The 115343-nt window shown below is 34.7% G+C and carries 97 protein-coding genes, 1 tRNA gene and 2 riboswitches (2 of these 100 only partly in view); of the genes, 41 read left to right on the top strand and 57 right to left on the bottom strand.

Going from position 1 to position 115343, the window contains the following annotated elements; all coding sequences use genetic code 11:
• A protein-coding gene (locus AYC65_RS12270; RefSeq protein ID WP_034870925.1) for a hypothetical protein crosses the window boundary here: on the top strand, positions 1-220 show its 3' portion. It extends 485 nt beyond the left edge of the window; only the last 220 of its 705 coding nucleotides appear in the window; the start codon falls outside the window, past its left edge; its stop codon occupies positions 218-220.
• Between the two features lie 19 nt (positions 221-239).
• Here the strand turns inward: AYC65_RS12270 and AYC65_RS12265 are convergent, their stop codons facing one another.
• Together AYC65_RS12265 and AYC65_RS12260 are read right to left on the bottom strand one after the other, a co-directional pair.
• Positions 240-1070: a GLPGLI family protein gene (locus tag AYC65_RS12265; RefSeq protein ID WP_034870937.1), complete on the bottom strand. Its 831-nt coding sequence runs from the start codon at positions 1068-1070 to the stop codon at positions 240-242.
• A gap of 40 nt (positions 1071-1110) precedes the next feature.
• On the bottom strand, positions 1111-1293 hold the full coding sequence (locus tag AYC65_RS12260) for a hypothetical protein (protein ID WP_034847315.1): 183 nt from the start codon (positions 1291-1293) through the stop codon (positions 1111-1113).
• A 254-nt stretch (positions 1294-1547) separates the two neighbouring features.
• On the opposite strand from AYC65_RS12260, the gene AYC65_RS12255 reads away from it, so the two are divergent.
• From AYC65_RS12255 to AYC65_RS12245, 3 genes are all read left to right on the top strand, one after another.
• On the top strand, positions 1548-2039 hold the full coding sequence (locus tag AYC65_RS12255) for an SRPBCC family protein (RefSeq protein ID WP_034870926.1): 492 nt from the start codon (positions 1548-1550) through the stop codon (positions 2037-2039).
• A 132-nt stretch (positions 2040-2171) separates the two neighbouring features.
• Positions 2172-2546, top strand: a complete 375-nt coding sequence (locus AYC65_RS12250; RefSeq protein ID WP_034870927.1) for a VOC family protein — start codon at positions 2172-2174, stop codon at positions 2544-2546.
• 156 nt (positions 2547-2702) lie between these two features.
• Complete coding sequence (locus tag AYC65_RS12245) at positions 2703-3443, top strand: hypothetical protein (protein WP_131828164.1); 741 nt, start codon at positions 2703-2705, stop codon at positions 3441-3443.
• A 76-nt stretch (positions 3444-3519) separates the two neighbouring features.
• On the opposite strand, the gene AYC65_RS12240 is transcribed toward AYC65_RS12245, so the two are convergent.
• The 3 genes from AYC65_RS12240 to AYC65_RS12230 form a co-directional block, all read right to left on the bottom strand.
• Positions 3520-6000, bottom strand: a complete 2481-nt coding sequence (locus AYC65_RS12240; protein ID WP_052114764.1) for a TonB-dependent receptor — start codon at positions 5998-6000, stop codon at positions 3520-3522.
• Between the two features lie 152 nt (positions 6001-6152).
• Positions 6153-7202 (bottom strand): DKNYY domain-containing protein, encoded by a 1050-nt coding sequence (locus AYC65_RS12235; protein WP_185097697.1) that lies wholly within the window; start codon positions 7200-7202, stop codon positions 6153-6155.
• 205 nt (positions 7203-7407) lie between these two features.
• On the bottom strand, positions 7408-8457 hold the full coding sequence (locus AYC65_RS12230; RefSeq protein WP_034870929.1) for a DKNYY domain-containing protein: 1050 nt from the start codon (positions 8455-8457) through the stop codon (positions 7408-7410).
• Positions 8458-8597: 140 nt separating this feature from the next.
• Here AYC65_RS12230 and AYC65_RS12225 point away from each other — a divergent pair, with 140 nt between their 5' ends.
• Entirely contained in the window at positions 8598-9296 is a 699-nt protein-coding gene (locus AYC65_RS12225; RefSeq protein WP_034870930.1) for a hypothetical protein, read from the top strand.
• A gap of 82 nt (positions 9297-9378) precedes the next feature.
• Here the strand turns inward: AYC65_RS12225 and AYC65_RS21085 are convergent, their stop codons facing one another.
• Positions 9379-10812 (bottom strand): S41 family peptidase, encoded by a 1434-nt coding sequence (locus AYC65_RS21085; RefSeq protein WP_234300327.1) that lies wholly within the window; start codon positions 10810-10812, stop codon positions 9379-9381.
• A 541-nt stretch (positions 10813-11353) separates the two neighbouring features.
• On the opposite strand from AYC65_RS21085, the gene AYC65_RS12215 reads away from it, so the two are divergent.
• On the top strand, positions 11354-12148 hold the full coding sequence (locus tag AYC65_RS12215) for a GLPGLI family protein (protein WP_034870931.1): 795 nt from the start codon (positions 11354-11356) through the stop codon (positions 12146-12148).
• 125 nt (positions 12149-12273) lie between these two features.
• Here AYC65_RS12215 and AYC65_RS12210 read toward each other — a convergent pair whose 3' ends face one another.
• Positions 12274-13566, bottom strand: a complete 1293-nt coding sequence (locus AYC65_RS12210) for a DUF3108 domain-containing protein (protein WP_034870932.1) — start codon at positions 13564-13566, stop codon at positions 12274-12276.
• A gap of 375 nt (positions 13567-13941) precedes the next feature.
• Here AYC65_RS12210 and AYC65_RS12205 point away from each other — a divergent pair, with 375 nt between their 5' ends.
• Complete coding sequence (locus AYC65_RS12205; RefSeq protein ID WP_034870933.1) at positions 13942-15741, top strand: POTRA domain-containing protein; 1800 nt, start codon at positions 13942-13944, stop codon at positions 15739-15741.
• A 227-nt stretch (positions 15742-15968) separates the two neighbouring features.
• On the opposite strand, the gene AYC65_RS12200 is transcribed toward AYC65_RS12205, so the two are convergent.
• Complete coding sequence (locus AYC65_RS12200; RefSeq protein ID WP_034870934.1) at positions 15969-16421, bottom strand: hypothetical protein; 453 nt, start codon at positions 16419-16421, stop codon at positions 15969-15971.
• Between the two features lie 13 nt (positions 16422-16434).
• Positions 16435-17817, bottom strand: a complete 1383-nt coding sequence (locus AYC65_RS21080; protein WP_234300325.1) for a hypothetical protein — start codon at positions 17815-17817, stop codon at positions 16435-16437.
• 177 nt (positions 17818-17994) lie between these two features.
• Here AYC65_RS21080 and AYC65_RS12190 point away from each other — a divergent pair, with 177 nt between their 5' ends.
• Positions 17995-18408, top strand: a complete 414-nt coding sequence (locus AYC65_RS12190) for a helix-turn-helix domain-containing protein (RefSeq protein ID WP_034870935.1) — start codon at positions 17995-17997, stop codon at positions 18406-18408.
• Positions 18409-18569: 161 nt separating this feature from the next.
• Here the strand turns inward: AYC65_RS12190 and AYC65_RS12185 are convergent, their stop codons facing one another.
• The 9 genes from AYC65_RS12185 to AYC65_RS12145 form a co-directional block, all read right to left on the bottom strand.
• Complete coding sequence (locus AYC65_RS12185) at positions 18570-19469, bottom strand: sce7725 family protein (protein ID WP_078674580.1); 900 nt, start codon at positions 19467-19469, stop codon at positions 18570-18572.
• Positions 19470-19524: 55 nt separating this feature from the next.
• Complete coding sequence (locus AYC65_RS12180) at positions 19525-20397, bottom strand: sce7726 family protein (RefSeq protein ID WP_059333900.1); 873 nt, start codon at positions 20395-20397, stop codon at positions 19525-19527.
• Between the two features lie 346 nt (positions 20398-20743).
• Positions 20744-22918: a DNA/RNA helicase domain-containing protein gene (locus AYC65_RS12175; RefSeq protein ID WP_034870762.1), complete on the bottom strand. Its 2175-nt coding sequence runs from the start codon at positions 22916-22918 to the stop codon at positions 20744-20746.
• Between the two features lie 8 nt (positions 22919-22926).
• The gene (locus AYC65_RS12170; RefSeq protein ID WP_059333899.1) at positions 22927-23253 is read right to left on the bottom strand and encodes a nucleotide pyrophosphohydrolase; all 327 of its coding nucleotides are present in this window, start codon (positions 23251-23253) and stop codon (positions 22927-22929) included.
• Positions 23254-23585: 332 nt separating this feature from the next.
• Positions 23586-24287 (bottom strand): hypothetical protein, encoded by a 702-nt coding sequence (locus AYC65_RS12165; protein ID WP_059333898.1) that lies wholly within the window; start codon positions 24285-24287, stop codon positions 23586-23588.
• A gap of 7 nt (positions 24288-24294) precedes the next feature.
• A complete protein-coding gene (locus tag AYC65_RS12160; RefSeq protein ID WP_059333897.1) occupies positions 24295-27993 on the bottom strand; it encodes a YobI family P-loop NTPase in 3699 nt (1232 codons plus the stop codon).
• Positions 27994-28242: 249 nt separating this feature from the next.
• Complete coding sequence (gene mnmE / locus AYC65_RS12155) at positions 28243-29628, bottom strand: tRNA uridine-5-carboxymethylaminomethyl(34) synthesis GTPase MnmE (protein WP_034865977.1); 1386 nt, start codon at positions 29626-29628, stop codon at positions 28243-28245.
• Between the two features lie 1308 nt (positions 29629-30936).
• Complete coding sequence (locus AYC65_RS12150) at positions 30937-32706, bottom strand: aminopeptidase P family protein (RefSeq protein ID WP_034865980.1); 1770 nt, start codon at positions 32704-32706, stop codon at positions 30937-30939.
• Positions 32707-32850: 144 nt separating this feature from the next.
• Positions 32851-33405 carry a hypothetical protein gene (locus AYC65_RS12145; protein ID WP_034866114.1) on the bottom strand — a complete coding sequence of 185 codons (555 nt, stop codon included), beginning with the start codon at positions 33403-33405 and terminating at the stop codon, positions 32851-32853.
• A gap of 357 nt (positions 33406-33762) precedes the next feature.
• On the opposite strand from AYC65_RS12145, the gene pruA reads away from it, so the two are divergent.
• Positions 33763-35388, top strand: a complete 1626-nt coding sequence (pruA, locus tag AYC65_RS12140) for an L-glutamate gamma-semialdehyde dehydrogenase (RefSeq protein ID WP_034865983.1) — start codon at positions 33763-33765, stop codon at positions 35386-35388.
• A gap of 995 nt (positions 35389-36383) precedes the next feature.
• Here pruA and AYC65_RS12135 read toward each other — a convergent pair.
• Positions 36384-36863 carry an Lrp/AsnC family transcriptional regulator gene (locus AYC65_RS12135; RefSeq protein ID WP_034865985.1) on the bottom strand — a complete coding sequence of 160 codons (480 nt, stop codon included), beginning with the start codon at positions 36861-36863 and terminating at the stop codon, positions 36384-36386.
• 142 nt (positions 36864-37005) lie between these two features.
• Positions 37006-37183, top strand: a riboswitch (cobalamin riboswitch).
• A gap of 149 nt (positions 37184-37332) precedes the next feature.
• Here AYC65_RS12135 and metE point away from each other — a divergent pair.
• From metE to AYC65_RS12115, 4 genes are all read left to right on the top strand, one after another.
• Positions 37333-39651, top strand: a complete 2319-nt coding sequence (gene metE, locus AYC65_RS12130; RefSeq protein WP_034865987.1) for a 5-methyltetrahydropteroyltriglutamate--homocysteine S-methyltransferase — start codon at positions 37333-37335, stop codon at positions 39649-39651.
• A gap of 73 nt (positions 39652-39724) precedes the next feature.
• Positions 39725-40900, top strand: a complete 1176-nt coding sequence (locus AYC65_RS12125) for a thioredoxin family protein (protein ID WP_034865990.1) — start codon at positions 39725-39727, stop codon at positions 40898-40900.
• 108 nt (positions 40901-41008) lie between these two features.
• Positions 41009-41578, top strand: a complete 570-nt coding sequence (locus AYC65_RS12120; RefSeq protein ID WP_034865992.1) for a DUF3575 domain-containing protein — start codon at positions 41009-41011, stop codon at positions 41576-41578.
• 2 nt (positions 41579-41580) lie between these two features.
• The gene (locus AYC65_RS12115) at positions 41581-41793 is read left to right on the top strand and encodes a hypothetical protein (protein ID WP_034865994.1); all 213 of its coding nucleotides are present in this window, start codon (positions 41581-41583) and stop codon (positions 41791-41793) included.
• Positions 41794-41997: 204 nt separating this feature from the next.
• Here AYC65_RS12115 and AYC65_RS12110 read toward each other — a convergent pair whose 3' ends face one another.
• Complete coding sequence (locus AYC65_RS12110; RefSeq protein ID WP_034865996.1) at positions 41998-43200, bottom strand: exo-beta-N-acetylmuramidase NamZ family protein; 1203 nt, start codon at positions 43198-43200, stop codon at positions 41998-42000.
• Between the two features lie 4 nt (positions 43201-43204).
• Here AYC65_RS12110 and AYC65_RS12105 point away from each other — a divergent pair, with 4 nt between their 5' ends.
• From AYC65_RS12105 to AYC65_RS12075, 7 genes are all read left to right on the top strand, one after another.
• On the top strand, positions 43205-44434 hold the full coding sequence (locus AYC65_RS12105) for an ABC transporter permease (protein ID WP_034865999.1): 1230 nt from the start codon (positions 43205-43207) through the stop codon (positions 44432-44434).
• Positions 44435-45466, top strand: coding sequence for a sulfite exporter TauE/SafE family protein (locus AYC65_RS12100; RefSeq protein ID WP_034866002.1), 1032 nt, complete (start codon positions 44435-44437; stop codon positions 45464-45466).
• A 57-nt stretch (positions 45467-45523) separates the two neighbouring features.
• A complete protein-coding gene (locus tag AYC65_RS12095; protein ID WP_034866005.1) occupies positions 45524-46504 on the top strand; it encodes a PLP-dependent cysteine synthase family protein in 981 nt (326 codons plus the stop codon).
• Positions 46505-46740: 236 nt separating this feature from the next.
• The gene (locus tag AYC65_RS12090) at positions 46741-48057 is read left to right on the top strand and encodes a TolC family protein (RefSeq protein ID WP_034866008.1); all 1317 of its coding nucleotides are present in this window, start codon (positions 46741-46743) and stop codon (positions 48055-48057) included.
• On the top strand, positions 48054-49313 hold the full coding sequence (locus tag AYC65_RS12085) for an efflux RND transporter periplasmic adaptor subunit (protein WP_034866011.1): 1260 nt from the start codon (positions 48054-48056) through the stop codon (positions 49311-49313). The genes AYC65_RS12090 and AYC65_RS12085 overlap by 4 nt, the downstream gene beginning before the upstream one ends.
• 11 nt (positions 49314-49324) lie before the next feature.
• On the top strand, positions 49325-50071 hold the full coding sequence (locus tag AYC65_RS12080; protein WP_034866013.1) for an ABC transporter ATP-binding protein: 747 nt from the start codon (positions 49325-49327) through the stop codon (positions 50069-50071).
• Positions 50072-50082: 11 nt separating this feature from the next.
• Positions 50083-51312 (top strand): ABC transporter permease, encoded by a 1230-nt coding sequence (locus AYC65_RS12075; protein WP_034866016.1) that lies wholly within the window; start codon positions 50083-50085, stop codon positions 51310-51312.
• A 7-nt stretch (positions 51313-51319) separates the two neighbouring features.
• Here the strand turns inward: AYC65_RS12075 and AYC65_RS12070 are convergent, their stop codons facing one another.
• The 7 genes from AYC65_RS12070 to AYC65_RS12040 all read right to left on the bottom strand — a co-directional run bounded on the left by AYC65_RS12070 (position 51320) and on the right by AYC65_RS12040 (position 60001).
• Positions 51320-52756 carry a sodium:solute symporter gene (locus tag AYC65_RS12070; RefSeq protein ID WP_034866018.1) on the bottom strand — a complete coding sequence of 479 codons (1437 nt, stop codon included), beginning with the start codon at positions 52754-52756 and terminating at the stop codon, positions 51320-51322.
• Positions 52757-52839: 83 nt separating this feature from the next.
• A complete protein-coding gene (locus AYC65_RS12065) occupies positions 52840-54948 on the bottom strand; it encodes a type IA DNA topoisomerase (protein WP_034866021.1) in 2109 nt (702 codons plus the stop codon).
• Positions 54949-55066: 118 nt separating this feature from the next.
• A complete protein-coding gene (locus AYC65_RS12060; RefSeq protein WP_034866024.1) occupies positions 55067-56287 on the bottom strand; it encodes an amidohydrolase in 1221 nt (406 codons plus the stop codon).
• Between the two features lie 80 nt (positions 56288-56367).
• Positions 56368-57219, bottom strand: coding sequence for an AraC family transcriptional regulator (locus tag AYC65_RS12055; RefSeq protein ID WP_034866026.1), 852 nt, complete (start codon positions 57217-57219; stop codon positions 56368-56370).
• Between the two features lie 186 nt (positions 57220-57405).
• Positions 57406-58068, bottom strand: coding sequence for an ankyrin repeat domain-containing protein (locus tag AYC65_RS12050; RefSeq protein WP_034866029.1), 663 nt, complete (start codon positions 58066-58068; stop codon positions 57406-57408).
• 19 nt (positions 58069-58087) lie between these two features.
• Positions 58088-59422 (bottom strand): amidohydrolase family protein, encoded by a 1335-nt coding sequence (locus tag AYC65_RS12045; RefSeq protein ID WP_034866030.1) that lies wholly within the window; start codon positions 59420-59422, stop codon positions 58088-58090.
• Between the two features lie 114 nt (positions 59423-59536).
• The gene (locus AYC65_RS12040) at positions 59537-60001 is read right to left on the bottom strand and encodes a GNAT family N-acetyltransferase (protein WP_052114584.1); all 465 of its coding nucleotides are present in this window, start codon (positions 59999-60001) and stop codon (positions 59537-59539) included.
• A 227-nt stretch (positions 60002-60228) separates the two neighbouring features.
• Between AYC65_RS12040 and AYC65_RS12035 the strand changes: the two genes are divergently transcribed.
• Together AYC65_RS12035 and AYC65_RS12030 are read left to right on the top strand one after the other, a co-directional pair.
• A complete protein-coding gene (locus AYC65_RS12035; RefSeq protein ID WP_034866031.1) occupies positions 60229-61680 on the top strand; it encodes a hypothetical protein in 1452 nt (483 codons plus the stop codon).
• A 239-nt stretch (positions 61681-61919) separates the two neighbouring features.
• A complete protein-coding gene (locus AYC65_RS12030) occupies positions 61920-62390 on the top strand; it encodes a hypothetical protein (protein ID WP_034866033.1) in 471 nt (156 codons plus the stop codon).
• Between the two features lie 89 nt (positions 62391-62479).
• Here the strand turns inward: AYC65_RS12030 and asnB are convergent, their stop codons facing one another.
• The 5 genes from asnB to AYC65_RS12005 all read right to left on the bottom strand — a co-directional run bounded on the left by asnB (position 62480) and on the right by AYC65_RS12005 (position 68595).
• Positions 62480-64141, bottom strand: coding sequence for an asparagine synthase B (asnB, locus tag AYC65_RS12025; RefSeq protein ID WP_034866034.1), 1662 nt, complete (start codon positions 64139-64141; stop codon positions 62480-62482).
• 286 nt (positions 64142-64427) lie between these two features.
• Positions 64428-66095, bottom strand: a complete 1668-nt coding sequence (locus AYC65_RS12020; protein ID WP_034866036.1) for a PNGase F N-terminal domain-containing protein — start codon at positions 66093-66095, stop codon at positions 64428-64430.
• Positions 66096-66138: 43 nt separating this feature from the next.
• Entirely contained in the window at positions 66139-66747 is a 609-nt protein-coding gene (locus AYC65_RS12015) for a hypothetical protein (RefSeq protein ID WP_034866038.1), read from the bottom strand.
• A 51-nt stretch (positions 66748-66798) separates the two neighbouring features.
• Entirely contained in the window at positions 66799-67389 is a 591-nt protein-coding gene (locus AYC65_RS12010) for a Crp/Fnr family transcriptional regulator (RefSeq protein ID WP_052114585.1), read from the bottom strand.
• Entirely contained in the window at positions 67390-68595 is a 1206-nt protein-coding gene (locus AYC65_RS12005; RefSeq protein ID WP_034866040.1) for an RsmB/NOP family class I SAM-dependent RNA methyltransferase, read from the bottom strand. It abuts the gene before it with no gap.
• Positions 68596-68731: 136 nt separating this feature from the next.
• Between AYC65_RS12005 and AYC65_RS12000 the strand changes: the two genes are divergently transcribed.
• The gene (locus tag AYC65_RS12000; protein ID WP_034866042.1) at positions 68732-69070 is read left to right on the top strand and encodes a zinc ribbon domain-containing protein YjdM; all 339 of its coding nucleotides are present in this window, start codon (positions 68732-68734) and stop codon (positions 69068-69070) included.
• 547 nt (positions 69071-69617) lie between these two features.
• Here AYC65_RS12000 and AYC65_RS11995 read toward each other — a convergent pair.
• The gene (locus AYC65_RS11995) at positions 69618-70556 is read right to left on the bottom strand and encodes a sulfate/molybdate ABC transporter ATP-binding protein (protein WP_034866044.1); all 939 of its coding nucleotides are present in this window, start codon (positions 70554-70556) and stop codon (positions 69618-69620) included.
• A gap of 83 nt (positions 70557-70639) precedes the next feature.
• Between AYC65_RS11995 and AYC65_RS11990 the strand changes: the two genes are divergently transcribed.
• Positions 70640-71299, top strand: coding sequence for a YceI family protein (locus AYC65_RS11990; protein WP_034866045.1), 660 nt, complete (start codon positions 70640-70642; stop codon positions 71297-71299).
• 108 nt (positions 71300-71407) lie between these two features.
• Entirely contained in the window at positions 71408-72418 is a 1011-nt protein-coding gene (gene pheS, locus AYC65_RS11985) for a phenylalanine--tRNA ligase subunit alpha (protein WP_034866047.1), read from the top strand.
• 81 nt (positions 72419-72499) lie between these two features.
• On the opposite strand, the gene AYC65_RS11980 is transcribed toward pheS, so the two are convergent.
• On the bottom strand, positions 72500-73264 hold the full coding sequence (locus AYC65_RS11980; RefSeq protein ID WP_034866049.1) for a DUF3108 domain-containing protein: 765 nt from the start codon (positions 73262-73264) through the stop codon (positions 72500-72502).
• 184 nt (positions 73265-73448) lie between these two features.
• Between AYC65_RS11980 and AYC65_RS11975 the strand changes: the two genes are divergently transcribed.
• The gene (locus AYC65_RS11975; protein ID WP_034866050.1) at positions 73449-74501 is read left to right on the top strand and encodes an NAD(P)/FAD-dependent oxidoreductase; all 1053 of its coding nucleotides are present in this window, start codon (positions 73449-73451) and stop codon (positions 74499-74501) included.
• A 145-nt stretch (positions 74502-74646) separates the two neighbouring features.
• On the opposite strand, the gene AYC65_RS11970 is transcribed toward AYC65_RS11975, so the two are convergent.
• Both AYC65_RS11970 and AYC65_RS11965 read right to left on the bottom strand, forming a co-directional pair.
• Entirely contained in the window at positions 74647-77319 is a 2673-nt protein-coding gene (locus AYC65_RS11970) for a TonB-dependent receptor domain-containing protein (RefSeq protein WP_034866052.1), read from the bottom strand.
• Between the two features lie 63 nt (positions 77320-77382).
• A complete protein-coding gene (locus AYC65_RS11965) occupies positions 77383-77757 on the bottom strand; it encodes a hypothetical protein (protein WP_034866053.1) in 375 nt (124 codons plus the stop codon).
• Positions 77758-77893: 136 nt separating this feature from the next.
• On the opposite strand from AYC65_RS11965, the gene AYC65_RS11960 reads away from it, so the two are divergent.
• Positions 77894-78226, top strand: a complete 333-nt coding sequence (locus AYC65_RS11960) for a 2Fe-2S iron-sulfur cluster-binding family protein (protein WP_009092021.1) — start codon at positions 77894-77896, stop codon at positions 78224-78226.
• Between the two features lie 62 nt (positions 78227-78288).
• Here the strand turns inward: AYC65_RS11960 and AYC65_RS11955 are convergent, their stop codons facing one another.
• The 3 genes from AYC65_RS11955 to AYC65_RS11945 all read right to left on the bottom strand — a co-directional run bounded on the left by AYC65_RS11955 (position 78289) and on the right by AYC65_RS11945 (position 81455).
• Positions 78289-79728, bottom strand: coding sequence for an aminoacyl-histidine dipeptidase (locus tag AYC65_RS11955; protein ID WP_034866054.1), 1440 nt, complete (start codon positions 79726-79728; stop codon positions 78289-78291).
• A gap of 1 nt (position 79729) precedes the next feature.
• The gene (locus AYC65_RS11950; RefSeq protein WP_034866055.1) at positions 79730-80785 is read right to left on the bottom strand and encodes an NAD(P)H-dependent flavin oxidoreductase; all 1056 of its coding nucleotides are present in this window, start codon (positions 80783-80785) and stop codon (positions 79730-79732) included.
• A gap of 70 nt (positions 80786-80855) precedes the next feature.
• Positions 80856-81455, bottom strand: a complete 600-nt coding sequence (locus AYC65_RS11945; RefSeq protein WP_034866057.1) for an LURP-one-related family protein — start codon at positions 81453-81455, stop codon at positions 80856-80858.
• 98 nt (positions 81456-81553) lie between these two features.
• On the opposite strand from AYC65_RS11945, the gene recR reads away from it, so the two are divergent.
• A complete protein-coding gene (gene recR / locus AYC65_RS11940) occupies positions 81554-82159 on the top strand; it encodes a recombination mediator RecR (protein WP_034866059.1) in 606 nt (201 codons plus the stop codon).
• A gap of 500 nt (positions 82160-82659) precedes the next feature.
• On the opposite strand, the gene secG is transcribed toward recR, so the two are convergent.
• The 5 genes from secG to AYC65_RS11915 form a co-directional block, all read right to left on the bottom strand.
• Positions 82660-83028 (bottom strand): preprotein translocase subunit SecG, encoded by a 369-nt coding sequence (gene secG, locus AYC65_RS11935; protein ID WP_009092010.1) that lies wholly within the window; start codon positions 83026-83028, stop codon positions 82660-82662.
• A 148-nt stretch (positions 83029-83176) separates the two neighbouring features.
• The gene (gene glsA, locus AYC65_RS11930; RefSeq protein WP_034866062.1) at positions 83177-84205 is read right to left on the bottom strand and encodes a glutaminase A; all 1029 of its coding nucleotides are present in this window, start codon (positions 84203-84205) and stop codon (positions 83177-83179) included.
• A 78-nt stretch (positions 84206-84283) separates the two neighbouring features.
• Positions 84284-85741 carry an LptF/LptG family permease gene (locus AYC65_RS11925; protein WP_034866064.1) on the bottom strand — a complete coding sequence of 486 codons (1458 nt, stop codon included), beginning with the start codon at positions 85739-85741 and terminating at the stop codon, positions 84284-84286.
• A gap of 63 nt (positions 85742-85804) precedes the next feature.
• Entirely contained in the window at positions 85805-86446 is a 642-nt protein-coding gene (gene lolA1 / locus AYC65_RS11920; protein ID WP_034866066.1) for an outer membrane lipoprotein periplasmic chaperone LolA1, read from the bottom strand.
• 25 nt (positions 86447-86471) lie between these two features.
• Complete coding sequence (locus tag AYC65_RS11915; RefSeq protein WP_034866068.1) at positions 86472-88946, bottom strand: FtsK/SpoIIIE family DNA translocase; 2475 nt, start codon at positions 88944-88946, stop codon at positions 86472-86474.
• Between the two features lie 197 nt (positions 88947-89143).
• On the opposite strand from AYC65_RS11915, the gene ccsB reads away from it, so the two are divergent.
• The gene (gene ccsB, locus AYC65_RS11910) at positions 89144-92425 is read left to right on the top strand and encodes a c-type cytochrome biogenesis protein CcsB (protein WP_034866071.1); all 3282 of its coding nucleotides are present in this window, start codon (positions 89144-89146) and stop codon (positions 92423-92425) included.
• A gap of 62 nt (positions 92426-92487) precedes the next feature.
• On the opposite strand, the gene AYC65_RS11905 is transcribed toward ccsB, so the two are convergent.
• Positions 92488-93102 carry a hypothetical protein gene (locus AYC65_RS11905; RefSeq protein ID WP_034866074.1) on the bottom strand — a complete coding sequence of 205 codons (615 nt, stop codon included), beginning with the start codon at positions 93100-93102 and terminating at the stop codon, positions 92488-92490.
• Between the two features lie 188 nt (positions 93103-93290).
• Between AYC65_RS11905 and AYC65_RS11900 the strand changes: the two genes are divergently transcribed.
• Positions 93291-94157, top strand: a complete 867-nt coding sequence (locus AYC65_RS11900; RefSeq protein WP_034866079.1) for an SPFH domain-containing protein — start codon at positions 93291-93293, stop codon at positions 94155-94157.
• A gap of 41 nt (positions 94158-94198) precedes the next feature.
• Positions 94199-94381: a type II toxin-antitoxin system antitoxin gene (locus AYC65_RS11895; protein WP_034866084.1), complete on the top strand. Its 183-nt coding sequence runs from the start codon at positions 94199-94201 to the stop codon at positions 94379-94381.
• 68 nt (positions 94382-94449) lie between these two features.
• Here the strand turns inward: AYC65_RS11895 and AYC65_RS11890 are convergent, their stop codons facing one another.
• On the bottom strand, positions 94450-94740 hold the full coding sequence (locus AYC65_RS11890) for a helix-turn-helix transcriptional regulator (protein WP_021346350.1): 291 nt from the start codon (positions 94738-94740) through the stop codon (positions 94450-94452).
• A 186-nt stretch (positions 94741-94926) separates the two neighbouring features.
• Here AYC65_RS11890 and ccoN point away from each other — a divergent pair, with 186 nt between their 5' ends.
• Positions 94927-97200, top strand: a complete 2274-nt coding sequence (gene ccoN / locus AYC65_RS11885) for a cytochrome-c oxidase, cbb3-type subunit I (RefSeq protein WP_034866086.1) — start codon at positions 94927-94929, stop codon at positions 97198-97200.
• Positions 97201-97217: 17 nt separating this feature from the next.
• Entirely contained in the window at positions 97218-98096 is an 879-nt protein-coding gene (locus AYC65_RS11880) for a cytochrome c (protein WP_034866087.1), read from the top strand.
• 797 nt (positions 98097-98893) lie between these two features.
• Here AYC65_RS11880 and AYC65_RS11875 read toward each other — a convergent pair.
• Genes AYC65_RS11875 through AYC65_RS11865 form a run of 3 tightly spaced genes read right to left on the bottom strand, consistent with a single transcriptional unit; the run spans position 98894 to position 100580 of the window.
• On the bottom strand, positions 98894-99493 hold the full coding sequence (locus AYC65_RS11875) for an HAD family hydrolase (RefSeq protein WP_034866090.1): 600 nt from the start codon (positions 99491-99493) through the stop codon (positions 98894-98896).
• Positions 99483-100091 carry a hypothetical protein gene (locus tag AYC65_RS11870; protein WP_034866092.1) on the bottom strand — a complete coding sequence of 203 codons (609 nt, stop codon included), beginning with the start codon at positions 100089-100091 and terminating at the stop codon, positions 99483-99485. The genes AYC65_RS11875 and AYC65_RS11870 overlap by 11 nt, the downstream gene beginning before the upstream one ends.
• A gap of 54 nt (positions 100092-100145) precedes the next feature.
• The gene (locus tag AYC65_RS11865; RefSeq protein WP_034866093.1) at positions 100146-100580 is read right to left on the bottom strand and encodes a type I restriction enzyme HsdR N-terminal domain-containing protein; all 435 of its coding nucleotides are present in this window, start codon (positions 100578-100580) and stop codon (positions 100146-100148) included.
• A gap of 5 nt (positions 100581-100585) precedes the next feature.
• Here AYC65_RS11865 and holA point away from each other — a divergent pair, with 5 nt between their 5' ends.
• The 3 genes from holA to AYC65_RS11850 all read left to right on the top strand — a co-directional run bounded on the left by holA (position 100586) and on the right by AYC65_RS11850 (position 103102).
• Positions 100586-101623, top strand: a complete 1038-nt coding sequence (gene holA / locus AYC65_RS11860; RefSeq protein WP_034866096.1) for a DNA polymerase III subunit delta — start codon at positions 100586-100588, stop codon at positions 101621-101623.
• Between the two features lie 185 nt (positions 101624-101808).
• Complete coding sequence (gene trxB / locus AYC65_RS11855) at positions 101809-102759, top strand: thioredoxin-disulfide reductase (RefSeq protein WP_034866098.1); 951 nt, start codon at positions 101809-101811, stop codon at positions 102757-102759.
• A 258-nt stretch (positions 102760-103017) separates the two neighbouring features.
• Positions 103018-103102 (top strand) — tRNA-Ser (locus AYC65_RS11850).
• Between the two features lie 108 nt (positions 103103-103210).
• Here AYC65_RS11850 and AYC65_RS11845 read toward each other — a convergent pair.
• Positions 103211-104422: a serine hydrolase domain-containing protein gene (locus AYC65_RS11845; RefSeq protein ID WP_034866100.1), complete on the bottom strand. Its 1212-nt coding sequence runs from the start codon at positions 104420-104422 to the stop codon at positions 103211-103213.
• 161 nt (positions 104423-104583) lie between these two features.
• Positions 104584-105711, bottom strand: coding sequence for an FAD-dependent oxidoreductase (locus tag AYC65_RS11840; RefSeq protein ID WP_068801179.1), 1128 nt, complete (start codon positions 105709-105711; stop codon positions 104584-104586).
• A 99-nt stretch (positions 105712-105810) separates the two neighbouring features.
• Here AYC65_RS11840 and AYC65_RS11835 point away from each other — a divergent pair, with 99 nt between their 5' ends.
• Positions 105811-106737 carry a helix-turn-helix domain-containing protein gene (locus tag AYC65_RS11835; protein ID WP_034866105.1) on the top strand — a complete coding sequence of 309 codons (927 nt, stop codon included), beginning with the start codon at positions 105811-105813 and terminating at the stop codon, positions 106735-106737.
• A gap of 185 nt (positions 106738-106922) precedes the next feature.
• On the opposite strand, the gene AYC65_RS11830 is transcribed toward AYC65_RS11835, so the two are convergent.
• Positions 106923-107183 carry a hypothetical protein gene (locus AYC65_RS11830; RefSeq protein WP_078674582.1) on the bottom strand — a complete coding sequence of 87 codons (261 nt, stop codon included), beginning with the start codon at positions 107181-107183 and terminating at the stop codon, positions 106923-106925.
• A gap of 369 nt (positions 107184-107552) precedes the next feature.
• Between AYC65_RS11830 and AYC65_RS11825 the strand changes: the two genes are divergently transcribed.
• On the top strand, positions 107553-109220 hold the full coding sequence (locus AYC65_RS11825; RefSeq protein WP_234300322.1) for a helix-turn-helix domain-containing protein: 1668 nt from the start codon (positions 107553-107555) through the stop codon (positions 109218-109220).
• Between the two features lie 25 nt (positions 109221-109245).
• On the opposite strand, the gene AYC65_RS11820 is transcribed toward AYC65_RS11825, so the two are convergent.
• From AYC65_RS11820 to thiM, 5 genes are all read right to left on the bottom strand, one after another.
• Complete coding sequence (locus tag AYC65_RS11820; protein WP_034866435.1) at positions 109246-109935, bottom strand: CPBP family glutamic-type intramembrane protease; 690 nt, start codon at positions 109933-109935, stop codon at positions 109246-109248.
• A 129-nt stretch (positions 109936-110064) separates the two neighbouring features.
• Positions 110065-110715 (bottom strand): thiaminase II, encoded by a 651-nt coding sequence (gene tenA, locus AYC65_RS11815; RefSeq protein ID WP_034866437.1) that lies wholly within the window; start codon positions 110713-110715, stop codon positions 110065-110067.
• The gene (gene thiD / locus AYC65_RS11810; RefSeq protein ID WP_034866438.1) at positions 110702-111535 is read right to left on the bottom strand and encodes a bifunctional hydroxymethylpyrimidine kinase/phosphomethylpyrimidine kinase; all 834 of its coding nucleotides are present in this window, start codon (positions 111533-111535) and stop codon (positions 110702-110704) included. Before thiD ends, tenA begins: the two co-directional genes overlap by 14 nt.
• Positions 111532-112170 (bottom strand): thiamine phosphate synthase, encoded by a 639-nt coding sequence (thiE, locus tag AYC65_RS11805; protein ID WP_034866440.1) that lies wholly within the window; start codon positions 112168-112170, stop codon positions 111532-111534. Before thiE ends, thiD begins: the two co-directional genes overlap by 4 nt.
• Positions 112167-112970 (bottom strand): hydroxyethylthiazole kinase, encoded by an 804-nt coding sequence (thiM, locus tag AYC65_RS11800; RefSeq protein ID WP_034866441.1) that lies wholly within the window; start codon positions 112968-112970, stop codon positions 112167-112169. The genes thiE and thiM overlap by 4 nt, the downstream gene beginning before the upstream one ends.
• 50 nt (positions 112971-113020) lie before the next feature.
• A riboswitch (TPP riboswitch) is annotated at positions 113021-113113 on the bottom strand.
• Positions 113114-113540: 427 nt separating this feature from the next.
• On the opposite strand from thiM, the gene AYC65_RS11795 reads away from it, so the two are divergent.
• The 3 genes from AYC65_RS11795 to AYC65_RS11785 all read left to right on the top strand — a co-directional run.
• A complete protein-coding gene (locus AYC65_RS11795; protein WP_034866443.1) occupies positions 113541-114308 on the top strand; it encodes a histidine kinase in 768 nt (255 codons plus the stop codon).
• Complete coding sequence (locus AYC65_RS11790; RefSeq protein WP_034866445.1) at positions 114274-114987, top strand: LytR/AlgR family response regulator transcription factor; 714 nt, start codon at positions 114274-114276, stop codon at positions 114985-114987. Before AYC65_RS11795 ends, AYC65_RS11790 begins: the two co-directional genes overlap by 35 nt.
• 167 nt (positions 114988-115154) lie before the next feature.
• Positions 115155-115343, top strand: partial view of a cation:proton antiporter gene (locus tag AYC65_RS11785; protein WP_034866448.1) — the beginning only. 2088 nt of this gene lie beyond the right edge of the window; 189 of the gene's 2277 nt are visible here — the first part of the coding sequence; the start codon lies at positions 115155-115157; its stop codon lies beyond the right edge, outside the window.

Genomic DNA, 115343 nt, shown 5'->3' with positions numbered 1-115343 from the left:
TTTTTTGGAAATGTTTGAAGTTACCATTCCGGATTCTGAAAAAGTTAAATACTATTGTACAGATTGTGAAAGTCTTATTAGAATTAAGGCTGAAGTCAGGTATCAGCTAAAGCAGCCTTTCAAATACGAAATTAATGTCTGTGAAAATTGTGGCTCTGAAAACTTAAAATATACTGAAAATCAGATAACTAAAAGAAAGTTGATTGAGAAATACAGATAGCTTTATTTTTAGTATCAGTTTATTCCAGTTCAATAGGATTGTATGGCTTTACTTTTAATTTTACCGAAGTACCATCCTTGTCATAAGCGCCACTATAGAAAAAGCCAGGATTGTCATGGTAACTTTTTTGGACTTTTCTAAAGCGTTTTCTGTTTATATGGAAAATTTTAGCCTCATTTCGCAAATAGATTTCCGAAGGATTTTTGTCCATAGCAATTACTATGAAATGATAATGTTGCTTTTGATCTTCGATTTCCATAATTAATCCCGGTAATCCTTGAAATACATAGGGACCATTATTAATCGGAATGTCTGTGGCATACCATGCTGTATATTTTCTGCCTCGGTATTGGGTTGTTGCTTTCCTGCAATTGTATCCCAGAATATCTTTAGTGTCATTCTCTATTTTCCATTCAAAAATAGGTTGTTTTTCTGCATACTGGTAGTCATCCAGTAGATCCTCCTGGTGTATATTTTGTTGCTCAGGAATATTTTTTATCAGAACATTTTCCCAATGATTTCTCAGTCTGAGCATCTTGTTCATATCATCTGCATTTATTTTGTCTTTATGACTAAGCTTTTCCATCAAAGAATCTCTTTTCAGCTTGTTTAAATCGCTGAATTTTGAATAATCTTTTCCAAGCTGTAATACACATATTACCTCTGTTTTTTTATCTGTTTCGCGCGGCTTTTTAACGAAGTTAAGCTTATAATAAATATTCTGAAAGCTTTTATCCAAAACAGCAGCGCTATAAGGATCAGAATTTAGTGTGAAATTACCGGATACTGTTGAAAACTGTGCTTTTGTAAGGATAAAAGAGAATGCAAATAACAATTGAATGAATTTCATAATCATCTGAATATAAAAGAGTCACTAGGTGACTCTTGGTTTAACATTTTGCAGAATCAAATCTTTTGATTGCTTTGAATAACTGATCTCCGGATTGATAATTATCTGCACATAAATAATACTCTGCTCCACAAGGTGCTGTTACAGGAATCCAGAAGCTACAGGCAGCAGAACCTTTTACCTTTTTTAAATCTGTTTTGGTAAGTTTTTTTAATTTTTTCATAGGAAGCGTGTTTTTTTAATTAATATATTGCTAATGTATAAAATATTATTAATTAAATAATTTAATATAATTTATTTTCTAAATATGCTTTGTTTTTTTTAAAAAAATTAATTTAAAATTAGCTTTGCTAAATTATGCCCAAATCATTTCTTGCCATAAGACAAGACTATAAAATTAGGTTCCTTACTAACTTTACTCAACCAGATAAAGTGATTACAGATCATATAGAATAGAAACCTAAAATCTCACAAAATATGGATAATAAAAGTTACACCACAGAATTTTCTGTCGACCAAACACCCGGCGAGTGCTTTAATGCTATAAAAAACTTTAGAGGTTGGTGGTCTGAAGAAATAGAAGGCGAGACGGATAAATTAGGTGAAACATTTCTCTACCATTATAAAGATGTTCACCTTTCGAAACTTAGATTGAGTGGAGAAATTCCGGATAAAAAACTGGTTTATGATGTTTTGGATAATCAGTTTAGTTTTACAGAAAATAAAAACGAATGGCGGGGAACAAAGCTGGTTTTTGAAATCTCCGAAAATAATGGTAAAACAACCGTAAAGTTTACTCATGACGGACTGGTGCCAGAAGAAGAATGTTACAATGTTTGCACCGATGCCTGGGGAAATTACATTAATAACAGTCTGTATCATCTGATTTCTACAGGAAGGGGAGTACCTAATCCAAAAGAGGCGGATGGATTCAATGCCGAGATTGTAAAAAAATGGAAACTGAAATAGATTTAGTTGATTATATAGGCTATTAGTTAGCATTCCACTTTCAGAGTATAAAGTTTTTTGTGTTTAAGAAAAGTGTTAAGGTTTTTAGCTGATTATGTCTTTACATAGAGTATTAATAGAAAATTATAAAATATGAATCCGGAATTTGAAGCGGGAATCAATATTGCTATAAAGATCCCCAAAAGCAAGTATGAAAAAACAGTAGCTTTTTACAGAGATATTCTGAAATTGGACGTTGAAGAAAAACCTATTAAAAATCCAACTGTTTCCAGAGCTCATCAGGTAAAATTCGGACATAATGTTATCTGGTTGGATTGTGTGGATAATTATACCCATTCGGAAACATGGCTGCAACTCACGGTTCAGAATGTAGAAGAAGCTACAGACTATTTACAGGCAAAAGGTATTGATACCTGCGACGAGCTTGAAGAGTTGCCAAAAAATATGCACTGGATCACCGATCCGGCAGGAACAGTTTTCAATCTGCAACAACGGGAAATAAAATAGATGTAATTAAATAAAACAAGGGATAACTTATCATCATCCTTTTTCGAAGTACTTTTTGATTATTAAAATATAAAAACAGGTTAACAGGCAAAAGTTGTATTTTTATATCCTGAATTTCTCCTGTTATACAGAGGTGAAAAGAAAATAATTGATAAAATGTATAAACTCCCGATAAAGTTTTTTTGGTGTCTGCTATTGTTAAACACTTTTTTATTTCCCCAACTGACTAAAGCAAGTGCATACTGGATGGAAGTACATGGAACCGGAAAGTTGAACGATCCTGTAAAAATACAGTTATGCTATGGTCATATTGATGATCTTAGCGTGCGGCATCGTACAACAGGTTCCGAATATAAAGAAATTCAGAATTTTCAGGTTTTTATCCTTAATGATAAAGGGGAGAAATTAAATATCAGCATAAAGTCGAACGCGGATTGCTGGGAAGGAACTTTTACTCCGAAGGAAGAGGGAAGCTATAGAATTTATGGCATAAACGATAAGTTACCGGTTCTGGTACGTTCCGCAAATTCACAGGAAAATATCCGGCCTGTAGATTTTTTATGCAGCTCCTATCGTGTTGGCAATATTCCGGATACTCAGGTATTGCCCACTCAGTTTATGGATATTATTCTGCAGAAGCAGAATGGCATTTATACCATTTTTCCTTATCGTAATATGAAACCTGCTGATAAAGGAACATCGTTACGCATATTTAATCCAGAAAACTGGGAAAAGAATATTCAGGTGGATGATAAACACCCTGCTGTTTTCAAGCCGACAATATCCGGGCTTTATGTAATACGGCAAGACTGGTATGATAATACACCCGGGACTTTTGGTGGGAAAGCCTATGGTAAAATACGCTATCGCAATAATTATTGTTTGTGGATTAATTAAGAATTCGTGTTACATATAACCAATATAAAACCCGGACTCATAAATCCGGGTTTTATATTGTTATAATTTTTTAAGATTAGAACTTTAGAGAGACACTTCCCAGAAAACGGGCCGGAGCCTGTGGTGTTAAGCGTACCGACCATGCTTTTTCATTCGTGATATTATCGAATTTAAGTCCGACTCTGTATTTTGGCTGATCGTAGAAAATACCAATATCAAACATTTTATACGAAGGTATAATTACTTTCGCAGTTTGTGTATTTGTTTGATAAGAAGAAGAACCCATATTGGCACCAGTACCTATTCCTAACCCTTTTAGCTTTCCCTGAGGGATTCGGTAGCTTATCCAGTAATTGAACATATTTGTAGGTCCTGATAATGCAGGTCTAAGTCCATTAACAGCAGGATTGGCTTTGGAGTATTTACTGTCATTATAAGCATAGCCGGCAACAATATTTAACCCGTCAAAAGGATTAACTGTTATTTCGGCTTCCATTCCCTTGCTCAGCTGTGTACCATCCTGTATGGAATAATTAATGTCATCAGGATTTGTTCTTAGTACGTTGTCCACACGGATGTTATAATAGCTTAGTGTTCCCACAAGTCTGTGGTTGAAAAGATCTGTTTTTACTCCAAATTCCAGTTGATTGGCATACTCAGGTCTGAAAGAATTGCCGTTAATATCAACACCACTTACATTGTTAAAGCCATTCATATAATTCCCGAAAAGTGAAAGCTTATTTTTAAGTACTTCATAGACAATTCCAAGTTTTGGTGAGAATGCAGTCTGTCCGTATGGACCAGCTTGTACACCGCTATTGCTTAATCCACCTTTTATCTCGCCGGTAGTGATATCATAGACCCCCTTAAACTGAAATCTGTCTACCCGCAAGCTGGCCATTACCATAAGCTGATCGGTAATATTGAACACATCCGATACATAAACAGCGTAGGTATTGTCACCATTATTCTCTTTTCTGACAGCAGAAGTGGCTGTTAATGCATCGATTGTATTACGGTTTACCCTGAAGTCAGCAGACGGATGAACAAAATTAAATGTCTTGGTATTGGTATGATAACGGTCAAAATGATTAGAATTGTTGTAATAATCCAATCCTACGACCATTCTGTTTCTGAAGCGTCCGATATGAAAGTCACCAATGAAATTCTGCTGAATATTGGTAGCAATAAAAGAAGTTGTGCCTACCATTACCTGCGCACTTGCAGTAGAGTCGGTTTTTCCGTTAATGGCGGATATGTAACCATTAATAGTGGATCTGGCACGTGATATAATTGTTTGGGAAGTCCATTTATCAGAGATTTTATAATTCAGCTGTGCAAAAATATTCATCATCTGTGTTTCATAGGCAAGATCATCGCTCAGGAAATTTTTATAATATGGAAACTTCATGTCGGCAATAGACTGTGTTTTATTACTCCCTGTATAAGGGTTAAAGCGTACTACGGAAGTTCCCTTTGCCTGATTAAATTCAACATCCAAAAGAAGCGACATACGGTCTGTTATCTGGTAAGAGAAACTTGGCGCAATGGCTAAAGAATTGGTAAACCCAAGATCCTGAAAACTCTTCTCGTAGGTGCCGGCAGCATTCAATCGGAAAAGGGCTGTACGGTCTTTGTTAACAGGAGTGTTAACATCCAGTGTCAATCGGTTATAATTCCAGCTTCCACCTATATAACCTACTTCACCGCCAAAATCATTGTAAGGTTTTTTAGTGACACGGTTGTATACACCACCATAGCTGCTGGCTACACTTTTCCCGAATAATGTTGCAGAAGGTCCCTTTATGGCTTCTATACGTTCCAGATTTACCGGGTCAATTACTGAAAATGCCGCTCCGGCTACACCGTTACGGGCATTGGGTTCGGTTTCAAATCCTCTTGAACGAAATGTTACTCTTCCCTGATTGGCAATCATAGGAACTCCGGCACCAGGAACATTTTTCGAAATGCTTCCCAGGTCTACTGCTACCTGTTCCTGAAATAGCTCTTTTGTAACAGTGTTGTATACCTGTGGATTCTCCATATTTTTTAGAGGAAGCCTGGCGACATAAACACTTTCCTTTTTAGAAAAGCGGTTGGTGTTTTTCATAATAACCACCTCCTGTATGGCCATAATATTTTCCTTGGTCAGCTGATAGTCCAGTTGTGTATTTTCTCCGGCTTTCACTTCAACAGGAAGGCGAACTTCTTTCGAGCCTAATATTTGCAGTTTTATAATATACTGGCCAGTATTCAGATTTCCGAATTTGTATATACCCGCATCGTCTGTAAGGGTTTGTCTGTCTGTGCCGAGTAAAGAAACAGAAATAGACGTCAGAGGTTCACCATCTACCATTGTTACTTTTCCGGTTAGTGATCCCTGTATAGTTTGGGCATCAACTCCTATCAGGCTTAATACAGAAAAAAGTATAATCAGAAACGGCTGTATTCTGTCTGTAATTATATTTTGGATTGTGTTTTTTTTGTGTTGTAATCCCTTTATATCAAAGGATTTAGTTTGATTTTGAAAGAACAGGTCTTCATTACATTGCATCATTATTAACCTTATTTAAAACTATTATAAATAAAAATGCAAAATAAAGGAAAAGTGAATTATTTTACAATTTTATTTTAAATCATTCTAAATAAATATTGAAATGATATTGAATGGGTGGCTCTATCAGGGGTTAATAGCAGCTATCACAATTATTAAATTTTATTTCCTCCTATAGCGTTAAATTTATTTCCTGATTTGTCTTTATAAAAATCACCTTCTTTCTTAAAGCTTTGTGCATCCACACCTTTTAGTAATTGGTTTTTATAATAGGCGTTTTTTGCATCTTTTCCGAAATAATCACCCATGATTATAAATGTCTTGGTATCGGCAGCCGGAATAACTTCCTCGTCATAATAAACATTGTTCTTATCCTTTGAATAAGAGCTGCTTTCATAGGTATACTTGTCTTCATCGGCTGGAAATAGTTGAAAGGAACCGGCATCAACCTGATCATATTTAAAATTTTTACCCGAGGATAGTATAGTTTTATTGTTTATACTAATAATACTTGGATTAATAATCCTGATATTATCTAAAGAATTAAATGTTTTCGCTACGGCGTTTGAATCTTTTCCAAAAGGCGGGTAATAGATGGTGTTTCCTGCTTTTATGTAATATTTGTTAATAGACTCAATATTTGCCTTATTAGGCAGTACTGACTTGAAGTGTCTGGTGTTATATAAGACATAAACCGAATCTTTATCCTTATGAAAATAATCATTGACGAATGCAAAAGTTTTCCGGTCAGCAGACACCATAGTCCCATCGTAAAAATAATGGTTTTTGTCCCGTGTCCATTCCTTATGGTTGTTTATGAGTTCATACGTTTTAGGATCTGCTCCTGTAATTGAATAAATGCTCCCGCTAAAATTATAAAATACATGAAAGCGATCTTTCATGATGTTGTTTTTTAAATGAAAAGAGGGTATATCTACCACCAGATCTTGAGCCTTTCCACAGTAGTATACAGAATCTTTATCTTTAGCTAAATCTTCTGCCAGAACTTGAAACGATTTTGCATCAGCATTCATAGGTGATACCCCCGAAGTAAACCAGTCACCAGATGAAGAATAAAGTATTTTTCCTTTGGAATCAATAAAGTAGGAACGCGATTTTTTTTGATCAACCAGTTTACCAATATCCTTGCAAGAAGTACAAAAGCTGAGTATAATACAAGCCAGAAAGAAGGTGTATTTTTTCATTTATATATTATTTGTGAAACAACAGGATAACTAATATACACATTATCCGGTATGTGCAGTATTTAAAAATACCTATTCTCTATTTTTCCAGTGAATTAAACGATGAAGTATTTTAACAATAGATTTTGGCATAATAAATCGGCCTGGAATGTTTTTCAACCTGCAACAACGGGAAATAAAATAGGAAACAGAGTATTGCGAAATTTTAGAGTTTCTTTCCTGTCAGAACGCTAAATTTATTTCCTGATTTGTCTTTATAAAAATCACCTTCTTTCTTAAAGCTTGGCGCATCCACACCCTTTAGTAGTTGGTTTTTATAATAGACATTTTTTGCATCTTTTCCGAAATTATTATCCATGAGTATAAATGACTTTACATCTGCATCCGGAATTATTTCCTCATTGTAATATACATTGTTTTTGTCTTTTGAATACGGATTGTCTGCATATGCACTATTTTTTTTATCAATAGGAAATAATTGAAAGGAATCAGCATCAACTTGATCATATTTAAACTTTTTGCCTCTGGATAATATAGTGTTATTATTTATGCCAATAATATCCTGATTAATGATTCTGATCTTGTCAATTTTATCAAATGAATTTGTTACGACTTCCGAGTCTTGACGAAAAGACGGGAAATAGATGGTATTCCCTATTCTTATGTATTGTTTGTTTATAGTTTCAACATTTCCGGGATTAGGCAGGATTGACTTAAACTTTCCGATGTTAGGTGAAACATAGACAGAGTCTTTGTCTTTCAGAAAATAATCATTGACGAATGCAAAAGTATTCCGGTCTGCATTTATCATACGGTCTGCATAGAAGTAATGATCCTTGTCGCGAGCCCAGTTTATATGGTCTTTTACCAGTTCATATGTTTTGGGATCTGCTCCTTTAATAATACCAAAGCCTAAAACCTGATCGATATAATAAACATGAAGACGATCTTTCGGAATCTGATTGTCGACATAAAAGGAATTTTTGTCTACCAGCTTTTGCGCCATACTACGAAAGTATACGGAATCTTTGTCTTTGGCTATATCTTCTGTCAGAACCTGAAAAGACTTTGCATCAGCATTCATCGGTAATACACCCAGACTAAACCAATTACCGTTTTGGCAATAGACTATTTTTCCTTTGGAATCGACAAAGTAAGAACCTGATTTTTGTTTATTTACTGGTTTGCCAATATCCTTACACGAGATACAAAAACTCAGTAGAACAAAGGCCAGAAAGAAGGTATATTTTTTCATTTGTATATTGTTTGTCAACCAACAGAATAACTAATATACGCATTATCTGGTATTTGAAGTGCTGAAATTTTATATCTATCCTGAGATCTGTTTCGTACTTTTGCACAGCATAAAACAATCAGACACTTTTACTTAAAAACATGAACAACAGATTTTCCGATAACAATCAGGTTGGAATAGTTGCTACATTTTCTGAATTGGTAAATACCGATTTTCAGGGAAATACCAATGCGCTTTGCTGGCACAGAAATTTAGACGGAGATTTTAAAGAGATCGTAACTCAGCTTCAGTTAAAAGAGAATATTACAGAGGTTTCCATTGAAGATCTTTTAGCATTGCAATTATCGGGAAAGGGGAGTGCTGCCAGAGAAATTATACTCAAAGACCTGCAATTATTAACCAATTTCGGAGCATCGCCTTCTCTTAATTTGCTGAAACGCTATGAACGGGACGATGAGTTTGATTTTATTTCAACCGATGTCTATTCCTGGCATGTGGATCGTTCACCAATTGGTACTGATACTTTTTTATGCACTTATTATGGTGCTGCTAGCGATATTGTTTCCAATGACCAGGTAATACAAAAAATCCTGATTCCGGAAGTTCGTGAAAAGCTGAAAGAATTACACGACGGACCGGAATCAGAATTTGAAGATTTTTTAAAGGAGAATTATTTTGATTTGCATTATCAGGCTGAACCAAATGCCCAACCTGTTAATTTAGGATTGGGACATCTTTGGCGCTTGGCAGTAGATCACCCGGAACAAAAAGTCTTACCATGTGTGCACCGTGCTCCTGTCGAAAACGATGGTGAATACCGGTTATTACTGATTTGCTAAATGATTATGTGATCTGTACTGATACCTGCCTGTCGTAACTCTGCAAAGGCTTCAGTTATAATTCTGTATTGTTTTATAACAATTAATTTTCCAGATAATCAACTGCGTATTTCACCCAGTCCGAAACGCTTGTATCAAGATAAATATCAGGCTGAACACCGATGTTGTCAATCGGATAATCTGGTAATCGGAATGAACGGTACGTTGGCATCAGGAGTTTGTAATTATCACACCCATATTCGAAAAACATAGCATTGGCATAATCCAGAACCCCGGAGGATGGTATACCCATAATCTTAACTTTCTTGCTTTGCTTTGTTCTTAAAAGAAAATTCTCTGCTGCACTCGCTGTACGATTATTTGCCAGTACTACAATCTGCGAAGGACTTTTGGGAGCATAATTTATGTTTTCTATATTGACTTTCTTATCACTGAAGTTTACATATTTGCCTAAATTCTCTTTTAATAGGACAATTCTCTTTCTTAGATTATCAATCCTATCTTTATTCTTGATAGAATCCTTTTCAAGTCCCTGTAAATATTTTTGAGAATTGCGAATGAAGCTTTCTGAAGACAAATACTCTACGCCAACAGATCTTATAGGATTTGTGCTGATGTAGGATAGTATAGAACTATAAGCATTATCAGTGCCGCCACTATTGTCTCTTACATCTATAATCAGAAACTCTGAATTTTCGATAAGTTTTTTATTTTTTTCCAGCATTGCTTCAATAGCCTCCAAAAATACTTCGCTGAAGTTTGGTAGCTTTATGAGGGTTGTTCTGGGTGTAAGCTTTTTTACATAAAAACCGTTAATCTCATTGATCTTATCTTTTATCTCTTCCTGGTTTAAAGTAGCAGCAGGTAATTGTTTTGTAAAAGAAGATTTTAAGGCATCAAAAAATAAAATACTGGCATCATAGATTTTATATTTTCCTTTTTGTACAGAGCGGTCCTGCATGTAATATTCACAAGTTCCGTCTGCAAATAATCTGAACTTAATCTCGTTAGGTTTCCAGTACTTAGGATCTGCTTTGATGATGAAACCAATATATTCATTCTGATTTACCTTTTTTACGCCAATCTCATAATTATCATCTTTCCAGATACCTTCAAATTGATTAGGTTTCGTAAGAATATCTTTTTTGAATCTTTTCAGGTCTATATTCGCTGGTTTTGAAGTCTTTATTTCAGTCGTTTTTGAAGTGGTGTTCTGTTGAGATAGATATTCATTAGGTAAAACCCCGATATGTCTGTCCTTGAAAAATCCTATATAGGCTTTCAGAATATCCAGACATTCGGAAGGATTTTTATTTTCCAGCGCTAATTTTGTTGAGCTTTCTTTGACGCTGTTGTAAAGTAATTTGTCCTTTGTTTTGATGTCAAAGCCAGGATATTCACTTTCGATTTTAAGAATTATTTTCTGTAAGGCATCATTGCAGTTGCATTGTGTTTGTGCATTTACATAGCCAAAAACAGATAAGAGAAGGAATAGTAAAACGATTTGAATTTTCATTTAATTTTTTTTAGCAAAAGAAATGAATTCCGGATTTCTAAAATTGTAAAAATCATTCAATTTTAATTTTTGTTGTAGATCCAGGTCAGTTTTTTTGTTTACAGCAATTTCATTTGTATATATTTTCTGAGAATCCCATTTTTCGGTTTTATAATAACTGACTGCATGATTAGGCATTACTTTAAAATTGATAACAGCAAAGAAAATTACCATGAAAAGATAATAGTAAAAGTAATAAAGAAATTAAATGGAGAAACTTTTAAAATCAAAATAATAGAGGGCTTCGGGGTGCTTCATAATTGATTTTTATTTTTAAATTGAATTACAATACTTTCAATGAATAAAATAAATCGTAAATTTTATTTTAAGGGAAAATATATATGCATTTGCTTTTTTTGAATAACTTAGCGAAATAGCTAATCATAAAATATGTCAATCATTATTTATGATAGTTATAAAGGCCATTATTACTCACCAATAGAACTTAAAAACCAACCTAAGGAATTTTATGACAAATCACTCAATATTAAAATTCAAAAACATGCTAAAATATGCATTCTTATTTTGTGCTTTTATAGTATTATCAGGACAAAATGCCCGTTTTGTCTATAAACATTCTTACTTGAAAGACTCATTAAAACCGGATGCTAAAATAGAAGATGTTACTTATCTGGATGTTTCGCCAAAAGGATCTTTCTACTACAAATACGAAGAATATAAACGTGATTCCGTATTGCAGAAGATGAGAAAAAATAATATGCTAATATCTCAGAAAACATATTATAAAACTTTTATTGAAAAACAATACGCGAATCCGACAACCGATATGTATACGGATCTAGTAGGTGGATATTATAAAATAAAAGAAGAGAGACCTCTGAAATGGGAGGTGCTTCAGGAGAAGTCGGTTTATGAGGGCTACAATGTTCAAAAAGCTTCCACATTTTTTGCGGGACGCAAATGGACAGCATGGTTTACAAATGAAATACCGATTTCAGACGGACCTTATAAATTTTATGGATTGCCGGGATTGATTCTGAAAATATCTGATGACAAACAGCAACATAAAATGGAGTTGGTAAAGACTTCTGATGTTTTTATTATGTTTGAAAAATCCGATCAGCAGTATATAGAAATACCGGCTAAGAAGTATAATAAATTATATCAGGATAATGTGAAGGATCCGCTTTTACATCTTCGCGAAAAAGGAATAGATCCTGACAGAATTAATAAAGTGGTAGTCAATGGTCAGGAAGTCAACATAAAAGAATTTTTTAAAAGTGGTAAAATGAGTTTTCAAAAAGAAGAAAATCCCATTGAGCTGGTGAAGGAGTAGGATATTCAATCTTATGAAGTATTTTTTGTAAGATAAAGATATTTAGAGTAGCTATTGTGAGCAAAGTACTGGTTAACCAATATTTGCACAATGTAGCTACTCTATATGAGTTCTTATTATTTTGATTACATTTCCTTTAAATTCACTTCTTTTTTTTCACCATCTTTATCAATAGTGATCCGTTTTTCGATATTGGCTTTATCTGTATAAGATGATCTGCCGGTACCGTAATTGGTTGTGGAACCTGCATAACCCCAATAGTTGTAATAGTTTGTATAACCGGATACATACGAATAATTGTAAGAATTGGTAAAATCGAAGCTGGTCATAATGATATAGTTACCGGGCATTAGGTCGGCAAACTCAAAGTGCCCTTCATCGTCATAGGTTCTGGTCCGCTTGATGGAGTGTCCAAAATCTGGATCCAATGGCACTTCAGCAACTTTCTTTTCTTTTCGGATTTTTTTATTGACATCGAGCCATTCATCGTAATAAGCAGAATTAGGGAAAAGCAGAATTTCAGTCCCTTTTGGGGCATATTGTTTTTTTGCCGTGTTCACCAGACCTCCCAATTTTTTTCCGGAACGCGACCTTGCAAAGGCGGTACCGATAACTACACTGTTACCATTGGAGATCTGCCGAATCGCCTGATCCTTGTTGAATTTATTTTTGATTGGTTGGTAGTCTAGTTCCTCGTTGACTGTAATCTCCCACATGCCTTTGCTCATGGACATTTCACGTTGCCACAGTCTTCTGTCTTTTTTGTCAATAACAAAATTATAGATAGCATTGGTGCTTTCTTCCAGTAAGGTGACCAGCCAAGTTGCATGTTTACCCGTTTTTGGAGAATTGTAACTGTAGCTTTTTACTTCCTTAATGGTGTAGTATTCTACATGAACATTGGAACCATCATTATAATAGAATTGTGGGATTCGGGCTTTATAGCCAACATCCAAAGGAAGTGTTCCGATCATCAGATCCGTCCAGTTGAAGTCAATAAATGCTTCGGTAGGACGAAAATTTACCTTTTTATCTTTTTTGGTTTCTTTGGAATAATAATTACCTGTGATGGTCTCACCAAAGTTGAGATTTAGTTTTGTTTTCTTTTCGTCACCAACATAACTGATGGATTTTAGTGTCTGGGGATCCACAACACTTGTCCGAACATTGACCCTGGAATTGTCTTTGGGGGTGAAGGCATTTTTTAAGGTCAACTCATTGCCCGTTGAGGTGACATCATAGATCAATGATCCTTGTTTATCCCAATTATTATCCTTGACATAATATACGGTGTAAAGCGATTTTTCGGGTTTTATGTACTTTGTATTAATGTCCGGGCTACCGGGAGCAACCATTTTTTGACCCCATACAGCGAAAGGGAGCAGACTGATCCCTAAAAGGATTGGGTATAATTTCATATTCAGTGCAATAGTGTTAATGCGGAACTAAAAGGAGTTTCCTGCTCGGTTCCGTAGTCGAAGATAAAGAAAAACTTAAAATAATAAAAATTTTGCCATATCAATAATTTTTTACTGGGTATTCATTAATTTTTGAATTATTAAAAGTTGGCTAGCTATACATTTTCATGTATAGCAGATGGTAAAGAGTATAAAGATATTTATGGTTAGAATTCTAACATCCTGTGGTTTATGTAATATTTCATCTGTTTTAAAAAGAATCAGATCAAAAATTTCCTTATATTTAATTTTTTCCACTAAAATACATTATCATTTGTTTAATGCTTATTGGCTTATAAATTGATGATAAGAATCTCATTGAATTTTTGATTATTAATGAACAAGTCGATTATAGTTTTAATTTTCTTTTTATGTGGTTTTTTCTCTTTAAAAGCACAGGAAAAGAAAGATTCGCTTTATTATAAAATAGAAGAATTTTCGGATCAGAGAAAAGTTACCAAATTTTTCCATCGTCTCATATTCCGAAGGGAGGCAGATTCTACTTCCGTGAAGTCACGGACAGAAAAGCTGTCTCAGGAAACCTATAACAAAAAATATATCAGAAATATACTAATAGAAACCATAGATCCCTTTGGATATGGCTCAAAAGACAATAAAGAAAAATTGAAATGGTATGATTGGTTGACACATCATCTTCACTCCACAACAAGAAATTCTACAGTTAATAATTATTTACTTTTTAAAGAAGGCGAGGAATACAATGCTCAGAAGCTCTACGAATCCGAACGTTTGCTGAGAAGGATGCCTTTCATCAACAGAGTTAATATCAGTGTTTCTGATGGTGATTCCGGTAAAGATTCTATTGATGTAGTTGTTAAAGTTCTTGATTCTTGGAGCCTGAAGCCAAGAATGAGTTATTCCGGCAGTAAAATTGGGTTGGGTGTGACAGAGGAAAATGTATTGGGATTGGGGCATACATTTGACTTCCTTTATAGAAATGATTCCAAAGAAAGACAGAATTATGTTTTAGGAAGCTATACCGCATACAATCTTTTCGGTTCTTATATCAATGCCCAGATTCTGGGCGAACGTGATTTTTCGAGAAATGAAAGAATCAATTTCAATGTCAGAAGAGATTTCTTTTCACCTCTTACAAAATGGGCAGGAGGTTTTAGCTTCGACTATTTTATGAGGAATGTTTTACTTCCCATAGAAACGGATACTACTTATCCGGAGGTTCAGATCAAAGCTTACAGCCAGGATCTGTGGGGAGGGTATCAAATTCCTGTTTCATCAGGTACAAGCGAAAAAGTATCGAGTAATATTGCGGTGATAGGAAGGTTTCAGAATTACCAATACAAAGACAGTCCCGAAATTGATAAATACAAATATTTTAATTCTTACAACAGTTTTCTGATGTCTGTAGGATTTATCCGTAGAAATTTCTCGGTGCAGAGGAATATTTTCCAATATGACCTGCCGGAGGATATTGCCTATGGCAATTCAGTAAATTTTACTGGCGGCGCCTTATCGCGAAGTAATAATGTTAAGCCTTATGTGGGTATTTCTGCATCTTATGGAAGTTTTACAAAGCTTGGGTATTTCACTCTGAAAGCACAGTTTGGAAGATTTTTTAATGAGAATAGCCGAAACCGTGAGTCCTTCCGTTTGGATGGTACTTATTTTACTAACCTTATAGACTGGAAATTTGCCAAAGTAAGGCATTTCTTTTCTCCAACTTTAGCATTGGGAAATCCACAGCATAATTATTCTTACATTGACAGGATTAATCTTTCATCTCCGGATGAATTTCCTGTGTACAACTCAGATTATATCGGAACTAAAAAACTGGTTTTAAGATATCAGCTTCAGCTATTTATTGATAAGACATGGAAGAATTTCCATTTCAGCCCTTATCTGACGGTGGCAGCCGGATGGCTGGGTATGCCTGATGATAAATTGCTGAGTACAAAAACAAATACTAAGATAGGAATCGGAGTTTTGATTAATAATCCTTTTCTGGTTTTCAACAGGATTCAGATTTCGTTTACCTATTATCCCCGTGTTCCTTTTGATAATAATTCGGTCTTTGATTTTAACAGTAACCGGAATAATCTTTTACCAATGAATAGTTTTGCCACAGAAATTCCGCATTTTGTGAATTTTGGAAACTGATAATGAAATAGAGTAGCATGTAAAGAATGTAGATAGAAAATATTGGCTTTTTTATTTTATTGTTGGAAGTTATTTCCCAATACAGAAAGTAGATAAAATCCTATTTATAAGTGTTTATAAATAATTAGTATCCTATTTAGTAAACTGATATTTGTTATTCCAAAAGATAAACTAAAAAGAAAACCCCGAGGTTAGTCGGGGGGATCATATTAATTTACTTTTAATACTTAGAACACAAAAGTTCTTTTTGCTGTATCATCACCAAATCTAATAGTTGAAAATGACTTAATTCTTTTTTTATCCATTAAAATGAAATGAAAGACAGAATCTTCTTTTAATACTCCATAAACATCTTTTACATCTATATCTTCATTTATAATAGTCTGATGTTTTTTATTGATTTTAGAATAAGGAACTATTCTTAAAGCTTCTATATCCATTCCCTTTAATTCTTTCCTGAATTCAGGAACATAAAACTCTTGGGCTTTTAAATAATCAGAGCTTGGGTTTTCCATCATAAAAGTGTCTATAATCTTACGAGAACTTAGATCTTGCTTTTTTACTTGATATAAAAAACTTTTTATAATATCTATATTCTCATTGTCTTGCTTGCTTACACAGCTTATTATTGATAAAGTGCTGAATAACATAATAAATCCTATAATTATTTTATTTTTCATTTTATTTAATTATTTAATTACAATTTCCTGTATTTTTAGGAGCATTTCCGCCAGAAGTATTCTTTTGTACAGAAGAATTATTCAGGTTTCTTAAATCTTGACCTAAATTACCAGGGTTAGACCCTCCACCACCAGGCCAATTTCCAGATGTTTTAGGTAGAGAAATACCAGCTTTAGCTAGTGCATCTATACCAAAATTTGTGCAATTATAGGTATTCAAGTTATAGGTTGTGGAAGACATTGAATTTATATATCCAACGATATTATTTAATTGAGTTGCACTAATAGTTGAAGTAATACTTACATTATATTTATGCCCTTGGTCATTTACATACATTCCTGTAGCAGCAGGAGGGTTAGAAAAAGGACTTATACTCGTTGAAGGATAAAATCCCATGAATCTAGTAGTACCAGCTTGAGTAATAGATATAAATGTATGTCCTACATTAGGATCAGTTACTGGTCCAGACCAAGTACTTGTCGTATTAGGAGTTGGCTGATCAACATACAATGTAACTGTAGCTCCTTGAGATAAGTCCAAGCATTTAAGATAATCTTTAATATTAGTAATTTTCTCTCCTGCTGGCTTTTTAGAAAACAATAATAAGTTATTTGACCAAGTAGGGCTACCGCCACCACCGCCTCCTCCTCCTTCAGAACCAGGATCTATAGGACAGTTAGCTATATCCCAACATGATGATACTCCTATTGGTACTGTTGGAGGAGTTACAGGTTGTTTTGGTTTCCCCGGAACAATTACTTCTTCAATCTTCCCACACTTTTGCACATCATCTCCACAATCAGTATCACTTCCTCCTGGCTCTGCTCCTTCTCCACCTATTGCCATAGGTTTAATACCAGCACTTAAAGCTAAAGAAGTTTTTCTTCTATTATATCTGTTAAAGGCTTCCTGAAATAATGGCAAGAGCTGCTTGTAATACTCACTGCTATTTTTAATTTCGTCAAAAGCAATTAATGTTTCTTTCTCTTTAAGTGTAGACATAATTAAACCTATTACCTGGTTATTTTCTACTTTTGGAAATATCACCCATTTTTCACCATTTTCTTCGGTAACAACTTGGGAGCGAACTTTAAATTCTACATAGCTTCCTTTATTTTGAAATAAAAGTGAGCCCTTATCAGAGCTTGCATTGAGATTATTTTTTATTGAGTTGTTAATGCCTGAAATGTTAGTTTTTTTTATCTCGTCATATCTCTTCATCAGAAACTCAAAGCCATTGGCATAATTAATTGTCTCTCCTGATTTAGGAACAAAGACTGCAAAACGTTTGTCTTCTAATTGTTTTTGAGTAAGCCCATCTTCGGTTCGGCAAGATGATAGCAAGGATAAAGTAAGTATTCCCCATAGTGAGGTGTAGAGTAATTTTTTTCTCATACTTCTTGTGTTTTTGGTATTAAATTAATCAAATATATAATAAAATATTGTATATATGGATACGCTAAACCGTAAAAGCTATTTTAATGAAAAAAATAAAGATTTAATTATTGGTTTTTAGGGCGTGTTTTTATAGATATTTTTTTATATTTAACCTCATTATAAAAGGTACTTGCCATGGAACACAAAATACATCAGGGTCGCAATGTGAAACGCTTTAGAGAAATGCTGGGCATAAAGCAGGAGGCTTTGGCTTTTGATATTGGTGGCGACTGGAACCAAAAGAAAGTTTCTCTCCTGGAACAGAAAGAAGTGATTGAAGACTCTCTTTTGCAACAAATAGCCGAAGTCCTGAAAATTCCTGTGGAAGCCATCCAGAATTTTGATGAACAACAGGTAGTGAATATTATTTCAAATACTGTGACTACGGTTAATGATAATGCAATAGGAGTTATTGTAAATAATAACAATCCTATTGAGAAGATTATTCAACTTCATGAAGAAAAAATGGAACTTTATGAGCGCATGCTAAAGGAGAAAGACGAAATGATGGCAAGGCTGGAAAAACTGATTGATAAAAATAATTGTTAATATAATAAAAAAGGTTCAGCATAGGTGCTGGACCTTTTTCTATAAGAAAGAATTATATTATTTTCATTTGATAAAGCGTTTAATTGTTACATTTTAGTTTTAAAATAAATGAGCCTATAAAAGGTAAACTCACTTGAAAAAGTGTCGTAGTCTTTTAATTATTAAATTTCATTGTGTAGAATTTCTAAATGATGTTTCATAGACATTCTTTTACAAACTCCTAAACCTGGAAAATGACTATTTGAATGATATTTTTCAAAGTCTGAAATTCCATTGGAACTGTACCCTTTATTTGCTTTCACAAATTTAATCAAACCATTTAAGGATTCAAAAAACTTACCTGCTACATCTTTAGTTTTGTCCTGTGTGTCAGATACAAAATGATACACATAAGCTTTGTTTCCGTCAATTTTTGTTAAATGTAATGCTACTGCTAATGGAGTTGATCCTCCTTCTTGAGGATCTTTTCCAGTTATAGTGAAGTCTCCAAAACCAACTGAAGCAAGGTTTGGGTATGTGTAATGTAGATCAGAAAAATAACTTTTTGTAGGATAATCGGAGTTTCTGACTTGTTTATCAAATCCATCAAAAACAAGAACGGAATTTTTATTAGAAGTATTAGCAGCAAAAGTTAAGCCTACTTTTGGAAGAATATAGAAATTATATTTTAGTTTTAGACCTTTAATATATGGTTCATCAATATAATCTTCTTTAAAAATTAGAGACTTTTCTAGTTTCTGATTTGAAGATATAAAAGCGTCAATGTGTTCATTTTTAGTAGTGTTATCCACAATGTATGCGAGTGAAAACTTACTATAATCTTTCAATATATCGTCGATAAAGTTATCTTGAATATCTTTTTGCGTCGGAAATCCCTTTTTTTGAAAATTAACGACTAAAATAAAATTGATATTTTTTTTTATAATCTTTTGAATGTTTTTCTTCGATGAACCAGTATTATTAGGCATAAATACAGGTGTTATTTTTTGAAATAAAGAACTGTCAAGTTCTACAATTGCAGATGCCTCATTTTGCTTTGCAAACATAAATGGAAAATACATAACTATTAAAATTTTATAATTGATTTTCCTAATATATAAAATTTTAATTAATTTGTTAGTAAATTTTATCTAAAAGCATTAAAATATTTTCACAATTTTTTTTGTTATATCTTTTTCCCAGAGAAATACTTTTTAAACTATCTGGGGATTTTTTTATTAACTCTACCTGCTCCTTTTTAAAAGTTCTTAATTTGAGAGTTTCCACAACATGAAAATGTGCTTCTTGTATATCTATTTCTGTGAATAGATTAAAACATTCTGTAAATATTTTGGTATTCGGCAAATCTAGAGCAATTCCATATTGTTTTTTAATTATTGAAAGATATTCATTTTTTCTAAGAGAATTGAAAAGAGTTCTATGTGTTAAATTGTCCAAATTACTTTTAGCTTCTCTATAAATGTCTATTCTACCAGTTCCTGAAATTAATAATATGCCAGTCTGTTGTGGGATTATTGATTTAACTTTTTTAAGATGTTTTTCGGAAATAACAACGTTCAGATATTCAAAAAAATTTTGATAATCAGAAATTTGAGAAGAGAGTCTTTCAGTCGAATCTTTATCAGATTTTATTTCATAAACTGTTGATGTTCCATTAAAAACTGCTAAGTCAGCTTTTGATAACCCAACATTAAATTCTGGAATTGAAACACAATCATATATATTATGATTTTTAAGTATTAAATCTTTAAATATTAAATTTTTAAAAACATATTCATTTTTATAATTCTTTAATAGTAGTTTATAAAAATGCGAATAGGCACTTCTTAAGGTAAAGCAGTCGACATCCTTACAATAGTTTTTAAAACTATCTATAAGAAATCCTATTTCTTTTTCATTTTGATTAGCCAAGTGATCAAAATAAACTGGAGAAAATAATTTTGCTATAACGGCGTAATCAGAATTATTAAGTTTAGTTACAATTTTCATTTCTACTCACTGAGTGGTTCAAATGTAAAACATTTTTGTTTAAAAGAATTATGGAATTATATAATTTTTGTCATATAATCCGATATTAAAAAGTTGAATATAATTTTTCGTATTTAGTGTCGTTCCATAAAAAATCGAAAGGATATTAGTATTTGCCAATATGAAGAAATTTGGGCTTTGAGAGCTGGCTATTAAATTTTCAATGATTTATTATTTTGTTGATTTTATCCAAAAGAGAATTGAAGTAGCAGTTAATAAATAATAATTTAAATAGTCTTATATTAAAAGATACTGCTCGAATAAAGTAGTATTTCTTATGTTTTAGACCTTTAAAATCACCTGTGCATTATTTCAATATTTTGACAAAAATACCTAAAACATTAAAGTCAATTGTTTCCTCATCTCTAAGAGTAATTGGTTTGAAACTGAGATCATTTGATTTTGGTAATAAGATTATTTCCTCATGACGCCAGCCTTCTTCATCTGTTACTTTTTTGCTGGAATATTCTTTAATAGTATAGTTGCTGCCAAATTCAATATCGGTAATATTTCTTCCTTCAACTAATGTGATTAAGCCATTACGTGAACCTCCGGAATATTTTTTAAATAAACAGATGCTACCATTAGGTATAATTTTATTCATTGATTCACCTATTACAGTGCATGCAAAATAATCATCTTTATTATTTATGTCATCTAATTCTATGTATTTTATATTCTCTAATTCCTGTAATTCGGAAAAGGATCCCGCAGCAATATTAAGGTTATAGAATGGAATTGAATTTTCGGAAGGAATATCTGAAATTTGTATTGAATTCTGTTGTGTAGATGAAGTAAAAGGTTGTATAAATTGTTTAAGAAAACGTCTTAGATTATCGTTACAAACGTAAACATATGTTCCTTGGATTCCACGTTGTAGTATTGTTTTATAGATGTTGATGATGAAATCTAATAATTCTTCTTCGTTCAGAATAGAATTTTTACCGTTTTTATCCTTGTATTTTTGTTTCTCAACAATAAATTTTCCAGACGCAAAATCGTAGTCTAATTCAGGCCCTATAATAACACCGGTGTAATTCAGGTCATATCCTTGTGTTGTATGAATACATCCTATTTCATTAAGAGAATTGGCAGAATTGATCCAGTCTACGGAAACACTGTTCCATTTCAACTGATTTTCACCAATAACAATATCATAAGCTTCAGAATCTTTATTTGATACCCATTCCCAAGCATATCCTGCTACCATTCTTGATAAACCATGAAATTCATCTTTCTTTTTTATTCTATCAATCATTTGGGATAAGTCATCAAAAAGATAGAATTCGTAGTCATTAGTTTTATGGACTTTCGAAGGAAGAGATTGAGGTTCATCAAAAATTTTATGAACTAATTTTATATATTCATTCCCTCCACGAACCCGAAGTTGAGTTTTTAATTTTTCAATACGCGTATAAGGCTCTAATTCCAATTTCTTGAAACTATCTCTAGTGGTATCAGATGGTTTTATAGATTGATATTGGTCGTAAAAAATAATTGATGTATTACTTTGTAAAATAACCCAATCTAGTTCGGATGAGGTAGATTTATCTAAACCCAGTTTTTCACAATTCTTATCAAATGTTCCAAAATATGAACCCAAGTTAACCCGTCTCCTCAGACGATGTCCTTCATCAACTATAATAAGATCATATTTATTATTGGCTAAATCTGAAGGTCCTATTACCATTTTTCCTGATAAACCATTTACATTTTTAAATACATTAGAAATGGTTTTTCTGAATGACGCCATAGGGATCACCAGTGCCATATTTAAATCTTTAAATTTCTTTTTAACCTCTTTTAATAAAGAGAAAAGCTCTTCATCATCTTCATCAAAGTCCGCATAGTTGAAATCTTCTAAGTCTGTTTTCAATAACTTAAATAAGAAAATGGCCAAAATAGATTTACCCGTCCCGGCTCCTCCATGAATAAGACTTACTTTGGCATTTTCATCCAGCAAACAATTCAAAATCATTTTCAATCCTTTTATCTGTTCTTTAGAAAGAGATTTGTAAGGAGAATATTTAAAAAGGTCTGAATTATTAATAAAGTCCAGAGAATGTCGGGTTATGCCTATCTGTCTTAGTTCGTCCCAAATATCTTTGAATAAATCCCAATATACTTTCTTTTCATAATATTGATGATTGGAAATTCCGAGATTACCATTTTGTAAGGAGTATTGTCCATCAGCTGAAATATATTTGATCAGATTGGATTCCAAATCTAATGTGGCCGATTTATGGAATAGATCGCTTAAAATAAGATTTACTGATGAAAGCTGTTTCTTTTCTTCTGATTTTAGGTGAGTATTAATTCTGGTTAATACATTTGTGGTTTCTCCTACATAGGCAGATTTGGTATTTTTATTTTTCAAAAAATAAACTATCGGCCAGGATAAGTAGTCTTTGTGATTGTTGTTTATTTTAGTTTCTGTGAGGTGATCAAAATCGTACTCCTCAGTAATTGTAAAATTCTTCATTTTTGGTATTACAATTCATCGTACTTATTCGATTTCCCTTTTGCCTTATCTACAGGATATTTTTCGTTGTTTCTTTGTAGTTTTTTTAAAATAATACTATTGATGTCTATATTATTTTTATTGGCAAGAAGTAAACCATACATGAATACGTCGGCTAGTTCTTCTTCTAATTTATCTTTATTAAAATCTTCATTATTTTTCCATAAAAATACTTCTAAAAGCTCAGAAGCTTCAATAGATAAGGCTAATGCTAAATCTTTTGAGTTATGAAATTGTTCCCAATCACGCTCATCACGAAATTTTAGAAGTTTTTCTATTGTACTTTTATCTATCATGAGTACTATTTAATATAAGTGAAGTTTAATCTGACATTAAAAATAATAAAACTTCAGCATAATCTTCTTGAAAATAATAGTTTATTTGAATGAAGTTTAGATATAAAGAAGTATAAGAGTTTTTAAGTTTTATATTACGATTATTGCCACCATACAACACATTTACTTGCTATGGCATATAGCTTATAATTTCAGGATAATTATATTATCTCAAAAAAGTAATCATAATACCAAAGAAAAGTATTTATTTCTCTATACAGAAAGCAGATAATATCTTGTTTATAGGTGTTTGTAAATAATTAGTATCCTATTTAGTATATTTTGTAATGAATTTACTTAGATTTTGATTCAATACAATTTTTGAGTTTAACTGAAATTTTATCTAAAATTTCAGTTAATTTTTCTTCATAAACTGAGGTGAAATTGAGTGAAATAAAAGTTCTTAAATTTTCAAGTTGTTCGTTTGTTAAATTATATTCTTTTAGTTCTCTCCCATCAAATAGACAAACTTCGATTTCATCTGAAATTTTCTTAAAAAAGTCATAGATTAATTGTTTTTCTTCCTTAGATAAACCATTCAATAGGTCTACATAGGATTCTATTATTTCTTTTTCAGCAAATTCTTTAGTTAGCTCCATGCTCAGATATTTTCTATTAATAATACCAACAGTTTTGGCGTCACTAGAGCCAGAGCCTTGATAACAATTTTGAACGTTACTAACAGATAATTCTGAATTATGAAAAATACAATTTGTAAATTTTTCCCATATACAACCAGAATACAGTGATAATATTGTATGATAACATAAAAATTCATCTCTTGGAAATATCCAATGATTTACTCCTTCTCTAATTGAGTATTCAATTCGTCCCCATGGCTTTTTATAAAAATCATCCCAAGAAATTACAATATTCTCAACCTTTGGTTCAGGTTGAACATTGTTTAGTAAAATATTAGCTATAAGATGACCAGTTTCGTGGGAAAGTACATTGATAATTAACCTGATATTTGTTTTTCGTAAAAAATCTCCCATAATCTCCTCAATAATTAGTCGTTACTCTAAATTCCTTATCATTCCACTTGTTATCATAATAGTTCTTAATTAAACCTTTAGCTTTTAACCTTTCCAAAAGAATTCTATTATATTCAGTTTTATCAAATGTTGGTTTACGATTCTTAAATAAATTGTCATAATTCCATATACTCTTCAATAAGTCGATAATATCATCATTTGTTATTTTTTCAAAATATAAATTAATTAGTAGTATTCTTTTCTCTTCTCTCAATAAATTAACAACTATATGTTTTAAAGTGTCAATACTTAATTCAATGATTTTTGATTTCTGTAAAATAATTTCCCCTACTAATTTAGAAGTTTCTTTATTGAGTGTTATTGTACTTTCATCCAATTTAGTAATGTAATAGAATTTATTTTCCAAACTAATTTTATTAGATTTCAACAATAATAAAACGTCATTTTCATCCGTTTCAAATTCACTTATATTTTCAATAAATTTTTTAAAATCCTTTTCAATTAATATAATGTGATTGTTTGGAAAATGTTCTCTTAGTAAATCATAATTTGATTTAGTAGTATTAAGTTTTTTATTTAACAAAATAAGTGCTTTTTCAACATTGAGATTATCAAAATCAATACTATTCCAATTATAATAAGTACTATTTAATAAACTGTTATAACTTTCAACTGAAAGTTCATTGCATTTGATTAAACTAATTTCAAAGTCTTTATTTTCTTTTAACAATTTTTCTTTTAACAATTTAGAATAAACATCTTCTGAATTTAGAAAATTTATAAGAATATCTGTTATTTTTTTTTCTAATAGTGTATAGTATTCAATTACATTGCTCCAATTAGGAATTACTCTTTTATGTATAAGTAACTGTGTTTTAATTTTAGTATCGTCAATATCCAATAAATCCGAAATTTTTGTTTCAACTTTTTGAATTAAATTAACTTTAGATTTACTGCTTAAATTAATGTCATTAAGTAGTTTAATGAAATTATTCTCTTCTTCAAACTTATTGTTTTCTAAATTTAAATATACATCATTAACATACTTTGTAATATTAGAATTAATATATTCAATCAATTGATTACGATCTGATTTTAGTATGGTTGTATAATTTTTATAATCAAAGTCATCCTCTTCCTCTTCCTCTTCCTCTTCAAACTTATTAGTTACTTTAATCGTTTTCTTAAATATATATAACATTTGTAAAACATTACCTTTATTTATTTTGTAGTGATTATTAATATAAACATATTCAAAAAAAAATTCAGTTTCTTCATTGGGGTTATCCAATGATTCAAACTTAGTATCTAACCCTTTCAAAAGATTTGTAATCTTATTATAATAATTTTTTCCATTATCATCTTTAACTAATGATAAAAAATGTGGATTAGTTTCAATCATTTCATTTAAAAATTTTTTACTCTGATTATTTAGTATAGTTTCGACATTGGTATAAGTAATCATTAATCTCAAATATTGATCTATTTTATTTCTATCATAAAAAGATTCTTCCACAATATATTCCCAAAAATCTTTCCAATTTTCTACTAATTTTTCAAAAAATATTTCTAATGGCCTATCTTCATTTTTAATATAATCATCAATAAACTGTATTGAACGTTCTTTTTTATTACTCAATAATTTAATTACTAAATCATATTTGATGGAATATTTGTTGTAATTTTTTCCTAAATAATCTAATAAGTCAAAATTTAATATTGCTTCTCTTTCAAAATACTTTAATTCTGCTAAATGTTTTTCTTTTAGCAAATTATCAATATTTGCTAATTTGTAATTAAATTCTGAATTAAATCTACTTTTAACATTTTGTTCAAATTTTTTATCATTTTTAGTAAGAGAACCTTCATAAAATAATGATATATAATCATTATAATTTTCATTAATATATCCTTCTAAAATTAAACTTCTTAATAGTTTTCCATCTGAAAATCTATCTAAATATTGATCAATATCAACTTCAATAAATATTTGCTTTAAATCCCAATTCTGTATTTGTGATTTTTTAGTTTTTAACTTATCTATTTCATTCTTTAATGAATTGACATTATCATTCTTTTTTGATTCAATTAATCCAACTCTTTCTTCATATGTAAATTCGGGATTAATTTCGTTTTCAATTTCAGAAAATTTAAAATCAAACTCATTATCAAATAAATCACCATAATTTCTATTCTGGTATTTATAACTCAATTTTTGTTTTGTAATTAATTCTTCAAAATCATTGTTAATAATAGTTTGGTTAATCAATGCATTTGTAGGGATTTTTGATAATATTTTCTGAAAATATATACTTTTTAATTCCTCAATATCTGTTATTGTTTCTTTCTTAATATTTTCTACTTCAACATTTTTATCCTTAATTTTTTCATCTATTTTAGTAATAATGTTTTTAATATAATCTTTCTTATTGTTTATCAATTCATATAGTTTACCTTTCTTCTTACCAAGTTCAGTAAAATCAGTTGGATATAGGTTTTTGTAAGTAACCATTGCGAATAATTCATCATTTTTTTTGATAAATTCTGGTTTTAAAGTTTTTCGGTAGATTACAAATTCTTGGAAAATGTTTGTTAATAACCTCATATCAATATCATCAATAAAGGTTGTAATATCCGATGTAAACTCTTTTGTGAAAATATTTTGTTCTAATCCTGATTCTTTTATTAGTAAACTTAGCTGTTCATCGGCATTTGAAGAATTAATAAATGGTATTACAGGAATTATATATTCAAAAAATTTAACTCTCTCTTTTCTATCCTTAAATAAATCATCTCCAACCGCGTAAACAAAGTTAATTTCCCTGTTTATTAATAATGAATTATTGAGTAATATATTGATTTCTCTTAGTTTTGTAAATATATCTGTACTATCAAATCTATCTAAATCTTCAATTATTACAACATCGTATTTAGTACGTTCAAAAAAGTATAAAATCTCTTCTAAATGTTCATTGAAAACAGATTTGTTAATATTATCACCCAACTCTAATTCTCCTTTAATATTTACTTTATTAATTTTTGAATTACTAAATAAATTAATAACGAGTTTAGATAATATTCCTAAACCACTAAGTGAAATCAAAAAAATTGGTAAACTCCACCAATCAAAACTTTCCTTTGTACTCCAATTAGCTGGATTAATTCTATCTAAGTAATTATATTTCAAAAGTAAAATTGTAGAAACTACCCATAAAACAAATCCCATAGAGATTCCAAATATTCTCAAACCCGAAATATTGTCGATTCTTTTAAATCGAGATTCTGGAATTTGTTGTGGTTTAACATGATAGAATATTTGTTGTAATATGCTTACTTCTAATAGTCTTTCTAATTCTTCTTTTTGTCTCTTTTTTTCACTTTGTAAAATAGACTTGTCTTCTTTATCTTCCTCATTTTTTTTATTAAATGAAGCTAATGATATATTCAAAAATGAATATTGTTGATTTTGCGACTGAAATGTTTTTATAATTGTACTTTTCCCAGAACCATATCCTCCTGTTAAAGCGATATTACTGATTCCTTCTGTTTCTATGGTTTCCTTAAGCTTATCCAAATAAGGCTGGATATTTTTAATATCTTCTTCTTTGGTTAATATTTTAGGAGCAAGTGAACTAACTAAAGTATTTTTCACTTCTACTTCAGCTGTTTTACTCTTCAAAAAAAACAAAAATAAATTTCTCTTCATGGTTTATAGAAACTAAGTATTATTACAAATTTAATTAAAAATCTCCTCTTTATAAAGAGGAGATCAGACTAATTGGATAATAAATTTTATTTGGAAATACTCTTTCCTATACATCAATATTTTCTAGAAGATAGCCTATCTATTTTTGGATGGATTACTATTAAACACAAAAAAAATGACTGAAAGCCACTTTCATATTTTCTAAAATTACTATAAACGATAGATTTAATAAATATTATCCAATAAAGACTACTTCCCGATACAAAACTTACTAAAGATATTTCCCAGTACCTCGTCGTTTGTAAATTCCCCGGAGATTTCACCAAGGTATTCTATAGCATTTCGGAGTTCGTAGGCGAGGAGTTCGGTAGTAATCTGTGAAGAAACCGCTTCTTTTACCCGATTAACAGCATCCAGAGATCTTTGTAGAGCTTCGAAGTGACGTTGATTGGTAATCACTACATTGCCTTCTTCGGATTTCATTTGCTCTACAAAAGAGGATAACTCATTTTTAAGCTCCTGAATATTGCGGTTTTCCAGTGCCGATATTTTTATAAAATCAAAAGGATGGTTAATCTCTTTGCGGAAAAGATTTTCAATAGCCTCAAACTGTGTAGGAACAACTTCGTCTATTTTAGTAAGGCAGATAATTAATTCCAGTTTGTCGCGTAGCAGGGATCTCAACATCTCGAAATCTTCAGAGAAATCAGCTGTTGCCGCATCAGCAAGGTAAACCAGTACTTCTGCTTGTGCTACTTTTTCTTTAGCTTTTTGTACACCAATCGCCTCAATCTCATCCATTGTCTCACGAAGACCAGCCGTATCAATTAGTCGGAAAGCATGACCTTTGATGTGTAAAACTTCCTCAATCGTATCACGGGTGGTTCCGGCAATATTGCTGACAATAGCGCGCTCTTCTTTTAGTAATGCGTTTAGTAATGTCGATTTTCCAGCATTGGGTTTACCGATAATAGCTACGGCAGTACCATTTTTAATGGCATTTCCATATTGGAAACTCTCGATAAGAGAACTGAGTTTATATTCTATTTTATTCAACAGCCCGCTGAGTGCAGTTCTGTCCGCAAACTCTACATCTTCCTCAGCAAAGTCCAATTCCAGTTCAATCAGTGAAGTGAAGTTCAGTAAGTCTGTACGCAATAAAGAGATTTCCTGAGAGATACCACCTTTCAGCTGATTCAAAGCCACTTTTCTGGAAGCTTCATTTTCAGAAGCGATAAGATCGGCAATAGATTCCGCCTGTGAAAGGTCGATTCTGCCATTCATAAAAGCACGAAGCGTAAATTCTCCGGCTTTTGCCATACGGGCACCGTTTTTAATCAGCACCTCCAGTATTCTTTTGGCAATGTGTGGCGAACCATGAAAAGAGATTTCCACAGAGTTTTCGGTGGTAAAAGTTTTTGGAGCATGAAATACCGCAACCATTACCTCGTCGATTACTTCATCTGCATCTTTTATAAAGCCATAATGTACGGTATGAGAAGTTGCCTTTTCCAGGTTTTTACCTTCAAATACAGTATTTACAATACGAAAAGAATCGTCTCCGGAAACCCGGATCACCCCGATAGCACCCATTCCGTTGGCAGTAGCTAAAGCACAGATAGTCTCTTTATTCATAAGTGCAAATTTACGGCTTTTTTCATTGGTATTGTAAATGGCTTATTTTGGAAATGCATATCGTCAGTTCGAGTGAAATTATTAGTAGTGAAGTGGAGAATAATTCTGTATCGAGAATTCCTTTTTAACATTAAGGAATTTATTTTTAACACGAAGGCACAAAATAGGTTTATGCTTGTTATATTTTTAAGGCACGAATTGCTTCGCAATATTTTATAGGTTAGTGAAATTTTCGGTTATGACTCAGGGGATATCCATTTTGAATCTCTGAAAATCTTTGATTTTCCTGTGCCTTAAAAGCAGTGTTATGCCAAGATCACTTTTGTGCCTTTGTGTTTATAAACTTTTCTAAATGCAAAGATTTTTTTGCCCGTTATGCTGCTTTAAGGAACGCGAAGCCACTAACGCTTAGCAATGAACTTAACTGCCTTAATGCCTAAATGATGAAAATAATTTTACCTTTAGGCGAAATCTTTGTGTCCTGTAAACAGTAGCATATCAACGATACTTTTGTGCCTTTGTGGTTAATCAATTTCTCGATACACGCCACTTAGTTTCGCACTCGAAGTGGTAGAATATATAAACCACATAGATACATAGGTTTTTATACAGCGAAGAGTTACATAGATTACTAAAGTAATACACATCAGTGTACTACAAAAACTTATGGCCAGGGAAATGTAGGCGTTAAGAATTGTGGAGTTATTTTCGTTAAAATATGGATCGCAAAGATCGCAAAGTTTTCTTTCTTGCTATAATGTTTTAAAGTAATGCAAAACTGTAATAATTACTGAAAGCTTAACTGTCTTAATATCTAAATGATAGAATTATTTTTAGTTTTTCTAATTGTATTCTTAAACTTTTGGCTTGATCCAAAAGTTACAAAAGATCAAGCCTTAGTTTCTCGGCAGTCAAACTAGCTTTCAATCTCTAAAATGCTCAGAACTCGCTATGCTCAAACAATGATCATTTTTTAATGAGCTTTTCAAGCTTTTGACACTCGCCTGCAAAACTGAAGGCGCTTTTAAATGTCGAGTTTAAACAAGAATGCGAAGCCACTAACGCTTAGCCATGAACATAATGCCTAAATGATGAAAATAATTTTACCTTCAGGTGAAATCTTTGTGCCCTAAAAGCAGTGGCATATCAACAATATTTTTGTGCCTTTGTGGTTAAATAACTTCTCGATACATGCCGCTTCGTTTCGTACTCGAAGTGATGGATATCGTTCCCTTTTATGATATTGACAAAACAAAAAATCTCGTAGCCAGGCTACGAGATTTTAATATTGTTGAAAAGTTCTATTGACTATAACGGACTTACTAATTCCAAGAACCAGTTTTTAACATCCTCTTCAAGATGAGGAGCAAGTTTCTCTTCACAAGTTTTATGGTAGCTGTTCAGCCACTGAATTTCATCTGCAGAAAGAATTTCCTTTACAATAATATCCTTAAAGAATGGGCATAAAGTTAACGTCTCAAACTCATAGAAAGTATTCCATTCTGTTGTTTCAGCCTCTCTTACTGCAATAAGGTTTTCATGACGAATACCATACTGATTAACTACATAATAGCCGGGTTCGTTAGATAATACCATTCCCGGAAGCAATTCTTGTGGATTAAGGTCTTTACGAATACTCTGAGGACCCTCATGAACATTCATAAAACTTCCTACACCATGTCCGGTTCCGTGATTGTAATCTTTCCCAGCCATCCATAGTGGTAATCTTGCAAAGGCATCCAGTTGTACACCTCTGGTTCCTTTCGGGAACTTCACCATAGAGAGTCTGATCATGCCCTGTAATACCAATGTTGAGTCTTTCTTGAACTCATCAGTCACAGCTCCTAATGCCAAAGTACGGGTGATATCGGTTGTCCCTTCAAGGTACTGACCGCCGGAATCTACAAGGATACTGCTGTCATTGGTTACCTCCTTGCTACCTTCAGCTTTTGCTGAGTAGTGGATAATGGCACCATTACCTTTATAACCGATAATGCTGCCAAAACTTTCACCTACAAAGTTAGCACCTTCTGCACGGAAGCCTCTTAGTTTTTCACCAATGCTGTATTCGTTCATCGGTTCTTTACCTGCCTGATGTGTTAGCCAATACAGAAATTTTACCATAGCAACACCATCCCTTTCCATTACGGTACGGAAACCATTTAATTCAGCTTCATTTTTCTGAGCTTTCATCAGATTTCCCGGAACAGCAGTTTTGATGAAGGTATTGGCATCCTTTAATGTATCGAAAACAGACTGATTGCTGTTTGGTGAAACAAGTATATTTTGTTGTTTTATTTGTCTCAGGTGATTGAAAAATTCATCATAAGGCATCATCTTCACTCCAGACTCATCCATTTGCCTGCGGGCATCGGTATCCAATTTTTCAAGATCAGTGAAAAGGATAGCATCATTTTTAGACAGTACAATATAACCTAAGAATACAGGATTAGACTGTACGTCACTTCCTCTAAGGTTCAATGTCCATGCTACATCATCCAGACTGGAAATAATATGTACATCAGCATGCTGATCTTCCATCTTCTGGCGGATAGTTGCAATTTTATCTGAAACCGACTGTCCGGCTCTTTCTACCGGATGTACATAGATTGGATTTTTTGCTGCAATGCCACGATCTGTCCAGATCTCTTTAAGTAAAGGAAGATCTGTTAGAGTAATATTTTTAGCACTGAATTTTGAATCAAGAGCCTCCCAGTTGCTGTGAGAAGTAGCCAATGCATTTACTGCTACTTTACCACCTGCAGGGATTTCAGAAATAATCCAGTCGATATAGTTTGGAGTTCCTTCGATACCATCTTTGAATAAATCGATACCCGAACCTTCCAGTTCAATAGGAGCTTGTGTAAAATACCTTCCGTCAGTCCATAGTCCGGCTTTGTCTTTGGTGATAACCACAAAACCTGCGGAACCTGTAAAGCCTGAAAGCCAAGATCTTTCCTGCCATTCCTGAGGTAAGTATTCACTCATATGTGGGTCTGCTGAATAGACAATGAAAGCGTCGATATTATTGTTGTGCATAGCGCTACGCAATGCTGCAATTTTTTCTTTTGAAGTCATAACTAAGATTGAATTTTGCGGGGTGAAGTTACGAAATTAGAAGGGGATTCTATACTATTTTGGAATGTGAATTTCTCATAAGATCGTGGTTTACTATGGTAATTCAATTCTTACTTTTAATCAATTATTTACAGATGATATATATTATTCCTGGTCATACTTCTGAAGAATATTAAACATACTTTCATTTGTTAATTTAGTGATTTCAATTTCTGCAGCTAGCTCGGGTTTAGATTTTGTTGCTTCAATAAGCTTTTTCTTAATATTATTAAAAAGTCCCATTTTATAAATTTGTCCCTTATCATCTACTAGGTAATCAAAATATTGTATCGAAGAGTCATAAAGGTTTTGTGAAATAGATCTATACCATTTTATTTTAGTTCCGTCATACATTACTTCTTTTAAAGCTTTACCATCATTGACATAGATTCTGTTTTTACCCTCAAGATCTGTGAATTTTAACTCTTTTACATTTTCGGCTTTAATTTTCTCAATTTTTTTTCCATTGTCATCTACAAGTAGTAATGCTCTGTAAAAGCTGGCCTCGTTTATAAGCTTTGTATAGAAAATATTAGTGTAGATTTTTATTTTTGAGTTAATTGTAGTATTGTCACTTTTGGTTATTGATGCATCAATATATTTTTGAGAGAAACTAAATGTTGATATCAAAATAAATAGAATAATAAAGCTTTTTTTCATTTTAATTGGTTTTATAATATATCCGCTAAAGTAAAAAATATTGATAAGGACAAACAGGAAAATCAAAAAAATAATGAAACAAAGTTTTTGCTGTTTTTAATAGGATAATATTGTTGTGAAAATAATCATAATATAAAGAGCTATAGCTGTTTTCGAAGCAATGTTTTCATAGTTGGAACCTACATAAATATATCCTTTTTTTATGAGGAAATTTTTATTTGAATTATGCTTTAGCTATTTGCATATTATATACTTTTTATTTGTTTTTACCCCGCAGGTAGGAATAGATATTTTATCTGATATATTTTAAGAAGTGGCTTTTATGTCGTAAATTTGTGAGAATAAATCTAAAAAATTATGTCAAAAGCAATTTCGCAAGTGCCTTTTGCACAAAACGAACCGGTAAAAACTTACGCTCCAGGCTCTGAAGAAGTGAAAAGCCTGATCGCTACATACAAAAAAATGTATGCTGAAGAACTGGAAATTCCAATGGTTATCGGTGGGAAAAACGTTACGACTAAAGAAAAAGTAACAATCCATCCACCACACGACCACAAACATACTGTAGGCTTTTACCACCAGGGAACTATGAAGCATGTTGATGAGGCTATTAAAGTAGCATTAGCAGCTAAAAAACAATGGAATGACCTTGGATGGGAGCAAAGAGCAGCGATCTTCTTGAAGGCGGCAGATCTTATTGCCGGACCTTACAGAGACAGAATCAACGCAGCTACAATGATCGGACAGTCTAAGAATGTTCATCAGGCAGAAATTGATGCAGCTTGTGAATTAATTGACTTTTTGCGTTTCAATGTAGAGTTTATGACTGAGCTTTATGCTGAGCAGCCAATATCTGATGCAGGAATTTGGAACAGAGCTGAATACAGACCTTTAGAAGGCTTCTGTTTTGCAGTAACGCCGTTTAACTTTACAGCTATTTCTGCTAACTTACCATCATGTATGGCATTGATGGGTAACGTTGTGGTATGGAAGCCATCTGATAAGCAGGCTTACTCTGCACACGTTATTATGGAAGTATTCAAAGAAGCTGGTGTACCGGATGGTGTAATCAACATGATCTTCACTGATGGCAAAGAAACAGCTGAGAGAGTATTGGCTCACCCTGATTTTGCAGGTCTTCACTTCACAGGTTCTACAAAAGTATTCCAGGGAATGTGGAAAATGATTGGTGACAATATCCATAACTATAAATCTTACCCAAGAATCGTTGGTGAAACTGGTGGTAAAGACTTTGTAATGGCTCACCCGTCTGCTGATGTTGAAGCTTTGGCTACAGCGTTAGTACGTGGTGCTTACGAATATCAAGGACAGAAATGTTCTGCAGCTTCCAGAGCTTACATTCCTAAATCTATCTGGAAAGATGTGAAGAAGGTAATGGAAAAACAAATGAAGACTATCAAAGTAGGAACTACTGAAGATCCGTCTAACTTTGTAAATGCAGTAATCGACAGAAACTCTTTCGATAAGTGTAAAGGTTACATCGACAGAGCTGAGAAAGCTAAAGATGCTGAGGTAGTTATCGGTGGTAAGTGCGATGATAAGAAAGGTTACTTTGTACACCCAACTGTTATCGAAACAACAAACCCACACTACGAAAGTATCGAGCAAGAGATCTTCGGACCAATCTTAACAGTTTATGTATATGAAGACAAGAAATGGGCTGAAACACTTCAGTTAGTAGACAGTACTTCTCCATATGCATTAACAGGTTCTATCTTCTCTCAAGATCGTTATGCAATCAACGAAGCTTACAAAGCATTAGAAAATGCTTCCGGTAACTTCTATATCAACGATAAGCCAACAGGAGCAGTAGTAGGTCAGCAGCCTTTCGGTGGTAGCCGTGCTTCTGGTACTAACGATAAAGCAGGATCTAAAATGAACCTTCTTCGTTGGGTATCTGCAAGAAGTATTAAGGAGACTTTTGTTCCGGCAAAAGACTACAAATACCCTTATTTAGGTTAATATTCAACCAAATATATTATAAGAGCCCTGGATTTCCGGGGCTTTTTTGTTTTAATAAAAAGGTTATAAAGGTTATGGATGTTATGAAGTTATAACTGTTAGTTGCAAAAGCGTAAATGTGTTTAATCTGTTTGGGAATTATATTTAACACTAAGGCACAAATAACTTTTACTTTTTGAATGTTGGCTAAGGCACGAATTGCTTCGCAATATCTGATTCTTTATAGCCTTGGCAAGGATTTAAACCTTGCCAAGGCTGATAATTATCTTAATGCCTAAATGATGAAAATAATTTTACCTTCAGGTGAAATCTTTGCGTCCTAAAAGCAGTGATATACCAACAATACTTTTGCTCCCTTGTAGTTAAACAACTTCTCGATACACGTCACTTTGCTCCGCACTCGAAGTGATGGGATTACCTATTTTGAAAGTACATGTCGTCAGTTCGAGTGAAATTATTAGTAGTGAAGCAGAGAATGATTTTGTATCGAGATCTCTTTTTAAACTTTAAGGAATTAAGATAGTTTAGAATTAATCGCAAATTCGCCAAGGAATTTATTTTTAACACTAAGGCGCAAAACAGGTTTATGCATGTTATATTTTTAAGACACGAATTGCTTCACAATATTTTATTCTTTATGGCCTTGTCAAGGTTTTAAACCTTGACAAGGCTACTGATTATCTTAATATCTAAATGGTGAAAATAATTTTACCTCTAGATAAAACCTTGATATCCTAAAATCAGTGGTATGTTAATAATACTTTTGTGCCTTTGTGTTTATAAACTTTTCTAAACGCGAGGTTTTATTTCCTGTTATACTGTTTTAAAGGAGTGCAAAGTTGCTAACACCTAGCAATGACTGTTGAGAACTTAATTTTCTTAATTTCTAAATGGTAGAAATAGTTTTACCTTCACGTGAAGTCTTTGTGCCCTGAAAACTGTGATATACAAACATTACTTTTGTGCCTTTGTGGTTAAATAAACCAGGTTACAACTTATAATGCTCTACCTTCAAAAGGCTGTACGCCGTACGTATTCTTTACTTCAGCCATTACAAAAGTACTATGTGTATTTCCGATACTGGTAAGTGACCCCAGTTTGTTGAAAACAAAATCCTGATAATGCTTCATATCCCGTGCATGAACTTTTAGCAGAAAATCATAATCACCGGAGACATTATAACATTCCACCACTTCATCAATATTGTGAATATCATCGACAAAAGTATGGCCGATATTACGGTCATGCTGCTTTAACCGGATATTGCAAAAAACAATCAGTCCTTGATTCAGTTTCTCTGCGTCCAAAATGGCAATATACTTCTTGATATATCCTTCTTTCTCCATTCGTCTGATTCTTTCAAAAACCGGAGAAGGAGACAGGTTTACCTGTGCTGCCAATTCTTTTACGGTAAGTTTCGAGTCATTATGAAGGATTTTCAGCAGGCGTAAATCGGTATCATCCAGTTGAAGCATAGAATAATTTTTGGTTAAAGGTACAATATTTTACCATTGAAAGAATAATATTCTGGATAAATACTATTTGTAATTTATTATGCTGAATTTAACCTGTTATTATGGAATATAAATTGGCTAAACTAACTTTGTGAAAAATAAAAATAGATCTGTAGAAACTGGTTTTACTTAATAGTAAATGAAAAGGGAATCATGTGAAAATCATGAGCTGTCGCGCAACTGTGAATACCTTACAAAGTTTTATCCACGATCCACTGTGTATGCGGGAAGGAGGATAAAATGGTATAAGTCAGGAGACCTGCCAATTTCTGAACAGGCAACTACTCTCGCGATTTGGAGTTGTGGTCTTACAGTACTTTAGTTTGTGGATTATCCGCAGACAATGGACTTATACTACTGCTTACGGCCTATAGGCGTGTGAGAGTTGTCTGGCTGTAAATACAGGAGATAACTAATAAAATATAATAAAATGCAAACACACAACCTGGGTTACCCGCGTATCGGGAAAAAGCGAGAGCTGAAAAAAGCCTGTGAACAGTATTGGTCCGGAAAGATTATTCAGAAAGAATTACTGGATGTAAGCCGCAGAATTATCAATGAAAATCTGAAATTACAACAGGAAGCAGGTATAGACTTTATTCCGGTTAACGATTTTTCGTTTTACGATCATGTATTGGATATGACGCTTACCTTGGGAGCTATTCCGCAGCGTTACCACGATGTAATCCTGAATAAAGCAAACAACGAGCTGGATCTTTATTTTGCAATGGCACGTGGTTACCAGAAAGATGGCTTGGATATCACAGCTATGGAGATGACAAAATGGTTTGATACCAACTATCATTATATTGTGCCGGAGTTCAGTAAAGGACAGAGTTTTAAATTATTATCCAACAAGATTATCAATGAGTTTATAGGTGCCAGGCAGATAGGAATAAATGCTAAGCCTGTAATATTAGGACCGGTTTCTTATTTATTATTAGGGAAAGAAAAAGAAGAAGGTTTTGAAAAATTGGACCTCATTGATAATCTGTTGTCGGTATACCTGGAAATCCTGAAATCTTTACAATCTCATGGAGCAGAATATATACAAATCGATGAACCTTTCTTAGCGCTGGATCTTACAGATAAAGCAAAAGAAGCCTATACTGCTGTATATGCTAAAATTCAGAAAGAACTTCCGAACCTAAAAATTATCCTGACTACTTATTTTGAAGGCTTGGAAGACAATCTGCCTTTAGCATTATCCTTACCTGTAGATACATTGCATGTGGATTTGATAAGAAAGCCTGAGCAGTTAGAAAATATACTGGCGGCTATACCTGAGAATCTGAAACTTTCTCTGGGGGTTGTGGACGGAAGAAATATCTGGAAGAATGATTTTGAAAGTTCACTTCAACTAATCAGAAAGGCAAAAGAGCAACTAGGGGAGAAACGTATACTGATTGCACCGTCCAGTTCGTTGTTACACGTGCCATATGATTTGGATCTGGAAACAAAAGAAGAAAGCTTACCAGCGGAAATAAAACAATGGATGGCTTATGCCAAGCAGAAGATAAAAGAAGTAGCACTACTAAGAGATCTGTCTTCAGAAAATCCTTCTGCTGAAAGTCTAGTTGCTTTCGGGGAGAATAAAAAAGCTATAGAAAATAAAAGAATTTCGACGCTGATTCATGATGCGAAAGTGCAACAGCAAATGGATGCACTGGATGCTGTACCGGTATCCCGTCAGTCTGCGTTTACGCAACGTAAAGTACAACAGCAGGAAATATTAAAACTGCCTTTATTCCCTACTACAACTATTGGTTCTTTTCCACAGACAAAAGAAGTGAGAAGCTGGAGATCACAGTTTAAGAAGGGAGAAATATCTGCAGAACGTTATACTGATTTGCTGAAAGAAGAAACGAAAAATACCATCCAACGTCAGGAGAAAATCGGTATCGATGTATTGGTACATGGAGAATTCGAAAGAAATGACATGGTGGAGTATTTCGGGGAGCAGCTGAAAGGTTTTGCTTTCACAGAAAACGGATGGGTACAAAGCTATGGAAGCCGTTGTGTAAAGCCGCCGGTAATTTATGGTGATGTTTCGCGTCCGGAGCCTTTAACGGTATTCTGGTCTCAGTATGCACAGTCTTTAACTTCCAAATGGGTAAAAGGAATGCTTACAGGTCCGGTAACTATATTGCAATGGAGCTTTGTTAGAAACGACCAATCACGTAAAGATACTGCGAATCAGATTGCATTGGCTATTCGTGATGAGGTTTTGGATCTGGAAAAAGCAGGAATCAGAATTATTCAGATCGACGAGCCTGCAATAAGAGAAGGATTGCCACTGAGAAAGAAAGATGCAGCAGTATATCTGAAATGGGCTGTTTTGGCATTCCGTATTTCGGCTTCTTCTGTAAAAGATGATACACAGATTCATACACACATGTGCTATTCTGAATTTAACGATATTATCAATCATATTGCAGACATGGATGCAGATGTAATTACGATAGAGTGCTCTCGCTCTCAGATGGAATTATTGGATGCATTTGCCGATTTTGAATATCCGAATGATATAGGACCTGGTGTTTACGACATCCATGCACCACGTGTGCCATCGAAAGAAGAAATGGTAAAACTTCTGGAAAAGGCTGCCAAAGTTATTCCTTCCAGTCAGCTTTGGGTAAATCCGGATTGTGGTTTAAAAACCAGAGGTTGGGACGAAACTGAAAAAGCACTGATTGAAATGGTTAATGCTGCGAAAGAAATGCAGAAAGAATTTGCTGCAATAGTTTAATTTTTAAGTTTCAGATGGGGATAATGTCAGAGATGTATATTACATTTGCTAATGTTTAAAAGAAATATTGAAAATGAAAAAACTAATCTCTACATTATTCCTGTTTATAGGATTACTGGCTTTTGCTCAGGCCGGAATAAAATTTGACGAAGGAAATTTTTCCAGCCTATTGGCGAAGGCTAAAAAAGAAAATAAGCTTATTTTTCTGGATGCTTATGCCAGCTGGTGTGGTCCATGTAAGCTGATGGCAAAAAATATTTTCACATTACAGTCTGTTGGTGACTATTATAACAGCCATTTTGTGAATGCTAAGATGGATATGGAGAAGGGTGAAGGTGTTGAATTGGCAAAGAAATATAATGTAAGAGCTTATCCTACTTATTTGTTTATAAATGGAGACGGAGAAATTGTTCACCGTGTATTGGGATATGTTGAAGAAAAGCCATTCATTCAGTTTGCTAAAGATGCAGAAGATCCAAAAAGAAATATCGGTGCACTAAAAGCGAGATTTGAAAAAGGAGATATGGATCCTGATTTTCTTAAGAATCTAGCGATGTTGACCATTTATGAAGATGCTAATTTTTCGGGTAAAGTGACAAAAAAATACTTTGAAGTAAAGTCAGACAAAGCTTTTTCACAAGAAGATATTCAGCTGCTTTTAACCGGATTAATGAATACTGAAGATCCAAGATATGAAATCTTCAAAAACAAAAAAGAAGAGATCATAAAAATAGTGCCGGCTGCGCAATATGAAGCATTAGATAAGAATATCAAAATGAATACTATTGTTAAAAAGGCATACAATCCGGATACTAAAACTTTGAATACAGAGTATTTCCTTACAGAAACAGAAAAAGTCTTTGGAAAAGAGCAGGCAGAAAAAATGCTGGTAAGAGTAAAAGCGAGCTATGCGCTGAAAAATAAGGATTTTGCTACTTATGAGAAACTAACGTTAGAGCAATACAAAGATTTTTCTAAAGCTAATTCAAATGAACTTAATTCTGTTGCATGGAATTTCTTCGAGAATGTTAAGGATAAAAAATCATTGCAGACAGCAATCCTTTGGGCACAGGAATCTGTGAAGAAAGATGAAAGCTATGCTAATACTGATACTTTAGCTAATCTTTATAATAAAGTTGGAGACAAAAAGAATGCTAGATTGTGGGCTGAAAAATCTGTTGAGCTGGCAAAAAAATCCGGTGAGGATGCTGGAGATACTCAAAAGCTGTTAGATAGCCTAAAGAAATAAGCTTCTGATATATTAAAATATATTAAAATATATTAAAAAAGCTGCTTTTGGGCAGCTTTTTTTGTGGGCGAAATCTAAAATCGATAATTTCGTAGCGAAAATTTAATTATGAAAAAAATATTAGCGGTTTTTATCCTAATGCTTTCCCTTGGCGAGGTGCGTGCACAGGAGTATAAGAATCAGATAAAGGGAAATATGCTTTTTGCACCTCTTGGGATTTTGAATGTAGGATACGAACACGCTTTTAATCAACACTGGACTGGTCAGGCTGATGTTTTTATCTCTCCTTGGAAATCTTTTACAGGAAGACACTTGCAGATTTATATGGGACATGTAGAAGCTCGTTATTATTTTACAAAAGCCATGGAAAAATGGTATGTAGGAGCTAATGCGGGTATGGGAGTCTATAATATGCAAAAATGGAATTATTGGGATCTAAATGATAGATATCAGAAAGGATTTAACTTTATGTTGGGTGCTACCGTTGGTTATCAGATGAAGTTAAGCAATCGTTGGAGTATAGATTTTTATGTAGGAGGTGGTACATCCCAGAGTTTTTACCATGGATGGTATAAAGATAAATACCCGAGACAACGTTATGATTCTGCACAGGCTTGGAATAAGAGTGGTGAATTTATTCCTTTCCGTGGCGGAGCAATGATTTCTTATAAATTTTAATGATGAAAGACTTATTTAATAATTCCAAGTATTACGTTATTATCGTATTGACCTTCATTATTGTTTTCCTGATGAATTATATAGGAAATGATGCGCCGGATAAATTATCCAGAGCACTAATGAATGGTGGGGCCGGAGCAGTAGGAATTGCGATCGGACTTATTATTTATCAGCGTGGAAAAGGCGGTGATAATAAACATCACGATATAGACTGAAAAATAAGAGGCTCCGGAATTCCGGAGCCTTTACTTTTATAAATAAGCTGAATATTTATATTCTAATTTTGTACTTCTGATGTTATGCAAACTGTGGAACCGCAAAACTGTATTATTTGTGATTTTATATGGATTGTTTATATAAAACATATAACAACATATAACAACATATATAATACAATTAACTTTGCACTAACTTCTAACTTAGTTAGGGTAAACAACATATTTCTGTCTTGTTTTCTCAAAGTCTTCAAGTCCTTTTTTCCATGAAGTTTTAATCTGCTCCTGAGACATTCCACCTATAATCTGCTTTCTCAGTTGATCAGATCCTGCAAGCGTATCAAAGAATAGATTTTTCAGGAAGAAATCACCTTTACCCGCAGGGCTTTTGTAATCTTTATAAGCTTTGATCAGCCATTCAAGATTAATTCCGGTTAATGCTTCCGGATAATTTCTTAGGTCTTCACCGAAACATTCCTGACCGTTGAGTGGTGGGTTTTTAGACCCATAAGACGGTTTTGGTGTAAATTTAAAACTGAAATCTTTTGTATAAGGAGATCCGTAAGCCTGGAAAGGAAATTCTGTTCCGCGGCCTAGAGAGATATTAGCTCCTTCAAAAAAGCAAAGGCTTGGATAGAGGTTAATCGCTTTATCATTTGGAAGATTAGGGGATGGCTTTTCTAATACACCATAACGTTGCTTTTTGTGGTAATTGGCCATTTTAACGACAGTATATTTAGCTTTGATACCATTTTTAAGCCAGCCCTCACCATTTACCATATTGCCATATTCACCAATGGTTAAACCATATATAACCGGAATTTCGTGCATGCCTACAAAAGATGTCCATTTTTTATTTAGTACAGGACCGTCTGTGTAACCATCGTGTGGATTTGGTCTGTCCAGTACAATAACTTCTTTACCCGCTTCGGCAGCAGCTTCCATTACATAAGTTAATGTGGATATATAAGTATAAAATCTGACACCTACATCCTGTAAATCGAATAGAATGATATCGGAATCATTAATTTGTTCTGGTTTTGGTTTTCTATTGTTTCCGTATAAAGAAACAATGGGCAAACCGGTTTGCTTATCTATATCACTTTTTACATGCTCTCCGGCATCGGCATTTCCTCTGAAACCATGCTCAGGTGTGAATATTTTGGTAATATTTACTTTTTTAGAAATAAGAAAATCTACAAGATGAGTATGTTTACTATCGCTAAGTACACCTGTCTGATTGGTTAGAACAATTACTTTTTTATTTTTTAATAAGGGCAGGTATACCTCCGGCTGATCGGCTCCGGTTTTAAATGTTGTGGTATTCTGAGCATTAAAAAATGACTGAAAGCCAAAATAGATTAGGCAGATCAGAACTAAATTTTTAATTTTGAGGCTAAAATTCATACTGTTGAAATTTCCTTTATATTATTCACGCAAGATAGCATTTTCCAAGGATAACAAAAATAACCTTTCCCGAATTATAATATTTATAGGGAGGCTTTCTGTAGCATTAGGGATTATAGTATCTCTTATTACAGTTTGTACCGGATTGGGAGCGAAGAAAGCGATTAAGGAAAGAATGGCAGATTTTTCCGGTCATATTTCTGTAAAGTCCGCACAATCGGATAACTCTTATACTTCTTCTGTACTCAATAAAGCAGGACTGGATTATAATAAAATCCAAAACACTCCTTCTGTAGCTTCAGTTCAGTCCTATGCTATGGTAAGTGGTATAATGAGGAATGAGAAAAGCTTTGACGGAGTTGTATATAAAGGCGTAGGTAAAGATTTTGACAGAGAGCGCTTTGAGAAATTTATGATTTCCGGAAGTATTCCGAAATATGATGAAAATGGATATAACAATGAGGTTATTGTATCTGGTAAAATTGCTACAGACCTTGGCCTGAAGGTTAAGGACTCTATAGTAGCCATATTTTCTAAAGAAGATCAAAAACCTGTTTATCGAAAATTTGAAGTAGCCGGAATCTATAAAACAGATATCAAACTTATCGATGATCTTTTTGTAATAGGGGATATTAATCAGGTTCGGAAAATTCAGGGAATGGAAAAGTCCGACATTGGCGGACTGGATATTTATCTGAAAGACATTGATGACATAGATAAAGAGTACCCTAAAATAGAAGAGCTGATAGGCTATAAAAACTATGCAGAAAAAGCGACAGAAATGTACCCGCAGATTAATGACTGGGTGAATATATTTGATACCAATATTGGATTGATTATCGCAATTATGCTTATCGTAGTTGTGATCAATATTATCATGGTGTTGCTAATTCTTATTATAGAAAGAACTAATTCTATTGGTGTACTGAAGACATTGGGAGCAACTAATTTCCAGATTCGTTCGGTATTTATTAACAATACACTTCTTATTATGGTTCCGGGGCTTGTGGCCGGGAATCTTATCGGACTGGGTTTATTATTTATTCAGAAATACTTTGGGATTATAAAACTGAATCCGGATAATTACTTTATCAGTGTAGTTCCGGTAGATCTTAATATTCTCTATATTCTTGGGATTTCTATAGGGATCCTTCTGATTGCTGCTTTGGCGATGATTGTACCAAGTTACCTGATTAGTAAGATATCGCCTGTAAAGTCTATAAAATATAACTAGATGTTTTATCTAATAGTTTTTATTTGCAGCTTTCTTGCATTTGGTATAAGCGCAATATGCGGAGGAGGTGCAGGCCTAATGCTTATTCCTGTTCTTAATCGTTTCTTGCCAGTAGTTCAGGTTCCTGCAGCTTTATCAATTGGTACTGCCAGCAGCTCTGTGTCCAGGATTGCTATTTTTTACAAAGATATTAATTGGAAAGTGGTCCGTTACTTTCTGCCAACAGCTTTGCCGGCTGCATGGTTGGGAAGCTGGATGCTGAGTTATATTAATCCAATCTGGATAGAATTATTAATGTCCATTTTCCTTATCAGTAATCTTCCGCAGGTATTCAAGAATAAAAAGAAAGATTATGAAACCGAAAAAGGGCTGAAATCATGGTCCTTGCTGATCATTGGTTTCTTTGCAGGATTTATATCCGGAATTACTGGTGCTGTTGGGCTTTTGTTTAACAGGTTTTATTTGAGATTCGGGATGACCAATCAGCAGATTGTAGCTACCAGAGCAGCAAACGAAGTAGTATTGCATATTGTAAAGCTTATTATGTACATCTATTTCGGACTTTTTACATTAATGGTACTGAAAGTAGGATTGGTTGTTGCAGCGGCTGCAATACTTTCTTCCTATGTTATGAAGAAAATTTTACCAAAGATCAGTATAAAATGGTTTCATCAGATTGGTTTCTCTGCAATGGTAATATCCGGAGTCATTATGTTGGTGGGCTTTTTTACAAAAGCTCAGAAAGACGAAAATGCCAGTTTGTATACTACATGGGAAAGAAAAGGATTCAGAAGCCATTTAGCATGGTCTGAAGATAACTACACTATTGAATTTAAATGGTCCGAAGGTTTTGAATTCGAAAAAGTCATTACTTACGACCAACTACCTGAAGATAAGAAACGTTATGTGGACAGTCTTCCGGTTCAGTATAAACACAGAGTTTTTGAGATTGTTAAAAGCTTTGACGGAACAAGCTATGAAGTATATTTCCTGGATGAAAACGGAAAACTGATTAAGAAACTCGATTTCTAAAAAAGTGATATATTTCTTTTAAATTAAAAATTACCCTAATAATAAATTAAATCATAAATGGAATACGCAAATAATATTCTGGAGACTATTGGGAATACACCATTAGTAAAGCTAAACAGAGTGTTGGGTGAAGATTTCCCTGCTTTGGTTCTGGCCAAGGTAGAAACCTTTAATCCGGGCAATTCGGTGAAAGACCGTATGGCACTGAAGATGATAGAAGATGCAGAAAAGGACGGAAGACTAAAACCAGGAGGGACCATTATTGAAGGAACATCCGGAAATACTGGAATGGGACTGGCTTTAGCAGCAATTATCAAAGGATACAAATGTATTTTTGTGACGAATGATAAACAGTCTAAAGAGAAATGTGATATACTTAGAGCTGTAGGTGCTGAGGTTATTGTATGTCCAACTGATGTACCACCAGAAAGTAAAAGATCTTATTACTCGGTTTCTAAAAGACTGGCTCAGGAAACACCTAATGGCTGGTATGTAAACCAGTATGACAATCCATCCAACAGACAAGCTCACTATGAAAGTACAGCACCAGAGATTTGGAAACAGACTGAAGGTAAACTTACTCATTTTGTTGCAGGAGCTGGTACTGGTGGAACTGTTACGGGTTGTGGAACATTCTTCAAAGAACAAAATCCGGATATTCAGGTTATCGGGATAGATACTTACGGCTCTATTCTGAAACATTTCCATGAAACCGGAGAAATTGATAAGTCTTTAATTCATACCTATATTACGGAAGGTATTGGAGAGGATATCATCCCGGAGAATTATGATATGACTGTTATTGATCATTTCGAAAAAGTAACCGATAAAGACGGGGCAATCTATGCCAGAAAGCTGGCTCTGGAAGAAGGCATCTTTTGCGGGTATTCTGCAGGTAGTGCTATTGCAGCTCTGGTGCAAATGAAGGACCGATTTACGAAAGATGATGTTGTCGTTGTATTATTACACGATCATGGCAGCCGCTATGTAGGGAAAATATACAATGATGAATGGATGAAAGCCCAAGGCTGGTTGTAAAATAAAAAAATCCCTGAAGATTATCTTTAGGGATTTTTTATTATGAATATCTAAATCATATTGTAATTGTATATAGAAATATTAAGGTTATTTTAATCTTATTTATATTTTCTTTTAAAAAATGGCTTTTTTATTTTGATTATTGTATAATTAAGTTAAATTTGCGTTAAATGTATTGGCGGATGTAGGAGTGGATTAATTTTTTCTTGAACAAAGTATCACCAAAATCAAGCGTGATGAAAGCAAAGATTATACTCTTAATTTGTTTCTTTATAATAACCGAAGGCTTTTCACAAACCGGAGGTTATCCTGAACAATGGACTCTGGAAAATTGTATAGATTATGCCAGAAATAATAATATATCAATTAATTCATTGCGGCTTTCCGGAAGTTCTGCCCGTCAGGATTTACTGCAAGCTCAGCAGGCAAAATATCCGAATCTTACAGGCTCCGTTTCACAAGGTCTTGCAGCTGTAAGTTCTAATAATGGACTTCAATTTACAGGAGTTCCTTCTCAGAGTATTGGTCTAAACTCATCAATGACCATTTATCATAACGGTTATATCCGGAATAATGAGTCTTCCAAAAACCTTTTGGTACAGATGGCGGATTTGTCTGTACAGGAAGCAGAAAATAATATCACTTTGAGTATTACTCAGGCGTTTCTGAATATTATGATGGCTAAGGAAAACATTGTTTCTCTACAACAGGTGCTTTCCACAACTCAGGTATTACTGAAACAAGGACAACAGCTATATGATGCAGGAAGTATTTCTAAGCTTAACCTGTTACAGTTACAATCTCAGGTTGCACAAGACGAATATAACCTTACTCAGGCACAAAATAACCTGCGTACAGATATTGTTAATCTGAAACAATTGTTACAGTTACCTTCAGCATATGATTTCCAGATTCAAGCACCAGATAGTATAGGAGTTAGTAACGAAGTAAGAGCTCTTCAGGAAGCCGAAAATATGGCTCAGAATCAGCGTCCGGAAATCAGATTTGGAGAGCTGAATATACAGAATGCCAATTTACAGCTTAAAATGGCTCAGGCATCTACTAAGCCAACGCTGAATGTCATAAGCAGTGCTTCTACAAATTATACAAATGGAAATGGAAGCTATACATCGCAATTGGGAAATAATTTCTATTTACCAATAGGACTTAGTCTTGCTATTCCAATATATAATAACCGAATTTATAAAACTGGTGTTGAAAAATCTAAAATTGCGATTGAGCAGGCTAACCTGGATTTAGTGAATACAAAAACAGTTCTGAATCAGCAGGTCGAACAGTCTTATATAAGTTTTCAGAATTCTCTGGCTCAGTTTACATCAGCTAAAAAGCAAATGGATATTAGTAAACAAAGCTTGGATATTGTGGAAGCACAATTAAAACTGGGAGCTATAGATTATGTACAGTTACAACAGCAACGACTGCTTTATATACAAGCTTTACAGAGTTTTCTGCAAGCTAAATATGGAGCTGTTCTCAATAAACAGATTTACGATTTTTATACAGGAACTCCGATAACATTGACTAAGCAATGAAAAAGAATAATAAAAAATGGTTAGTATGGACTATTTTAGGAGTCCTGATAGCCGGTGGACTTTTCTATTGGATTAAAAGGGATACTACACCTAAAATTCAGCTGGAAACAACTTATCCCACAATAGGAGATATTTCTCAGTCTATTACTGCTACAGGAAAAATAGAACCTGTAGATACAGTAGCTGTAGGTACACAGGTATCCGGAACTATTAAAAATATATATGTTGACTTCAATTCCAAAGTGAAAAAAGGGCAGCTTCTGGCTGTGCTGGATCCTGAATTATTGAGAGACCAAATGTTGCAAATGAATGCTAACCTCCAGAGTGCTAAAAGTAATCAGGCGTATAATGAAATCAACTTCAACAGACAATCTCAGTTGTATAAAGTTGGAGCAATAAGTAAGGCAGATTATGATAATGCACAAAATGCTTATAACGCTTCGAGAGCCCAGGTTGGAGCGGTGGGTGCTCAATTGGCTGCAGCTAATAAAAATCTGTCTTTAACCAGTATTTATTCTCCTATAGATGGTACTGTTCTGAACCGGAATATCAGCGAAGGGCAGACAGTTGCCGCAAGCTTTAGTACACCGACTCTTTTTAGCATAGCTAAAGATTTGTCGAAAATGCAGGTTCGTGCAACTATTGATGAAGCAGATATAGGGAATGTACAAGCTGGTCAGAAAGTAAGTTTCACGGTAGATGCATTTCCCAATGAAAGTTTCAACGGAACTGTCTCTGAGGTAAGATTACAACCTACTATTTCTGCTAATGTTGTGAATTATATTACCATGATTAATGCAGATAATACCAGTCTGAAATTAAAGCCGGGAATGACCGCAAATATTACGGTGACAACAAAAGAACTTTCTAAAGTGATGAAAATTCCTGCTCAGGCAATTGCTTTCCACCCGGATAGTCTGGTTGCCAAAAGCTATGTGATTAATGCTCCTGCATTCAAGAATAGCAAAAAGCACAAAGGAGCAGGAAAACAAGGATTTAATAAGAAAAAAACTTCGGATGAAGCCGGGGTCTGGATCCTGAATAAGGATAATACCATTGTGCATAAAAAAATTAAAACGGGAATGGATAACGATACCGAGATTCAGGTAATATCTGGTCTCGAGAAAGGAGATAACATTATTACAGGATATAAAATGCTCACCAAAAAATCGTCTAAAGGTACTGCTAAAAGCCCTTTCCTTCCACAACGATCAGGCGGCAAAGGGAATAATGCTGGTGGCGGTGGTCCAAGATAAAAATAGAGGTCATGTCAAAAATTTTGGAAATAATAGATTTGAAACGAAACTTTGTAATGGGTGAAGAAACTGTCCATGCACTGAAAGGTGTTAGCTTTTCCGTGGATCAAGGTGAATTTGTAACCATAATGGGAAGTAGTGGTTCTGGTAAATCTACAATGCTGAATATTTTGGGATGTCTTGATAAACCTTCGGAAGGGGATTATATTCTGGATGGTGTAAATATTAAAGATCTAAGCAGGGATGAGCTGGCAAAGCTAAGGAATATAAAAATAGGCTTTGTATTTCAGGCATATAATCTTTTACCCAGAACAACGGCTAAAGAAAATGTGGAACTTCCGCTGTTATATAATCCTGAAGTTTCTGCAGAGGAAAGAAATAAACGAGCTATAGAAGCCCTTACGGCGGTAAAGCTGGAAAGCAGGATCGAGCATTTGCCTAACCAGATGTCGGGTGGGCAGCAGCAAAGGGTTGCTATTGCAAGGGCGCTGGTAAATGAACCTGTTATGATTCTGGCGGATGAGGCTACAGGAAATCTGGATACCAGAACATCTTACGAAATTATGGCACTCATGCAGGAGTTGAACAAGAATGGTAAAACAATCGTTTTTGTGACCCATGAACCCGATATTGCTTCTTTTAGCAGCAGAACAATAACCCTAAGGGACGGGCAGGTAATTAAAGATATGAAAAATCCGGAAGTAAGATCGGCAAAAGAAGCACTGGAGAATCTTCCCGTAAATGATGACTATAAATAACAAACTGCAAAATGAACCTTGTAAATCTTTTCAGAATTGCCTGGAAAGCCCTTCTTAGAAACAAATTACGGGCTTTTCTTACTATGCTGGGTATTATTATCGGTGTAGCTTCGGTTATAGCAATGACGGCTATAGGTGAAGGTTCTAAAAAGAGTATCAGTGATCAGCTTTCCTCTATGGGGTCTAATATGATTACAATTCGACCAACCAGTAATGTAAATGTCTCCGGAGGGGCAAGGATTGGAGCTGCGGGTTTACAGTCTCTTAAACCAGTAGATGTTGATGCTATAGCAAAAGGAGCTGATGATGTTTCTTATGTATCACCAGCAGTACAGACCAACGGCCAATCAATAAGCGGAGCCAATAACTGGCCTACACAGTTACAGGGAGTTAATGCAGATTATTTTAGTATAAGAGACTGGAATGTATCAGATGGAATGTTATTTACAGCTAAGGATGTAACGTCGTCTAATAAAGTTTGTCTTTTGGGACAAACAGTTGTTGGTAACCTTTTTCCTAACGGGGAAAGTCCTGTAGGAAGTATTATCCGTTTTAATAAAGTACCGATGAAAGTAATTGGTGTGCTTGAAGCTAAAGGAGCAAATGCATTTGGACAGGATCAGGACGATGTTATTATAGCACCGTTTAATACTGTTCAGAGAAGATTTTTAGGTATTACTTATGTGCAGACTATTTATGCCTCTTCTGCAACGGCAGATGTTTCACAACAGGCCAGTGATGAAATCTCACAAGTGCTGAGAAAACAACACAGACTGAATCCGGATGGTACTAATGATGACTTCAGTATACGTACACAGGCCGAGCTAATCTCTACAATGGGATCTACAAGTCAGTTACTTACCGTTTTATTATCTGCTATTGCAGGGATTTCCCTTATTGTGGGTGGAATTGGTATTATGAACATTATGTATGTTTCCGTTACAGAAAGAACAAAAGAGATAGGTTTGCGTATGTCTATTGGAGCCAGAGGTAAAGATATATTACTGCAGTTTCTTATAGAAGCTGTGTTAATAAGCCTTACAGGCGGAATTATTGGTGTAATACTGGGAATTGCAGTCTCAGAGATTGTTACTGTATTTCTCGCGTGGCCTACCTATATAACTGAATCTTCCATTCTAATCTCATTCTTTGTCTGCGCAGTTACCGGTGTTTTCTTCGGTTATTATCCTGCCCAAAAGGCTTCACGCCTGGATCCTATAGATGCGTTGAGGTATGAATAAGAAAATTTTATTTCTTTCTGATCAGGAATAATCCGATAAATGTTAGTAATCCGTTGATAAGCAATAACTCTAATCCTATTTTGAAATCTCCAAAAATCTGTTCTTGATATTTGTCTATAAAGTAACTGATTACTGGCGCTGCAATACATACATAAGGAACCAGGTGGTCTTTGACTTTGTATTTTGTGAATATTCCGAAGACAAATAGACCTAATAATGGTCCATATGTAAAGCCTGCTAATTTCAGGATTATTCCGATCATGGAACTGTCGTTAATCCATTTAAAGACAAGTACCATAATAAGGAAAGATATAGCAACAATAATGTGTACTCTTTTTCTTATTTTTTCCTGCTTTTTCTCTTCCCAGCCTTTATTTTTAATATTCAGAATGTCAATACAGAAAGAAGAGGTAAGGGCTGTCATCGCACCATCTGCACTTGGAAATAAAGCCGAAATTAAGGCAATGATAAAGATAACGGAAATTACTGGAGACATATGCTCCAGAGCTATAGCCGGGAATAGACCATCACCAACAGCTTCAACATGTTCTCTTGCTCCATACAGGTGTAATAATCCTCCCATATAAAGGAATAGACCAATAACCACCAACATAATGAAGCCAAGACTTACCATGTTTTTCTGAGAGTCTTTTAGGTTGGTTACAGAAAGGCTTTTCTGCATCATTTCCTGGTCTATACCTGTCATAGTAATTGTAATAAAGGCGCCGGCAATAATCTGTTTAATAAAGAAATTCTTCTCCATAGGATCTGTACCGAATATCTGAGTATAACCCTTTTCATGCATTGCTGTAAAGCTTTCACCTACACTTATCCCCATATGCGAAAGCATATAAATTGTACAGATGATTAACCCGCCCAGCATACAGGAAGTTTGGAGTGTATCTGTCCATACAATAGTTTTTACACCACCTTCGTAAGTGTACAGAATAATCATTCCCAGGATAATAATAGTTGTAGCAATAAAAGGGACACCTAGTTTATCCAGAATTGTCATCTGCAGGATATTAACAACCAGATAAAGTCTCGCAGTAGCACCAACTAAACGGGAAATAATAAAAATTGTAGCTCCGGTTTTTTCGGATAATTTTCCCATTCGCTGTTGCAGGTAACTGTATATAGAGGTGAGCTTTAAACGGTAGTAGAGTGGAAGGAGTACATAAGCGATAATAATGTAGCCTATAAGATATCCCAGTGTAATCTGTAAATAGCTGAAGTTGTCTTTTCCGACTGCACCGGGAACACTCACAAATGTAACACCGGATAAGGAGGTGCCAATCATTCCGAAGGCAACCAGCATCCAGTTACTGTTACGGTTTCCGATAAAAAAACTTTCATTATTACTTCCTTTTCCGGTTCTGTACGAAACGTAGAGTAAAATAGCGAAATAGGCGAAAACAATTAATAACAGTACAACTGGTGACATTAATGAAATTTTAAATTTCACAAATGTAGTTTTTTTTGAATATACAGACGAAGAACTTTAAAATGAAAAGTAGAAACTATTAACTATCCTAATTGTATATTAAAGTTTTCATCCAATGACAGAACGCCTTCTTTCAGGTCTGCTGGGTGTTCTGAGAAACCTTTTAATTTGGACGTCTTTCCTTTTGAAACTAAATCCTGAATTTGTTTTTCGGTAATTTTTTTACCAAACAAAATGAAAGGAACTTTGAAACCGCAATTTTTAAAATCGGAACAGCCAATGGCTGTTTTACCTTTCATCAGGTGCTGATCTTTACATTTAGGACACTTTTCCTGCTCCCATTCAATAACTGTACTTTTTCTCGGAGCTTTTTCTTTTTTCTCTTTAACTTCCGGGATCTGGTGTAGCGATATCACCTTGGCTTTTTCATTAATAACCTTCCGGGTAAGGTCGGTCACCATTTGAATCAGTTCTTCCTTGAAATGATTGGCCTCGTAAGTTCCGCTTTCTATTTTTCGTAACTTAAATTCCCATTCTCCAGTAAGTTCCGGACTTTTCAAAAGCTCATCCTCAATAGTATCAATAAGTTCTATACCCGTTGTAGTTGCGTATAGGTTCTTTTTCTTTTTGTCAATATATTTTCTTTTGAAAAGCGTTTCGATAATGTTGGCACGGGTTGAAGGTCTCCCAATACCATTGTTTTTCATTAATTCACGCAATTCTTCATCCTCAACCTGCTTTCCTGCAGTTTCCATAGCCCGTAGCAATGTTGCTTCGGTATAAGGTTTTGGAGGAGAAGTTTTTCCCTGATGAATAACCGGAATGTGTTCACCACTTTCACCAACTTTAAATTCAGGAATATTTTGTTCCTCTTCTTTATTCTTTTCAGAGCTTTCCTTTTTATCCTTGGCATAAATAATTCGCCAACCAGGTTCCAATATTTGCTTTCCGTTTGCTTTGAAAGGAATAGTACCGACTTTTCCTTCTACCAATGTATTGGATATTTTACATTCCGGATAGAACACCGCAATAAACCTTCTGGCTACCAGATCATAAATAAGTTTCTCTTCCTTACTCAGATTTTGAGAAGGAGGTACTTCCGTTGGGATAATTGCATGGTGATCTGTTACCTTGGTATCATCAAATACCGCTTTAGACATAGGTATAGGCTGTGATAGTAAAGATTCTGTATATTCTCTGTAGAAATACATGCTGCGCAGAATTCCGCCAATTTTTGGATATAAACTTTCCGATAAGTATGTTGTATCTACACGTGGATAGGTAGTATGCTTCTTTTCGTATAGACTCTGGATATATTTCAGCGTGCTTTCTGCAGAGAAACCATATTTTCTATTGGCTTCCACCTGCAATCCGGTAAGGTCGAAAAGACGCGGGTTCTTTTCTTTTCCTTCTTTAATTTCGAATGAAACGATCTCAAAAGGATGCTGCTTCAGGTATTCCAAGCCTTTTTCTGCCTTCTCCTGAGTTTTTAAACGATCGATGGCTGCATTAAACAGTACTTCCCGATAAGTTGTTTTTAGTTCCCAGTATTCCTCTGTTTGGAAAGCATCTATTTCTTTTTGTCGCTGTACCAGCATTGCCAGTGTTGGAGTTTGTACCCTCCCGATAGAAAGAACAGCTTTGTTTCCGCCAAATTTCTTAGTAAATAGTCGGGTTGCATTTATACCCAGTAACCAGTCGCCTATAGCACGGGCATTGCCGGCAAGATATAGATTCTTATAATCTTCAGCTGGCTTCAGGCTTGCAAAGCCTTCTTTTATGGCATCTTCGGTAAGTGAAGAAATCCATAATCTTTTTACCGGTTTATTGCATTTTGCTTTTTGTAATACCCATCGTTGTATCAATTCCCCTTCCTGGCCGGCATCACCGCAGTTTATTACTTCTTCACAGTCGCCGACTAATTTTTCAATAACCTTAAATTGCTTTTGTACTCCGCTGTTGGAAATAAGCTTTATACCAAAATTTTGTGGGATAATGGGAAGGAAAATTAAATTCCAGGATTTGTATTGAGGTCCGTAATCATGAGGTTCTTTAAGTGTGCATAAGTGGCCAAAGGTCCAGGTAACCCAGTAGCCATTGCCTTCGAAATAACCCTGCATAGGAGTATTTGCACCTAATACTTTGGCGATATCTTTAGCTACACTTGGTTTTTCGGCAATACACAACTTCATGAGAGTCAATTAAGGGGATGCTAATTTCCGTATTTTTTCCAGAACTTTTAGCTCCATTGGGGCGGAAAAATACGGAAATTTATTTTAACTGCTCATTATGAGTTACTCACAAATCAATTTATTTTTGAAAAATCAAACTCCCTTCATGGATTAGAGAATGAACAGGAGCCATTCTGGAAACTGCTTCAGCAGAACAGCTTGCATCTACCAGTACAATATTGGCAGCAGCTCCTGCTTTTGGCCATTGCATATTTCCTTTATCATCCAGTGGAGTAATATTTTGGGTTGCCAGTTTTAGCATTCTGGAAAGATTGTATTCGGTTCCGTAACCATAGAGTTCAGCAGCCAGTTTTGCTTTTTGAAGCATATTACCTGAACCAAAGGTTCCCCAATGATCCTGTACATTATCATTACCGATTAATACATTTACACCATGCTTCATTAGGGTAGGAATAGGCATAATAGTATTTTTGAATGGTATAGAAGAGGCGATTCCCACTTGTGCTGCTGCCAGTCGCTCCGCTATTTTCTCTGTTTCAGCAGAAGAAAGATGTCCTAATGCAAAGGCATGGCTCACAAATGTCTTGCCTCTCAGTTCAGGGTTTTCCAGCGCTTTATTGATCAAAAATTCTATTGTTTTTATTCCCGATTCTCCTGTCTCATGAAGATGGATGTCTATTCCTTTATGGTTGTCCAAAGCCAGCTGTACAATAAAATCCATTTGCTTTTCAATACTTCCATCTATACTGAAAGGATCTAAGCCGCCAATAAAATCAACACTCTTTAGCTGAGCGACTTCTTTCATTAAAGGAGCTGTATTGGTATAGTATACACCATGTTGAGGAAAGGCTACTAATTCTGCCTGAAAAGAATCTTTTTTGTTCTTTAGTGCCAGTTCCAGATGTTCCAGAGATTTTAATCCGGAAGTAGGATCTACATTAAAATGAGTTCTGGCGTAATGAGTACCATAAGATTGTGTAAACGCTATCAGTTTTTCTGCACGTTCTGTAGAAGTCTTTAGTAATTCAGGAATAATTTTTTGCTCATAAGCAATCATATCCTTTACTGTCCTTCTGGTTTGCGAAACTGCTTTCCATGGTAGCCCGAATAATGTTTTGTCAATATGAATATGCATATCCTTAAATGCAGGAAGCATTAACCGTTTTTTTGCATCTATAGCTTTTGCATAAGGATTGTTGGGTGTAACAGCCTTTATTGCATTGTTTTCAATTTCTACACAGAAAAGTCCGGTTTGGGTTCTGATGACTTCTTTTTGATCGTATTCAAAGCCAGTTTCTAAAAGGACGTTTTTTAAAGTATAATTATTTGCTTGTGACATAGGAATGTAATTAACAATGACAAAGTTATTATACCCAAGTTTTGTGGAAGGTGTACAAATTATGCTTTGTGGTGTATAATTTATTTCTTCTCTTTGAACTGTGAGGGAGTCATTCCGGTATGCATCTTGAAAAATTTGGAAAAGCTTGCGTGGTCATAAAAACCTAACTCGTATACAATTTCTTTTACAGATATATCGGTAGACATCAGAAGTCTTTTAGCTTCTAATAAAGTACGGTTCTGGATGAGCGATGATGCAGAAGCATTCAGATGTTTTTTGCAGATAATGTTGAGATAGTTAGGTGAGATGCTTAGTCTGTCTGCATAAAAGTTAACAGAACGTTCCTGTCTGAAAAATTGATCAGTTAGATCAAGAAATTTTGATAACAGGGGAGAGGAACTGTAAATCTTGAAATCATTAAAAATACCTTCAGCAATCCGGCTAAGAATAAGTGCAATAAGTTTACAACGGGTGCTGATAATGTCCCATAGAATAGGTGTTGTTTCCAGTTCTTTGCGGATAGCGCTGAATTCGTAGAGAAGTGTGCTGAATTCTTCTTCTGAAATACTGATAACAGGATGTTTGTGATAATAAGCCAGCGGAAAACGCAGTGAAGGAGACATCCCTTCAAATAAAGTTCGGCCTATCATAAGCTGATAACCTATAGTCTCCGGTTTTATTTTCCATTGGTGTACCTGTTCCGGAAATAAAAGATGAACCTGATAATCTGATAAAGAATAGTCGATAAAATCTATATTGTGAACCCCTTCACCATTTTTGAATAACAGAATAATAAAAAAATCATGTTTATGCGGAGAGTCGATGGACCTCTCTCCGTGTAATTCATGGAAGAGTAAATCACAATCGGCAGGAATTCCCTGATTGAACTCCTGAATTCCTAATACAGGAAAATGATCGGGCTGATCATTCATATGCGCTATTTTATTTTTAAAAATAGTAATTTTTTATAGTATTTAAAATATTTTTTGCGTTGAATTATGCGATGTACACTAATCTTAAAAACCATACAGAAACATGATTTATATAATATCAATCTAAACTGTCTCAGTGTTTCTGCATGGATGAAAAAACTTTAGAATATCACATTCAGGAGAATTCTAAGATTCAAGTATTTTAACAATTTCTTTAAAACCTAAAGATTTTGCGTGTTGCAAAGGAGTTCTTCCGTCATGATCCGGAATATTAAGATCAGCCCCTGCATCTTTTAATATTTGTACAGCCTGCTGGTGCTTTGTACCACCGTTACCCAAAATAACAGCTTCCATTAAGGCTGTCCAGCCTAATCTGTTGACATGGTTTATGGGGAAGTCTTTTGTATTGGCCAGTAGCCTTACGGTTTCTACATGTCCACGCTCACTAGCCGGAATAAGTGCCGTTCCGTAGTATCTGTTGAAAATATCAAAACGTGCACCATGAGTGAGGTATAATTTTACAAGTTCTGTTTGCCCGCTGGCGCCTGCATATAAAAAAGGACTGTCTAACTTATCATCCTGCTGATTGACATCCGCGCCGTACTGAACAAGTAATTTAGCAGTATCTGTTGCTCCGGAAATAGTAGCAATGAGTAGTAGAGAACGCTTGTTGCTATCTTCTGTATTGACTTTAGTACCTTCTTTTAAAGCTTTCTCAACTAATGCCTGCTGATTATTTTTAACAGCGTCTATAATATGTACTGATGTGCTTTCCACTTTATCTTCTCTTACCTGAGAGTGGCAGTTACTTAGAATGCCGAAAGAAAGCAAAAAAAGAATGACTCTCATATATTTTATTTACTGATGACTAAAAAACAATATTTCCCTGATGGATCAGAGATTTTACAGGTGATATTCTGGATACAGCTTCTGCGGAGCAGCTGGCATCTACAAGTACAACATCCGCTGTATCTCCGACTTTAGGCCATTGTTGTGTGCCTTTATCATCCAGAGGTAATATATTATAAGTTGCCAATTTTAAACTTCTGGAAAGTAAAAATTCTGTTGAATAGCCATAAAGCTGAGCCATAAGATTTGCTTTTTGCAAAACACTTCCGCTTCCCCATGTATTCCAGTGGTCTATGATACTGTCGTTTCCGGTACCAATGTTTACACCGTATTTATATAATGTAGGTATAGGCATAATAAGCCCTCCGAAAGGAATTGTGGACATGATACCTATCTTTGCATTAGCCAATTTTTCAGCGATCTCTTCCTGTTTAGTTTTGTCCAGTTTTGCCAGAACGAAACAATGACTCAGAAAGGTTTTGCCTTTCAGTACAGGGTTTTCATTTACTTTACTAATCAGATATTCTACTGTTTTCAGGCCTGATTCTCCTGTTTCATGCAAATGGATATCAATTCCTTTATTATGATCTAAAGCCAGCTGAACAGTAAAATCCATAGTCTTTTCAATCTGTCCGTCTACATTGTATGGATCGACGCCGCCAATATAATCTATATCTGTTTGAGCGGCTTCCTTCATCCATGGTGCAGAATCTGTATAGTAAACACCATGCTGCGGAAAAGCGACAAGCTCAGCCCCAAAAGTAGCTTTTTTGTTATCCAAAGCCTTTTGCAGATTTTTTAGCGATTCCAGTTTAGAAGTTGGCTCTATATTTACATGGCTTCTGGCATAAGACGTACCACAAGATTGAAGTAGTTCAATAAGCTTTTCAGCATGGAATGTAGATGTCTTTAACATCTCAGGTAAGATCTGCTGTTCCAGAGCAATCATGCCCTTTACACCACCTTGTCTTTTTCTTACAGCCTGCCATGGACCGCCATAAAAAGTTTTATCCAGATGGATGTGCATATCTTTAAATGCCGGAAGCATAAGAAGGCCTTTAACATCAATAGCTTTTGCAGAAGGATTATTTGGGGAAACAGCTTTTATTTTTCCGTTGGCAATTTCTATACAGAATAATCCTGTTTTAGTAGCTACAACTTCATTTCCTTCGTATTCGAATCCGGTTTCCAGCCTTACATTTTTCAGTAATATATTTTTTGTTCCCTTCATCGTTTTATCGTTAGTAAGGTTAAAAGGACTGGCTGCCAACAAGCCTGGGCTTATTGCTAAACCAGCTACAGCTAAAGCCGAACTTTTAATAAAATCTTTACGGGTAATACCGGAAGCATTCATGATACTAAAATTTTAATAGCAAAAATACCAATTGATCTGCCGGTATAGATGTAGTTATTATACTATTGTCTGTAGAAATTATAACTTCGGTATTATTTCGAAGGAATTAGTTTTTTATAATTTCATAGTCAACAAGATCATATCTGTACACTCAATGCCATTTTCCCATATTGGGTCGGAATAATTATCCTTAAAGAAATTCTTTCGGATATCTGTAATTTTGAAACCAAATTTCTGATACAGATAAAGCTGCCCTGTACTGGAATTTCCGGTTCCTATAACCAGTTTTTTATAGAATTTATTTTTAGCTTTTATAATGGCATCTTTCAGTAGTAATCCCCCGATTCCCTGATTTTGAAATTTTTCGTATACGGCTATGTTTTTAATTTCTATGGTATTAGAGTCCCATGGGCAAAGTACATAGCATCCGATAATTTCATCATTACCTTTTGCAAGGTAAAGCTGTCCGGATTTGATGTACTGATCAATTAATTCTTTTGACGGATCAGCGAGTAATAAAAGGTTATAGGGAATTGGCGTTCCGGCAGTGTGCGGATGTATCGTGATGCTTTCTTTCAAGGCTGTTGATTTAAAAAAAATGAAAAACTAAGATAGGAAATAATAAACTCATGAGTAAATTATACTCCCAGTGCTTATCCGGTATTTTATTATTGTGTATTAATTATTTATAATAATGTTTCTGTAATATTTATATCGAAATATATCTATAATTATATGTATCTTGAAAGGTAAATAAATGGTTTTTAGGAATAATGTTTGCAATGGTGTAAATGTTAAAATAGAACATGGGATCTGATAAGGGAAAGTTTTTAAAATATGGGTGTTTAAGCTTTTTTTTGTTGTGTTTTGTATTGGGGTGTAATAAGCAATCAAAACAATTTTCAGAAGAAAGTTTTAATAAAACTCTGCTTAAAAAAAACGAAAAACTGCGTATTTCGGGGGATTATAAAAGTCTTGTAAAGCTTAATCAGGATTACCTTGCCAAAGCAGAGAAAGAGCAATATAAAGAGGGAGAAGCTTTATGCTACATCAATATAGCCAATATGTATTCTACAATTGGCAACTACAAAAATGGATTTCAGTACATCCGCAAAGCAGACGATATTATTGCAGATAATAAACATGCTCCGCTTAGTGCTAAATTGTACCAGGAATATGGTCAGCTAAATAAAGTTATCGGGCTTCATGATAATGCTCTGATATATAATGCTAAGGCATTATATTTTTTGAAAAAATCTTCTGTTGAAGATCAGAAAAGTTATTTTTTGGGCAGGGTATATGCAAACAGAGCAGATTTTATGTACGTTAAAGAACGGCCAGACTCTTCTCTGATTTATTTCCATCGGGCACTAAATATAGACAGGAGCCCATTATATCTGGCACTTATTGCCAAACATCACTTACAGTATACGGGACGTAAAGATTCAGCGGATACTTATCTAAAAGAGGCGCTGATAAAGCTAAATGGAACTCCGGAAAAAACTTCGGAACGAGGAATGGTTTATCAGACTTCTGGGCAATATTATGATGCAATAAATAATTCCAAAGAAGCTTTAAGCTACTATGAAAAAGCCTTGTCAATGTATACAGCTACTAACAGAATTTATCAAATTCCTTTTATCTACCAGTCTATAGCAAAGGTTTATGAAAAACTTGGTGAAACTGAAAAAGAGCATGATTTTATTATTAAGTATACAAAAGCCAATGATAGTCTTAATTTAAAGCAGAATGAAATACTTAATCAGTCGATAGAGAAAATGCTTGCAGATAAAGATAAGGAATTAAAGACTGATAAAAACAGAACATTCTTTTATGTTTTCGGATTAGTAGCACTAAGTTTTATTGTTTCAATGTATATCTATAAACGAAACAGAAAATTATTACTGAAAAAATATGCGGATAAAGATGAGCAAGGAGAACCAAAGAATATAATGGCAGATGGGAATGTCTTTGAAGAGCTGGTTGTTTTGGCAAAGCAAAATGATTCTACTTTCCTTACCAGATTTCGGGAAGTATACCCCAAATTTATAGACAATCTGCTTAAAATAGATCCAGGCCTTGTAAGCTCTGAGCTTGCCTTTTGTGCGATGATTAAACTAAACTTTTCATCCAAGGAAATTGCAAACTATACATTTATTCAGCATAAATCGGTACAGCAGAAAAAACACAGACTCAGAAAAAAACTGAATGTACCAACAGATCAGGATCTGTATGTGTTCTTTCAGGATTTGGATTGATGTTTTCAAATTATTGAAAACCATTGTACTGACAGGGATGAGGTATGTGTGTAGTACTAGTTTTTTTGACATTTATTACTAATTATCATAATATTTGCATTCTTGAAAACACATTTGACGAAAAGATAGCTGTCACATAAAATCTAAAAATAAACATTTTATCAAATTGTAATTTAGGATAAAGACGGCTATTTTTGCAAACGATAAAAACACAAATAATATATTTTAAACAAACAATAATGAAAAAAACAGCATCCATTTTATTGGTAGCAGCGCTTACAGTAATGTCTTGTCAGAGTACGAAAAAAGCATCTGATAAAGAAATGACAAAAGAAACAGGAATGAATATGAAAGTTCCTTTCGCGTTAGCTAAAAACTATTTTATCAAAAACACACTGGAAGATAAGCCAACTTTTGTAGAAAAGATTACAAATGAAGAAGGGTTTGAGAAGTTTTTTGGTGCAGCAGCGACCATGAATAATATGCCTACAAAAATCGATTTTTCCAAGCAATATGTTATTGCTGTGATTAATCCTTCTACAGATATGCTGACAAATCTGAATATGCCAACACTATCTAAAAGTGGAGATGTAATAACACTGGCTTATGAAGAAAAAGTGGAAGGAAAGCAAAGTTATTCGATGAGACCTTGCCTTATCCTTGTGGTAGATAACCAATATCAGGGAGAGATTAAAACGGTTAAGAAATAAACCTTCAAACAGAAAACAACATCATAGATCAAAGTAAAGCGCAACCTTACAGGGTTGCGCTTTGGTGTTGATTGAAATATCTGTGATTGTTAGTAACTTACTTCATGTACTTTTACAGCACGTCCGCTAGGGTCATTCATTTTTTTGAAGGCCTCATCCCATTCCAAAGCTACAGGTGTAGAGCAGGCAACAGAAGGGACAGAAGGTACCGTTTGTGAAGCGCTGTCGCTAGGGAATAATTCTGTAAATATGCTTCTGTAACGGTATTCTTCCTTGCTCATAGGAGTGTTGATAGGGAAACGGTATTTAGCATTTACCATCATTTCATCGCTTACTTCATCCTCTGCAATTTGTTTCAGAGTATCAATCCAGCTATAGCCTACACCATCACTAAACTGCTCTTTTTGTCTCCAGGCGATGCTTTCCGGTAAGATATCTTCAAAAGCCTTTCTCAGAACCCATTTTTCCATTCTTTCAGGTGTTATCATTTTGTCCTGAGGGTTGATTGTCATGGCAATATCCATAAATTCTTTATCTAGGAATGGTACACGGCCTTCAATACCCCATGCCATCAGAGACTTGTTTGCACGAAGACAATCGTAAAGGTGAAGTTTGCCTAGCTTTCTTACGTTTTCTTCATGAAATGCCTGAGCACTTGGTGCCTTGTGGAAATAAAGATAACCTCCGAATAATTCATCGGAACCTTCGCCGGATAGTACCATTTTGATTCCCATGGATTTTATGACTCTTGCCAGAAGATACATCGGAGTAGAAGCTCTGATAGTTGTCACATCATAAGTTTCCAGGTGATAAATAACATCACGGATTGCATCCAGTCCTTCCTGAATAGTGTATTTTACTTCGTGGTGAACAGAGCCTATATGGTCTGCAGCTTTCCTCGCTGCTGCAAGATCCGGAGATCCTTCTAATCCAACTGCAAAACTGTGTAAGCGCGGGTACCATGCTTCCTGCGTATCACCACTTTCAATTCTTTTGGAAGCAAACTTTGCTGTTACTGCTGCAATAATAGTAGAATCCAGTCCGCCGGATAAAAGAACACCATACGGAACATCACTCATCAGCTGACGGTGTACAGCATCTTCTAGTCCCTTTCTAAGGGCTGCGATATCAGTAGGATTATCTTTTACTGTATCGAAGCTTTCCCAATCTCTTGAGTACCATTGCTGATATTCTTCACCATCTCCACTATACAACAAGTGTCCTGGTTTAAATTCTTCAATTTTATTGCAAACACCTTCCAAAGCTTTAAGTTCCGAAGCTACATAAAAATTTCCGTGTGCATCCCAACCGCGGTATAAAGGGATAATTCCCATATGGTCGCGGCTAATAAGGTAAGTGCCTTTTTCTATGTCATATAATGCAAAAGCAAAGATGCCATTCAGTTTTTCTAAGAAATCTTTTCCGTATTTCTGATAAAGTGCTAAAATTACTTCACAATCAGATTGTGTCAGGAATTCATACTCAGGAAATTCTTTTCTTAGTTCCAGGTGGTTATAGATTTCGCCATTTACTGCTAAAACAAGATTTCCGTCTTTAGAGAAAAGAGGTTGTTTCCCTGAAGTAGGATCTACAATTGCCAGTCTTTCATGAGAGAAAATTACTTTTTCGTCCTGAAAAATACCTGACCAGTCTGGCCCACGGTGTCTGATTTTTTTAGACATTTCCAGTACCTGAGGTCTTAATGTTTCTGTTTTTTGTTTTGCATCAAATAAGCATACTATCCCGCACATTTTCTTATGTTTTTAAATTTTAATTCATTTTATTAATGCAAATATGCAATTCGATTATTTTTTAAACAAATAAAAATATTTGATTAAGAAAAATATGCATAAATTAATTTTATAGTAGGATTTTTTTAAGAATCATAAAAAAGAATCCCATCCTAACCGAAAAAAATTAAGATGGGAAATTTGTATTGTCAATAAGTGGATGGTCAATTAAGTCAATAGGTGAATAAGTGAATGGGTGAATTGACAAAAGATCGTATATTCACTTATTGACCCATTGACCTATTTGTTATTCCTGTCCTAGGAGAACGCCTGAGATATTCCAAAAGCTTTGACTGCTTCCTTCCGGAGCTCCCTGTGGAATTTTAACCTGTATCGTATGTTTACCTGCTTTCAGGTTTCCTAAGTTGATATAAACCGGATTGGTTATAGTCCCGGGACACCAGTTGGAACGGCTGAGATCCGAAGAAGAAAGGCCGTCCTCGAAGTTACCCGATGCCGGATTGAATAATCTGTAGGATCCACAATCTGTTCTCCATGGTGTAAAAGCATGTGCCAGTTTCCCGTCCAGATAAATAGAATTTTCTTTTGGTACAAATTCATCACCTTCTCCCCAGCCACCGTGGCCGGTTGTAATATAACGTAACTGTGCATTTTTAAGATCTTTTGCCAAAATAAACTCAACTTCAACTCCTTTGTCAGAGCTAAACATAGTAGGATAGTCCTGACCAGCCATTTCCATTACATTGGTAGTATTGAAAACAGGCAGCACAAAGTTATTATTCACAATTTTCTGCTGATCCGGATGTATGCTTAATTCTAAACTTATCTGATGTCCGCCTTTATCGTAGTTCCCGATAAATGCTCCTACTAAGACTTCTTTTCCACTTAGTTGCGGACGAAGTTCGGTGATGTCCTGACGGTATGGTGTATTGTCGTGCCAATTTTTTCCTTTCAGCTGAATCTTTTCATTGAAATGTCCAATTCCGAAAGGTGTAAAAAAGCGCATCAATTCAATAAACGGAAGATAATCCGAAGTTAAAGCAACGCCTTGGTAGGATTTACCATTTCCGTTCTGGTATACCGGAAGTGATTTTACACCCTGTGTTAAACCTGTATAATAAGATATAGCTCTTTCCTGCGGAATTATAAATACATCTCCGGTTCGGTCGTATGCATCGCCATTAGATTTTTGTTTTAGTTCTACAAAAATTGTATTGCCTTGTTTAATTTCCGGGATTTTTACTTTCTTCAGGATAATTGTTCCGTTACCAAAGCGCTGAATAATCTGATCAGATTTAGAAGCATCACTAAAGTTAATTGTTTCATTTTCGAAAACAGGGATAGTGATAAATCTACTCTTCCAAATCATGTCTTTGTAAGTAAGCGCATCTTTTTCAGCAATATTCTTCCCATTGAATAAAACCTGATCGTCCAGTGATTTTATTTTTTTTACTGAAGTTGCTTCAACAACAGAGCTGCCATTTCTTACTGTCTTTAGTACCAGACCTAAATCCTGTCCCAATATACTTGGACCTCCTTTTACTTTAAGATCATTGGTATACCATACTTCTATGGTATTAGAATTTACACTTGTTACAGCTTTCTTTACATTATAGCCCAGTATTTTTCCGGTTTCGGAAGTCGGTTTGAACTCCTGTTTAGCAAGAATTGTATTATCGCTTGTTTTTACAACTTCATTGTTATTAAGAAAAGCAAACTGGCTAACTTCATTGTTTTTTCTGTTAATTTCATTAACCTCAAAAGGAAAATTAGCTTTTTTATTTTTTATTTTCTCATTGAATAATAGTGTTTTATCACTATTGGTAATGCTGATGATATGATTCTGATTAGGATTTATCTTCCCTTCGAATGAATTCTGATAAGTAATTTCATAAGTCTGGGCGAAAATCATCTGGGCACCTGTAATAAGGCTGCACAGTAAAATTTTTTGCATAAGATTAGTTTTCAACAAAGGTAAAGAAAATGCCCGAAGATGACTATTTACCAATCAGGATATAATAGGTCTTAGGAATATTAACACCATGAAAATGATTAGTGAGGCCATAAAATATGAAAATAGTAATGACAACTCCAGTGAGTAGAATTGTATTGGCCTGTACTAAAGGTTGTATGCCCAATATGTCATATTTCATCTTTTTAAGATGTACTGCTGCAAGATGAGCAAAGAGAGAGAGAATAGCTAAGCCATAATACGGAACAAAAAATAAACTAAATGGGAAGTTATTAATTCCGGCTACTCCAAAATAAAAATTAGTATCCAGATGTAGTATAAATCTTCCTGTGAGTACTGCACTGACATGAATAATAAGAAATAAAGCCATGTAAATACCACTCCATACATGTATCTTTTCATAAAATGATCCGGCCTTATTTTTCTTAAGGATAAGTCTGATCCCTGAAATGATTTGGAAAATAACTGCAGTTAGTAATAAAACTTCAATCACAGGATTTCTGTAAATATTGCGGAGTATATCCATAATTTCAATATGGAGAGATATACTGAAAATACCACAAAAATGATTAAATAGATGGCCGCTGATGAAGATCAATAGCGTTAGTCCCGAAAAATAGTGAAGATCTTTCATTTATTTTTTCTCAAAAATCGGGAGTAATATCTACAGATTATTTGATTTATATCAAATGATATTCTTAGGATTTCTTATTCTGCTTAAGGTTTCAAGTGTAATCCCCAGATAGGATGCAATATAGGATAGTGGAATGCGGCGGAGAATCCCGGGTTGGGTGTTTATAAGGTTTTCATATTTATGTCGTGCATCTTCAAATTGCAGCGCACTAATGCGCTGCTGAAGTTTTATAAGAGTGTTGGTAATAACCTTTTTTTCAAGTCTTTCAAAAGCCCTGTATTTATCAGATAAATAATTTGCTGTGGCTCTGCTGATCTCCAGAAGGACAGCGGGTTCTACAGAACTTATGGAAAATGTACTTGGGATATTCTGAAAAAAGCTATTGACAGAACAGATGAATTCGCCATTAAAGGCGAACCATTCTGTAACTTCTTTGCCGTTTTCTTTTATATAAAAAGCCCTAGCGCTGCCGGCAGCAACATAATAAGTTTTATCTGAATATTGGCCGGTTTTTATAATTTCTTCTTCTTTGTCGAGTATAAGAATTTTGCATTTGGTAATCAATTCCTGAATACAATCCTCTGGTAATGCCACATAATGGCACGTTATTTCATCAACAATTGAAGAAATATCGTGAGCCACTTAGGCCTTTCTTTGAATTAATGCCATATAGAAACCATCGTAACCATGACTAGGCATAATTTTTTCTTCACCGATTAGTTCGTATTCCGGATTCTTTTCAATAAAGTTCTTAGTCTGTAATGTGTTTTCAGAAGGAAGAATAGAACAAGTAGCGTATACCATTTGCCCGCCTTTCTTTATAATTTTAGAATAATCCTGAAGGATATTTTCCTGTTCCTTTTTTATTCTGTCTATAAAATCCTGATCAATTTTCCATTTACTATCCGGATTTCTTTTTAGTACTCCTAAACCAGAACAAGGAGCATCTATCAATAATCTGTCTGCAGAGTTATGAAGTCTTTTGATCACTTTATTGTCATCAATAATTCTTGTTTCAATATTATGAGCACCAGCTCTTTTAGCTCTACGCTTAAGTTCAGCCAGTTTCCATTCGAATATATCAAGTGCAATAATCTGTCCTTTGTTTTTCATTAAAGCAGCAATGTGTAATGTTTTACCACCTGCACCTGCGCAGGCATCAACAACACGCATACCTTCTTTTACATCAAGGAATTTTCCGATTAACTGTGAAGAAGCATCCTGTACTTCAAACATTCCCTTTTTGAAGGCCTCAGTAAGGAAAACATTTTTCTTTTCTTCCAGTTCCACAGCATCTTCATAACCACGAACGGCGTGAGATTCTATTTCACTTTTCTGTAATTCTTCGATTAATTTTTCTTTTGTTGTCTTCAGAGTATTTACGCGAAGTACAGTTGGAGCAGGGTCATTTAATGCATCCATTTCTTTTTCCCAGTTGGCGCCTAATTCTTTCTCAAGAGTTTCAGCAAGCCATTCCGGAATTGAATATTGTACAGCTTTTGTAGGTACCGTTCCTTTCTTTAGTTTGTTAAGGATGTCGGCAATTTTAATACCTTCAAATTCTTCAAACTTTTTGTAATGAGTTTTTGTCCACAAAAGATATGCAAGAATCATTCTGTAAATGTTACCTGGTTTTGCACCTTCGCCCATATAATATTCAAGGCGTTTTTTCCAACGGATAATATTATAGAAAATCTCAGAAACAACAGCTCTGTCCTGGCTTCCCCATTTTCTGTGTGCTTTGAGAAGTCTCTCAATAACCTTGTCGGCATATTTATTTTTTTCGAAAAAGGTTTCCTGTAGTGCATCGTGGATGCCAATAAGTAGGTTTCTGTGAATAAGTTCCATAATTAGATCTGCAGTTTTGCACTGCAAAAATACGTTTAAATTAGAGTAAACGCAAAAATGCCGAAATTAAGCCCTGAGAAAGGAAAGATTTGACTTGGGTTTCAGAAATCTTATCTTTGCAAAAAATATAATTATTATGAGCGATACGATACTTTGTCCGAAATGTAATTCGGAATTTACCTATCCGCAGGATAATCTTATGGTGTGTTCCCAGTGTTTTCACGAGTGGGATCCGGCGGATGTTTCAGCAGACAGTGATGATAAAGTTTTTGATTCCAACGGGAATGAATTGCAGGATGGAGACTCTGTAGTCGTAGTAAAAGATTTGCCTGTAAAAGGAGCGCCAAAGCCAGTAAAAGCCGGAACTAAGGTTAAAAATATCAGATTGAGACCAGGAAGCGATCATAACATCGATTGTAAAATTGATGGATTTGGATCAATGGCCTTGAAATCCGAATTTGTAAAAAAAGGTTAATCAATAACTCTTATTTAAGTTTAGGGTTTGTTTAATTTTTTAACACTTTAGGAATAGATTATTCATTATAAAAAAGTTCACATGAGGGCACATGAGGATTTAAAAATCTTTGATTTTTAATCTTAAGTGAGCTTCTTTATATATGCTAAAGCGATAATCTAAGGTGCCTTAAGTGTTTTTATTTTAAATTTAAACAGTCATTTATAGATAAAGACTTTATCCATCAGGATAAAGTCTTTTTTATTATAATTTCTAAGAGGTATACCACAAAATAAAGTTCTCCACTTATTATTGAGTGTAGGACCTAAAATCGTAATTAAATATAATGTGAAATTGAGAAAAAGTAATAGGCAAAAAATAAAAAAGGAAAAATTTGGCAGGGCAACTTTCAAAAAACTTTCATTGCGAACGCTAATTTCAGTTTTACAAGGCAGAAAGAGAATAACCAAAAATTTCCTTGAATATCTTCTTGGGCAAAGATAAAAAAAATGTTTACAAACCAAAAACATTGGGTGTAAATATTTAATATTTAAGTTTTTAAAGCTTGTTAAAGAAAACTTATTTTTAATTTCCCCGCTTTCTTTTGGGCAGTATATACAATAAATGTATAGCCTTTAACATTGACAAGGTTTCTGTAAAAACCTCCCGAAAAACCAGATTCTATAACTTCTGCATCTGTTCCTTCATTTTCGGTAAACTTTAACTGATGTGGAAAATAAAACCAATTTGGCAGACCAAGCTCCTTTTGTTGTTCGGGTGTTAAAAGATTTACTTCGCCCAATAATCTCGCCACATAAGGATTATATGGTGATTGAAAAAGAGCCTCCGGAGAATCTTTCTGAATAAGGCGCCCTTCCTGTAAAACAACCACTTCATCTATCCATGGCAGGATTTCTGTGATATCGTGTGTGCTGATAATCAGACTGATATTTTGTTCACGGACATAAGCAAACAGCTTATCCCGTAGTTGTGTTTTCCTGGAAAAATCGAGATTACTGAAAGGTTCATCCAGAAGTAATAATTTAGGCAACTGAGATAAAGCCTGGGCAATAGCAACACGCTGTTTCTGCCCGCCGCTTAAGTTTTTAGGATATTCATCCATATAATCTTCCAGCCCTACAATTTCCAGAAGCTGATAAACTTTGTCCTTCTTTGCCTTAAGATCTATATTCGAAAGAAATTTCCCCACATTATCGTAGACTGTAGAGTAGGGCATCAGATCATAGTGCTGAGCCACTAGCTTCATGTCTTTTTCACCTGGAATTATATTTGCTTTCGGACCATATATTTCTCTATTGTCAAAACATATTTTCCCTTTATACCAATCGCTTAAACCATATATAATGTTTAGCAATGTTGTCTTTCCACATCCGCTTTCACCTATCAGTGCCATAATCTTTCCCTGCTCTAAGCCGAGATGAAGATTGTTGAAGATAAGTTTGTCCTGACTATAACCAAAGTCTATTCCTTGTATACTGAGTAACATCTTGCAAAAATAACCTTTTGTAGGTTTATTAGTATTTTTTTATTAAATTTACGAAACTAATTGTTAAAATAAATTACAAAATAATGAAAAAAAGATTTTTATGGGTGTCTGCATTGGCTCTTATGGGAACTTTTCTGGTAATTTCCTGCGGGAAAGATAAACCAGTAACAAGTGAGTCCGGCGCAGTAACTACAACTAAAGATGGAGCCGTTTTCGCAGTTGATACACTGAACAGTAAAATCGAATGGACAGGTTATAAGATTTTTAAATCAGATAATACTTCTCATTTCGGGACTATTAAGTTTGAAAGTGGCGAAGTTACCGTAAAAGACGGTAAACTGGAATCCGGTAATTTTGTAGCATCCATGAATACCTTAACTTCTGAAGATTTAAAAGATGATAAAGAAAATCAGGCAAAGCTTGATGGCCACCTTAAGAGTGGTGATTTCTTTGAAGTAGAGAAATTCCCTACAGCATCTTTTGAAATTACTAAAGTTACCCCGAATGAAACCGGAGATTATAATACATTGATCGACGGAAACCTTACATTAAAAGGAGTATCTAAGCCAATAAGCTTTAATACCAATGTAGTGGTGAAAGATGGTGTGGCAACTATTAAATCTGAGAAAAAAGACATCAACAGACGCGACTTTGGTGTTAACTTTACTTCTCCTGCCAGCAATGGTGTTATTAAAGATGAAGTAAGTCTGCAGATTAATGTAAAAGCATTAGAAAAGAGATAGTTTTAAGTAATATGTGATGGAGAAAATCTGCTTTTGGAAACAAGAGTGGATTTTCTTTTTTATAAAAGTCCGATAAAAACCTTAAATTTGTGCTGCAATTTTTATAAGATGCTAGAGAAAATAGAAGAATTACTGGGTCAGGTACAACAATTTCATACCAAAAATAAAGAAGAAATCGAGAAGTTCCGTATTGCCTTTATTGGTAAAAAAGGAAGTGTAACAGAGCTTTTTGAGAAGTTTAAAGATGTTCCGAATGAACAAAAAAAAGAATTCGGGCAGAAAATTAATACCCTGAAGCAGGCTGTAAATGCTAAAATTGAAGATCTGAAAGCAGGTATTTCTGAAGAAACGACTACTGAGAAAATAGACCTTACAAAACCTGGATTTCCTGAAGAGTTAGGAAGCAGACATCCTATTAATCTGGTTAAGAACAGAATTATTGAAATCTTTAAGTCTATTGGTTTTGCTGTAGCAGACGGACCAGAGATTGAAGACGACTGGCATAATTTCACCGCATTGAACTTACCGGAATACCACCCGGCAAGAGATATGCAGGATACTTTCTTTATTGAGAAGGATCCGGATATTCTTTTAAGAACGCATACTTCTTCTGTACAGATTAGATATATGGAAAACAACGAACCTCCGATGAGAATTTTGTCACCGGGAAGAGTTTTCCGTAACGAGGCTATTTCATCCCGTTCACACTGTATATTCCATCAGATAGAAGGTTTGTATATAGATAAGAATGTATCATTTGCAGATCTTAAACAAACAATTCAGTACTTTACTACAGAACTATTTGGTAAATCTCAGATCAGAATGCGTCCTTCATACTTTCCATTTACTGAGCCAAGTGCTGAAGTAGATGTATATTGGGGACTAAACTCTGAAACCGATTACAGAATTACTAAAGGTACAGGCTGGTTAGAGATTATGGGTTGCGGAATGGTAGATCCTGCGGTTCTGAAAAATGTAAACATTAATCCTGATGAATACAGTGGTTTTGCTTTTGGTATGGGAATCGAGCGTATCGTAATGTTGCTTTACCAAATGTCTGATATCCGTATGTTCTTTGAAAATGACGTACGTATGTTGGAGCAATTCAAACATTTGTAAGATTCAGATTATTCTGATATAAAATAATAAATGGCCGGATATTTCCGGCCATTTTATTTTGTTAGTAATAATGTCAATTATTTATTTAGCAAAACGTAGTGGATACTTTACATTAGAATACTCTATAAGATCAGCTTTTAGAGATCCTACTGCCAGTTCAGCTTTCATTTGGATAGGAATATGATTAGCATCATTAGTTACCCACATAGTCACCCCTTCTTTAGCCTTGAAAACACGTCCGCTCATTACTGAAGGAATAATTTTAAGACAGTTGATTTTTCCAAACTTTGTGCTCATCATTTCAGTACCTACAACTTTTAGCATAAAAGGATAGATTTCATCATCGATCCATACATTCAGCTTAACAGAGCTGCCAACTTTTAGCTGGTCAGTACTCAGTGTACGCAGATAGTAAAACGACGATAGCATGTCCTGTATATCACTATTAACATTAAAGTTACGGGTCTCATTTTTTATTTTGTCGTGTAAACTTACAGTATGGTTACTATGGTTGAATGTAGACGCCAGATTTTTACGGTAGCTTCCCTCGCTTACGTTTCGTACATAGAAACTTGGCTGGTTGGTTCTCAGATTAATATAACTTTCATAGATATCATCGACTTTAAAAAAAGCCCGTACTGCTCCGGAGCTTCGACCTTCACCTCTTACGTAGAGATGAGGTGCCCCGTTATATGTAGTTTTCTTGGTGGAGAGTGTTGCAAAACCTGCATTTAGAAAACCGTAATGAATACGATATTTTAATATTTCCCCTGAATTGACGCTGTCGAACTGAGCATTTATAAATACGATACTAAATACAAATATTGCTGTAAAAAAATTCCTCATACACAATTTTATAACTATATGTTTTCAAAAACTTTGCCAAAGCCTAAAGTACAAATTTCATCGGTATTTACGATGAAAAAATTATTAATGTTTTATGAATTCAATGACGAACATCATGAAAACCAATCAGGCTATTTGCAATGGTATTCCTATCTTTGTTTTTTCTAAATAATAACTGAGCGATATGATTGAAACTGATATCATTATTATAGGAGCAGGTCCTACTGGACTATTTGCCGTTTTCGAGGCAGGATTACTTAAGCTAAGATGCCATATTATAGATGCTTTGCCACAACCTGGAGGTCAGCTGGCTGAATTATACCCTAAGAAACCAATCTTCGATATCCCGGGATTTCCTTCGGTAGATGCAGGTGTATTGGTTCATAATCTTATGGAACAGATTAAGCAGTTTGAACCAGGCTTCTCACTAAGTGAAACAGCTGTATCTTATGAAAAGACAGAAGACGGACTTTTTATTGTTGAGACCAGCAGAGGAACTAAAATAAAAGGTAAAGCTATTGCTATCGCCGGGGGGTTAGGAAGTTTTGAACCAAGAAAACCACAACTTGATAATATCGAAGCTTTTGAAGAAAAAGGAGTGGAGTACTTCGTAAGAAATCCTGAAATGTACAGAGATAAAAAAATTGTTATCGCTGGTGGAGGAGATTCTGCGCTGGACTGGTCCATTTTCTTGGCAGAAGTAGCTTCAGATGTAACATTAATTCACAGAAGAAATGAATTCCGTGGTGCACTGGACTCTGTTGAAAAAGTACAAAAGCTAAAACAGGAGGGTAAAATTAATCTGATCACTCCTGCTGAAGTAGTAGGATTGGAAGGAAACGGAACTCTTTCTGCAATCGAGATTGAAAAAGACGGAGAGCGTGTTTCTATTGAAACTGATTATCTGATTCCTTTATTTGGATTAACTCCTAAATTAGGACCTATTGCAAACTGGGGACTAGAGATAGAGAAAAATTCAATTAAAGTAAACAATGCACTGGATTACCAAACGAATGTTGAGGGCATCTATGCGATTGGGGATATCAATACTTATCCTGGTAAAATGAAGTTAATCCTTTGTGGTTTCCACGAAGCGACTTTAATGTGTCAGGGAATCTATAACCGTTTAAATCCTGGTAAAAAATTCGTACTGAAGTATACAACCGTGAGTGGAGTAGACGGATTTGACGGTACCAGAAAAGAAGCTGAAAAAGCAGTAGTGAAGTCAATTGACTAATTGATTTTTACATATATAATTGAAGAAGCGCCCGGTAAACCGGGCGCTTTTGTTATGCAGGTTAAAAGTTATTAAAAAAAGAGAGCCTTCCGAACGGAAGACTCTCCTGGAAAAATAGCCTAAGACTATGTTAAGAGAAAAATAATTAAAACTTAAGGTCTAAACCTATATAGAAATTGGCTCCCATAATTGGTGCATAGACCATTCCGCCATCGAAGTAATTACCAAAAGGATTTTTAGCATCCAGAATAGCATTTTTCTGCTTGTAATTCGTCAGGTTTTCACCACCGGCATATATTCTTACCTTTTCATTCAGATTTTTCGAAATCTGGGCATTTAAAGTCGTATATGCATTGGAATAATCAGGAAGTCTGAACTCTTGTGGATTACTCTGTGTGAAAGGGATTCTTTGTTTTCCAATCCAGTTTAATGTAGCGTCGAAACTCCAGAAACCGCCTTTGTCATTTTTATTAGTTGCATAAGCGGCGTTGAAGAAACCTCTGTGTTTTGCCATAAAAGGAGCCTTTCTTCTGCCTGAAAGATAGTCGGTCTCTACATTGTAATATTTGTAAGCCAACCTCAGATCCAGGTTTTTAGCAGGAGTAAGATCCCATTGTACTTGTACACTATTGGCAAAAGATTTTCCTTCCAGATTATAAAACAGAATCTTGTTGGTATACTGATCTAAATCTGTAATGACCTGATTCTGAAAATCTGTTCTGAAAACGTCTGCTATGATTGTGGATTTTTTATTGAAAATTTTGAATTCCTGCTGCAGGCTCAATCCGTAATTCCATGCAATCTCAGGTTTTAGTCCATAGATATTTCCGTTGTTGGATAAAATCTCGATACTTCTGTTGGAAGCAAAATATTGCTGGCTTTCCGCAAAAATATTGGCAGTTCTGAATCCTCTACCAGCAGATAACCTTAAAATAGTTTTGGGAGTGATGTCATATTTGAAGTTAAGCCTTGGTGTGAACTGGGTACCTGCAAGATTATGAAAATCCACACGTGCACCGGCTACCAAAACATATTTGGCCCCTGTTAAGGTGTATTCTGCAAAAAAGCCCGGAACAGTCTCCTGTCTTTTATAATTAGCTGTCAGATAATCTTCATTGTAATCATCTAATAAAAAGCTTGCTCCAACTTTGTACTTGTGGTTGGTATTTCCAATAATACTTTCAAAAATTAAATTGGAATAAAAGGTAGACTGTTTTCCAAAGTAATTACGCAATCCGAAGAAACTATCCTGCTGATGATAAGTAAACTGATTCATCCAGCCTAAACTTTGATATGGTTTTCCTTTGAAAACATACCCTGTTTTATTCCATGCCTGAAAGCGGGAAATATCAATGCCGACACCATATAAATTTTGTTGACTCTGATTAAGTCTTTTGTTATAACCGATCTGGCCGGCAGTTCTTTCATCTTTTACAAAGTTAATCCCGAAATGAGAGCCGAATCCACTATTATTAAGATCATTATAATTAAGTAGGTAAGCTGCATTTAGCTGTGTTCCCTTTGGACGATCTAGAAAACCATCATTGTTCATATCGGTATCCCCGAAAGTTCCGTTACCGTGTAATAATATACTTTGATTCCATTTTTCAGCAACCTGAGAAGTATGGGTAATATTGGCTTCAGCACGTCCGTTAAAATCAGAGAACAGATTAAGTTCTGTTGTTGGTTTTTCATTTTCAGATTTCAGAAGTTCCGTGTTAATCTGTCCTGTAATACTTTCATATCCATTAACTACAGTGCTTCCTCCTTTTGTTAGCTGAATCCCGCCAATCCAGCGTCCCGGAATAAAGTTAAGTCCATATGCGGAAGCCAGTCCTCGTATTTCCGGAAGTTGTTCCTTTGTAAGGCTGGTATATTTCTGGTCCAATCCCAGCATTTTAAGCTGTTTTGTTCCGGTTACAGCGTTGCTGAACGAAACATCTACCGTTGCATTGGTTTCAAAACTTTCAGAAAGATTGCAGCATGCTGCTTTTAATAATTCTTTTGGATTAATGTTGAAAGTCAATCCAACCTCCTTCTTGTTTAGAGCAGTTGCCTCGGCAGCTTTAGTTATCGTAACCCCACCAATTTGTTTTTCTTTTCCTTTATCACTTTGCTGGTGGTCTTCTTCTTCATTTTTTACTTCGGTATTTATTTTATCCGAATGTACTTTTGTATTTGCTTCTCCAAATGCAGTGGTACGATCGAAATGGCAGCATGCAGGCAGTTTTGAGTATGTTTTATCATCTGCTTTAAACTTTTCATTATCATGCCCGGCATCTGCAACTTTCTGCAGAACTTTTTCAGCAGTGGTTTTTGCCGGATCCAGTTCAAGATAAAGTTTTTGCTCATCCGCCTTCCATTCAGCACTTAATGCACCTGCATCTTTGGAAGCTTTTTCTATACGGGCTTTGCACATGTCACAGTTTCCTTTCACATAGAATGAAACTTTGTTTACAGTGTGTTCCGGATTTGGTTTAGCATCCCTGCTATAATGACAGCATGCAGGTAATTTGTTATAAATAGCGTCTTTAGCTGTATATTTTTCATTATCATGTCCTGCATCCGCTACTTGCTGAAGGATTACATCGGTATTCGTATTGTCTGGATTATATTCAACAGTTAATATCTGTGTTTCCGGGCTCCATTGCGCAGTTTTTACACCTTTAGTCTTTGCTGCTTTTTCTATTCTGGCTTTACACATTTCACAGGCTCCTTTTACAACATAAGTTTCTTTTTTTAGAGAGCTCTGGGCATTGATGTTCATAAACAGAAATAGATTCAGGAGCAACAGTCCTGATCTTAAAATTGATTTCATTCTGTAAATTAATTTAGTTCTAATCGATTATGTGCAGCTTTTTCACTGCTTTTGATAGTAAAACTAAACGAGTTTAGGAGGTTGCCAGATATTGAATGTCCTGTTAGGAATAACAGGGAATGAATAGGAGAAAATAGAGGTGTCTTTGATAACAGAATTATGCAAAGGAGCCTCTATTGGTTCTAAAATAATATTATTGACATATCCGGAGCATGTCTGACAGCTTTTGCAGCTATCTTTACAAGACTTATTTGCGTGTCCGGAATTCTGATCACAACAGTTTTCGTTATGCTCATCTTCATGTTGACAACAGCTTTCTGAAGATTTTTCAGCAGTATGGCAATCCATTTTCTGAGGTGCCGTTGCAGAGAACTGTTCCGGATACATAAATGCCCCCAGAAACATCAGAAATATGAGTAAATAGCTTTTTGTTGCCATAATCAGTGGCAAAGATAAAACAAAATCTAATAAGAAATACTTTATAGATGCTTCTTTGTAGCTGATTTAAATTACCTTTTTGATAGACAAGTATGCTTTTTTCTTTCGTAAATTTGTGGATAATATTTAAATTATTATGTCAGACGTTAAAGTAACCATTATAGATAGAGAAGGTGTTGAACATGAAATTATGGCACCTACAGATATGTCTATGAATCTTATGGAAACCATAAGAGCTTATGAGCTTGTAGAGGAAGGAACTTTCGGAATATGTGGTGGAATGCTGATGTGTGCTTCGTGCCAATGTTATAAATTAAGTGACACAGAGGTGCCTGAAATGGGGGATGAGGAAGAGTCGTTGTTATATAGTGATGGTGTTAATGTAAAAGAAAATAGTCGCCTAAGCTGCCAGATCCCAATTACTATGGATATAGAGGGACTAAAAGTAGAAATAGCTCCGGAGCCATAATCAATTTGTAGATTATGTTCTAAAAATATAAAACCCGCTTTTGGCGGGTTTTATATTTTATATTATTTCGTCGGAATTTCTTTCAGAATATCCTGAAGGTAACCCCAGAACTTCTGTACAGATTTTATATTTACTTTTTCCTCCGGCGAGTGTGCACCAGTAATATGAGGGCCGAAAGACACCATTTCCATTTCAGGATAGTTAGCACCAATAATACCACATTCTAATCCTGCATGACATGCAACAACACGTGGCTGTTCCCCGAATTTCTGAGTATAAATTCTTTCAAGAACCGATACAATTTCAGAATTAGGGTCAGGCTGCCATCCCGGATATGATCCTGTGAATGCTACGTCCAGACCTGCTAATTCAAATGATGCACGCAGCTGATCTGCTACTGCCATTTTAGTTGAATCTACAGAAGAACGGGAAAGATTCAGTACCCGTAGTTTTCCTTCCTTCAATTCTACTTTTGCTATATTGTTAGAAGACTCTACAAGACCTTCTACCTCAGGGCTCATTCTGTAAACTCCGTTATGAGCAGCTTTTAGTCCTTTAATGAAAGATTCTGAATCTGCTGTGCTGATTCCTGATCCGTTTGTCTGAGCTTTGCTGATTGTAATCGTAAGATCTTTTTCTACTGATTTAAATTCATTAAGAATATCAGCCTTCAAAGCTTCTGCAATTTTTAAATATGCATCTGCATTTGCTACACTAAAGTTAGCTCTTGCTTCACGTGGAATAGCGTTTCTTAGTCCACCTGCATTGATATCGGATAATTGGATGCTTTGACCGATACCTGCAAATAAGAATCTCCCTAATAGAACATTCGCATTTCCTCTGCCTTTATCAATATCCATTCCGGAGTGTCCACCCGTAAGACCTTTAATCTCAATAGCGATTCCTTCTCCCTGTATAGCTACAGTATTGTATTCTTTAGATGCCGTTACATCGATACCTCCGGCACAACCTATATCGATTTCATCATCTTCTTCTGTATCCAGATTAAGAAGAACATCACCATGTAAAACTCCTGGCTTCAGACCGAAAGCTCCGGTCATTCCTGTTTCCTCATCGATAGTAAACAAAGCTTCTATAGCAGGATGTGCAATATCTGAAGATTCCAGAATACTCATAATAGTAGCAACACCAATACCGTTGTCAGCTCCTAATGTTGTTCCGTCTGCCTTTACCCAGTCTCCATCAACCAGCATGTTGATTCCCTGAGTGTCAAAGTCGAAATCAGTATCATTGTTTTTCTGACATACCATGTCAAGATGCGACTGTAATATTGTCGTTTTTCTGTTCTCCATTCCCGGAGTAGCAGGTTTACGGATGATAACATTTCCTGTTTCATCTTCCGAAGTTTCCAGACCTAAAGATTCTCCAAAATTTTTGATGAAAGCAATAACTTTCTCTTCTTTTTTAGAGGGTCTTGGAATAGCATTAAGTGCTGCGAAGTTTTTCCAAATGGCTTTTGGTTCCAGATGTAATAAATCCATTTTATTGTTTGATTATTTTATAAATTGAAATTAACTCGTTCATGATATCAGCGGTAGGTAAGTGTTTAGCATATTTAGCATTTTGTCCCGCCCAGTAATTTGTGAATTGAGTGTCGTTATGTTTTTTTGCCAGACTTCTCATCGCCTGTGTAAGAACATTCTGAATAGGATATTCCGGTACTGTAAGCTGATTGAGTTCTGTTAGCTTCATGAAATCGTTGCAAATACCACGTGCCCATCTTCCGGTATAGCTTCTTGTTAAGATGGTAGATGTATCTGTAGATTTTTTAATTAAATCCCGGTAAACATCTGTAGCAGCACTTTCTTCTGCCGAAATAAAGTGGCTTCCGACTTGTACAGCATCTGCCCCCATATCGAATGCTGCAGCTATAGTTCTTTTATCATAAAGACCACCAGAAGCGATCACAGGAATATTCACTGCGTCTTTTATCTGTGTGACAAGAGTTATAAGTCCTATATATGGGATACACTTTTCGTTAAGGAAACTACCGCGGTGACCTCCGGCCTCAATTCCCTGTGCAACGATAGCGTCTACACCCGATTTTTCAAGTTCCACGGCTTCTTCAACACAAGTGGCAGTACCAATGGTATAGATATGATGAGCCTTTAACTTTTTCATACTTTCTTCATCCAGCATTCCAAAAGTAAAACTTACATATTTTATCTTTTCTTCAATAATCAGGTTAATTAAATCCTGATATGGGTGAAATTGATAATTAAACTCAAAATCCTGAGCCCAGTTTTTTTCTTTTAGGATACTCTGAATAAAATGAGCCATCTTTTCCGTTGCAACTTTATTACTATTGATATCCGGAGCTGTATTGGCAAAAAGATTTACAGCAAATTTATTTTTAGTGAGCTGCTTTGTCTCCTTAATCAGTTTGTGGGATGCCTCAGGAGAGAGTCCGCCTAACGGAAGAGAACCCAATCCGCCCATATCCGAAACATCAGCCACCATATTAGGTGTTACTACCCCCAGCATAGGAGCTAGAATGATAGGATACGACAGATTAGAAAGAAAAGTAGAACTCATCATACAGACAAATTTACAAAATAAAAAACCGTCAATATAGAATTGACGGTGTGTATTTTTTATCAAATTAAATTTAGCCTCTTGCTCTCTCCAGAAGAACCATCATCATGAATGAAAGAATAAGTCTGGATTCATCATTGTCAGGTACATCAGCAAACTTCTGCAGCATAAATTTTCTTCCAAAAAATGAAGGCATCTTCTTTAGCTGAAAAATTTTGTTGCCTTCTTTATCTGTTAAGGTATAGGAGGGGTTCAGTATATATCCTGTGAACATTCCTATAATAGGCAATTCACCAATCATATTATCCCATACTTTTACCCAGCCATTATCTTCACGAATGGTATAGTCTTCACTTCCGTGTTTGTCCATTCCGATGTAAGTAGATTTCCATATAGATTTCATTCCTCTACGTCCAATTTTACCAAGAGATTCTCCGGTTCTGGTTTCAGAAATTGAATAATTTGCATTGAAATCCAACCAACGGTCAGCTTTAATGCGGAAAAGTTCTTCAGCTTTGCTTTCGTTGTTGAAAACAACTACATCTTCTTTTAACTTGAACATTTTCTGACGCACATATGCAATTGTATTGTCATTTTTGTCTTTTGCAACAAAATCGTTTGCAAGAGTAGTAATTTTGAATTGTAAGAATAGCGGATATTCAGGATTTTTCATCAATAATATATTATAATTAAGGCCAGCAAAAATAGTGTAAACATAAATGGTCAACAAACTTTTTTACAGAAAGAAGGTAAAATGATACCTTTGCAAATATGAATTTTCCAAGTAAAGTTTTAGAAAAGGCCGTTGAAGAAATTTCAGGGCTTCCGGGAATAGGACGAAAATCGGCTACAAGATTGGCTTTGTACCTGTTAAAGCAGCCTCAGTCTCAGGGAATGGCATTGGGAAATGCTATTCAGGCGCTGGTAAATGATATTAAATATTGTAAGATCTGTCATAATTTTTCTGACCACGATATTTGTGAAATTTGTGCTAATAGTAACCGTAATGATAGCTTGCTGTGTGTAGTAGAAGATGTACGGGATGTAATGGCTATAGAAAATACGGGACAATATAACGGTAAATATCTTGTTCTGGGTGGAAAACTTTCTCCAATAGAAGGTATAGGCCCTAATCAGTTGAAAACTGAAAGTCTGATCAGTAAAGTGGAAGCTGGCGGTGTAAATGAGGTTATCTTTGCGCTTAGTGCAACTATGGAAGGAGATACAACAGCCTATTATCTATACAAAAAGCTAAAGCATTACCCTTTGAATTTTTCAGTTATTGCAAGAGGAATTGCAGTTGGGGATGAGCTGGAATATGCAGATGAGGTTTCTTTAGGAAGGTCTATTAAAAACCGATTACCGTACCAGGAATAAAAGATCCGGAATACAGAACTGTGTGACTTCTCAATTATTGCAGATCAGGTACAAACCTCAGAGGGGAGATATAGAAAGATAGTTCTGTTGGAGATAGTGTTCCTCTGGAATACTGGTTTTCTGAATATACTTGTTTTTGCACAGATCAGACTCCTCCGGAGCGTATTCCTGATTTCTCATACCAAAAAATATAGTGCATCATAATGAATAAGGAGCTCCGTTAGGAGCTTTATCTCTATAGATTATATTTACAAAAATTCGAAGCGTTCCGGAGGAACGTTATCTCTTAATAAAGGAAAAATCAAAAACTTCAAAATTATTATTGCAATGGAAAAGGCATTTTCCATCTTCATATTAGCTGAACCTTTTGCTTAATCCCCAGCTTTTGTTCCTGATCCATTACTGCATCAGAATATAGTTCTTATAAAAGAAAAACTGCTTAAAAAAACTCGTAAGAGCCCTAGTAAGCAGTTTCTTCTAAACTAAACTATTAAATCTATCTATTTTGCAGTCTGCGCAGGCGCAGAGGATTGCTGTGTTTGTGGAGCTTGTGCCGTAGGTTTCTGAACCGGGGCTTGTGGGTTGTTTGGAAGCTCTTTTTTTGTTGGTTGTGACTGAGGAATTACTGTTGATGGTTTTCCTGTAAGAATAACACTCAACATAATCAGAACAATGATAAAAATTCCTAATGACCATGTAGCCTTATCCATAAATTCATTGGTTCTCTGTACTCCGAAAGAAGCTGAAGATGTACCTCCAAATGTACCAGAAAGACCGCCTCCTTTTGGATTCTGGGCCATGATAACAATGATCAGAAGCACACATGCAATGATAATAAGAACCATGAAAAGGCTAAATATCGTACTCATTTATTTTAATTTTCAGTTGGCAAATATACAAAAATATTGATTCATTTGAATATAATTTTTGTATGAAAAATTTAAAAACACTATTAAATTTATACATTATAGACCAGAGAAAGTCTGGTCGTATATAAAATCACTAATCAGAACAATTTTATCTGAACAGACTCAGGTTATATTTTTTTACAAGATCAAGGATCATATGGTAGCCTGCTAAGGAATTTCCATGCTGATCCAGGGCAGGGCTGTAAACTCCGATTCCCATTTTTCCGGGAACACTTACTGTAATACCGCCACCAACTCCGGATTTACTTGGTAAACCTACTGTACGTGCATATTCTCCACTGAATTCATACATTCCGGCAATTAGCATCTGAGATTCTACCAGCTGAGCAATATCTGCATTTTTATAAGTAGTATCACCATCGTAACGCGTGCACTGGTGAGCGAAGAAATAACCTATCTTAGCCAGATCTTCGGCAGTAACCTCTATCGAGCATTGCTTGAAATAGTTATTCAGCTTATCTTCATTACCAGTTATCAGTCCACTGTTTTTCATTATATAAAACATTCCACGGTTGCGGTGTCCGGTTTCCCGTTCGGAATTATAAACTTTTTTGCTGTAGTTTATATTGCTGTTTTTGGTAATGTACTGTATCATTTCCAGTATTTTTTTGAAAGGTACTTCACCTTCTCCGCCTATTAGAGAAGTTGTTAGAATAGCACCGGCATTCATCATCGGATTTAATGGCTTTCCGCTTGTTTCCAGATTTGAAAAATGATTGAATGGTTTGTCGGTGCCAAAATAGCCCATTTTATCAAAGATATCTTGCTCTCCTTTTTCCCGGACAGCAATCATTAATGATATAATTTTTGAGATACTCTGAATGGTAAATTTTTTATCAGTATCACCTACATTTATAATTTTTCCATTTTCACTAATGACAGATATAGCAATAGATTTTGCATCTGCCTTACCGAGTTCCGGGATATAATCCGCAACTTTTCCCTGCTGGTAATAAGAACGGTTTTTTTCCAGAATATCTTTTAAGACCTGTTCTGTAACAGCAGAACCATCTGTTTTTTGTGAGGCTACAGCTTGAGCCTTAATAACTGTACTAAAAGATAATGTACTTGTAGTAAGCAAAATTCCAAAAACGAAAGTCGAAATATTTTTTTTCATACTGAATTATAAATATTGGGCTGTTTCTGAAATAATAAATCAGAAGTAGCTTTTTAAAGTATTGTTTCCAATTGTATTTTACTGATAGCGCTTATGCTCTTTTGGTTTGGAAAAACGGTCAATGATTGGCTTGAAAAAAGCTTTGTACTTTTCGGCATCGAACAGCTGAGAATCTGTTAGAGCTTTATAAGTCATCCATACACCGAACGGAAGTAAGATCATGTTGGGCAGCCATGTAGCCAGATATGGATTCATTTCTCCTTTCCATGCTATGTTTTCAGTCATTAGGTTGATAACATAGAATAAAATGAATATTACAATGGCTATAATTACAGGAAGACCCATTCCACCTTTTCTGATTATAGATCCAAGAGATGCACCGATCAGGAAGAAAATTACGCAGGTGAAGGAATAAGAAATAATACGCTGCTGGTACATTACGACCTTGGTGTAGTATTTAATAATATCTATAATCTGGTCGTTCTTCATTTGATAAGCGCTTTTAGCAGCTTGCAACTTATTGTGAGCATAGTACAGTGCCTCCATTTTCTTATCTCCCTTCAGAGAGTCAAGTTTAAAAGGTTGTTTAACCAGCTTTTTGTCCGTTTTAATCTTATCAATATAAGATACATAACCGTTTTGCTGGCTTACAATATCCTGAGAAATTGTATTGAAAGCATCTTTATCATCCTTTCTTTTCTTTTTTAATGTTTTGGCAATCTGATTATAAGTTTGGAACTGATAATCGTCTGTAATATTTTGCTCCTCCAGAGCTTTATTTAAAAGTAAAGAAACGTCGAAGTGTTGTACAAGTGAGTCAAACTTTATGGCCTGATTAGCCTGCTTTTCTCTTTCTTTAAAATCTTTATTAGCAATCTGATCCTGGAAAATATATCCGTTATACAGAATCAGTTTAAGATAATGTTTGTCTACAGCCTGAACGAATTTTCCGTTCTTGGCAACTACTGTTTGATTGTCTTCGTATGAGTTGGCTACTTTGTGGATAAATACACCTGTTACATTTTCTCCGTTTTCACCCTTTATTTCATCAAATTTTATCGTCATTCCCGGTACCGTATCGATAAACTGTCCAGGTGTAAAGTTTAGTGCCGGACGGGAGGAAGCAATATTATAAAGCATATTTTTTGCTTTACGCTGAAAGTCCGGAATAATATTGTTGGAGAAAAAGTAGAGGAGTACAGAAAGTAAAATAACCATAATGAGCAGAGGCCTCATTACACGGAGTAATGATATCCCCGCAGACTTCATGGCTGCCAGTTCATACCGTTCCCCAAAGTCTCCAAAAGTCATAATAGCTGCAAGCAGAATGGTAAGTGGAAGTACCATTTTTACAACGGTAACCCCCATGTAAAAAAGCAGTTTTGAAATTTCCCAGGCACTTAATCCTTTACCGGCCAACTGCCCCATCTGTGTCCAGATAATGTTTACAATGAAGATGAAACAAAGGACACTGAAGATAAATAGGAAAGGACCGAAAAAGGTCTTTATAATGTATTGGTCAAGCTTTTTTATCATATATTCTATATAAAAAGCCACATCTTTGTGTGACTTTTTTATGCTTTGCTTATTTTATTATAACTACAATTCTGTAATCAGATAATTTTTATAATTGGCTTTGTTAAAAGTGAAAACTGAAGGAGAAAGGTTCTGATTTTCTATATATTTTGAAATCTCAATTACCGCAACTTCATTATTCTCCGAAAACTGTTCTAATTTCACCAATTGTTTCTTAGCTGAATTGACGAACAAATTTACATATTTTATCCCATTATTTGAGACCGGAGTCATTTTTATATAATCAGTGTTGATTCCGCCAACGTTTTTCTTACCCATATACTGTACTGTATATCCGTTTTTGTAAGAGTCAATATAATTAAGAGGGGAGAACATCGTTTCGCTACCTGTAGGTTTTGCAATAGTAACTTCCTTATCATCACCACTAATACTGTATACTTTATTACCATCGAAGATTTGTTCTGTACCCATAATATTCAGCTTGTACTTACTCCCCGCTGAATAGAAAATACCAGTAACTGCTTTTCCGGCTGTACCACTTCCGTTACGGTAAACAAATTTGAAATAATTATTTTTTTTCGATTTGTAATTCGTAGAAACGCCGTCTAAAATAGTTTTTGCATTAGCATCTATTTTTTGTCCAAAACCCATAGTAAAGGCCACAGCAAAAATTCCTACAGATAATTTCTTTATAAGGTTTTTCATCTTTTCTGTTTTTTTTGTTTTTAGATTATTTGCGCAATTCTTCCAAAAACTGTTCCAAAGAATGCAGATCTGTAATCAATACTTCCCGTGCCTTAGCTCCGTTGAAGCTTCCGACAATACCTGAGGCTTCTAACTGATCCATGATTCTTCCGGCACGATTATACCCCAGTTTCAGCTGGCGTTGCAACATAGATGTTGATCCTTGCTGTGTAGAAACTACAATCTTGGCAGCCTCATCGAAAAGTACATCTTTTTCATTAGGATCAAAACTTCCGACAGAAACAATAGATTCATCTCCTGAGTATTCAGGTAACTGATATGCTTCCGGGTAACCTTTTTGTTCTCCGATGAATTCTGCGATTTTTTCTACTTCAGGAGTGTCTACGAATGCGCACTGCAGACGGATAAGGTCATTTCCATTGAAGTACAGCATATCTCCTTTTCCTACTAACTGTTCAGCCCCCGGTGTATCCAGAATTGTTCTGGAGTCAACTCCGGAAATTACTCTGAAGGCAGCCCGGGCAGGGAAGTTGGCTTTGATCATACCTGTAATAACGTTTACCGATGGTCTTTGCGTTGCTACAATAAGATGTATACCAATAGCACGGGCAAGCTGTGCCAGACGGGCAATTGGCATTTCTACTTCTTTTCCGGCAGTCATAATAAGGTCTGCAAATTCATCCACAACCAATACAATATAAGGGAGATATCGGTGTCCGTTTTCAGGATTTAATTTTCTTTCCGTAAACTTCTTGTTGTACTCTTTAATATTTTTACAGAAAGCATTCTTCAGCAATTCATAACGATTGTCCATTTCAATACAAAGAGAATTCAGTGTATTGATAACCTTTGCATTGTCTGTAATAATAGCATCGCCACCATCCGGTAATTTTGCTAAATAGTGTCTTTCTATTTTTGAGTATAAAGAAAGTTCAACTTTCTTAGGGTCAACCATTACAAACTTTAGTTCGCTAGGGTGTTTTTTGTAAATAAGTGATGTCAGAATAGCGTTGATACCTACAGATTTACCTTGACCTGTTGCTCCGGCCATTAGTAAGTGCGGCATTTTTGCCAAATCAGCCATAAAGATCTCATTGGAAATCGTTTTACCAAAAACAACTGGGAGATCCATGTCGGTATTCTGGAATTTAGGTGAAGCTATTACCGAACGCATACTTACCATAGATGGGGTTTGGTTAGGTACTTCGATACCAATAGTACCTTTCCCTGGCATTGGTGCAATAATTCTGATACCCAACGCAGAAAGGTTAAGCGCTATATCGTCCTGAAGTTTTTTAATCTGTGCTACACGGATACCTGCTTCAGGTACAATTTCATAAAGTGTAACAGTAGGACCTATGGTTGCTTTTATTTCGGTAATACCAACGTTGAAGTTTTTAAGAAGTCCGACAATACGGTTTTTATTTTCTTCAAGTTCGTCTTGATTAATGTTAATATTCTCATTGCCATAATCTTTTAACAAAGAAACAGAAGGCATCTGGAACTTGGCAAGGTCTAATTTATGATCGTAAAGTCCGTGCTGATCTACCAGATTCTGAGATCTTTTATCCGCCTCGTCCAGAACTATTACTTCTTCCTCCTTTTGTTCTACTGTAAAAGCAATATCAGGTGTGGTTGTCACTTTATGAGCAGGGACTTCATTACTTGTAACAGTTGATATTGGAGTGGTAGTATGATTAGGAGTCTCTATAATAGGAGGTGGAGTAGGTATATGAACAGGTTCCGCTTTAGGCAGTTCTTCTGTAACTACAACTTTATTTTCTGCCTCTTCAGCTTTTTTATCAAATGGAGAAGGTCTTTTAGACTGTGTAAGGTTTACTTCTTTTGGTGTTTCATCTACAACCGGAAGTTCTTCTTCTTCATTGTCGTCGGAATCATTATCCATTGCCGAAACCTTATTTTTGAATTTACCTAAAGTATTTTCATTTAGTTCATCCATTTTGGCTTTGATGTTAGACGGGCGAAGGTTGAATTCTAAAACAAAATATAGTCCGATACTTAAAAGAAGAATCATCCATAATCCGAAAGTACCAATGATAGCATTTAGGTAATCCATAATCTGGAAACCATATACACCGGATAATACACCCTGACCTTTTGTAATAACACCCATGAAAATTGGCAACCAACAGATGAAAAACAGACTATGGGAAATAGTTTTCCATGGCTTGAAATAATTTTTTTTCAGAATCAGCGTTCCGAAAACAAATAATAGGAAAGCAACAATGAAACCTGCTATTCCGATAGATTCAAAAATGAAAAAATTGCCCAACCAGTCACCAATCTTTCCAAATATATTGGAAGATTTAATAGACTTGTCTAGCATTGTCCCTGCCTGGCTTTGGTCGGCCTTCCACTTCATAAGATAAGAAATGAAAGAGAGGGTAAGCACTATGGAAAGGAAAACGAATGTTACGCCGGAGATAATTCTTAATTTCGAAATGGTCTTAGTCTTAGCAACTTCTGGCTTTTGATTCATTCTTTTTCTGTGTTATATAAGGTCTTTGCAAATTTAGAATAAAATAGCAAAAAAACTAATGTTGTTTTGTTTGTAAAAAGAAGGCATTTAGGTAATAGAAAATATAGTGTCTAACCATAGATATGATTTTTCTCCATGTTGGCTTATAATAGTTTTTTTGGTGTAATTTTGCCGGATGTGTTTTTAGAGTACCCATAATGAAGAAATTACAGGATATACTTATCTCAACCAGAACAATGGCAGTATTGTTACTGGTCTATGCTATCTCAATGGCGGTAGCTACGTTTATAGAAAATGACCATGGAACGCCCGCGGCTAAGGCTTTAATTTATAATGCCAAATGGTTTGAACTGGTGATGTTACTTCTCATCATCAATTTTATCGGAAATATTCAGCGATACAGACTTTTTAGAAGAGAGAAGTGGCCGCTATTGGTATTTCACTTAGCTTTTATTCTGATCTTTATTGGAGGGGCTATTACACGTTACATTAGTTTTGAAGGAATGATGCTGATTCGTGAAGGTGAAACTTCTAACCAGATCGTTAGCGAAAAACAATATTTCAAAATACAGATAGAGGATAAAGGTGATATTCTGAATTATGAAGATGTACCTTATATTATGTCTCCATTGCATCATGATTTTAATGCTACTTATGATTTCAGAGGTGAAAAGTTTACAGTGAAAACGCTGGACTACATCCAGAGAAAGAAAGATTCATTAGTAGTTTCTGAGAGCGGGAAAAATTATCTTCATCTGGTTTCCACAAACGACCAGGGGAGAGAAAATATATTCATTGCCCCGGGTGAGGCAAAGAGCGTAAATGGTATGTTGGTTACCTATAACCGTAAAATTGAAGGTGGTGTGGAAATTCATGATGAAAATGGATTCCTTCAGATCAAATCTCCATCCGATGCTCAATATATGACGATGGCAACGCAAAAAACAGGTGTTGCTAAAAAAGATGCACTAGATTCCCTAAAGCTAAGAAGTTTATATACAATTGGTGATTTAAAATTAGTTGTACCTGAAGGTGTGAAGAAAGGGAAGCTTATAGAATATGAAGGTGATAAGAAAAAAGATCAGGGAACACCAGATCTTTTGAGATTAATGGTTGAAGGTCCTAAGACAAAACAGCCTGTTGATATATTAGTTGATAAAAATAATCCTAATATGGCTAAACAGATTATGGTAGATGGTAAAAACATTATGTTAGGATTTGGTCCTAAAGTTTTACAGACACCATTCTCTCTGAAGCTTGATAAATTTGTAATGGAAACTTATCCAGGAAGTAATTCCCCATCTGCATACGAATCTCATATACAGATTATAGAAAACGGAAAACAAACACCGTATAAAATCTATATGAACCACGTTCTTAATCACGGTGGATATCGTTTCTTCCAGGCAGGATTTGATCCGGACAGAAAAGGAACTCACCTTTCTGTAAACCACGATTTCTGGGGAACCAACATTACTTATGTAGGATATACTTTCTTATTCCTTGGACTCTTTGTTTCATTGTTCTGGAAAGGAACTCGTTTCTGGCAACTAAACAAAATGTTGAAAGATATTAGCAAGAAAAAAGCTGTAGTTGTAGCATTCCTATTGTTTGCTTTTGGTAGTGTAAATGCACAAACCTATGATGGCGGCAGCAGTAAAGGTAAGATCGACATGCACGGACAGGAGACTCACGGAGCTCCTAATGTTGAGAAAATGGAAGTAGGAAAGCCTGCAGGTCCTATGAAGCCTAAAGTTTTGGATCCCGAAACTGTGGTTCAGCATTCTAATGTTAATAAAGAGCATGCTGATAAATTTGGCTATGCTTTGGTACAAAATGTTGAGGGGCGTATTGTACCTGTTAATACACTCGCTTTAGATATACTAAGAAAGTTATACAAGAAAGATTCTTTCCATGGAATGGATGCCAATCAGTGGTTTCTTTCTATTACGACTAATCCGTTTATGTGGACTCAGGTACCACTTATTAAAGTTCCAAAGAAGGGTGGCGATGAATTGCTTAAGAAAACTAAGGCAAATGAAGATGAGTATACAACTTTATTAAACCTTTTCCCGATGGACCCTGCTACAGGGCAACCTCGTTTTGTACTGGAGCAAGATTATAATACTGCTTTCCGGAAAAAACCGGGAGAACAGAGTATGTATGATAAAGGAATTATTGAAATAAATGATCAGGTTCAGGTTTTCAACGGAATTCTTTCTGGTCAGTATATGCGTATTGTTCCGGTACCCAATGACAATAACCATACATGGCATTCATGGTTAGATAACAAATTTGAACCAGATGAAGCGTCTCAGAAAGTGATGGGGCCATATTTTGCAAGTGTTCTGGATGCTACAAAAAATGGAGATTGGGCTAATGCGGATAAAGAATTGGTAAAGTTACAAGACTATCAGCATAAGTGGGGCTCTAAGATTATGCCTTCTGACACAAAGGTGAAAGTAGAGGTGTTTATGAATGATCTTAATCTTTTTTTTAAACTCCTTATTGCTTATACGCTGATTGGTGGTTTAATACTGATATTAGGTTTCATCTATTTATTCAAACCAAATAAAATTGTTCATAAGGCAATTAATGTAATTATCTGGATCGGAATTGTAGGGTATATTGCACATTTCCTAGGTCTTGTAGGCCGTTGGTATGTTTCCGGACACGCACCATGGAGTAATGGTTACGAAGCTATTATGTTCATTTCTTGGGTCGGAATTACTGCAGGACTTATCCTGTACAGAAATTCTAATGCACTTATACCAGCGGCAGGTTTCCTTGTAGCTGTTATTATGATGGGATTCGCACATGGAGGAGCACAGCTGGATCCACAGATTACCCCTCTTGTACCAGTACTTAAATCTTACTGGTTAATTGTACACGTTGCTATTATTACATCCAGTTACGGATTCTTTGCCCTTTCGGCTATTATTGCAGTAATTACATTATTCTTCTATATTGTGACTAGCTCTGATGTCTATAAAGAGCATAATGATAAAACGATTAAAGAATTGACTATTGTAAGTGAAATGTCATTGACAATAGGATTGTTTGCGCTTACTGTAGGTAACTTCCTTGGAGGTATCTGGGCCAATGAAAGCTGGGGTCGTTACTGGTCTTGGGATCCTAAAGAGACATGGGCGTTTATCTCGATTATTATTTATGCATTTGTATTGCATATGCGTTTAGTACCGGGACTTAGAGGTAGATATACTTTCCATGTAGTAACAATGTTTGCTTTCTGCTCTATGATTATGACCTATTTTGGGGTTAATTATTATCTTTCAGGATTACATTCCTATGCGGCAGGAGATCCAATTCCTGTTCCGTTATGGGTGTATTTAAGTTTAGCTTTCATGATTGCTCTAAGTTTAGCAGCATGGTTTAAATATAAAAAACTCCACAGTGCTAAATCTTCGTCTAATAATAAATCGAAGAAAGCAGAGGAAAGAACGGAAATTGAACCTTAATCAGAATACAATAAAATAAAAAGCCAGGATACTTCCTGGCTTTTTTGTTTGTGTAAATATTCTTATTTGATTTCTTTATAGGAATAACTAAGATTGGCCCATATTAAAAAATCCTGAGCTGAAACCATTTCTGAAGGAGTTTTGAAAGGAGATGTTTTTGATACTTCTTGCTGAGAAGTTCTTCCGAAATTAAGACCGCTTCTGCTGTATAAAGAGGAATTGTCATTTTCCCTCGGAGCTCTGTGGTAGACTATAACTCTTTTGTAAATAGTAAGCCCAGTTTTATCAGAAGTATGTAATCCAAAGAATTCTGGTTTAGTCCCCTCAAGAAATATAGAATCTTGTTTTGCTTTAATTTTATAGGCTAGTTTCGATTTACCATTTATAACAAACAGAGAATCTTTTTTGTAATCAACAACAAGTTTATCATCCGAAGTATCCACTGAAAACCAATATTGGTTTAACATACTAGCATCAACTGATGTTTCTGTTCCTTTGGGGCCTTTTAAAGAAACTCCGTTTTCAATTTTATAGCTGTTATTAAACTGATAAGTGTATGTTTTTTTTGCTATTGTTATTGGCGGTTTAGTATTGTCACCACCATCTCGATTGTCATTGTTGCTACAAGAACTTAGATAGCCGGTAAGGATAATTAGAAAAAGTCGATTTATGCGCATATATAGTAATTTTAGTGGGTTGTGCTTTCGCATCTAAAATTAGGAATATTCCTGGTAGTGGCACATTAAAATAGCTTAACCTGATTTTATTCATATTTCCAATTATAGTGACTTTTAACTGGAAAATAAATTTATTGCTTTTTTGTATTATTAATTTCATATCTTTATGATATCAAATTAATATCAATATGGAAAAAAATCTGAAACCAATGTCTGGTTATGTGGCATTACTTATAAGTATCTTATTACTATTTGGTGCTGTTGCTCTGTTCTTTACAGGAATGCAGTATAATCCTTTCTTGTCTGTTATGGGGGTATTGTGTTTTATTCTTGCAATATTTTTTATGAAAGGTCTTATGATTATCCAACCTAACCACTCCAGAGTGCTTAACTTCTTCGGGAAGTATGTAGGAACTGTTAAAGAGAACGGATTGTTCTTCATCAACCCTCTTTATTCTTCACAAAGAATGAGTCTTCGTTCAGAGAATCTTCAGGGGCAAACACTAAAAGTAAATGATAAAATGGGAAATCCTATTGAGATAGGAGTTGTTATCGTTTGGAAAGTAGGAGATACCTATAAAGCTGCCTTTGAGGTGGAGCGTTATACTGATTTTGTAAAAATGCAGAGTGAAGCAGCAGTTCGTCATTTAGCGATGAGCTTTCCTTATGATAATCTTGAGGATGATCATGCACCGATAACCTTAAGAGAAGGTGGAGATAAAATTAATCAGATCCTGGAGCAGGAACTTACAGACAGACTTTCAAAAGCAGGAATTGTAATTCAGGAGGCCAGAATTAGCCACTTGGCTTATGCCTCTGAAATTGCAGGAGCTATGCTTCAACGCCAGCAGGCTACGGCAATTGTAGCAGCAAGGGCTAAGATTGTAGAAGGGGCTGTCGGGATGGTAGATATGGCCTTGAAAAAATTATCGGAAGAAAATATAGTAGAGTTGGATGACGAAAGAAAAGCCGCTATGGTAAGCAATCTTATGGTTGTACTTTGTGGGGAAAAGGCTGCACAGCCTATACTAAATGCCGGTACTTTGTATAATTAGAATGTAGACTAAGCGAAAGCTTAACAGAAAAAATAAAAATTTTGAGTGCAAAAAAAAGCTTTGTCCTCCGGATTGATGAAGAAACTTATAAGCTTATTGAAAAATGGGCTTCAGATGAATTTCGGAGCGTAAACGGACAGATTGAATTTGTAGTTCATCAGGCTTTGATAAAAGCCGGGCGAAAGAAAGAAAAGGATAATGAAAAGCCGTTAGATAGTAAATAAACATAACGTATAAAAAAGCAGCGGGGAGAAACTCCCCGCTGCTTTTTTATATACTTTTCTTATTGTAATTACAAATATTCATCCGGAACCTGGATGTTATTTTGCTTCAGATAGTCTATAAGACTTTCATGTTTCTGCTGCATATCGTTGGTGCAATTTCCTGAAAGGCTGCAAATTTCGGAGGGGCTAATCTCCAATATATCTGCAACTTTTAGTAAGGTTGTCATATTCATTTTGACTTTGCAGTTTTCTAAATCAGAATATGCTTTTTGGGAGATTCCCAACTCCAGAGCCATATACTCCTGGGTTAGATCTTTATTTCTCCGGATTTGTCTGATACTGTTGCCACATTCTTTCATCGCTTATGCTTTTAGTAGATTTCGGTATACTTTAGTAGTTGGTCTACTGGTACACCACAAAGATAACGAATACCTTTGAAACACAAATAAAACAGGTGGAAAATACTGTTTTTAGCGTAATTCTTTAGCTATTTTTTGCTAATCAGTTAGTGGGATATAACCTTATAAAATAAATACAGTAGAAAAATGGAGGCGCAAAAGTTTCATTATGACAACAATATTGTTCGGGCATTTTTATATGCGACAATAGCGTTCGGTCTCGTAGGCTTTCTTCTTGGGCTTACGGCAGCTTTAATGTTGTTCTACCCTGAATTACCAGAATTCCTTTTCGGTACGGATGATACGACGATTCAGAGTTTAAGAAGCGGAAATATTCAGGGACTAATTAATACACAAGGAGCACTTGGTTTTGGTAGAATAAGAATGCTGCATACCAGTGCAGTGATTTTTGCTTTTGTATGTAACTCGTTTTTCTGTGGTGCTTATTACAGTATGCAGAGACTACTTAAAACCAGAATGTACAGCGATACACTTTCATGGATACATTTCTGGTCTTGGCAGTTAATGATTGTAAGTGTGGTTATTACATTCCTTATGGGGATTAATACATCTAAAGAATATGCAGAGCATGAATGGCCTATTGACATCTTAATTACTTTCTCATGGGTTATCTTTGGTATCAACATGTTTGGTACGATTGCTAAGAGAAGAGTAAGACACTTATATGTAGCCATCTGGTTCTTTATAGCAACCTGGATTGGGGTAGCTTTACTTCACATCGTAAATAACTTAGAAGTTCCGTTAAACTTCTGGAAATCATATTCAGTATATGCAGGGGTAAAAGATGCATTAGTACAATGGTGGTATGGTCACAATGCAGTAGCATTCGTACTAACAACACCAGTATTGGGGCTTATGTACTACTTCATGCCGAAAGCAGCAGACAGACCAGTATTCTCTTACAAATTATCTATTATTCACTTCTGGTCCCTAATCTTCGTATACCTTTGGGCTGGCCCTCATCACCTTCAGTATACTTCTTTACCTGGCTGGGCACAGGCATTGGGCACAGGTTTCTCCATCATGCTTATCGCACCGTCTTGGGGAGGTATGCTAAATGGCCTATTAACGCTAAGAGGGGCTTGGGATAAAGTAAGAGAAAATCCGGTACTTAAATTCTTCGTAGTAGCTGTTACATGTTATGGTATGGCAACTTTTGAAGGACCGCTTTTGGCAACTAAATCTCTAAATAAAATTGGACACTATACCGACTGGGTAATTGGTCACGTACACTTAGGTGCATTAGGATGGAATGGTTTTATGGCCTTCGGTATTATATATTTCCTTGTACCATTAATGTGGAAAACCAAACTATGGTCTGTAAAATTAGCCAACTGGCACTTCTGGCTGGGGACTCTGGGTATTATTTTCTATGCAGTACCAATGTATATCTCCGGTTTTACGCAAGGTTTGATGTGGAAGCAATTTAACCCGGATGGTACTTTGATGTATAAAAACTGGTTAGATACTGTAACAGCAATTATTCCATACTTTAAATTAAGATTCCTTGGTGGGATATTATATCTGACAGGAGCACTATTAATGGTAGTGAATGTGTTCAAAACAGTAAGAAAAGGAGTATTTGAGAAAAATGTTCCTGCAGAAGCACCAGCGTTAGCAGTTATTGGTAACGATAGAAAAGATGGAGAGCCTGTACACTTATGGATTGAAAGAATGCCAACAGTATTATCCATCGGAGCATTTGTTACACTGGCGATAGGAGGTGCGGTTGAAATTATCCCGACCCTGAGTGTGAAGAGTAATGTGCCAAATATAGCAGCCGTTAAACCATACTCACCATTGGAATTAGAAGGTAGAGACTTATATATTCGTGAAGGATGTAACTCTTGTCACTCTCAGATGATCAGGCCTTTCCGTGATGAAATTGTAAGATTTGATGGCAAAAACGGGCAATATTCCAAAGCAGGAGAGTTTATATATGACAGGCCTTTCTTATGGGGATCTAAGAGAACCGGTCCGGATTTACAAAGAGAAGGTAATAAAAACCCGGATTCATGGCACTTTAAACATATGTATAATCCAAGAGTAACATCAGCAGGTTCTATTATGCCACGTTTCCCATGGTTGATTACGAATGAATTGGATCGCTCGGAAATGGTAAACAAAATGAAGTTAATGAAAAATGCGTTTGATGTACCATATACCAAAGCACAGATAGATTCTGCAAATGCATGGGCTGACAATCAGGCTAATGTAATCGTACAGAAAATTTACTCCGAGGCTGCAGATATTAAAGAGCAGGTAGCACAGGAAAAAATTGCCAAAGGCGACAAATTTATTCCGATTGAGAAGAGAGAAATTGTAGCACTTATCGCATACCTTCAGAGATTAGGTACTGATATTAAGACTACAGATGTACAAACAGCCTCTATTAAATAACTTTAAATAGTTTAGTTATGAAAGTAAGAACACCGATTTCAGTTTATATAGTACTTACATTCTGTCTGATAGCTTTAGCTTTCGAGATGTTTGCTCCCGAAGTTCATTATCTTACATCTCCCTATTTCTGGGTTGTAGTGATTATGTCAGCCTTACTATTGCTGATAGTGAGCTCCCTTCAGGATCTTGTAGAAAATGAAAACTTTAAGAAGTTAACTGATGAAGAGAAGAAGCTTTATCTGGAGCAGAAAAAGATTCCTTTTTTGCGAAGATTGTGGAATTCGGCTGTTAAAAAACAGTCTCAGAAAGAAGAAACAGATCTTATTATAGACCATGGTTTCGACGGGATTACAGAGTTGGATAATGCTTTGCCAAAATGGTGGATTGGTTTATTCTACTTCGGAAATATCTTTTGTGTGATTTATATGTTGGCTTATGTGTTCACAGATTATGCTCATCAGGATGCGGAATATGAAAAAGAACATAAAACAATGCTGGCTTCTATTGAAGAATATGAGAAAACAGCACCAAAAATAACACTTGAAACTGCTAAATATGATCCTTCTAATATTGCTGAAGGGGAGCAGTTATTCAAAACCAATTGTGCAACCTGTCATTCGGAAGGAGGTAAAGGCGGAATAGGACCAAACCTGACAGACAATCATTGGATTAATGTAAAAGAAAAAGATGTATTTCATAATGTATTCTGGATGCTGGAAAATGGATCTCCTAATAATCCAACGATGAGACCATTTATCAAAGATGGTACAATCTCCGGTAGGGATGCAGAAAAGATTGCAGCTTATGTATACCATATTAATCAGGAAACTCCTCCTGTGAAGGTTGAGCAAGGAGGAGCTTCCCCTCAGGGAGAAGAGGTTAAGTGGGAAAAATAAATTAAAGAGTTGTCGGTTAGTAGTGAACAGTACCTGCCAAATTAGTATATCCATAAATATCAACTGTATACTGCTAACTGTCAACCAGTAAAATATGTCTCCTGAATTCTATCTCATTTGCTTAAAGCATTTTACTGATCAGCAACTTGAGATAGAATTTTTAAAATCCTGATGATAGAATAACTTCGTCATCATTTTTTCAATCGTTTTTTTTATAAAACGGGTCATCAAGAAACTTTTTTGATGACCCGTTTGTTTTTATTTGGATTTTAAGTCTATTACAATTTCATACGCACAGGTAGTATATCTATTTTTTTAGAATACTAATTAATTGAATTTATCTGTGAAAAATATTAATAAAACTATGTTTGTAAGATGGTTTTAACTTTTATGTAATAAATCGGAAGGAATAACGTAAGGAAATGAAATACGTTTTTCTTTGGGTTACATAGAGGAAGGTATATCTTAGGTGAAGAAAATTGAGAGATACAAATTAATTTTTTTATAAAATATAGATTAAAGATATTTTGTTTTATAATCCCTTCTGCTCCGGTTCCATTTACCTAATGAAGGTTTCTCATTAAATAAAATTATCAGCAATTATCATAACTACCGGAGCAGATTTATAAGATGTATTGAAATGCTACAAACAACTTCCTGCCAAGTGCCAGGTATTTATTTTTCATAATGTTGTTTATTGTTTGTAGTAGCTGCAGGCAGATTGTTGGTTAGTGTATAGCATCTGCCTGTTTTATTAAAAAAATAATGGATTATTTATCTGAATAATCCATTTGATTTTATATGTTGAATTTTTGCAATTCTTCCCGAAGAATTGTTTCCGGAGTCAGATGGATAGTATTAAAGTCCATTGCCTGTGCAGTTCTGATGTTTTCATAATTATCATCTATGAAAAGACATTCCGAAGCGTTGAGGTTATATCGGTTTAGTAAAAGCTCATAAATCCGTTCATCGGGCTTAATAAGCTTTTCTTCTCCGGACACTATTATACCATTGAAAAGACTGAAGAAGTCATAATTTTTATAAGCGTAAGGAAAGGATTCAGCTGACCAGTTGGTAAGGCCATAGAGTTGATATCGGCCATGCAGATTACGAAGTATATTTACATTTTCTTCAATAGCTCCTTTTAACATTACTGGCCACTGGCTATAGTATAGAGCTATTTCTTTTGAAAATTCAGGGTATTGATTTTGTAATATTTCTGTAGCTTCCTGAAAACTGCGTCCGCGGTCTTGTTCCGCATTCCATTTTAGTGTAGCGATATGATCCAAAAAGTAATTCATTTCTTCGTCTGTGCTGAAGACATTCTGATAGAGATATTTGGGATTCCAGTCCATAAGGACGCCGCCAAAGTCAAATATAATATTCTTAATAATCATTGATAATGGTGATATTGGTGTTGTTGCTATTTCCTTTTATTGACTTTATTTTTCCAGTTTTGTATGAATCAAATTCATTGAAATATGAAAATGTAATACTACCAATAGATTTTATTTTTCCTTTTTCATAATTATTGAAAGAACCATAATAACTGAAATTTATATTTCCTATAGATTTTATATTACCGGTTAAACCATCACTAAGTTCACTGTAATATTGAAATATTTCTCCATTAACAGCTCTTATTTTACCACGGTCATTTGATGTAAAGCTGTTGTAGTACTCAATATTGTTGTTATTTAAATTTTTGATTACAGGATTACTGTTGTCTTTTGTATAATCGAAGTCAGAATCTTCGGTAGTACTAACTGATTGCCCGTTTGGAGTGATTATATTATCGAAATATCCGGGGTTTCTACTTTTTTGAAAAAGTGATAAAACTTTTCCTTGTGAATCCATTGCAACATAGGTATTATCTATATTGAAGAATATAATAAAGTTTTTACTCTTTTGGAACAGCCTGATCTCATGAATATTCTGAGCTTTTGCAAAAGGAAATAGCATCAGAAATATAAAAATAAAATATTTTGTTGTCATGGTGATTAGTTGTTTCTTAAAAGTAACATCAATATTTATGCCTCGATCCGGAATCTATGTACCAAAATTACTAAACTGATAACCATTTTGTGTTAAGCTTGCGTAAATATGTTGTAAACCGTTACTTAAAATAATTTCCCCTGCCCCTAGTACAGAATTATAACGAGCAGTTTGTTCAAAAGTTTTTTCGGTAAGTTTTATCTGCGGAGCTTTACATTCTATAAGAATTTTGGGTTGAGTCTTTTCGGTAACCAACAAGTCTATCCTTTTGGTGAGTCCATTTAATTCTATTTTTTTTTCGGCGATAAGAGCTGAAGGAGCATAGGTGTTCAGGCTGAGAAAGTGTTGGATCCAGTGCTGGCGTACCCACTCTTCAGGAGTAAGCAAAAGGTATTTTTTGCGCAGTACATCATAAATAAAAAACTTATCTTTGTCCTGCCTGAATTGAAAATCAAATTGTTTACTGAAATTAAGTTTAGGCAGTTGCATAGATTATGAAAGATTTAGAAAACATCCTCAAAAATATTAAAAATAAGGCATTTCAGCCTATCTATTTTTTTCATGGTGAAGAACCTTATTTTACAGATGTCGCAATAAAATCACTGGAAAATGATGTGCTGACAGAAGATGAAAAAGCTTTTAATCAGACCGTAGTATACGGGAAAGATACTTCTTATGGTGAGGTCCTTTCACTTGCAAGACAATATCCTATGATGGGAGATAAGCAGTTGATTATTGTAAAAGAAGCCCAGGATCTGAAATTAAATGAAGAGGAGGGTGATATTCTGTTAAAATATATAGAACAACCTGTAGAATCTACCATTCTGGTATTTGCCCATAAATATAAAAAAGTTGATTCTCGTAAGAAATTTGTAAAACAACTTGATAAAAATAACTGGCTGTATTACAGTGAGCCAGTAAAGGATTATCAGTTAGCAACCTGGATTCAACAACAGATTCAGACTTTTGGAATTAAAACCGCTCCGAATATTTCTCATCTTCTTGCTGAATATTTGGGGAATGATTTATCTAGAATCTCTAATGAACTCAATAAGCTAAAATTAATTCTGAAACCAGGAGAAGAACTGGATGGAAAGTTGGTAGAGCTTCATATAGGAATTAGTAAAGATTATAATGTTTTTGAACTTCAAAAGGCCTTAGGAGTAAAAGATACTGAAAGATCCATGAAGATTGCTTATTATATGGGGAAGAATGTTAAAACTAATCCTTTGCTATTGATTATAGGAAATCTATTCAATTACTTCAATAATATATTAATGTATCATGCCATGCGCGGGCAGCCTGCTGCTGCTATGGCTTCGGCGATGGGTGTAAATCCATATTTTTTGAAAGACTATGAACAGTCTGCTAAATTTTATCCGATGAAGCATGCGACGCGTATTATTTCTGTTTTGCGGGAAATGGATATGAAGAGTAAAGGCTTAGGAGCTCATAATACAGATGATGCAGAGTTGCTTACCGAGATGGTTTATAAGATACTAAATGTAGATAAAACAAAGGTAAAAGTATAATTTTAACGATTAATAATAGGAAATATAAAGACATAGTTATAATGGTGCTGAAGTGTACATCTAATAACTTATAAATCCAACAAACTTTATTAATTATTTGCTATAAAAGTTATTGATAAAACTCAATATTAAAATTTGACAAAGTAATATAAGATTACCGAAATTTGTATCCGAACTGAGATTATATGGAAAATATTTTAGATTGTGTGATCGTGGGCTCTGGGCCTGCAGGATTTACAGCAGCTATTTACGCTGCAAGAGCAGACATGAAGCCAGAACTTTTTACCGGACTTGAGCCGGGAGGGCAATTAACTACAACAACCGAAGTAGAAAACTTTCCGGGATATCCGTCAGGAATTACAGGACCTGAAATGATGATGGATTTGCAAAAGCAAGCGGAGCGTTTTGAAACTAAAGTTCACTATGAGATGATTAGCACTGTAGAATTTGCTAAAGAAGCAGGTGGTGTACACAAGCTAAGCACAGGTAGCCGTGAAATACTGGCTAAAACTGTAATTATTTCTACAGGAGCAACAGCTAAATATCTTGGATTAGACGACGAGAAAAAATACAGTGGTGGAGGTGTGTCTGCTTGTGCTACTTGCGATGGTTTCTTTTACAAAGGAAAAGATGTTGTTGTTGTAGGAGCAGGAGATACTGCTGCTGAAGAGGCTACTTATCTGTCTAAGATATGTAATAAGGTGATTATGTTAGTTCGTAAAGATCATTTCCGAGCTTCTAAAGCTATGGTTCATCGTGTAATGAATACTTCTAATATCGAAGTGAAATTCAATCATGAATTAGTGGCTATTGAAGGTGAAAATAATCTTGTAGAAAGAGCTGTAGCAATTAATAATGTTACCAATGAGAAATCTACAATAGATGTTCATGGTATTTTCATCGCTATTGGTCATAAGCCTAATACAGAAGTTTTTGGTGGCCAGCTTGATTTGGATGAAAATGGTTATATCCTTACAGAAAAAGGATCTACCAGAACAAATCTTCCTGGTGTATTTGCAGCAGGTGATGTTCAGGATCATATCTATAGACAGGCAATTACAGCAGCTGGAAGTGGTTGTATGGCGGCGATGGATGCCGAGAAATATCTTAGCGGCCTTGAGCATGTTGAGAATTAAGATTCGATTTGAATAAATTTAATTATAAAAATGCGCCAAGTTTTAATTAAAACTTGGCGCATTTTATTTTTGTCAATATTGGTGAAAATTGTAAAACGGCCTGAATATAGCGGTTTGTAGGAATTGTATATTAAAATTTTTGTAGTTGATCCCCAGTATTTTAAAGATGTAATAGTAAATTATTAAGTAAAATATTTGGAGTGTAACGATAAATCCCCCTATATTTGCACCACTAAAAATTCAGAACAGAATTTGAAAGGAGAGTTGGCAGAGTGGTCGATTGCGGCAGTCTTGAAAACTGTTGACTGTAACAGGTCCGGGGGTTCGAATCCCTCACTCTCCGCGGAATAATTAAAAACCTACTAGTAATAGTAGGTTTTTTGTTTTTATAATCATGAAGTAAAATTTGCAATAATATTCAAATATGTTGTGATGATATCTATTACAGATTTTATTTAGCTCTATTATTTAGCTTTTGGTCGAGTGGGGTATAATTTTCCCAGTACCAAGGTGTATATATATTACCAATAGCAGTCTCCATAAGGGATTTAAAAATGCTTTCTCCATTATCACTGTTGGTCATAATAATGATGCCGATGCCTTTTTCCGGAAATCCAATAGCATAATGCCCCCAACCTTCACTATGGCCTTCTTTAAAGAAAGCATAGCCATAAGGTGTTTTAAGTAGACCTACCCCTAATCCGTAAAATATTTTGGTATTAGTAATCGTTTTGTCATCTAATAAAGCATTAGGACCAAACTGTTGCTTGGAAAGAATAGGAATCTGTGGAGAAAACATTTCATGAATGCTTTTTTTTGAAAGCCCCTTTTTCTGTAATAAGGCTGTAAAGAAATTTGAAAAATCATTTATAGTAGTATACATTGATCCTGCTGAATGGGGAGAAGTCCTTTTGTCGAATTCATAAGGCTTTTGTAGTGAATCATGTCCAATACAATAGTCTTTATCAAAAGCATTCTGCCATACATAACTGCTGTTTTTCATAATTAAAGGACGAAAAGCTTCTTCCTGAGCAATAGACTCAAAATCTTTGCCTGTAATTTGCTCTAGTACAAACTGTAATAAATACATTCCTTCCCCTGAGTAACTAAACTTGGTTCCCGGATCATATTTAATTCTTAGTTTTCCATCAGTTTCGAATCCTCTGTAATTAGGCAGACCGGTTGTATGATCCAGACACATTCTTGCTGTGATCTTTTCGTATCTTTTGTCTTCTTTTATGTCCTGATATCCTCGGGTTTTCTTTGTAAAAGTATATTCATATAGTGGCTTCTTTAGGTATTGGACTAAAGGGGTGTCAAGATTAATAATACCTTTGTCTACCATTTTTAAAACAATATAGGCAAATACAGCTTTACTCAAAGAGCAGCTCCAGTAAATGGTGGCAGTATCCATCTTTTTTTGTGCTGAAAGGTCTGCATAACCATAACTTTTAATAAATATAGGTTTGTTCTTATTGAATACAGCAACAGATAAGCCTGTTACTTTTGCGGTATCCATTAATTTTTTTATGGTATGATCTAATTGGTTGAAATGAATTGAAGAACCATCTAGCCGCTTTATCCTTTGTGCTGAAAGCCTTGGGGAAAACAATAGTAAAACTAAAGAAACACAAGAAAAAAATAAGATTTTTATAGATTTCATAACATGTAATACTTGGGATTAAATTTACATAAATTATGTTATATCTATATGAAAAACAATTGTTTACATATGTTGTGTTATGATGGGTAGAATATTTTGAAGCAACAAGATGCCTTTAAATAACTTATGGATCTGTATTTTTGGTTTCGATTGAGGTTTATTTACAGGATTAGCTTCTGAAAAGAGAAATCTGGTTGTAGCATTAATCTTTCATTTTCGCAGGATTCTGATTGTGCTTTGCTTGCATAGATGAACATTTGCTTTTCATAGTCGTTAATAGCAGATTGTATAGACTCAAACTTTCCGTTCGTCAAATTATTAGATAGTATAAGAGCATCTATAAGTCCTGTATTCACACCCTGACCAGCGAAAGGAGGCATTAAATGCGCTGCATCTCCAATAAGGGTAATTGGCAGTGGGCGGTTACTTTTCCATGGTTTTTCGAGTGGGAATTTTCTTATGGGTAGGCTTCGGAAAGAAGGAGTAGACTTTAATAGTCGCTTATAAAGCCCATCCCAATGTATAAATTTATTTAAAAGGAATTCGCGGATGCTTTCTGTATCCTGTAAATTTGGAGTATTGGTATCCTGTGGATCTGGACTTTTTAAGATTATACCATAAGATAGTTCGTTATTATTATAGGGATTTACAACCAATAAATGACCCTGATGTGATGTCATTGTCCTGTTTCCGTTGCAAAACCGGAAAAACTCTGCGGTATTTAGTTCGGGTTGTGGGATGTCACCTTGAATAATCATAGTTCCAGTGTCTTCAACAAGAGTATCTGTAACATACTTTCTTATTTTAGACATGCCACCATTTGCTTCAATTACAAAATCAGCAAGAGCATAGGTTCCATTTTCAAAATGTAATAACCACTTGTCTTGGCTTACTTCAGTATGAATACATTTTTGATCCCAAATAACAGTATTCTCAGTTAGATTGTCCAATAGCATTGTTCTTAGTGTATTTCGGTTAATTTCGGGGTTGTCATATTGATTATCCAACGTAACCTGTTTTACAGATAAGATGTTTCCTTTCTCATCGGTAATTGTTGCTCCCATTGGTGTTGCCAGAGCAAAGTATTTCTCTAATAACCCTGCTTCTTTAAGGGTCTTCTGACCTGAATCTTTATGAATATCGAGGGTTCCTCCCCAAATCCTTGTTTGGGAATCTTTATCCCTTTCATAAATATTTACATTAACTCCTTTTTGTTGTAATAATTTTGCGATAGTTAGCCCTACCGGACCGGCTCCAATAATGGCTATTGTTTTATCTTTTAGTAACATTATTTTTGTATTATTTGATTATGATACAAATTTCAAAGTATTATTACGGACAAAATAATTATATTAGACATGAAAATAGTCGTAAAAGACTTTTGTTGAATGAAAGATATTACGATTCCAAAAGTTATTAAGCTTTTCTCCAATCTGTTGGGAGTAGAAGTAGAAAATAGAAAGTTAGAAATCCCTGCTAGATTTGGTAAGGGATATTGTCGAGGTTTTGTTTTTAATGAACATATCCGAATGATTATTAGTAATTATGAGCTTTATGAAGATTTGGTTATTGAGAATCCGGATATAGATACCACCAGAAAAATGATATTTTTTAAATTTCAGAATGTTTTCTCAAAATCAGGAATCCCTTCTGTTATGATTGGAACCAGTCGATTGAATACTGACGAGGCTATTTCTATTCATTCTAATACTGCTACCATTAATATAGAAATAGATGCTCATTATCTGAATAATTTATTTTACACTTATGAACAGTCCCCTATTTTAAAAGGTTTGCTACAAAATGCACAACCTTATCTTTTTGAACAAATACTTTATCCGTCTTTGCTGGAAACCGTTAATGATATAATTTCAGAAAATACCGATGAGGTCTTTGAGTTATTTTTCTTAAGAGTAAAAGCAGAAGAACTTATTTGCAGGCTATTGATAGAGTTGAATAAACGGGATGAAAAACGACTTTATGCCTTAAACATTCATGATATAGAAGCTATTTATAAGATTAGAGCATTAATCATTGGAGATCTGGGTGTGCCCCCGGTTATTAGTGAATTATCTGTTCATGCAGGAATGAGTTCTACAAAACTGAAACGTTTATTTAGTCAGATATTTGGTAATAGTATTTTTAGCTACTATCAAGGTTTAAGAATGAAAGAAGCTACTATATTATTGAAAGAAAAGAAATATTCGGTTTCGGAAGTAGGGTATAAGTTAGGATTTACCAATCTGGGGCACTTTTCCAGGATATTTAAGCAACACATTGGAATGAATCCCAAACAATATTCTATGTATAACTGAAATTGAATTATAGAGTATTTAAACGAGAGGGTTCTTGATCTTAGAAATATTTCTGAAAAGAACTATAAAGCTATAAACGAAAGAACCTCTTTAACAGAGGTTTTCCAAAAAGTGCTCTCGCAAGTAGGAAAACCCCCATAAAGAAGAAGATTAAAATGTATGATGAATGTGAAATTGGTCTAATTCTAATAGCGTATTTTATCTTTTATAGGAGGAGTATCGCTAGACTCTGCAGTTTCTGAAATAGGACTTATTTTTTTCTTTTCTGGAACTGCCTGCTCTTTTAAGTTCCTAATTATACTATCATTTGTTAATTTGGTGTCATTTGCACTAGCTGTATTATTATTTTGAGTAGATCCTATAGTGCCAAGCTCTTCTGCTTCTCTATAACCTGTATTTGATAGTAATAGAATACCAGTTGCTATTAATAAGATTAACTTTTTCATAATTGATTTTATTTTATATTTGACCTGATTTTACAAAGGTCAATTTTTCTTTCTTTTTGCTTCGACTAAATTATGGGAGAATATTCTGAACCACAAGAAATAGTAGTCCTATATTAGTTAATTTATAGATAAAGACGTCCTTATTTATAAATTAGGACAATGATTAAAATTATAAAAAGATGGTATTCAAGTGTTTATCTTTTGTTTCGTGATGAAATATTATTATTTAATTTTATGATGTATATATTATTATTTGATGCTTTTTCATTATTTTTGATGTAAATAAATTGCACACTTTAAACAGCAATGCGTATAAAAAAATACATATCTTACTTTTTATTACTAATTTTTATTTTTCAGGTTGAAAATTTGAAGGCTCAATCATACGATGATTTGAGAAAAAAATATGAAAATTTAGAGGAAAATGATGAAAGAGCACTTAGTACAGTTAAGGTACTAATCCAAAAAGCAAAAAAAGAAAAGAATAATGAAGAATTAATGCATGCCTATGAAGATGCTTTCTATTATTCTCCAACAGCTGAAAATAAATTTATATATGCAGATAGTAGTATTGCGGTAGCAAAGAAAACTATGAATAATGATCTTATTAGTAGGGCATATCTGGTAAAAGGATCTATTTATTATTACAATTATAAAAAATATAAGTCAGCTTTAGACGAATATCTGAAAGCATATGAATACTCTAAAAAAGGAAATAACGATTATCAGAAAAATCAATTAATCTACTTTTTAGGTGTTGTTAAAAGTTATTTAGGTTATTATAATGATGCATTAGAACTCTTTAATGAATGTATTGGATATTTTGAACCAAGAACAACAGGGAATTATCATCCAAATGAAATTTATAATAATAGTAGAATATATCTTAATAGTTTGCATCTTGCTATAGTTTGTTATATCCATCTTGGGAATTTTGAAAAAGCTAAATTTTTAACCGAGAAAGGACTAGCATTTATTAATAGAGATAAGAAAAATGAGTTTTCATTAGAGAAGGCATATCTATTAAAGTGTAGAGGTACTTTAGAATTCCAAGAAGGTCAGTTTAGTAAAGCAATCCAAACTTTTAATCAAACTATTCCTGTAATGGAAAGTAATAATGATTTTGCGTGGATTGCAGTTGTAGATTTCTACATAGGTAAAAGTTATATGGGGCTTCGTAAAGAAGATGAAGCAGTAGAACAGTTTAAAAAAGTAGATTCAATTTTTCAAAAGCACAATTTTATATTTCCGGAATTAAGGGATAATTATGAACTTTTGATTAGCTATTATAGGAAACATAATGATCATGCACAAGAACTATATTATACAAAGGTTCTGTTAAAAGCTGATGGAATTTTAACCAGAGATTTCACCTATTTATCTTCTAAAATACATAGAGAATATGATACGCAGAATCTTATGGATATCCAGAATAAATTGGAGAGTCAAAATAAGTGGGGACTGGGTATGATTATTCTTTTGTGCATAATAGTGAGTGTACTAGTTTATAATGTCTGGAAATACTATCAGAACGAAAAGAAAATTAAAACAAAGTATAAGAAACTTGAAGATAATCTCCAGCATCATATAGAACCAGAACCGTCTTCAGTTCCATATGAGAACATTTCATCTCAGAGTAAATCAACAATGAGTGAAGAAGTTTATAAAGATCTTCAGGATAAATTAGAAAAGTTTGAAAAAGAAAAACAATTCCTCGAAAAAGGAGTTACATTAAATAAACTTGCAGGTACTTTTGAAACAAACAGTACTTACCTTTCTCAATTTATTAATGAGACAAAGGGGATGAACTTTAGTAGATATCTAGGGATCCTGAGAATAAATTATATCACACAACTGATGTATGAAAATGAAAAATATCTCAATTATACAATTCAGAGTTTATCAGATGAATGTGGAATAGCTTCAAGGCAGAATTTTTCCGATTTATTTCAGGAAATTAATGGACTTCGCCCAACTGAATTTATTAAAAAGAGGAAAAAAGATATAGATGATATGAAATCATCTACAAATGAATAACCTTTAATGAAGCCTAGATAGAAATTTAAATCTGTTTAGGCTTTTTTGAAATATAGCTTAAATACCACCATATAAGAAGAGGTAATGCTATTGCCTGAAATACTAAGATTACTAATGATAAGCCATCTTGTAATTTATTTGCATTTGCTTTTATAAAGAGTTGTGATCCAAGTGGACCGCTTGAGAAAATAACAATATTAAAGAAATTCCATCCGAAATGTAAGCTAACAGGCAAGTAAAGGGATTGAGTTTTAGTAAAACTATAAGCTAATGCAAGACCTAAAATTGCTGTCATTAAGAATACAATAACCATCTGTACAGGATTACCAAAGGCATTATAGGAAAAAAGATGATAAATTCCGAAAGCAATAGCGGATAAAAAACATGATGTTTTTACACTCAATGTCCTTGTTAGCAAATATAAAATAGCACCTCTGAATATAAGCTCTTCAAATAGTACTGATTTAAAAGTCCACCAGGTACTTTTTAATATGGCTGTAAAAGAAATTTGTTTATTTAGTATCCAATTGTTATCTGCGGGATATGTTTTCAATACATGGTAGATTATACAGCATATTCCGGATAATAATAAGCCGATACCAGCATTAATTAATCTGTTTTTTGATGGAAGAAGCCCTAAAACTTCCAGATTAGTTTTGGCAAACAACCAAAGTAAAAGCCATGAAATAGCCAGCTCTGCTATAATACCAATCATATTGATTTTATCTTATGGATTATATGTAAATATAATTAAATCAGATATTTAAATTTTATTTTTTATTAATTATAATGTCCGTTTCTTATCATAAATAAGACAAACCCTGAATTTCTCAGGGCTTTATTTTTATATCCAGGATTTTAGTTCGTAGGCTGCCTGCCAGAAATAATATTCCATTTGTGTTGCTGTAATGAAGGCTTCTGTCATTTTAGCTCTGATTTCCGGAGTGGTTGCCTCGGCTGCTCTATCACAAATTTCAATAGCTTGCCGAACCGCAAGTGCAAACTCTTCACCGCTATAAGTGTCAATCCATTTCTTATATGGATTGTTATCTGTTTTTTTATGCTCATATATATAATCACCTACTTTTTGATAAATCCAGAAGCACGGTAGGACAGCTGCCATTGCAATTTCCACAGCGTCTAATGCAGCAGTACTTTTTAAGAAATGAACATAGTGATGACAAACAGGCTGCATTTTCCCTTTTTCTTTAACATCGAAATCTTTGAAATAAGACTCGTGTAATGCATTTTCTACAACGATAGCATTTTCTGCAAAACGCATATAAGATAAAACATCATTAATATTATATGCTCTGGCTCCTATTATTGCAAGTGCACGTCCGAAATGCTCGAGGTATAAAGAATCCTGAGCCATATAAAACTGAAATTTCTCTTTTGAGAGACTTCCTTCCGCCAATTCTTTAACAAAAGGCATTACAAGTATCGACTGATAATATTCTTCTATTTGCTTCCAGGTATATTCAGACCATTTCATGTATAATTAATTTTTGAGGGTTGAAAAAATGATTAAGCGGGCCATTTCCTTTGCCTATTTTTAAATCCTTTGCGCTTTTTATAGCTTCAAAAACATATTGTTGCCCCAGCGAAACAGCATCGGATATATTTTTGCCTTGTGCTAAATAAGCTGCAATAGCTGAGGATAAAGTACATCCTGAGCCATGAGTATTGTTGGTTTGGAATTTTTCAGTTTCAAAAGAAGATATTTTCCCTGATTCATCAAAATATAATGAAGTTATTATATCTGTTTCCTGGTGCCCTCCTTTTAGTAGAGCACTTTTACATCCCAGATCTAATATTCTTTTGCCTGCGGTATACATATCATCTAATGTTTTTACCTGCATATTAGCCAAAATTGATGCTTCATCCATATTAGGGGTTATAACGTCAGCAACTGGAAATAACCTCTGAACAATAGCTGTAATAGTTTCCTCTTCTATAAGTCTATGCCCGCTGGTGGCTACCATTACGGGATCGAATACAATAGGTACTTTATCGTATTTATTCAGGGTATTGGCAATAATATCTACTAATTGTGGAGTATGTACCATACCTATTTTAATAGCTGAGGGGAAAATGTCGTCCAGTATCGCTTCAATCTGATCTGCAACAGCTTCTTCCGGGATTGAATATATTTTTCGTACACCCTGTGTATTTTGTACCGGAAGAGCAGTCAATACAGACGTAGCAAAACAGCCTAAGGCTGAAAAAGTTTTGATATCCGCCTGAATTCCGGCGCCGCCACTACCATCAAAACCTGCTATGGTTAAGACAGACGGACTTGTATATTTTTTCATTTTAAAATTTTGTTTTTAAGTGCATAAGCTGCTTTTTGTGGATCATTAGCACTGCAAATAGCTGAAACAACAGCGATACAATCTGCACCGGCTTGTATTACTTCAGTTGCATTTTGTAATGAGATGTTTCCAATGGCAACCAATGGTTTAGTGGTAATGGAACGGATTTTTGTAATGCCTTCCAGTCCCCATTCTGTTACGGTATCGGTTTTGGTTGTTGTCGCAAATACAGGACTTATTCCGAGATAATCGGATGTTTGTGTATGTTCATTATAAAGCTGATCTGCATATTCAATGGAATAGCCGATAAGTTTATTCTTCCAGAAATCTTGTTGTCTGAGCTCTACCGGAGAAATATCGTTGTTCCCAACATGAATACCGTGAGTATTTAACGTTTTGGCAACTTCGGAATTATCATTTATAATCAACGGAATATTATACTTATCTGTTATATCCTTTAGCTGCTGTGATTTTCTTATAAAATCTGCAGTAGTACAGTGTTTTTCGCGAAGCTGAATAATGTCTACGCCGCCCAGAATAGACTCTTCAGCTACTTCAAGAAAATTTTTGCCTTTGCAGGCTTCTTCAGAGATCACTAAATAGAGTTGATAGGGAAATAAAGAAGTTATACTCATGACATCGATATTTTTATATGGCTTATGAATTCTTCCTTAGTTATGTTGTAAAGTTTATCAATGAGGTTCATTTGTAAACTTCCGGGTCCTTTACTTTCTTGTACAGCAACTTCTCCTGAAATTCCCAATAATGCCATTGCGGCAGCGGTAGCTTCAGTTTTATTCTCAATACAACCGATAAAAGCTCCTATTAGTGCAGATGCGGAGCAGCCTAATCCGGTAACTTTTGTCATTAGTGAATGTCCGTTACTAATAAATATAATTTTCTCTCTGTCGATAATAATATCTTTCTCTCCGGAAATGCAGATAATAGCTCCATATTGCTCATTGAGAATTTTTGCTGAATCTAGAGCTTCCAGGCTTGCTTTAGTACTATCTACACCTTTAGTTGTGGTTTTGTTAGCTTTTGCAAGTGCAATAATTTCGGAAGCGTTTCCACGGATTACAGTTGGGTGGCAATGCAGCAACTTGCTAAGTGTAGCATCTCTAAAAGTTGTTGCTCCGGCACCCACCGGGTCTAATATCCATGGTTTTTCAAGTGAAGAGGCTTCTTCCGCAGCAATTAACATGGACTCTGTCCATGTCTCATCAAGGGTTCCGATATTAATAACTAAAGCTGAAGATATATTAACCATTTCTTTTACTTCAGAAGAGGCATGAGCCATAATAGGAGAGGCTCCTACAGCTAATAATGCATTAGCCGTATTGTTCATGACCACAAAATTGGTTATGTTATGTACAAGTGGGGATTTTTGTCTTACTGACAGAATGTGTTTCCAGAGTATTTCTTCCATAGTCATTAATTAAACTGGCCTTAGGAAAGTATCTGAAACAAAAGCAAAAGCTTGAAAGCTTTCTTTTTGCTTTTCCCTACGTCGGTGTAAGCCGTATCAGGTTCAAAGGGACTCTCTCAATTCTTTTCAGAATACCCCTAAAGCGTACACAAATGTATAAAACTTTTTACAGATAACAATTTGTTTGAATTCTGAAGCTGTGGTGAATTTTAACACTAAGTCACAGGTTACGTTTATATTCCTCTGTTTTTTTAAGACACAGTAGCCTTGGCAAGGCTGAATCTTTGATTTTCCTGTGCCATAAAATTGTGGACTTGTATTTATAAATTTTCAAACTTCAACCGCAATGTTTTCTTGCCAGTTGTCCAGTTTTTTAAGGAACGCGAAGCCATTAACGCTTAGCAATGTTCACTTAAACCTTAATTATCTTAATGGCTAAATGTTAGAAATATTTTTACCGTAAAACAATACTTGTAATATATTAATTTGTGTTTGTAAACTTTTACCTGACCTAAAATCAGGCGAATATTTTGTAATGAATTAAGCTATATCTTTGCACCATACAAGAAGTGATTTATGAATCATGAAGGAATTGTGCTTTCCGGGAATACATTAGTTCTGTTGTTAATACTCCTGTTATTAGTTATAACAGGATATCTAATCTATAAGATTAGTATATTACAAAAAGAGAAAAAGGCCTTAACAGAAGATAAAAAAGTGCTGAAAAACAGGTTAGGAAATATCCGTTTGGACTATATAGAAACGAAACTCAATCCGCATCTTTTTAAAAATATTCTTAATTCAGTTCAGTCTCATGCCTATCAGACTTATGTGTCTCTTGATAAATTGTCGGGAGTGCTGGATTATATTTTGTATGAAAGCAGCGAGAAGTTTGTAACGCCTGAAAGTGAACTGGACTTTACGAGCAATCTGATAGAAATCAATAAAATAAAAGTTAATCCGCTATTTGACTTTAGAATAAAGTCACAGATTGATAAACAGGATCCTGTATATAAAGAGAAAGTTTTAGCTCCGCTGATTACAGTTGATTTTATTGAAAATGCTTTTAAACATACGGATTTTCTGGCCGATGATTCTTTTATTTTTGTTTTGCTTTCCTTGAAAAGTGGCGTTCTGGAAATAAAAGTAGAGAACAGAATTTCTCCAAAATCACCTTTACAAAAAGGGAATAGCGGTTTCGGAGGAGAATCTCTGGAGCAGAGACTTAAAATGCTCTACAAAAAGAAATTTTCTATAAGTAAAGAAACCCATAACAATATATATACTGCATATTTAAAAATTGATCTTAATGACAAATACAATCAGGTGCGTTATACTCGATGATGAGCTTCTGGCTATAAGTTATCTAAAGCTCCTTTGTGAACAAATAGAAGGGGTAGAGGTCGTTCGGGTATTTAATAATCCGAAATATTTCCTCGAAGAGATCAATGATATCGATTGTGATTTGTGTATTCTGGACATCGAAATGCCGGGATTAAACGGATTACAGGTTGCTGAACTTATTTCCCATAAAAAGATCATATTTACAACCGCTTATAAAGAATATGCAGCAGAGGCTTTTGATCTTAATGTAGTGGATTATGTAAGAAAACCCATAAAGAAAGAACGGCTTCAACAGGCATTTGCAAAGGCTAAAGAATTTGTAGAGGTTCCTAAGAATAATTTTTTAGAATGGAATACCAATCTGGGGAAAAGCCGAATTTTCACAGATCAGATTGCTTATATAAAAACTTCCGAGATAGATAGTAGGGATAAAGATCTAATCCTGAATGACCGTACAGTGATTATTCTGAAAAACATTAATTTCAAAACACTACTGGAAATGCTTCCGGAAAAAGACTTTGTACAGATCAATAAAAAGGAAATCATAGCACTAAAGTCCATAAAAGTAGTTTCTGCAAACGAAATTATCACCAATATTTCTGAAGACGGAGAACATTTCACAAAACTACATATCAGCGAGGTTTACAAAACCGATCTTATGGAAAAGCTTGGTAATTAAATGCTTGAAATACTGAGAACCATTAAAAATGAAAATCCGGAAAAAAGCTTCAATACCAGAAGCATATATTTCATTACAAAAAAAAGAGTTTTCACTACATTTTTGAAAAATTAGCATTGAAAATTTTAAATTTCTTTTGAATTTTGCAGATAAGAAATAGTAACATAATGCAAAAGTACAGGAATATTATTTTTTATATCACAACTATTATATTCTTCTCCGGATTAATGTATTGGTTCTTTATAGAAGGTAAAACTTTAGAAGCCGGAGAAAACATTATATCTAAAACGAGCGGAGGATCTACTTGGGATAATTTTGTAGATTCTTTTATGGTAAATCTGCATCATCCACTTGCT

This window comes from Elizabethkingia bruuniana (assembly GCF_002024805.1).
GTDB lineage: Bacteria > Bacteroidota > Bacteroidia > Flavobacteriales > Weeksellaceae > Elizabethkingia > Elizabethkingia bruuniana.
The sequence above is the reverse complement of the archived record's forward strand: the minus strand, read 5'-3'. Positions and strand labels throughout refer to the sequence as shown.

Bases quoted from the DNA above. Each gene is read 5' to 3' on its own strand.
- AYC65_RS12200 (WP_034870934.1), bottom strand. From the start codon at position 16,421: ATGAAAAATAAAATAATTATAGGATTTATTATGTTATTCAGCACTTTA.
- AYC65_RS12205 (WP_034870933.1), top strand. From the start codon at position 13,942: ATGAACAAGTCGATTATAGTTTTAATTTTCTTTTTATGTGGTTTTTTC.
- thiD (WP_034866438.1), bottom strand. From the start codon at position 111,535: ATGAAAAAATATACAAGTCCGTCTGTCTTAACCATAGCAGGTTTTGAT.
- AYC65_RS11905 (WP_034866074.1), bottom strand. From the start codon at position 93,102: ATGCGCATAAATCGACTTTTTCTAATTATCCTTACCGGCTATCTAAGT.
- AYC65_RS12125 (WP_034865990.1), top strand. From the start codon at position 39,725: ATGAAAAAACTAATCTCTACATTATTCCTGTTTATAGGATTACTGGCT.
- ccoN (WP_034866086.1), top strand. From the start codon at position 94,927: ATGGAGGCGCAAAAGTTTCATTATGACAACAATATTGTTCGGGCATTT.
- AYC65_RS11900 (WP_034866079.1), top strand. From the start codon at position 93,291: ATGGAAAAAAATCTGAAACCAATGTCTGGTTATGTGGCATTACTTATA.
- AYC65_RS12080 (WP_034866013.1), top strand. From the start codon at position 49,325: ATGTCAAAAATTTTGGAAATAATAGATTTGAAACGAAACTTTGTAATG.
- AYC65_RS12035 (WP_034866031.1), top strand. From the start codon at position 60,229: ATGGGATCTGATAAGGGAAAGTTTTTAAAATATGGGTGTTTAAGCTTT.
- AYC65_RS11795 (WP_034866443.1), top strand. From the start codon at position 113,541: ATGAATCATGAAGGAATTGTGCTTTCCGGGAATACATTAGTTCTGTTG.
- AYC65_RS12100 (WP_034866002.1), top strand. From the start codon at position 44,435: ATGTTTTATCTAATAGTTTTTATTTGCAGCTTTCTTGCATTTGGTATA.
- AYC65_RS11870 (WP_034866092.1), bottom strand. From the start codon at position 100,091: ATGACAACAAAATATTTTATTTTTATATTTCTGATGCTATTTCCTTTT.
- AYC65_RS12090 (WP_034866008.1), top strand. From the start codon at position 46,741: ATGAAAGCAAAGATTATACTCTTAATTTGTTTCTTTATAATAACCGAA.
- AYC65_RS12050 (WP_034866029.1), bottom strand. From the start codon at position 58,068: ATGAGAGTCATTCTTTTTTTGCTTTCTTTCGGCATTCTAAGTAACTGC.
- AYC65_RS11980 (WP_034866049.1), bottom strand. From the start codon at position 73,264: ATGAGGAATTTTTTTACAGCAATATTTGTATTTAGTATCGTATTTATA.
- secG (WP_009092010.1), bottom strand. From the start codon at position 83,028: ATGAGTACGATATTTAGCCTTTTCATGGTTCTTATTATCATTGCATGT.
- metE (WP_034865987.1), top strand. From the start codon at position 37,333: ATGCAAACACACAACCTGGGTTACCCGCGTATCGGGAAAAAGCGAGAG.
- AYC65_RS12260 (WP_034847315.1), bottom strand. From the start codon at position 1,293: ATGAAAAAATTAAAAAAACTTACCAAAACAGATTTAAAAAAGGTAAAA.
- AYC65_RS12095 (WP_034866005.1), top strand. From the start codon at position 45,524: ATGGAATACGCAAATAATATTCTGGAGACTATTGGGAATACACCATTA.
- thiE (WP_034866440.1), bottom strand. From the start codon at position 112,170: ATGAGTATAACTTCTTTATTTCCCTATCAACTCTATTTAGTGATCTCT.
- AYC65_RS12115 (WP_034865994.1), top strand. From the start codon at position 41,581: ATGAAAGACTTATTTAATAATTCCAAGTATTACGTTATTATCGTATTG.
- AYC65_RS12085 (WP_034866011.1), top strand. From the start codon at position 48,054: ATGAAAAAGAATAATAAAAAATGGTTAGTATGGACTATTTTAGGAGTC.
- lolA1 (WP_034866066.1), bottom strand. From the start codon at position 86,446: ATGAAAAACCTTATAAAGAAATTATCTGTAGGAATTTTTGCTGTGGCC.
- AYC65_RS12190 (WP_034870935.1), top strand. From the start codon at position 17,995: ATGGAACACAAAATACATCAGGGTCGCAATGTGAAACGCTTTAGAGAA.
- trxB (WP_034866098.1), top strand. From the start codon at position 101,809: ATGGAAAATATTTTAGATTGTGTGATCGTGGGCTCTGGGCCTGCAGGA.
- AYC65_RS12265 (WP_034870937.1), bottom strand. From the start codon at position 1,070: ATGAAATTCATTCAATTGTTATTTGCATTCTCTTTTATCCTTACAAAA.
- AYC65_RS11865 (WP_034866093.1), bottom strand. From the start codon at position 100,580: ATGCAACTGCCTAAACTTAATTTCAGTAAACAATTTGATTTTCAATTC.
- AYC65_RS11925 (WP_034866064.1), bottom strand. From the start codon at position 85,741: ATGATAAAAAAGCTTGACCAATACATTATAAAGACCTTTTTCGGTCCT.
- AYC65_RS11880 (WP_034866087.1), top strand. From the start codon at position 97,218: ATGAAAGTAAGAACACCGATTTCAGTTTATATAGTACTTACATTCTGT.
- AYC65_RS12110 (WP_034865996.1), bottom strand. From the start codon at position 43,200: ATGAATTTTAGCCTCAAAATTAAAAATTTAGTTCTGATCTGCCTAATC.
- AYC65_RS11990 (WP_034866045.1), top strand. From the start codon at position 70,640: ATGAAAAAAAGATTTTTATGGGTGTCTGCATTGGCTCTTATGGGAACT.
- AYC65_RS12020 (WP_034866036.1), bottom strand. From the start codon at position 66,095: ATGCAAAAAATTTTACTGTGCAGCCTTATTACAGGTGCCCAGATGATT.
- AYC65_RS11950 (WP_034866055.1), bottom strand. From the start codon at position 80,785: ATGATGAGTTCTACTTTTCTTTCTAATCTGTCGTATCCTATCATTCTA.
- AYC65_RS12250 (WP_034870927.1), top strand. From the start codon at position 2,172: ATGAATCCGGAATTTGAAGCGGGAATCAATATTGCTATAAAGATCCCC.
- glsA (WP_034866062.1), bottom strand. From the start codon at position 84,205: ATGAAAAAAAATATTTCGACTTTCGTTTTTGGAATTTTGCTTACTACA.
- thiM (WP_034866441.1), bottom strand. From the start codon at position 112,970: ATGACTATGGAAGAAATACTCTGGAAACACATTCTGTCAGTAAGACAA.
- AYC65_RS11890 (WP_021346350.1), bottom strand. From the start codon at position 94,740: ATGAAAGAATGTGGCAACAGTATCAGACAAATCCGGAGAAATAAAGAT.
- AYC65_RS12030 (WP_034866033.1), top strand. From the start codon at position 61,920: ATGAAAAAAACAGCATCCATTTTATTGGTAGCAGCGCTTACAGTAATG.
- AYC65_RS12160 (WP_059333897.1), bottom strand. From the start codon at position 27,993: ATGAAGAGAAATTTATTTTTGTTTTTTTTGAAGAGTAAAACAGCTGAA.
- AYC65_RS11840 (WP_068801179.1), bottom strand. From the start codon at position 105,711: ATGTTACTAAAAGATAAAACAATAGCCATTATTGGAGCCGGTCCGGTA.
- AYC65_RS12175 (WP_034870762.1), bottom strand. From the start codon at position 22,918: ATGAAGAATTTTACAATTACTGAGGAGTACGATTTTGATCACCTCACA.
- AYC65_RS11915 (WP_034866068.1), bottom strand. From the start codon at position 88,946: ATGAATCAAAAGCCAGAAGTTGCTAAGACTAAGACCATTTCGAAATTA.
- AYC65_RS12070 (WP_034866018.1), bottom strand. From the start codon at position 52,756: ATGTCACCAGTTGTACTGTTATTAATTGTTTTCGCCTATTTCGCTATT.
- AYC65_RS12240 (WP_052114764.1), bottom strand. From the start codon at position 6,000: ATGATGCAATGTAATGAAGACCTGTTCTTTCAAAATCAAACTAAATCC.
- AYC65_RS12215 (WP_034870931.1), top strand. From the start codon at position 11,354: ATGCTAAAATATGCATTCTTATTTTGTGCTTTTATAGTATTATCAGGA.
- AYC65_RS12245 (WP_131828164.1), top strand. From the start codon at position 2,703: ATGTATAAACTCCCGATAAAGTTTTTTTGGTGTCTGCTATTGTTAAAC.
- pheS (WP_034866047.1), top strand. From the start codon at position 71,408: ATGCTAGAGAAAATAGAAGAATTACTGGGTCAGGTACAACAATTTCAT.
- AYC65_RS12225 (WP_034870930.1), top strand. From the start codon at position 8,598: ATGAACAACAGATTTTCCGATAACAATCAGGTTGGAATAGTTGCTACA.
- pruA (WP_034865983.1), top strand. From the start codon at position 33,763: ATGTCAAAAGCAATTTCGCAAGTGCCTTTTGCACAAAACGAACCGGTA.
- tenA (WP_034866437.1), bottom strand. From the start codon at position 110,715: ATGAAATGGTCTGAATATACCTGGAAGCAAATAGAAGAATATTATCAG.
- ccsB (WP_034866071.1), top strand. From the start codon at position 89,144: ATGAAGAAATTACAGGATATACTTATCTCAACCAGAACAATGGCAGTA.
- recR (WP_034866059.1), top strand. From the start codon at position 81,554: ATGAATTTTCCAAGTAAAGTTTTAGAAAAGGCCGTTGAAGAAATTTCA.
- AYC65_RS11975 (WP_034866050.1), top strand. From the start codon at position 73,449: ATGATTGAAACTGATATCATTATTATAGGAGCAGGTCCTACTGGACTA.
- AYC65_RS12060 (WP_034866024.1), bottom strand. From the start codon at position 56,287: ATGTCACAAGCAAATAATTATACTTTAAAAAACGTCCTTTTAGAAACT.
- AYC65_RS12055 (WP_034866026.1), bottom strand. From the start codon at position 57,219: ATGAATGATCAGCCCGATCATTTTCCTGTATTAGGAATTCAGGAGTTC.
- AYC65_RS12170 (WP_059333899.1), bottom strand. From the start codon at position 23,253: ATGATAGATAAAAGTACAATAGAAAAACTTCTAAAATTTCGTGATGAG.
- AYC65_RS12015 (WP_034866038.1), bottom strand. From the start codon at position 66,747: ATGAAAGATCTTCACTATTTTTCGGGACTAACGCTATTGATCTTCATC.
- AYC65_RS11845 (WP_034866100.1), bottom strand. From the start codon at position 104,422: ATGAAATCTATAAAAATCTTATTTTTTTCTTGTGTTTCTTTAGTTTTA.
- AYC65_RS21085 (WP_234300327.1), bottom strand. From the start codon at position 10,812: ATGAAAATTCAAATCGTTTTACTATTCCTTCTCTTATCTGTTTTTGGC.
- AYC65_RS12210 (WP_034870932.1), bottom strand. From the start codon at position 13,566: ATGAAATTATACCCAATCCTTTTAGGGATCAGTCTGCTCCCTTTCGCT.
- AYC65_RS12065 (WP_034866021.1), bottom strand. From the start codon at position 54,948: ATGAAGTTGTGTATTGCCGAAAAACCAAGTGTAGCTAAAGATATCGCC.
- AYC65_RS12255 (WP_034870926.1), top strand. From the start codon at position 1,548: ATGGATAATAAAAGTTACACCACAGAATTTTCTGTCGACCAAACACCC.
- holA (WP_034866096.1), top strand. From the start codon at position 100,586: ATGAAAGATTTAGAAAACATCCTCAAAAATATTAAAAATAAGGCATTT.
- AYC65_RS12145 (WP_034866114.1), bottom strand. From the start codon at position 33,405: ATGAAAAAAAGCTTTATTATTCTATTTATTTTGATATCAACATTTAGT.
- AYC65_RS11830 (WP_078674582.1), bottom strand. From the start codon at position 107,183: ATGAAAAAGTTAATCTTATTAATAGCAACTGGTATTCTATTACTATCA.
- AYC65_RS11875 (WP_034866090.1), bottom strand. From the start codon at position 99,493: ATGATTATTAAGAATATTATATTTGACTTTGGCGGCGTCCTTATGGAC.
- AYC65_RS11960 (WP_009092021.1), top strand. From the start codon at position 77,894: ATGTCAGACGTTAAAGTAACCATTATAGATAGAGAAGGTGTTGAACAT.
- AYC65_RS21080 (WP_234300325.1), bottom strand. From the start codon at position 17,817: ATGAGAAAAAAATTACTCTACACCTCACTATGGGGAATACTTACTTTA.
- AYC65_RS11820 (WP_034866435.1), bottom strand. From the start codon at position 109,935: ATGATTGGTATTATAGCAGAGCTGGCTATTTCATGGCTTTTACTTTGG.
- AYC65_RS12165 (WP_059333898.1), bottom strand. From the start codon at position 24,287: ATGGGAGATTTTTTACGAAAAACAAATATCAGGTTAATTATCAATGTA.
- mnmE (WP_034865977.1), bottom strand. From the start codon at position 29,628: ATGAATAAAGAGACTATCTGTGCTTTAGCTACTGCCAACGGAATGGGT.
- AYC65_RS11790 (WP_034866445.1), top strand. From the start codon at position 114,274: ATGACAAATACAATCAGGTGCGTTATACTCGATGATGAGCTTCTGGCT.
- AYC65_RS11955 (WP_034866054.1), bottom strand. From the start codon at position 79,728: ATGGATTTATTACATCTGGAACCAAAAGCCATTTGGAAAAACTTCGCA.
- AYC65_RS12045 (WP_034866030.1), bottom strand. From the start codon at position 59,422: ATGAATGCTTCCGGTATTACCCGTAAAGATTTTATTAAAAGTTCGGCT.
- AYC65_RS11945 (WP_034866057.1), bottom strand. From the start codon at position 81,455: ATGAAAAATCCTGAATATCCGCTATTCTTACAATTCAAAATTACTACT.
- AYC65_RS11835 (WP_034866105.1), top strand. From the start codon at position 105,811: ATGAAAGATATTACGATTCCAAAAGTTATTAAGCTTTTCTCCAATCTG.
- AYC65_RS12000 (WP_034866042.1), top strand. From the start codon at position 68,732: ATGAGCGATACGATACTTTGTCCGAAATGTAATTCGGAATTTACCTAT.
- AYC65_RS12135 (WP_034865985.1), bottom strand. From the start codon at position 36,863: ATGCTTCAACTGGATGATACCGATTTACGCCTGCTGAAAATCCTTCAT.
- AYC65_RS11965 (WP_034866053.1), bottom strand. From the start codon at position 77,757: ATGGCAACAAAAAGCTATTTACTCATATTTCTGATGTTTCTGGGGGCA.
- AYC65_RS12120 (WP_034865992.1), top strand. From the start codon at position 41,009: ATGAAAAAAATATTAGCGGTTTTTATCCTAATGCTTTCCCTTGGCGAG.
- AYC65_RS11970 (WP_034866052.1), bottom strand. From the start codon at position 77,319: ATGAAATCAATTTTAAGATCAGGACTGTTGCTCCTGAATCTATTTCTG.
- AYC65_RS12235 (WP_185097697.1), bottom strand. From the start codon at position 7,202: ATGAAAAAATACACCTTCTTTCTGGCTTGTATTATACTCAGCTTTTGT.
- AYC65_RS12075 (WP_034866016.1), top strand. From the start codon at position 50,083: ATGAACCTTGTAAATCTTTTCAGAATTGCCTGGAAAGCCCTTCTTAGA.
- AYC65_RS11995 (WP_034866044.1), bottom strand. From the start codon at position 70,556: ATGTTACTCAGTATACAAGGAATAGACTTTGGTTATAGTCAGGACAAA.
- AYC65_RS12005 (WP_034866040.1), bottom strand. From the start codon at position 68,595: ATGGAACTTATTCACAGAAACCTACTTATTGGCATCCACGATGCACTA.
- AYC65_RS12230 (WP_034870929.1), bottom strand. From the start codon at position 8,457: ATGAAAAAATATACCTTCTTTCTGGCCTTTGTTCTACTGAGTTTTTGT.
- AYC65_RS12180 (WP_059333900.1), bottom strand. From the start codon at position 20,397: ATGAAAATTGTAACTAAACTTAATAATTCTGATTACGCCGTTATAGCA.
- AYC65_RS12150 (WP_034865980.1), bottom strand. From the start codon at position 32,706: ATGACTTCAAAAGAAAAAATTGCAGCATTGCGTAGCGCTATGCACAAC.
- asnB (WP_034866034.1), bottom strand. From the start codon at position 64,141: ATGTGCGGGATAGTATGCTTATTTGATGCAAAACAAAAAACAGAAACA.
- AYC65_RS12185 (WP_078674580.1), bottom strand. From the start codon at position 19,469: ATGTATTTTCCATTTATGTTTGCAAAGCAAAATGAGGCATCTGCAATT.